The sequence below is a fragment of the Bacillus sp. ME78 genome (assembly GCF_903970865.1).
GTDB lineage: Bacteria > Bacillota > Bacilli > Bacillales > Bacillaceae_G > Bacillus_A > Bacillus_A cereus.
This window is the reverse complement of sequence record NZ_CAJCKK010000011.1, coordinates 1-115,343: the sequence shown is the minus strand read 5'-3', so window position 1 is coordinate 115,343 and position 115,343 is coordinate 1. Positions and strand designations below refer to the sequence as shown.

Sequence of the window (115,343 nt, the reverse complement as noted above, 5' to 3'; positions counted from 1 at the left end):
TCATAAGAAGTCGCAACAAATAAGATTGAGCAGTTTGTTTAAGTAAAAAGAAGAATAGAAATATAGCATACAAGGAGTAAGGAAATGTAGTACAGATCAGCATACAAACATTCTCTTTCTGTAACTATGTTTGTTTTTAATTATATAAAAAAAATATTAGATTATATATTTTGTCCTTGATATACTTAAAAGGTAATTTGGGGTATTAAGATGAGTTGATAGAGGTGTTTGTGTGGAATTATTTGAGTATTATAAAAAAAGGGGACGGTTTAAGTGTTTAATTGGGACAGGGATTTTTCTCTTTGGATTATATTGTCTGTATAATAGTTGGAGTGATGTTAATTGGGGAGAAATAATATTTATGGTTATAGCTTCGTTTGTTTTTGGGGGAATTGGATTTTGGCAATTAAGAAAAGGGAATTTATTAAAAGAGAATATAGCTAAAAATGATTTGAAGTTTTGGGATATTGATACTTATGTTTTACTAGAATTACCTCAAAATAATAAACATTACGGTTTATATACTCCCGATGGCGCCTATATAGTAGGAACAACTATGGTTCCAACTGATATAATTTCTTCAAAATTACCTTTTTTAAAAAACAAGCAAGTTGTTGGATTGGAAGCAAAGGATGGGGAAATTCTTGCATATTTTCATAGTGAAGTTGAAAACTATGATTGGGCTATTTATGACTCAAATTATAATTGTGTAGGGATGTTTAAAGAAAATATGATACAAGGATTTGGAATGGTACGTGGTTCTTTAATGAATGAAAAAGAGATGAAAATTTCTGAAGTAGAAGTTGAATTTAATTTTTTCGAAACTTCTTTTCGTACAATGGATAACCGGATATTAATAAATTGTAAAAGAGGATATATGCCTTTGGAATGGAGCGAAAGATTCGGATTAAATGTACCTATTATTAAATTAGGTAATAATATTTCTAATGCTGAAAAGATATTTGGTTTAGGGGTTCTTTTCTACATTTTAGAAACAATTAAAGTAAGAAAAAGTAGGGTTTTTAATGATTAGGGTTAAAAATTTGTGTGATGAAATTTTTTGAATGCGTTATTGGGATAGGGGGGATATCCATGGGGAATATACAAGTTAGACCGGAAGAATTGCAAAGAATTTTAAATATGCTAGTAATATAGAATCGAATCGTCATTCTAAAATTCAAGGGGAATTATTAAAGCTTCAAATGAGATGGGTTGGTGCTTCCAGTTTAAGTTTTTATAATGATCTACCTAGAATGAATAAAGCACATGAATCTTTTCTTAATATTATAAAGCAAATAGAAGATGAATTACTTCGTATATTCCCTCATGGTAATATTTCTTCAGAGTACAATATCTTCTTGAATCATGAAGATATTTCTAGTGTGTTACATCTTGGTTTTATTAATGAAACAGAATTAGAGTTTCAAAAATTATTTAAAAAAGAAATTGAAGAAAAGCAGTGATTCTTTTTAGGTGTTGGTGTTTTTGAAATAGTTAAAGAATGAATTTTAATTCTCATATACATAAAAAAAGGGGGATTTCTATGAAATCATTACGTTTATTTATGATTCTCACTCTTGTTGTATTGTTAAGTGCGTGCAATACAGCAACACAAGTTACAAAGGTTCAAAAAAATGGCGAAACGACTTTGAAAATTGGTTCTCTGCAAGGGTATTACGATGTACAAACGCTTAAAGCTGAAAAAGGAAATGTGGAAATCCCTTATGAAGCAGCTGTTGAAGAAGGTACAATTTTATTACAAGTTACAAAAGATGATAAGGTTATTTATGAAGAAGAAATCACTTCTCAAAAAGAAGGTTTGCTTTCTTTTGAAGCTCCAAAATCCGGATCATATGATTTAATTGTACGCGTCAAGGGTGAAAAAGAGAAAGCAAAAGAAATTCAAATACATACTAAGCTATGAAAAAAAGGCAAGTGGAGTGCACCCACTTGCCTTTTCCATTTTCAGTTGATTCTGTTAAAACAAATGAAGTTAAAATAAGAGATGAACACAAGAATATGTTACAACCTTGGCATGTTAGTAACGAAATTGATACCTCTCTTTTACATGATAAAAAGACTGGGTTTGATGCATTTTTATTCGAAAGAGATGTAGATGGTAAAAAGCAAGTAGTAGTATTTAGGGGGAGGGACATAAGGTGATGCTCTTTTTGGAGAAGGTGTCCCAGACTTTACTACAGATATTGATTATATATGGAGGGAAATAAGTTGAAAAGCATTGAAGTTCTAAATACATACATTGAAGGGATTTCTGTTGCAATCCCTACGTGGTTAAAACATCTAATTGAGGCAGAGGAGATACATCAAAACTATGAGAATGTACAAGCACTTGGTGCATTAAAAACAGATGCAGTGTTGTACTATGTACACCGTACGCTGCAAGTGCTAGATGGATTGCCTTTAGCTGAAGAAGCGTATCATATTATTGAAAAGGTACTAACGTATAGTGAACTTGCAAAGGTAGGATCTTTAAAACAGCGGGAGCAATGGAAGAAAAAAGGGATTAATCTATTGGTACATAATGAGGGTTCTGCTGATATCTTTAGTGACATTCAGTTTATTGAACGTGTAGAGACAAACTTAAACGCTATTGAATATTTGTTTATTCGAGATTTAATTAGAACACATGGATTAATCGGGCAGTATATCCGCGGAGAGGCTCGTTTGGACTCCCATATTGATTTAATTAACACATATAAAGAAGAATACGGAGACGTTAGGTTAAAGGAGATTCTATACTATCTTAACCAATGCATTATTGAGGGCGTATCAAAAGCTTTGTGGAGTGAAGTGAAGAACGATGTGAAGATTACAATTGATGGTTTGTTTGATGGTTATATGGAGCCATTTACTTCTCGCATACATAGACTCACGCCAAAACATAAGGAGTCAGCATTTGAAAAAGATATAATTATGGGGAGCGAGAAGAGTGACGTTCAAACATTTTTATTTGATAAGGATTTATGGTATGTAGAACCGTCTATGCATGCTCTTAGCTTTGAGGATATTTGGACAGTTTTTGTTATGTTAAAGAATGAGATAGGCACTAGAAAAGTTCAGCATATACATTTCGAGAAATTGATGCAACAGCTGCATTATGATTTCAAAGGCGAAAAAAAGGACAACGTGTATCGTAAGCGGGTTATTGAGAAGTATCTACGGGAGTACCGTGAGAACGAGAAACCGAATACAACGCATGTTTCTTTTAAGGTTAAAGTCGATGAAGATATGAAGACTGTGTATGTGTCGTTTCAGTTTTCTGCTGTAGGTGAGGCGTTAATTACCTTCTGTGTAGAGGCAGAAAAGATAGATATGATGCATGCTCGGGCAAATGTGCTGCTGTTTGATTTCTTCGGGTTACGAAAGGATGCATATGATAGATTCCATAACGAAGAAGTGTATTTGGAGCATATGAATAGCTCGGCTGATGATAAACGAATTATTCTTGATTATATAAAGGGAGATACGATTGTAGATGTCGGAGCTGGTGGTGGTGTCATGCTAGACATGATTGAAGAAGAGACCGAGAATAAACGAATCTACGGTATCGATATTTCTGAAAACGTGATTGATACGTTGAAAAAGAAGAAGCAGAACGAAGGGCGTTCTTGGGACGTCATTAAAGGAGATGCAATCAACTTAAGCAGCTCGTTTGAACAAGAATCGGTTGATACGATTGTATATTCTTCTATCCTTCATGAGCTGTTCTCTTATATCGAGTATGAAGGTAAGAAATTCAATCATGAAGTTATTAAAAAGGGGCTGCAGAGTGCCTATAAGGTGTTAAAGCGAGGAGGTCGTATTATCATTCGTGATGGCATCATGACCGAAGATAAAAAGTTAATGCGGTTGATTCGTTTTAAAGATGCAGATGGAATGAAGTTCTTAGAGCAGTATGCCCATGAATTTAAGGGGCGTACAATCCAGTATGAAGTAATTGCAGAAAATACAGTCAAAATGCCTGTTAACGATGCAATGGAGTTCTTATATACATATACTTGGGGCGAGGACTCCTTCGTTCATGAAGTGCAGGAGCAGTTTGGAATCTTTACGCCAAACGATTATAAGGATTTTGTAAAGAGTATCTTTGGAGATAAAGTAAACATCGTTCAAGCTATGAACTATTTGCAGGATGGATATACAAACCATCTTAGCGAGAAAATCGAGTTTACAGATGAGTCTGGGAATGCGGTTGCGCTACCAGATAGTACTTTCTTTATGGTTTTAGAAAAGAGGCAATGATGTTGAAAACCTTTAAAAATATAATTTTAAAAAACTTAATTTAATAATCTTCAGTTAAAGAGCGTGTTTTTAGAGTAATGAAAAATTCCTAATTTCTTAATTTTATACTGAGAAACATATCCAAATAAGGTATTGGTAATTAAAACCGGGAACATTAGAACAACATCGCTAGCTGAAATTTATCGAAACTCCCCTGTGTTTCAAAACCTTCGTAATCCAGATAAGGATAAGGGGAAGTGTGGTATTTTTGAGTTTTGGTATGTTTGTGGGGAATCTCGTTCTAGAGCATATGCGATGACGGGGGATTAAATGGAAAGTGAGCCTTTTGCGTACATATTCCAAAAGCATTGCGAAAACAGAAAAAGAACATAAAAAGGGGCATGAGTAAAAGTTTACTCATAGCCCTTTTTTAATGTTTTATAATGTATAGTACTTAGCATCCTTCATTAAAAATTCACTACCTATATCTATTGTACTAAAACAAGTTTTTTACACATGAATTCTATTAAACCGATTTTAATAAAGCGTAAAAATTCGTATCATATGGGATATCATCTTGATACATATAATTTTTTAGAACGCCTTCTTTTTCAAAGCCTAATTTTAATAGTACTTTATTGGAAGCTTCATTTTCAAGAAATACAATTGCTCCAATCCGCTTTAAATGAATCGTATGGAAACCGTATGATATAACCTCAGAAACAGCTTCAGTCGCATATCCTTTTCCCCAGTGTTCAGGCAAAAAGGCATAACTTATATTGGCTCGTTTATGCTCAGAAGACCAATCGTGAAAACCAATGGTACCGATGAGTTCTTTCTTGTCTTTTAATTCGATTCCCCATTTTATACCGCTTCTTGCATTGTAACTCAACTTAAAGTTATGAATGATTTGTTTCACTTGATCAACATCTTGTAACGGTTTTTGGCCATAATAGCGCAGTACATTAGTATTAGAAAAGCATTGTAGTATACGCGGTGCATCTTCTTCGGTAAGTTCTCTTAAAATAAGTCTTTCAGTTTTTAATAAAGGAAACATATTTTCGCTCCTTTTCACATGAAAATAGAATGTATTTGTTATTATATAATTTAATCTGAAAATAAAGATTATTCAAGGCGTAAGGGAATTATTGTCTGGAAATAGATTATATAATTTATATTAAAAAGAGTTTATAGGATTAATACAAATAATGAATTGAAAAAGGGTATTCCAAATAAAAATTGGAATACCCTTTTTTCATTACCCTACAAATGTTTGATACAGTAAGAAGATATTTAAAACGATAACGAGAGCAGCAATTATCCATGCGATAAATGTTGTTATGCGGTGGTTAACGAGTGCACCCATAATCTTTTTATTACTTGTAAACATAATAAGTGGCACTAATGCAAATGCAATACCGAATGATAAGACGACTTGGCTCATGACTAGAGCGTATGTTGGATTTACACCTAAAGCGATAATTACTAGTGGTGGAATCATTGTAATAAATCGGCGTAAATATAACGGAATATGCATGCGAATGAAACCTTGCATAATAATATCACCCGACATTGTACCGACAGAAGAGCTAGATAGTCCTGCTGATAAAAGTCCAATCCCAAATAATGCAGCCGATACAGGACCTACTAAATTGGTAAATTGAGTGTAAGCAACATCTAAATCTTCAACGTGCAAGCCATTTTTAAAAAATAGTGCAGCTGCTACAATTAACATACTTGCATTAATTGCTCCAGCAATAACCATTGCAATAATAATATCGATAAATTCGAAACGAAAAATCTTTTTCTTTTGTTCGTCAGTTGTTCCGACCACACGGCGTTGTGTTAATGCAGAATGCAAGTATATTGCATGCGGCATAACTGTCGCACCTAAAATCCCTGCTGCAAGTAATATACTGTCTACACCTTGGAATTTTGGAATAAATAGTCCTGAAAGAAGGGGACTTAATTCTGGTTTTGCATAAAAAACTTGAATCCCAAAAGCAATTACTACAATGAAAATCATTCCTGTAATAATAGCTTCTAGTGGACGAAATCCTCTACGTTGAAATTCAAGGATAATAAATGATCCGGCTGCTGTAATTAAAGCGGCAGGTAGCATGGGGATTCCAAATAGTAAGTAAAGCCCCAATGCAGCTCCAATAAATTCCGCTAAATCTGTAGCCATAATAACTAGTTCACCTTGTATCCATAAGCCGATAGACACAGGCTTTGGAAAGTTTTCACGAGCTATTTCGGGTAAATTGTTTCCTGTAGCAATTCCTAATTTAGCCGATAAAGTTTGGATTAATACAGCCATTAAGTTAGAAGCGAGTATAACCCATAATAGTAAATATCCATATTGTGAACCAGCTGCGATATTTGTAGCAAAGTTGCCAGGATCAATATAAGCAACGGACGCGATAAAAGCGGGTCCTAAAAATGGTAACAGTCTTTTCCAGCCTTTTGTTTCTCCACTTAAAGCTAAGTGAGCTGATTGTACAGTTGTACTTTCAGAAGGGAGATGTTTATCTTTTGTTATATCTTTATTCATAGTAGTTTTCCCCTTTAAAATGTTAACTTGATGAAATTATTGTATTTATTCTTACTCATTATTTCAATACATTTAAATATGTTATGTGATAATTTCATTTGAACACGAAAGTTTCCTTAATGCAAATTATATGCCTTTATGCAATGGATGGTGTGATAATGTAAAATGAATTGGGAGTTTATGGTGTGGTGACATGGGGAAACATAGTGAATTAAAGGGCTGTTTTTGAAATTTATGTGAACATAAAGCTGATAATACAGCATATTAATTGATGGAATTGCAATTGTATGATATATAATATATTGGGATTACAACATAACCATAGTGTTATGATGTGTAATCTTGTTTTTTATTTTTGTTAACTGATAGAAAATAGTATAAAGAAAAGAAAATGGGATTCATTTTCTTATTATATATGTTTTGATATGAACGTTAACTTATACATGATTTTAAAAATTAGATAGGTGGTAGAAATACATTGGCAACTACAAAACCATACAGAGTATTACTATATTACATGTACACAACAATTGAAAACCCAGAAGAATTTGCTGCAGAGCATTTAGAATTTTGTAATTCACTTGAATTAAAAGGAAGAATTCTTGTAGCAAAAGAAGGTATTAACGGAACTTGTTCTGGAACTGTAGAGCAAACAGAGAAATACATGGAAGCAATGAATAATGATCCACGTTTTGATGGTATCGTATTTAAAATAGATGAAGAAGAAGGGCATGCATTCAAGAAAATGCACGTACGTCCTCGTCCAGAATTAGTTACACTTCGTTTAGAAGATGACATTAACCCACACGAAATAACTGGGAAGTATTTAGAGCCAAAAGATTTTTATGAGGCAATGAAACAAGAAGATACAGTTATCATTGATGCACGAAATGATTATGAGTTTGATTTAGGACACTTCAAAGGTGCGATTAAACCTGATATCGAATCATTCCGTGAATTACCAGATTGGATTAGAGAAAACAAAGAAACACTTGAAGGTAAAAAGATTTTAACTTACTGTACAGGTGGAATTCGTTGTGAGAAATTCTCTGGTTGGTTAGTTCGTGAAGGTTTTGAAGATGTAAGTCAGCTTCACGGCGGAATTGTAACGTACGGAAAAGATCCAGAAGTACAAGGTGAGCTTTGGGATGGACAATGTTACGTGTTTGATGAGCGTATCGCTGTTCCAGTAAACCAAAAAGAACATGTTATCGTTGGTAAAGATCACTTTACAGGTGAACCATGTGAGCGCTATGTAAACTGTTCAAATCCAGAATGTAATAAGAAAATTTTATGTTCTGAAGAAAACGAAGCGAAATATTTACGTGCATGTTCTCATGAATGTCGTGTAAGTCCACGTAACCGCTACGTAATACAACATGAATTAACGGAAGAGCAAGTAGCTACTGCATTAGAGAAAATCGAAGCTGGGAAGTAAGCTGAATTCGTATAATAAAAAAGGGTATTCCAAGTTTTAATTTGGAGTACCCTTTTTTTATTATCCAGTCCTGTCATTCGTCGTTTTTTGTCGGTAAGTCGATATATTTAAAAATCGCTGATAAAAATTTCACTTACTGCAGCACACCAAGAATTTGAAAATAACCTTCTTTAGTTTTTATCCTCTTTCTCTTTAACGGCAGAAAGTACCGTTTGTTTTACCCAAGCTTTTCTTTGTTTATGCTGTAGACCCCATTGATATAAACTTTGGGCTCCTAAAATAAGTGAAATGACAATGCCGCTAATCGCAATTAATAGAGCGAAAAATTCAAGAGGGGACGATATTTTGTTTGAATCGGTGTTTCTTAAAAGGTCAATCATAGTAAACCCTAACATTTGGCCCACTACAGAGTAGAGCGTTAAAATTAATAATAAAAGGCTATCTTTTTTAGAGGCGACATTTTCTTGATATTTAAACAAACTATCAAGATTTTGTTTCGCGTTCGAGTATAGAACCTCAATATTAAAAAGTTTTCTTAAGCGGAAGAAAATATCTTCACTTTGTGATTGGGATACTAATTCTAAAGAAAAATAATTAGCAGTGAACGAATTGATCGAATAAATTAATTTCTCTATTTCATTAGTATCTTGTTCAATGTTTAGCTCAGCATAGGCGTTTGCCATTTTTAATAAAACAATTTTATGGAATAGGTTTAATAATAAAGCGTAATAAAATTCTCCGTACATTTGACTAGCAAGTTTAGAGATTTCGCGTTCGCCTTCATTTGTTACACATGTAAAAATATGTTCTTCCATAATGAAATAACGATTTGGAGCCCATCTCTGGTAAGCGTGTTTTTTTAAATAGTCATGAATGTAAGGAATGTTATTTGCACTTACATATGGTTTACCATCACTTGTTAATCCGGAAAGACTGGAAGTACGATAAACATCCACTTCATTAAGTTCCATACCTTCTTTTAGTGATAATAAAGTTTGAACGTACATTCTTTGGTCTTCAAAGAAAGGGAAGGTTTGAAAGTATGAACTTCTTAATCTCTTCTTTTCAAAGAAATCAGTTACGCCATGAAATAAATAACCAAAAATGAATTTTTCAACTTGGGAATACTTTTTTCCGCTACATTCAATACAAATAGACTCATTTGTATCAGTTTTAGTTTCAAGTACACGGAAGCGAGCAGCGAATTCGATTGCTTCAGATAAAGTCATGTTTGGAGCAGTGTTTACTTCTGTTCGAATTGTTAAGAAGCCAAGTTCATAAGGACAAAGTGTTACATCAATAGAGTGTATCTTGAATGGGATTGAAATAAGGTTTGTTGTTAAATGTCCAGTTAAGTTAAGGTCCTTTGAATAACGTTGCAAGCCCTTTTGATGCTCTGAGTGAGGAAAGAGAATTTTATTTGTAAATGAAAGATAGTATGCTTCCATATTTTGATGTGAAACTTTAAACTCCCCATAATATGTATTTTCATCATCGAGATGATCGAGCCGAAAAGGACGAAAATCGTTTTTTTGTAAGAAAGGGAACATATTTTGTTCATATCCAGCTTTAAACGAAAACGGGAATATAAATTGGAATATAGCTGTTGCTACACCTTTTTCCTCAATTGATTGTATTGCCTCCATCTACATTGTGTCCTTTCCATATATGCTATAGAAACAACATGCCCAAATTTATTTGAAAATAACCACTCTTTTATACGCAGTTGAGAGTGAAAATTCAGCTTATTTAGCAGGGAACATGTATAATGTTATGTATACTAAAAGTTATAAAATTGTATTTTGAAAAGGGGGATGCTGTATGCGGATTTTAGTATTAGGCGCTGGTGGAGTCGGAGGATTTTTTGGTGGCAGATTAGTCGAGAAGGGAGAAGATGTCACGTTTCTTGTTCGTAGTAAACGGAAAAAACAATTAGAGGAAAGAGGACTTGTAATCCGAAGTGTTAACGGGGATTTTTCCTTCCGACCGAAATTAATAACGAAAGAAGAGCGAACTTCTCCATTTGATGTCATTTTATTTTCAACAAAAGCGTATCACTTAAACGAGGCAATTCAAGATTTGAAGCCGTTTGTTGGCGAAAATACTGTAATCATTGCATTGTTAAATGGTATCGCTCATTTATCGCTATTACAAAAAGAATTCGGCGAAGAAAAAGTAATTGGCGGTTTATGCTTTATCGAGACGACGTTAAACGATCAAGGAGAAATTGTACAAACTAGCGCTGCCAACAGACTTGTGTTTGGAGAAATTAAGTCTCAAAATTCAGAGAGAGTAAAGCATATTTCTAAAGCATTTTCAGGTACGAAGTCTAGTTTTGTTTTAAGTGAAAATATTACGCAAGATATGTGGCATAAATATTTATTTATTACTGTAATGTCAGGTGTGACAACGTTAATGCGTGCACCAATTGGACCAATCCGTGAAAGTGAAGGCGGCCGTGATTTTATCCGTAATGTGTTTGAGGAATCTGTACAAATCATGAGAGTATTAGGAGCTCCAGTAATGGCTAATATTGCCCAGGAACATATGAAAACGATTGATAAAATTTCGTATGATATGAAGTCATCAATGCAACGTGATATGGAAAAGGGTTCGTTTATTGAAGGGAAGCACTTGCAAGGATATTTACTGGATGTAGCAGAGAAATTTTCTATAGCGGCACCATTATTAGAATCTATATATCAAAATTTAAAGGTGTATGAAGAGGTGACCTTTAACAAATCTGTAATAGAATTAGATGTATGAAAAAATAAAAAAGATAGCAATATATAAGTGTATTGCTATCTTTTTTATTTTTTTGTATGACAAATTATTTATTTCTTTTTGTTCTATCTGTCAAATTTATTTCCTGTTCACGTTTACCATATAACTGATTAATTTCATTTGCTACTGCATCTAAATATGAATCGGAAAAAATAGGCTTCTTTTCTTTAGACATATGGGTCTCCTTTGCGGATTTTTAATATTCATTATGTATATTTCTCAGCGGATTATGCGCAATCATTTTAATTTTTTTCTTATTAAAAATTTTTGTTTACTTTTTGAAAATAAAGGAGTATTATAATCCACAGTTTCAATTTTCTAAATCGCTGAAACCGCATGGTACGGGGGACCCGTTTTTACGGATTAGTACATAATCCGATGGGGTGAATCCTTGAAAAAGGTAGGGCTACTCATAGGCCCGAATCCGACAGCTAACCTCGTAAGCGTTATATTGAGAAGGAAGGTGGAGCTTGTGCGACAAAAAAAATAATGTCTACAAGTCTATTTCGCTATGGCTTGTAGACATTTTTTGTTTTCTGAAGAAATAGTTTACTGGCTGTAACAAGCAGAAAAGTTCGTACAAAATTATTGGAGAGTGGACAGCATTGGTTTCATCTATTAAAAGATTTTTAATTGGAAGACCGTTAAAATCAACAGAGCTTGGAGAACAAAAGCTTAATAAAACGAAAGCTTTAGCTATTTTATCTTCTGACGCATTGTCATCAGTTGCTTACGGTCCAGAACAAATTTTAATTGCTTTAGCAGGTGTGGGAGCGATCGCTTATTGGTATTCCATTCCGATCGCTGTTGGGGTATTAGTATTATTGACAGCCCTTATTTTATCTTATCGTCAAATTATTTTTGCTTATCCGCATGGCGGGGGAGCGTATGTTGTATCAAAAGAAAATTTAGGGATGAATCCAGGCTTAATTGCTGGAGGATCTTTATTAGTCGACTATATTTTAACTGTTGCGGTAAGTGTATCTGCAGGTACAGATGCGCTAACATCTGCTTTTCCTAGTTTACATGCACATAATGTAATCATTGCGATTATATTTGTTATATTTATTACGATCTTAAATTTAAGAGGAGTAACGGAATCAGCTTCTGTTTTAGCATATCCTGTTTATTTATTTGTTTTAGCCCTATTTATATTAATTGGTGTAGGCATATATAATATTTTGACTGGTCACGTTTCACCAACTTTACACACGCCGATCGGAACGCCGGTTGCGGGTATTAGTTTGTTTTTACTGTTAAGAGCATTTGCATCAGGTAGTTCTGCTTTAACAGGTGTTGAAGCAATTTCAAACGCAATTCCGAACTTTAAAGATCCTGCGCCAAACAATGCTGCAAAAACATTGCTTGCAATGGGTGCATTACTTGCTGTGTTATTTTCAGGAATTGTATTTTTAGCTTATTATTACGGAGTGACGCCGAGTAAAGAAGTAACAGTTGTTTCTCAAATTGCTGAACAAACATTTGGACGTAATTTCATGTACTATTTCATACAAGGTACAACAGCTTTAATATTAATTCTCGCAGCTAATACAGGCTATTCTGCATTTCCTTTATTAGCGGTTAACCTTGCAAAAGATAAATTCATACCGAGAATGTTTACGATTAGAGGAGACCGTCTAGGTTACTCAAACGGTATTATAATACTTGGAGTTGCTTCGATTATTTTAATTGTAGCTTTCCAAGGACAAACAGAACATTTAATTCCGTTATATGCAGTAGGTGTATTTATTCCATTTACACTTTCTCAAACAGGGATGGTATTAAAGTGGCTTCGTGAAAAACCTGAAGGATGGGCTTTAAAATTAACGGTTAATTTAATTGGTGCAGTTATTAGTTTTATCGTAATGAGCATGTTCTTTTTAACTAAATTTGCACAAGTTTGGTCGATTCTTATTTTCTTACCTGCTATTATCTTCTTGTTTCATCGAATTAAGAAGCATTATGATGCAGTGGGTGATCAATTAAGTTTAAAAACTTGTGAACCTCTTATTCCAATTGAGGGGAATGTAATTGTCGTTCCTGTAGCAGGTATGACGCATGTAGTAGAAAATTCATTGAACTATGCGAAATCTCTTTCGGCAGATCAAGTTATCGCTGTATATGTTGCTTTTGACAGAGAAGAGGAAAAGAAATTTGAAGAGAAATGGAAGGTGTGGCAACCTGAAGTAAGGCTTGTTACATTACATTCTCATTATAGAAGTATTATTCAGCCGCTAACGAAGTTCATTGATACAGTGCAATATAAGGCAAGTGAATCGAATTACCGCGTTACGGTCGTTATACCACAGTTCATTCCGAAAAAAGGTTGGCATAACATTCTTCATAATCAATCCAGTTTACTCATACGTGCGTATTTACTTTATAAAAGAAATGTTGTTATTACGACAGTTCCATATCATTTGAAAAAATAAGAAGATTTTTGAAGGATAGCTTCGTGAAAATGAAGCTATCCTTTTTGTGTATATGCTATGCATAATTGCATATGGATTTAAAAGTTATATTAATATAATTTTATCAGTTATTTGCAAGTATTGTTTTCTGTTGTGATATGTAGATATTTCAATCAATAAAGTGAATCGGATTATATTTTGAAATAAGGACATGAAAGCTTGAAAATAAAGGGAATGAAAATACTTCTTTACGTTATATAAACAGCTGTGTTTAAATGACCTTACAGTACAAAACATATATGAAAACAAAACGAAATTTCATATTTACGCATGTTGTATAGTTTAAAATGAATAATATTTTTAAGTAATATATTCACTATGTGAATGTGAGAATTTCGATGAAATAGAAAATTCATACAATATTATTCATACTAAACACATATGAAAAATAATAAAATGTTTTGTGACGATAAGTAAGTACTGTAGCAATACGAGAGAGGTGGTTCATACATGGATCACGGTGAGAACGTTCTCTATTTTAATCATCTCAAATTATGGGCAAGAAAATAGAATAATAAAATGCGATAGTAATAGTTGCTAATACATAGGAGGAGTTAAAGTGAAAAAGACTTTAATTACAGGGTTATTGGTTACAGCAGTATCTACGAGTTGCTTCATTCCTGTAAGCGCTTACGCTAAGGAGGGGCAAACAGAAGTGAAAACAGTATATGCGCAAAATGTAATTGCTCCAAATACATTATCCAATTCAATTAGAATGTTAGGATCACAATCACCGCTTATTCAAGCATATGGATTAGTTATTTTACAACAGCCAGACATTAAGGTAAATGCGATGAGTAGCTTAACGAATCATCAAAAGTTTGCAAAGGCAAATGTACGAGAGTGGATTGATGAATATAATCCGAAACTAATCGATTTAAATCAAGAGATGATGAGATACAGCACTAGATTTAATAGCTATTATAGTAAGCTCTATGAACTAGCAGGAAACGTAAATGAAGATCAGCAAGCAAAAACAGATTTTATGAGTGCATATGGAAAATTACAATTGCAAGTACAAAGCATCCAAGAGAGTATGGAACAGGATTTACTAGAGTTAAATCGATTTAAAACAGTTTTAGACAAAGATAGTAACAACTTATCAATTAAAGCTGATGAAGCAATAAAAACAATGCAAGGATCAAGTGGAGATATTGTGAAATTAAGAGAAGATATTAAAAGAATTCAAGGGGAAATTCAAGCTGAACTAACTACTATTTTGAATAGACCTCAAGAAATCATTAAAGGTTCTATTAATATCGGTAAACAAGTATTTACAATCACAAATCAAACTGCACAAACGAAAACGATCGATTTTGTTTCTATCGGTACTTTAAGTAATGAAATTGTAAATGCTGCAGATAGTCAAACGAGGGAAGCAGCTCTTCGCATTCAACAAAAGCAAAAAGAGTTATTGCCACTTATTCAAAAGTTATCACAAACTGAAGCAGAGGCGACTCAAATTACATTCGTTGAAGATCAAGTAAATAGCTTTACAGAATTAATTGATCGTCAAATTACAACTTTACAAACGTTATTAACGGATTGGAAAGTTTTAAATAATAATATGATTCAAATTCAAAAGAATGTTGAAGAAGGCACGTATACAGACAGTAGTTTACTTCAAAAACATTTCAATCAAATTAAAAAAGTAAGTGATGAAATGAATAAGCAAACAAATCAATTTGAAGATTACGTTACAAACGTTGAAGTACATTAAACAGAAAAATAATTAGCGATATAGGGAGAGAAGAAAAATGACAAAAAAACCTTATAAAGTAATGGCTCTATCAGCACTTATGGCAGTATTTGCAGCAGGAAATATTATGCCGGCTCATACGTATGCAGCTGAAAGTACAGTGAAACAAGCTCCAGTTCATGCGGTAGCAAAAGCTTATAATGACTATGAAGAATACTCATTAGGACCAGAAGGCTTGAAAGATGCAATGGAAAGAACAGGTTCAAATGCTTTAGTAATGGATCTGTACGCTTTAACAATTATTAAACAAGGTAATGTTAACTTTGGAAATGTATCGTCTGTTGATGCGGCTTTAAAAGGGAAAGTAATTCAGCACCAAGATACAGCTAGAGGAAATGCGAAGCAATGGTTAGATGTATTAAAACCACAGCTTATTTCAACGAATCAAAATATCATTAACTACAATACGAAATTCCAAAACTATTATGATACTTTAGTTGCTGCAGTTGATGCAAAGGATAAAGCAACTCTTACGAAAGGCTTAACTAGATTATCAAGTAGTATTAATGAAAATAAAGCGCAAGTGGATCAGTTAGTAGAAGACTTGAAGAAATTCCGAAATAAAATGACTTCGGATACGCAAAACTTCAAGGGTGATGCAAATCAAATTACATCTATATTAGCTAGTCAAGATGCAGGAATTCCGCTTCTGCAAAATCAAATTACAACGTACAATGAAGCAATTAGTAAATATAATGCAATTATTATCGGTTCATCTGTTGCGACAGCTCTAGGACCAATTGCAATTATCGGTGGTGCAGTAGTTATTGCTACGGGCGCAGGAACACCGCTAGGAGTAGCATTAATTGCAGGTGGCGCAGCAGCTGTAGGCGGTGGTACAGCTGGAATCGTATTAGCGAAGAAAGAGCTTGATAATGCACAAGCAGAAATTCAAAAGATAACAGGACAAGTTACAACTGCGCAATTAGAAGTAGCAGGATTAACGAATATTAAAACACAAACAGAGTATTTAACAAATACAATTGATACTGCAATTACAGCGTTACAAAATATTTCAAACCAATGGTACACAATGGGATCAAAATACAATTCTTTACTTCAAAATGTAGATTCTATTAGTCCAAACGACCTAGTTTTCATTAAAGAAGATTTAAACATTGCGAAAGATAGCTGGAAAAACATTAAAGACTATGCAGAAAAGATTTATGCTGAAGATATTAAAGTAGTAGATACGAAAAAAGCATAATTGAATACGAATCGTTAGAGCGTTAAGTGTTGATGAATGATTTGAAGCTCCTGTTCAGTTGTGAGCAGGAGCTTTTGATATCCTTATAAGGAGAATAGGTGGAAAATATGCAGAAAAGTTTTTATAAAAAATGTCTTTTAGCGGTAATGATTGCTGGGGTGGCAACAAGTAACGCATTTCCTTTACATCCTTTTGCAGCAGAACAAAATGTAAAGGTGCTACAAGAAAATGTGAAAAACTATTCTCTTGGACCAGCTGGATTCCAAGATGTAATGGCACAAACGACATCAAGTATATTTGCAATGGATTCATATGCAAAATTAATTCAAAATCAACAAGAGACGGATTTAAGTAAAATAAGTTCGATTAATAGTGAATTTAAAGGGAATATGATTCAGCATCAAAGAGATGCAAAAGTTAATGCAGCATATTGGTTAAATAATATGAAGCCTCAAATTATGAAAACGGATCAAAATATTATAAATTACAATAATACTTTTCAATCGTATTATAACGACATGTTAATAGCGATTGATCAAAAGGATAGCGGAAAATTAAAAGCGGATTTAGAAAAGTTGTATGCGGATATTGTAAAGAATCAAAATGAGGTAGATGGATTATTAGGGAATTTGAAAGCTTTTCGCGATAGAATGGCGAAAGATACAAATAGTTTCAAAGAGGATACAAATCAGTTAACAGCGATATTGGCAAGTACGAATGCTGGTATTCCAGCTCTAGAGCAACAAATAAATACATATAACGATTCGATTAAAAAGAGTAATGATATGGTCATTGCTGGTGGCGTACTTTGCGTAGCTCTAATAACATGTCTTGCTGGCGGGCCAATGATTGCGGTTGCGAAAAAAGATATCGCAAATGCAGAAAGAGAAATCGCCAATTTAAAAGATAGAATTTCAGGAGCACAAGCAGAAGTCTTAATTTTGACTGATGTAAAAAATAAAACAACAAACATGACAGAAACAATTGATGCAGCAATTACAGCACTACAAAACATATCAAATCAATGGTATACAGTAGGTGCAAAATATAATAATTTACTACAAAACGTAAAAGGAATTACTCCAGAAGAGTTTACGTTTATAAAAGAAGATTTACATACAGCGAAAGATAGCTGGAAAGATGTAAAGGATTATACAGAAAAATTACATGAAGGTGTGGCAAAGTAAACAGTGGACTAGTTCTGCTGTTTATTTTTTTATCCTGTTTTTTGTGAGAGTTGAACTTGCAATTATATATAAGTTTGTCATGAGTTTTATCCATGTGTGTATAAAAATCTTTTTGTTATCGCTCCCTTTGATAGAATCCATTTTCATATGGGTTTTTTACCGAATTTTTTAAAAATTAAATTTTATGGCTTGATAATTCGTTTGAAATGATTTAATCTTATGTCAAATGATATGTTTATCTATCAAAAATACTTTTGTAAAGATAAAGGAGTGATTGAGAATGTTAAACGCCCCATTGATGGTAAGCCTTTAGGTGCAGCAGCATTGAAAAGATTGGGAAGAACTGAGTGAGCTTTCGCAATAAAGAACTCTATAACTTTATGTAGTGTTTGATACCCTTCGATTAGATTTTTTGAAAAACAAATCAATATTAATTGAATCAAAGTTTAGAAATTAAATATATGAGTAGTAGAAAAAATCCATTAGTTGTTATCATGTCCTGATAAAAAAATGTGAAAAATAGAAAATGGAAATTCTGAGAAAACCTGTTCAGAAAGTATGGTATGAAAGTAAGTTAGTGAGGGGAATTCAAAACCAATTTAATAAAAGCGAGGTAAATAATATGACTTTTGAAGAAAAATTACAAGCATATGCAGAACTTACGGTGAAAATCGGTGTCAATATTCAACCAGGGCAATACTTATTAGTCAATACATCAGTGGATGCATTGGATTTCGCCCGTATAGTTGTGAAAGAGGCTTATAAGGCTGGGGCAGGGCGTGTTCATGTTAATTTTTCGGATGAAGAAATGGAACGTGCTTACTTTGATTATGCCTCAGATGAAGAATTTAATCGCTTCCCAGAGTGGATAGTCAAAATGAATGATGAGCTGATCGAACGTAAAGGAGCACTATTAATGATAGATGCTACAGATCCTGATAAATTTACAGGTATTTCATCTGATCGTCTAGCTACCTATCAAAAGGTAGCAGGAGCTGCTCTGAGAAACAATCGCAACACCGTAATGAAGGATTCAATAGCTTGGTCGATGGTAGCAGTTCCTTCACCAAAGTGGGCATCGAAGGTATTCCCAGGTTTAGCAACTGAGGATCAAGTACCAGCATTATGGGAGGCTATTTTTAAAGCTGTTCGTATTGGTGACGGCAGTGCTATTGAAAAATGGCGTGAACATGTAACAAATTTAGAATCTCGTGCGGTCCTACTGAACGATAAAAAATATATGAAGCTTCACTATACAGCGCCAGGTACTGATTTAACAATTGCATTAGCACCACAGCATAAATGGGTTACTGGAGGTGGTAAAACTCCTGATGATACTATCTTTATGGCTAATATGCCGACAGAAGAGGTTTATACGTTACCGATGAAACAAGGTGTAAATGGCTATGTAAGCAATACAAAACCATTAGTTTATCAAGGGAATATTATCGATGGCTTTAAACTGACATTTGAAGAAGGAAAAATTGTTAAAGCTGAAGCACAGGTAGGACATGATTTATTACAGGAGCTTATTAATGTGGATGAAGGCTCTTGCTATTTAGGTGAAGTAGCACTTGTACCACATGAATCACCAATTTCAGCATCGGGAATTTTATATTTTAATACATTGTTTGATGAAAATGCATCGAACCATTTAGCGATTGGTAAAGCTTATCCAACTTGCTTAGAGGATGGAAGAGATTTAGAAAACGATCAGCTTGAAACGTTAGGGGCAAATATTTCTGTAACACATGAGGACTTTATGATTGGCAGCAGTGAGATGGACATTGACGGTATTCTACCAGATGGAACTGTAGAACCAATTTTCCGTAAAGGTAGCTGGGCATTTTAAGTTTTTAATTTGAATAAAGGAGTAGAGTGGATGAAACGGTTACTAAGCATAATTAGTGCAACTATATAGGTGTTTCATCTGCTTTTGCTTAGGCTGAAAACTACCTCTTTAATTAGAAGTAAAATGCATGCAAAGGAGATAGGCCAATGAATTTCTGGGAAGTTGTTTTGATAGTAGTGAATTTTAGTCTATTGAGTTGGATACTGTTAATAGGCAGAGAAACGAAAAAGTGGTCTAAATTAGCTACTTTGATTGCTGTTGTAATGGTTACAGTTCAGTTATTGGCAGAAGGTTTTAGGTGGCAGATGATTCCGGCATATGTATCCCCAGTTATCTTAATTTTATGCTATTTATTAGCTGGGCGGAAAAAGGGCTTTAGAAGTTCGGGTATATTCATAGTTAAGACTTCGTTACTATGTATCTATTTGTCTGTAGCAGTTGCGCTACCCTTACTTATGCCAGTATTTTCATTTGAAGAACCAACTGGTCCACATAAGATCGGTACGAAGCTATATCATTGGGTTGATCATCAGAGAAATGAACCATATTCGAAAAATCCAAATGATCGGCGCGAACTGATGGTGCAAATTTGGTATCCTGCAGCTGAAAAAAGCAAGAGGGATCCAGAACCTTATATTCGTAACATAAATGAGCTCTCCAAGGGATTGGAAAAAACATTGTCTATTCCTGCATTTGCATTCAGCCACATGGAATTGGTAAAGTCTCATTCGTTTATGGATTTACAACTCTCAGACTCAGAGAATCACTATCCCATATTACTCTTCTCTCATGGTTTTAATGGTTTTCGTAATCAAAACACGTTTCAAGTTGAGGAGTTGGCTAGTCAAGGATATATTGTTCTAAGTATCGATCATACCTTTGATGCTGCAGCTACCGTCTTTCCAGGTGGTCGAACTGCTTACGTACAGCCCATCAATTTAACTGATGAAGGAGATAGCCACATAAAATTATGGGAGGAAGATGTCAGCTTTGTCCTTAATCAGATAGAGAAACTTAACGAAAACGATGAGACCGGTTTCTTTACAGGAAGACTGGATACCTCGCGAATTGGAATGTTTGGCCACTCTTACGGTGGAGCTACCGCAGCACAAATACTTGCAAAAGATTCTCGTGTCAAAGCAGCTATCAATATGGATGGTACATTGTATGGTGAAATCTTGCCTGAAAGTGGCATTGGAAAACCATTTCTGCTCATGAATGGAGAAGAGCCTGATGAAGCAGATCCCTTTGAAGTGAGGGAGCGATACGGACGCGGGTTAGCTGGCGGTGGTATGTCAATGGTCATTCCTCATACGGATCATACAAGCTTTACCGATTTACATTTGTTCTCACCTCTGTTGCAGAGCCCAGGTGAAAATCCAAAGGAAGTTCATCGTATTATTAACGAATTCAGCCTGGCATTTTTTGACCAGTATGTAAAACAGAAGGATGACGGCTCAGCCCTTAAAAGGCTGATAACCAAATACCCGGAAGTGAATTTTAAAATAAACCGATAACTTTATGCAGAAAGTAACTCGTACCATTTCCTTTGGCTCTTGTATTTATTACATTAAAGAATTTAATTTCTTCATCGTTATCTAAATAATGAAATGCTAAAAATGAAACATTCAAAGTACTATCAGTTTCAGGAATATAATTCTTTTTGAAAAGCTACATTCAGCAGCTGGACACTTTATTTGAGATTGTTTATTATAATATCAAATGATATATTTATCTATCAAAAATGACGACTTTATACAGAAAAAGGGAGAGATTGACGATGAAGAAAGACTTGTCAGCGTTGAAGGAAGCGAGATTTAATGCAATTCTTGATTCAGCTACTATATTGCTTGTTGAAAATCCTACTGCTTCGATGAATGAAATTGCGGAATATGCGGGAATTGGAATTGCTACACTCCATCGCTACGTCGAAAGCAGGGAGAAATTGATGCTGTTCTTGGGCCATCGGGCTATACAACTGGTAAGTGATACTGTAAACCAGATTCCACTGGATGAGGAAAGAAGTGAAAACTATATCCCGGAACTCATTGAAGCGTTAATCCCTTTAGGTGACAAAATCTATTTTCTAGGTCATGATGCATCTGTATTTAACAACAAAGAATTAGGTGAAGCAGAAGAGAAGCTGAGGGAACCCTTAAGACGCGTTATTGAATTGCTACAACAAAGAGGTTACTTTCAGCAAACAGTTAGCAGCGAATGGATTTTGAATACGCTTTATGCTCTGCTTTTCCATACCTGGGAACAGGTACATGAAGGAAATGTGGCTAAAAAATCTGCTGCAGAGCTTGTTTTAAATACATTTTATTATGGTTTCAAAGCTAAGGATGAATTGAGAGGGAAGTGAACTAAATTGATTCAAATCCATGATAATTAATATTAATAATATAGAAAGTGAAAAGGAGCAATAGGATAATGAATAAAATCTCTATTGTAAAGGCTGTTCATCAATCCATGGTCGGCGCCCAGCTAAATGTAATGGCATTGGAATACATGGCGTTTCCACTTGCAGGATCTGAGGAGAAGAACACAGTCGATTGGACATTTTGTAAGCTATGGTGGCAGGAGAACAACCGTTTTAGTCATCAATACGCCTATGAAGCTCAAATGGATGGGAAAACTTTAGGGATGATTACTTGCTATCCCATATCCGTTTTAAATCGTCTTGCCTGGCCGACTTTTAAACAGCTGCTTTCGTTCCGAAAGCTGGGTTTTGTTGTTTATAACATTCTGAATATCAAAATGCTTTATTCCATGTTTACCTTGAAGGAGGGAGAAGATGACGAGTTTCACATCGGAACAATTGCCTTACTGCCCGAGAGTCGAGGACTAGGGATAGGTACCAGATTAATTGAGTTTGCTGAGGAACAAGCTTCGCTGCAAGGCTTTGCCAAATGCTCTCTGACGGTAAAGAAAGAGAACCAACTTGCCATTAAATTGTATCAGAGGATAGGCTACCAGATTACAGGTGAAATCAATAAACCAAAGTTATCGTTGTACAGAATGGTCAAAAACGTAGAACTTTACAACCATTTATAAAAAATTTGTACAGTATTAGAGGGTACCAGCACATGCCCATAAGCTTAAGGATTCAAAATTACCCCAAAGTAAAAAATGTACATTTTGTACAAGTTAACACAAAATTTTAGCTTGATAGTGATGGGATGAGGCCTCTATATAAAAAAACACAGTTTACACTCAAACTGTGTTTTTTCGACGTATAATGCTTTATCAACATCTCTTTTTATTCTTTAAAATCTGCAACAGAACCAGGCCCCTCCTCAAAGTATAAATTCCAAGGGGGGAACCGTTTTTTAATTTACTTATATACGTACAGCTGTACCACTTACAGCAACCATTAACATTCCATCACGTACAACTTCGTAATCTACGTCAATACCAACGATAGCGTTCGCACCTTTTTGTTTTGCAAGTTCTTTCATTTCGTCCATCGCAATATCACGAGCGTCTTTTAGCTTACTTTCATAAGCACCAGCACGGCCACCGACAACATCACGAACTGAAGCGAATAAATCACGGACAATATTTGCACCCATAATAGCTTCACCATTTACAATATCGATATACTCAATAATTTCTTTACCTTGAATTCCAGAAGTTGTTGTTACAATCATGACTGACACTCTCCTAATAAGTTGTAGTTTTGATAAGATTTCTTATGCCTTAGAAAAAGTGGTTCTGGTGCCAAAAATACTTGATAGAAACATAGAGTATTTTTGCATCAAAACCTTCAATTACATATGTCTTGTTATGACATATGTAATTGAATAAAAGTAATAGAATTATTTAACATATGTATCGCCATAACATATGCAATGGATCTGTTAGAAATAAGATAAGCCACAGTAAGTATCACTGAGCCAGGTAAATAAATAGCAATATCCGAAAGCTGGTTCGTATGAAGAACTGTAAAAATTATAATCGAAATGATAGATGCAATAGCAGTACCAATATAATGTGAAAAACGATTTAATATTATATGACGAAACACAATTTCTTCAAGCAATGGCCCTAGAATACCAAATACTAGCAATGTAAAAATAAGAGGTATCCCCGTACCTGTTTCAAGGAGCTGTTCTTGGTTCTCTGGCTGATCAGTTGCTAGAAAATGCATAACAGACTGTTCCACAATTACCGTAAATAAAACCACCATAGGAATACTTACTATTTTCAAAATTGTTTTCTCTTTAAAATAAGTAAAACTTTCAATAATTTCTTTCCTAAAGAAAATTATTCCTACAATAGCAGGTACAGTCAAACCGATGGCACTAAGAGCAAATTCTGATTCAACTAGATTACTGTTAGTTAAAAGTGATAGGCCAAATAATATGAACAAGCCAATTTGGAGTAGTGCAAACATTGTATAAACTATTAGCATAATAATTTCTTTTTTATTGATTTTTATAAAGTTCACTTTATTGCCCCCGTAATTAAATTACCTATAATCTTTGATTTTTCTTTCTGCATAACGTTCTCCTTCTAAATATATTTATATTAAAAACCGGACGGTTCGGTCTGAATCGAAATCTAATGATACTACAAGTTTCTAGTTTTTTAAACCCTTTTAACGAAATCAAAATGGTAAAAAGCAAATATATTTATATCTCAGTTGCTTTGTTACAATTTAATTCCAATAATCATTAATGATTAATCTTTTGTAGAATGAAGTGAGAGTGGGGTGGTTCAAACACTTTAGCTAAACATATTAATAAAAATTATATATAATAATCATAGTCTATACGTTAAAATTAACTATATATTTTTACACCTTCTACGATTGTAGGTGAAATTAGTTGTATAACAGGACTGAATTAAATAATTGGACATGTTAATTTTGACAGAAAATTCATTTGAATGATATAGATAAAACAATTTGATTACCTCTTTTCAAACTGTATTGTTTGAGGTTCACATAATATATTTTTGTTCCAAACTTATTTATACTTACAAAAAAATTCAAGAAAATAGATGGTAAATATCACCTGGAATATTAAGCTCGTTTTTATTAGGAGGATTACAAAGTATGACTAAAGTTGATAAGATTAAAGAAAAAATTATTGAAACATCTTTATATTTATTTAATACTAATGGGATAACTCGCACATCCATACAGGATATAATGACAGCTACTGAACTACCTAAAGGATCTATTTATCGTAGATTCAAAAGTAAAGAAGAAATTGTCCTTGCTGCCTATGACAAAAGTGGTGAGATTATGTGGAGTCATTTTCATAAAGCAATGGAAAATAAAAAGACAGCAATCGATAAAATCCTTGCAATTTTCCTTGTATATCAAGATGCAGCTAATAATCCTCCTATTGCTGGAGGCTGTCCATTACTTAATAGCGCAATTGAAAGTACTGGAGTATTTCCAGAATTACAAAAAGCAGCAGCAAAAGGTTATGATGATACAGTAATGTTAATGGCTTCTCTCATAAAAGAAGGAATAGAGAAACAAGAACTTAAAGAAGATATAGATATTATATCGCTCGCTTCTTTTCTTGCATCTTCAATGGAGGGAGCTATTATGGCAAGTCGCGTATCTAACGATAATATACACCATCATTATTTTATTGAACAAATAAAACATCATCTTTTCTCTTATTCTAAATAAGTGAGAACTTGCAGTGTTTCCATCCGATTTTTATAAACTTAAATTGAATACATACCCCTTATGAACAGTATCTTTTGTTTATGAGGGGTATTTGAATAGCTTTTAGACGATGTTTCATGTTTCTTATTGAACGGCTTTGTTATCGTTACTACAGGAAAAGCAATAAAGAATGAATTACATATAAACTGATTTATATGTTGTAAGTGTTTCTATATTGAGTTTGTAAATCTACACAATAAGGTTTCATTATATATAATACGTAGAATAGAAGTTCAGTTAGATAAAATTCGGTAGTCGAATTTTTTTGCATAAAGCTGTATAATGCTTGTAACGAAAGGGAAATACAGGAAGGGATTTGTAATGAGTTACTATGGAAAAAGATAAACAACAATTAAGCGTTGAAGTTGCAAGATTATATTATCAATCAGATTATAGTCAGCAAGAAATTGCTAACAAATTAAATATTTCAAGACCGACGATTTCTAGATTGTTAAAGTACGCGAAAGAAAAAGGGTTTGTTCAAATTAGCATCGCCGATCCATTTGCGGATTTAGATAACGTTGGGAATTTACTGAAAGAAAAGTACAACTTGTTAGAGGCACATGTTGTATTTTCTCCAGTACCGGAATATGCAACGATTACAGAGTATATAAGTAAATATGCTGCTGAGTATATGGAAAAGACGGTTAAAAACGGTGATATTGTTGGTGTAAGTTGGGGAATGACGATGTATGAAATCGCTAGAAAAATCGTACCGCAACATGTAAAAGGGGTAGAGGTTGTCCAGTTAAAAGGCGGTATTAGTCATTCGAGTGTAAATACATATGCGAATGAGACGATAGCTTTATTTGCAGATGCTTTTCAAACGACGCCAAGAAATCTACCTCTTCCAGTTATATTTGATAATGCAGTGACAAAAGAATTAGTAGAGCAGGATCGACATATTCATCACATTATTGAAATGGGGAAACAAGCGAATATTGCAGTTTTCACTGTAGGAACAGTGCGAGACGAAGCGCTATTATTCCGATTAGGTTATTTCGATAAGGATGAAACAAGTTTACTCAAAAAACAATCGGTCGGTGACATTTGTTCACGTTTCTTTGATGGAGACGGAAATATTAGTAGCGAAGAGATTAATCAGCGTACAATTGGAATTGAGTTAGAGGAACTGAAATTAAAGAAACGCTCTATTTTAGTTGCAGGTGGTAATAGAAAAATAAAAGCAATTGATGGTGCGTTACGTGGCGGGTATGCAAATGTATTAATTATCGATCAGCATACAGCAAAAGAACTGTTACATTATCAAAAAGGTTAGAAATAAAAGGAGTTCTCAAAATGTTAATTTTGAGAACTCCTTTTATTTTGTTATGTATGAATGATAGGAGTCTTTTTTGAACACAAATTGCCTTTTTAAAAATAATTATGGATATGGAGATACATACTACCATTGTTAACATAGAAAATTTGATTATATAGGAAGTGTTCTTTGTTAGAATGCGCTTTATTTACTACAAGAAAATGCCTTTTAAAAAAGAATGAACAAAATTTCAAAAGTGTATTTACATTTGTTCAACTAAGAGTTAGAATGAAGTTGTTAAAAGATATGAGGAGTGAAGATAATGAACATTGCAAAGTTAATTGACCATACAATTTTAAAAGCTAATACTACTAAAGAAGATGTTATGAAAGTAATCGAAGAAGCAAAGGAATATAAATTCGCTTCTGTTTGTATTAACCCAACATGGGTAAAATTAGCGGCTGATGAACTAGCTGGACATGATGTAGACGTTTGTACTGTAATCGGTTTCCCATTAGGAGCAAGCACTACTGAAACAAAAGCATTTGAAACAAAAGATGCTATCGCAAAAGGTGCAACTGAAGTTGATATGGTAATCAACGTAGGCGCTTTAAAAGATGGCGACAACGAGTTCGTTGAAAAAGATATTTATGAAGTAGTACAAGCAGCAAAAGGAAAAGCGCTTGTAAAAGTAATCATTGAAACTTGCCTATTAACAGATGAAGAGAAAGTACGTGCTTGTGAATTATCAGTAAAAGCTGGTGCTGATTTCGTAAAAACTTCAACTGGATTCTCAACTGGCGGAGCAACTGCTGAAGATATCGCATTAATGCGTAAAACAGTAGGACCAAACGTTGGTGTAAAAGCATCTGGCGGTGTTCGTACACGTGAAGATGCAGACAAAATGGTAGCTGCTGGAGCTTCTCGCGTTGGAGCAAGTGCTAGTGTTGCAATCGTATTAAATGATGCAAAAGGTGCTACAGATAACTACTAATCGATAAAAGCTTAAAGCAATAGATATACGTTTAAAGTATATCTATTGCTTTAATAATTGAAAAAAATGTAAGCGGATACGAATGGGAGGAAACGGCTTATGAAATACTTAATCGGTGTTTTTGGCCTCGTATTGATTTTAGGTATCGCTTGGCTTGCTAGTAATGATAGAAAGAAAGTCAAATATCGTCCAATCATAACGATGGTTATATTACAATTCATTTTGGGGTTTCTATTATTAAATACAAGTGTAGGGAATATATTAATTAGCGGAATAGCAGATGGTTTTGGAGAGTTATTAAAATATGCCGCTGACGGTGTGAATTTCGTATTTGGTGGATTAGTAAATCAAAAAGAGTTTTCGTTCTTTTTAAGTGTATTAATGCCAATCGTATTTATATCAGCCTTAATAGGTATTTTGCAACATATTAAAGTATTACCTATTATTGTGAAATCTATCGGTCTAGCATTAAGTAAAGTAAATGGAATGGGGAAACTAGAATCATATAACGCTGTTGCATCTGCGATTTTAGGACAATCTGAAGTATTTATTTCAGTTAAGAAACAACTAGGGTTATTGCCAGAGAAAAGAATGTATACATTATGTGCATCAGCAATGTCTACAGTTTCTATGTCTATCGTTGGATCATATATGGTGTTATTAAAACCACAATATGTTGTAACCGCTTTAGTGCTTAACTTATTCGGTGGTTTCATCATTGCTTCTATCATTAACCCATATGAAGTTACTGAGGAAGAAGATATGTTAGAAGTACAAGAAGAAGAGAAGAAGACCTTCTTTGAAGTATTAGGGGAATACATTATTGATGGATTTAAAGTTGCGATTACAGTAGCAGCTATGTTAGTCGGTTTCGTTGCTCTTATCGCATTCATTAATGCAGTATTTAAAGGTGTAATCGGTATTTCATTCCAAGAAATTCTTGGTTATGCATTTGCACCATTTGCATTTATTATGGGTGTACCTTGGCATGAAGCAGTTAATGCCGGAAATATTATGGCAACAAAATTAGTATCAAATGAATTTGTCGCTATGACAGATTTAGCACAAGGAAACTTTAATTTCTCAGATAGAACGACAGCGATTATCTCTGTATTTTTAGTTTCATTTGCAAACTTCTCTTCAATTGGGATTATTGCAGGGGCAGTTAAGAGCTTAAATGAAAAGCAAGGGAATGTAGTCGCAAGATTTGGTTTGAAATTACTATTCGGTGCAACATTAGTAAGTTTCTTATCAGCAACGATCGTTGGCTTATTATTTTAATAGATTCATATCATATAAAAAGGAATGGTGATTGTAATGAGAATGGTAGATATTATTGCAAAAAAACGTGACGGCAAAGAATTAACGACTGAAGAAATCAAATTCTTTATTAATGGATATACAGACGGAAGTATTCCTGATTATCAAGTGAGTGCGCTTGCAATGGCAATCTTCTTTAAAGATATGACAGATCGCGAACGTGCAGATTTAACTATGGCGATGGTTGAGTCTGGAGAAACGATCGACTTATCAGCAATTGAAGGAATTAAAGTAGACAAACATTCAACTGGCGGTGTTGGTGATACAACAACATTAGTATTAGGACCATTAGTAGCTGCTTTAGATGTACCAGTAGCAAAAATGTCTGGTCGTGGTTTAGGACATACAGGCGGAACAATTGATAAATTAGAAGCGGTAGAAGGATTCCACGTTGAAATTACGAAAGAACAATTCATTGATATTGTAAACCGTGACAAAGTAGCTGTTATTGGACAAACAGGAAACTTAACACCTGCAGATAAAAAGATTTATGCATTACGCGACGTAACAGGAACTGTTAACTCAATTCCTTTAATCGCAAGTTCAATTATGAGTAAAAAAATTGCAGCTGGTGCTGACGCAATCGTACTTGATGTAAAAACAGGTGCTGGTGCATTTATGAAAACAGAAGAAGATGCAAAAGAATTAGCACATGCAATGGTACGTATCGGAAATAATGTAGGACGTCAAACAATGGCAGTTATTTCAGATATGTCACAACCTCTTGGATTTGCGATTGGCAATGCTCTAGAAGTGAAAGAAGCGATTGATACGTTAAAAGGTGAAGGTCCAGAAGATTTAACAGAATTAGTACTTGTATTAGGAAGTCAAATGGTCGTACTTGCGAAAAAAGCAAATACGTTAGAAGAAGCTCGTGAAATGCTAATTGAAGTGATGAAAAACGGAAAAGCAACTGCGAAATTTAAAGAGTTCTTAAGCAATCAAGGCGGAGATAGCTCAATTGTAGACAATCCAGAAAAAATGCCACAAGCGAAGTATGTAATTGATGTACCTGCAAAAACTTCAGGTGTTATTTCTAACATTGTTGCAGATGAGATTGGTATTGCAGCTATGTTACTTGGTGCAGGTCGTGCAACGAAGGAAGATGAAATCGATTTAGCAGTAGGGTTAATGTTACGTAAAAAAGTTGGCGATGCAGTAAAAGAAGGCGAGCCGTTCGTAACAATCTACGCAAATCGTGAAAATGTAGAAGATGTAAAAGCAAAAATTTATGAGAACATCTCTATCGCTGAAACAGCAGTGGCTCCTAAATTAGTTCATACAGTTATTACTGACTAATGATCATTTCATTTACTTTGAGGGGGAAATAATATGGATAAGAAAAAATATATTGAAGAAGCAAACAAGATGTTATTGAAAGCGTATATTCCGTATTCTAAATTTCCTGTTGGCGCAGCGTTAGTTACGAAAGAAGGGAAAATCTATACTGGTTGTAATATAGAAAATGCTTCTTATGGTTTATGTAACTGTGCAGAAAGAACAGCAATATTTAAAGCGGTATCAGAAGGGGAGCGCGATTTTAGTTACTTAGTTATTACAGGAGAAACTGATGGACCGATTTCACCATGTGGTGCGTGTAGACAAGTAATTGCTGAATTCTGTGATCCGAAAATGCCTGTATTACTAACGAATGTAAAAGGTGATGAAAAAGAAGTGACTGTTGAGCAATTACTTCCAGGTGCTTTCACAATTGACGATTTAAAATAAGTTAAAAAGCCATTTTGCAATTATTAATTGCAGAATGGCTTTTTTGTTCATATTCCGTTCATAAACTTTGCGTAAAATGATTGCAGCGAATATGGAAAGTTTACAGCAGGAGGAATATAATGAAGAAATTCTATAATGCGGCATGTAGTTACTTATTGGTTTATGATTTTGCTAAAAAAGTCATTTAAATAGATAGGAGTGGAAAGTATGATAGCACTTTTATCAAGTGTCATAGCGGTTTGTATGGCTGTTGGGGTAATGTTTCTACGTTTTAAAGCAGCGAAAAAGCCGGTAACGAAAAAGAAAATTATATTGCCGCCAATTTTTATGAGTACAGGCACGATGATGTACTTTTTACCAGATTTTCGATTAACATCGTTAGAAATAGTCGAGGCAATTAGTATAGGGATTATTTTCTCTATTTTTCTTATTAAAACAACTAAGTTCGAAATAAAAGGCGAACATATATTTATGAAACCGTCAAAAGCATTCATATTCATTTTAGTAGGCTTATTAGCTGTACGCGTGGCATTAAAGTCATATTTAAGCCAATCAATTGATTTGGCAGAGTTAAGCGGCATGTTTTTCTTACTTGCATTTGCGATGATTGTGTCGTGGAGAATTGCGATGTATCGCTCGTTTACTAAATTAGAAAAGACAATAAACAGAGCTGGAATTTCTATATAGGAAATCCAGCTCTGTTTATGTTTTATTAAAATTCTTTAGCGCGGAACTCATTTGCTTAATTTTAAACGTATTTGAGCATCTTGTAATGCGACTGGTGTAACGTTAAGACCATTTTGATCAACAATTTTTGTGTTTAATAAAATGGAATCTAGGCTTCCACGAAATGTTTCTGTATAGTTTTGACGTAACATTTGTTGTTCTTGTTTTTCATCAACTGTTAATCCAGATGTTCTTTCTTTTTTTGATAATTCATTAATACGGAATAAAATGTTTTGCATTTGTTTTCACCTCTAGTTAGAATTAATCACATTAGTTACTTACTAATGTATAGTTATTGTAACCTATCTTTCATTAAGTGTCAACGTCTATAAAAATTTCTTTTTTGTAAGGGTATGGAGTGAAAAAGGATGTGAATAACTTAATGATACTTGAAATAGAAAAGATGTTAATATACAATACCGTAGTAGGGTATGAAATTTGTTGTTTTACATTATGAAAGAAATGAGCACAAAGGAGTATGTAATAATGAATGCAGTAATTTCAAAGAAAGAAACAATCATCTCATATACAATTGCAATTTTATTTATTTTAGCCATGGTAACAGCGGGTGTGTTATTAAATGATCCGGAAGTTATTCTGCCGGAAATAGCAGCGATGGCAATTGCTTTATGGGCGTATCGTGAGCCAGGATGGTTAAGGCAACCAGAAAAAATCTTCATTGCACCTTCAATAACAGCTGTGATTGGTTTTATGGTGAATCAAATGGATATTGCTTATTTAGGGAAAGTAAGTTTAACGCTTGTATTCATGATGCTTTTTTTACGTGTAATTCAATCCAATTTAGCACCATCTATTGCGACAGGTTTATTACCATTAGTAACAAATGCGACGGAATGGTCATTTGTTATCGCGGTATTCGCTTTAACATTTATTTTAATGGTTGGTGTTCTTATATTTAAATTGAATAACGGTATTAAGCGAAAAGTGCAAATACAGTATAAATATATGACTGTATTTCTCATACTAAATTTCGTATGGATTAGTTTATGTTGGATAACTGGTTATGAACAATTAGCAGTTATTCCACCAATATTAGTTGTTGTATATGAATCACTTCAAAAGCCGATGTACAATGAAAAAATGGCTTTTAAACAAATAGTAGTATTAACTACATCTGCAACTGTTGGAACAATATTGTACTTTGCGATTGATTCATGGATTGTAGTCACTTTATTAAATATGATATTAATGCTTATTTTATTAAAAATTGTTGGTGTACGTATTCCAGCAGTGTATGCATTTCCATTATTGCCGCTCGTATTTCCAGATGGAATGATAAAGATGTTACCAGTAGCTTCATTTGTTGCGGGAGTATTTTTATTTGGTGCAGTACTACTGTATAAAAAGTGGGAGATGAAGCAAAAGGGCATGGCAATGTAGATAGAGTAAAGATAGCTTTTAATTAGTAAAATAAATAGACACCTGTGAGTGTCTATTTATTTTATGAAAAATTTAGTTTAATTCATTTAAGTAATGAACAAGTTCCGATGCTTTAGAGAAAAATGGAGAATGATCAGCTTCTAAAGTAATAATTTTCTTGCAAGGTGTTTCTGTATTCATTCGGCGCTGAAAATCAATTGGAATCGCTCTATCTAGAGTCGTTTCAATATAAATGCGATCTATGGCTCCAAAGTTTTCTTCAGATATTTTCAGCTCTTGTTGGAAGGGTCCTAGTGGTTGAGGACGCATTTGATTAAAAGATGCTTCTTTAATAGAACCGTCTTCTGTAGCATTTAAAAATGTTTGTTCAATTAGATTAGGTATAAGTTCAGCAGTCAAGTCATTTTCATTTATAGTGAATTGCGGGCCATCTTCTCCGTCTAATTTACTACCAAGACTTTCTCCATTTCGTGGTAAGAAAGCACAAAGATATACTAATTTATCGATTTTATTTGGTATAAGTTCAGCAGTTTGAGTGATAACGATTCCACCCATACTATGTCCAACAAGAATAACCTTTTCATTTTGTTGATTTATATTAGCTGTTACTGCATCAACATAGGAATCTAACGTTATATTTTGTGAAGGAGTTGTATCTTTCCCACTTCCAGGTAAGTCTAGTGTAATAACAGTGTGACCTAAAGCCTCTAGTTGAGGTTTTACTAATTCCCATGCCCATTCACCTTGCCATGCTCCATGTACTAAAATGTAAGTACTCATTTAATCAACACTCCTCTAGGGTATATAAGTTTCATCTATTTGTAATATTGATGATGTATACTCAGTGTAAATGAAGTGGTTTCATAAATATAATGAAGGTTATTTATAGATGATATAAATATATTTTATATAAGGAGAACAGAATGAATGTTTTTGATTTTAAAGTCTTTACATATGTGGCTCGTTTAAATAGTATTAGTCTGGCAGCAAAGGAATTACATATGACACAGCCAGCAATAACCCATATTATTAACAAATTAGAGAAACGATATGCTATAACGTTATTTGATCGCTCTAGACAAGGAACGATTCTAACTGAAAATGGCAAAGAATTTTTAGTTGGTGTGAATCGACTTCTAATGGAGTATGAAAAACTTGAGGAAACAGCTTTCCAGTTGAAGAATAAAAGCTTGTATAAAATTGTACTAGCTACGTATCCTTCCGTTACTGTATATTGTTTGGCGGAGTGTATTCAACTAGGGAATATTGATCATAGTCAATATGTACTTGCAGTTCGAGAAGGAAGCTATCAAGAAGTGTTAGATTGGCTATCATCAGGTAGTGCAGATTTTTCTATTTCTATAAAAGAAAATTTAATACAAGGATTTCATTATGATGTCATTGGTGAAGATCCGTATGTTATGGTTTCTTCAAAAAAAGTTCCGCCTAATCTTACTATTAATGATATAAAAAATTATCCTTTTATTATGCCACTTTCTGGTTGCAAAGAAGTGCTCGAACCGTATTTGATGAAAAATGAAATAACAGTTAATAAAGTGATGGAGTCAGAATCAATTAGTTCAGCATTAGCACTTACTATACAAGTTAATGGCATAACAATCGTTCCGTTATCAGGACTACATAAGCAAATTATTCATGACTTCATTGTACAGCCGATAGAAATTACAATTCCACGACAACTTATTATGCAATGGTCACCTAAAAAAGAGAATGACCCGCTGTTTCTCGCGTTTGTTAAGAATTTATTAGCTCAACTACAGCAAAAGAAAAAATGAATATAATATTACAAAAGATAAGCTCATTTCACTAGAGCTTATCTTTTGTATGTATTACCAATAAAGAGCAGTATCATAAAATCCGATTAAAATAAGGAGAAAACCAGCTATACGCTGAATGCTATTTCCTATTTTCCTGCTCTTCTTTAGTAATGCCCCGTTTAATCCCAGATAGGAGATGAAGGACATTAATACGACGATAGGAAGAGCAGTTCCTATCGAAAAGAACGTTGGAAACAAGTACCCGTAATTAAATGATAAAGATAAAGGGATTAACGTTCCAAAAAATAGAACGAACATAGTCGGACAAAAAGCTAAGGAAAAGAAGAATCCGAGTAAAAATGAACCAACTTCATTTTGATTTCGTATAAATTTAATCGAGAAGAAATATCTTCTTTTTATAATACCTGACAACAGTAGCCCCATTAAAATTAATAGGGGTCCCATCATTTTTCGTAACCATGGAAAATACAAAGTCAATATTTGCTGAATCTCATTTCCTAAAAACCATACTAATAGTCCAAGCGTCGTAAAAGCCATTATTTTTCCTAAAATGAATAAAAGTATATGTTTCCATACATGTCCCTTTTGTAAAGATTGGTTGCTATAAAGTGTAATAGCACTAATGTTTCCTGTTAATTGGCAAGGAGCAAGGGTACCTACTATGCCTAATAAAAACGAAAATAAAAGAGGTACAGATTTCGTAGCATTCGCGGCATCCATTAAAGGAGACATGAGTTGATAGCTCCATTCACTTATTGTTGAAAACACGTTATATTCACCCTTCTACTTAAATTGGAATGTTCCTTCATTAGCAATCTGCTTCCACGTATTACCCTCATCTGTAGAGAGGAATACATTTGATTTCATTGTAGCAAATACGATTTCGGCTGAATTTTGAGGGTTTTGTGAAATATACATAATTGCATCTTTAGAATCTAAAGGTGGAATTTGTATGTTTGTTTCTTCATTTGTAGCAATTGATTTCTTCGTTACGATTTGCTTATTAATAGGGGCGTAAATAACATCTTCATTACTTAATGTAATTGCGGTCGATTCAAGTAATTTAGCGAATAGTTCAAATGTATTTCCGTAATCTGTAGATAAGTAAACACCGTCTTTAGCACTTACCGCGACTACACTAGATTGATTCGGATGTACTGAAAAGGAATGAATCGTACTTGAAAGACCTTTTAACTTACTATTTTTCCATTCTTGTCCGTTGTTCGTACTGAAATAAAAACCTTGTTGTAATTCAGAATTAGGGCGTTCGTTGTATAAATAAATTGCTTCCGTATTATATCCGACAGCAAGGTTATGAAAATCGGATTCTCCATAAAACGCTAGCTTTTCAAGGGTATTACCGCCATCAGAACTTTTCAATAATCCTAAAGGATTTTTTAAATTTGCACCTGGTTCAGGATGACCGCTGGCAAAGAACCCGTTCTTCGTTGCCTGAAAGCCCATATAATCATGTAGTCCAGTTTTAGTTTCAAGCCATTTTCCATTTTGATAAACTTTTATCCCGCTATGAGTGGCGATAGAAACCCCAGACATATTTCCTGCATAGCCAATTCCGTGAATGTGCTCGATTTTTCCAGATGTAATTTCTTTATAGAAGTCTTGCGGACTCGTATTTGCTGTTTCTATATTTTTTGGCTGAGATTGCACCGTTTCTTTTTTCACTGGTGCTGTTTCGACGTTGCTAGAACATCCTGAAATTATTAATAAAGAAGTAATTGCTAACCCTGTTGCTACATAATGTTTCAAAGTTATGGCCCCTTTCCTATATATGAGATTTTAAGTATATGGAATAAATATCAAGAAATTGTGGAGTGGTATGCATAATTTAGCGTGGAAGGGGCCCGAGTAATGAAAATTCTCCTTTCGCTATGAGTATAATTAATTGACGAAAAATTATAACAATAATAGAATGAATTGTATTGATGATTAGTTTCACAAGCATACATAGAACACTAGGGGGATTATTATGAAATCAACATTTTTTGCTCAAAATAGAGAAAGACTAACGAAAACATTACCTGATGAATCCGTTACGATTTTATTTGCGGGACAAGCACCGCATATGTCAGCTGATGCACATTATAAATTTGTACCGAATCGTAATTTTTACTACTTAACGGGAATCGATGAACCAAATGTTATTTTTATGCTGAAAAAGTTTGGGAATAGTGTAGAAGAGACACTTTTCATTGAAAAATCAGATCCAGTAATGGAAAAATGGGTTGGGAAGACAGTTTCTAGCGAAGAAGCAGAGGGAATTTCAGGTATAAAGAAAGTTTTATATTTAGATAGCTTTGAAAAAGCAGTGTCAAATATACTCTTTACAGAAAATGCGAAGCATCTATATTTAGATATAGAACGTCGCGAGTGGAATGGTACGGAGACAAAAACATTAGCATTTGCTAAACATGTAAGAGAAAAATATCCACACGTAACAATTGGTAATGTATATCCGAACATTTGTGAATTACGAGTTTTTAAAACCGAGGAAGAAATTGAAATTATTAAAGAAGCGATTGCTATAACGAAAGACGGTATTTACAACGTACTTAAGCATGCAAAAGCAGGCATGATGGAGTATGAATTAGAAGCTCAATTTGATTTTACACTGAAATCATCTGGCATTAAGCACCATGCGTTCAATACAATTTTGGCGAGTGGGAAAAATGCTACAGTTCTTCATTATGAAGATAATGATGCGCAAATTCAAAATGGTGACTTAGTATTACTAGATTTAGGTGCTCAAAAAGACTACTATAACGCTGATATTAGTTATACATTCCCGGCAAATGGAACATTCTCTAGTCGTCAAAAACAAATTTATAATATTGTATTAAAAGCATTAAAAGAAACAACAGCGCTTATTAAGCCAGGATTAAAGTTCGCTGCATTAAATGAGCATACAAAAAAGGTACTGGCAGAAGAGTGTAAAGCAATTGGTTTAATTCAAGAAGATGAAGAGTTATCAAAATACTATTATCATGGTGTCAGCCATTTCCTTGGTTTAGATACACATGATGTAGGAACATATAAAGATAGAGTGTTAGAAGAAGGTATGGTTATAACAATTGAACCTGGTCTTTATATTGAAGGAGAATCAATTGGAATTCGTATTGAAGATGACATTCTTGTAACGAAAGACGGGTATGAAAACTTGTCAAAAGATATCATTAGAGAAGTTGAAGAAATTGAAGAATTTATGAGTGTAAATAATGAACATGTAAAAGGAAACCAAGCTGTAGTTAAATAATAAAAGAGTCATCAATAATTTATTTGAACTTTATCTCGAATCGTGGACAATTAAAAAATCCATGATTCGGGATAGGGTTCTTTTCTTCGAAATACTAATCTTTAATTATTAATCCTAATAAAGTAGCAAACTGAACAGCTTGATATGTTGATACTTTACATCCTCTTAAATCGTTCACTGAAACTGTAAGTGTATCAAAGGTAGAAGAACTAATATCTATCCCCTTCAGTGATGTCTGATCAAAATTAGCTTCATCAAGACTACATAATTGGAATTCAACTTTTTTAAGTTTACAGTCAAAAAAATCTGCATTATTTAATGAAGTTTCATTAAATATAATTTTTTCTAGTTTAGAATTTCCAAATGCCGCTAAATTCAAAATTGAATTCTCAAATTTAACATTTCCTAAGCTAGATTCTGCAAAATTAACCCCGATTAATTTACTGTTTTTAAATTCGACTCTATGAACAGAAGAATTGCTTAAATTAACATTTGATAAATCGCAGTTTTCAAAACAAACATCTGTAATATCAATATTGCTAAAGTCTGTATTAGTGAATTTACAATTCTTTATCACTGCATCATACAATCGCACTCTATCTACAGATTCATTTTCGAAAGTGGAGTCTATAATTTCACACACTTCTAATGTTGGATCTTCTTCATAAAAAATATCTTGAAAATTCTTTGAAGATAACTCTGGTGAAATTTTTGGTCTATCAATTTTCATCGTATATCAATCCTCTTCTATTTGATATATTTGTGTAATTTGAGTCCATTGTCTGTAAAGAACATTAGTTCTTATTATACAAAAATCTAAGTTCTTTTGTGAAGAGCATTTTAGCTACATTTTTCTTATTTAATAATAGCAGTGTTATTGTTTCTTAAGAAATAACGTCAAAACAAATACGAGAACGGCTAATATAGTCGCTACAAGGAAAGCATTTTGTATTTCTAAAATATTCGCCTCTTGTAATGTCTCCGCTTTTAGTAATCTTCCAATTAGCTTACGTAAGATCTAATTACATCTCCTTATTTTCTTGAAAATCAACTTCTATAATGATTTTGAAAAAGAAAAAGGGGGGATTTTCCATGAAGCGATTTGTATTAGCAGTCATTACAGTCTCTGTAATATTTTTAATTGCTGCCTGTTCTGTGACGACAAATACAACAAATGATCATAAAAATATGAATGATAAAAAAACACTACAGACTGAAACAGCTACAACACCATTGAAGGTTGAAAAAGGACCAGAAGTTACTTTAATAGCGAAAGAAGAAAAGCAAAAATTAAGTAACGGTGTTGTTGTTCCAGTCTGGACATTTAATGGCTCATCTCCTGGTCCAGAAATTCGGGTGAAAAAAGGTGAAAAGGTGAAAGTGACATTAAAAAATGAATTATCTGCACCAGTATCTATTCATTGGCATGGATATCCTGTCCCAAATAACATGGATGGAATTCCAGGTGTGACACAAGATGCAGTTGAACCAGGAAAAAGTTTCACTTACGAATTTGAAGCAAACGTACCAGGAACGTACTGGTATCACTCGCATCAAGATTCTGTAAATCAATTAGATAGAGGTTTGTATGGAGCGCTCATTGTAGAAGATAAAAAGGAAAAATATGATAAAGATTACACATTAATGTTGGATGAATGGGTTACAGATAAAGAAGAAATTAATAAGCAGTTAAAAGAAATGACAAAAGGGCAAATAGGTAATAAATCTAAAGGTAATGAAAATGGGGAAAAGAATGATGATAAGAACGGCATGGATCATTTTGATATGAACATGGGCAGTGATAAAAAAGACTCTAGTAATATGGAAGGAATGGACCATGGAAATATGAAGATGGAAGGTCATGATATGAGTATGTATGATTTATTCACAATCAATGGAAAAAGCGGTGATTTAGTAGTGCCATTGAAAGTGAATAAGAGAGATAAAGTTCGTCTTCGACTCGTTAATGCTGGTTATCTATCACATGATATACATGTTCACGGTCATGATATAAAAGTAATTGCGACAGATGGTCAACCAATAAACGATCCAAAAGTTATAAAGGATAAAGTAATTTCAATCGCACCGGGTGAACGTTATGATATTGAATTTACTGCTAATAATCCTGGGAAATGGTATGTTGAAGACCATTCAAAAAATAAAGGTGCAAAAGGAATGAAAGCTGTTATTGAGTATGATGGCAGCAAAGAGATGAAAGATAAAACTGACGAAAAAGAAAAATTACCGAAAGTAGATATAATGAAATATGGTACTAAAAAATTAGGTAATTTCACGTTAAATCAAGAGTATACTGCCACATATAATATGGACTTAAATACGCAAATGAATGGAAATGAAATGGTATATACAATTAACGGAAAGGTATTTCCGGATATTGACCCAATTCAAGTGAAAAAGGGTGATTTAGTAAAAGTGAGATTGGTAAATCGTTCTAAAATGGATGATCACCCAATGCATTTACACGGACACTTTTTCCAGGTGTTGAGTAAAGATGGAAAACCGATAGAAGGTTCTCCAATTGTAAAAGATACATTGAACTTAAAACCGGGTGAAGAATATGAAGTAGCCTTTGTAGCAGACAATCCGGGTAAGTGGATGTTCCATTGTCACGATTTACACCATGCTTCAGCAGGGATGGTAACGGAAGTGAACTATACAGATTATAAATCTGACTATGTTCCAAACCAAAACATTCCTAATAAGCCAGAATAATAGGAAGCAGTTATCCTATGGATAGCTGCTTATTCATTTTTGTTGCAAGTACTAATGTATATGTTGATCATGCCCGGATGAAGGTGAGGGAGTATGATCTGGGAATGTCGCGAATACGGCAACGATAATTACTACACTAATTGAAAGTAATAACAAAAAACGCTGTTGGATAAAAGTAGAAAAGTTCTCCGATAATAATTGAATCACACAGGACATAGTAATCGTTATAGTAAGTAAAAGGCTAATGAACAATATATTATGAGCTTGTTGAGCGTTTAACATTTCTGTAATCATTGCTCCCATCATACTTGCCATTAATCCAGAGAACATTCCTTCTAAAGCAGTATATAGGTGAAAACGTAGACCGATTAAGAAACCGATAAAACCACTAATTAAAATAGCAAGCAAAGTAGAATATAGTAATTCCCCCTTAAAGAGAATGCCTAAGTAAAAACCAATACTTAAACCGATACTCATACTAAAAGACATAATAAATACCATATACTCCATTAGGGTACCCTTACGTTTAGAAATATAGGATGTAATAAGAATCGAGGTACAGCAAAGTGTTAAGGTAGTTAACGTATAAGCAAACATTATGATACCTCCTTGTCCTATCGTTCATTTCATCATATGTTTATATGGAGGGTACTTATGCTTATTAATATCTGCATATTATCTGCACAATTTCATAGATGTAAGCAAAGGAACGCTTGATTTGTTAGGGCGTCTTTTTTAATTATAAGCATGTGAAAGAAATTGTTATATTATGAGTTTCTATTGTGAAGCCATAAAGAATAAGCGTATAATATTATAGGTCTCCCATTTGCGAGACAAACCGCGAATGATAAATAAGATTGTTGTTTTATCATCGCTTCTAAACATATAGACAATGAAAGTAACACTGGAATACAGATAGGGAGTTATAAAATGAAATTAATTATTGCCGAGAAACCAGATCAAGGGTTGGCTCTTGTTTCACAGTTTAAATATCGCCGGAAAGATGGATATTTAGAGGTAGAAGCGAATGAGTTATTTCCAAATGGAGCGTACTGTACATGGGCAATTGGTCATTTGACGCAGTTATGTAATCCAGAGCATTATCACGCAGAGTGGAAAAAATGGTCACTTAATACATTACCGATGATTCCAGAACGTTTTCAATTTGAAGTAACAAAGTCAAAGTATAAGCAATTTAACGTTGTGAAACAGCTGTTACATAATCCACAGGTAACAGAAATCATTCACGCAGGAGATGCTGGGCGTGAAGGGGAACTGATCGTACGAAATATTATTAATCTTTGTAACGTGCAAAAGCCGATGAAACGTCTATGGATTTCATCTTTAACGAAGCAAGCTATTTACCAAGGATTTAAAAATCTACTTGATGAATCAGATACAATTAATACGTATTACGAAGCATACACAAGATCTTGCGCTGACTGGGTTGTTGGTATGAATGCATCACGTGTCTTTAGTATTTTGTTAAAGAAAAAAGGAATGAATGATGTATTTTCTGCTGGTCGTGTCCAAACACCAACGTTAGCATTGATTGTAAAGCGAGAGAAAGAAATTGAAAACTTTAAGTCAGAGCCTTTCTGGGAAGTGTTTGCAACCTTTAATATAGAAGGAAAGAAATATGACGGAAAATGGGAAAAGGATAATGAATCCCGCTTAAAAGATCCTGATATGGCGAATAAAATTGCGGCATTTTGCCAAGGGAAACCGGCTGTTGTGAAGGAAATGAAAACGGAGCGTAAAGAGTTTCAGCCGCCGCTTTTATTTAACTTATCATCACTGCAAGCAACGGCAAATAAAGCCTTTAAGTTTTCACCGAAAAAGACGCTTGATATAACGCAAGCACTATATCAAAAAGGGATTGTTTCTTATCCACGTTCAGATTCTAACTATGTTACACAAGGAGAAGCAGCGACGTTCCCTGATATTTTACAGAAGTTGAGTCAGTTTGATGAATATAAAGGCTTATTACCGGCTCCGGTTGAATCCATTATGAATAACAAGCGTTATGTAAATGAAAAGAAAGTAACAGATCACTACGCAATTATTCCGACAGAGCAAGTTACAAACCCAAGCAGACTATCAGGTGATGAAAAGAAAATATACGATATGATCGTAAGAAGGCTGATTGCAGCTCATTATGAAGTTGCAATCTTTGACTATACAACGATTGTAACGCTTGTAGATGAACGTGCTGAATTCATTTCAAAAGGAAAACAGCAAATTCAAGAAGGTTGGCGTAAAGTTATTTTCCAAGACGATAAAGATGACGAAACCATTCTTCCAATTGTAGCTGAAGGCGAAGAAGGAAAAGTTGTAAAGGTGAAAGTGAAAGAAGGAAAAACACAGCCACCGAAGCGCTATACAGAAGGACAACTTATTACGTTAATGAAAACAGCTGGTAAGTATTTAGAGAATGAAGAGCTGGAGAAAGTATTAAAGAAAACAGAAGGTTTAGGTACGGAAGCGACTCGCGCAGGTATTATTACGATGCTGAAAGACCGTAAGTATATAGATGTAAAGAAAAACCAAGTGTATGCGACTGATAAAGGAAAAGTATTAATTACCGCAATTGGTGATAAAATACTAGCTTCACCGGAAATGACTGCGAAATGGGAACAACGTCTTGCGGAAATTGGTGAAGGTACAGCTTCACCAGCTACATTTATGGAACAGACGAAAAAGCTATCAGCTAAAATTATTGAAGACGCAGTGGAAATGTCTGAGAAGTGGGATTTCACGGGACTACATGTTGAATCGATTGAACGGAAAGGATCGAAATTTACAACGGGTAAAAAGGTTGGTAGCTGTAAAAAATGTGATGGTGATGTAATTGATAAGTCAACGTTTTACGGTTGTTCTAACTATAATACAACGCAATGTGATTTCACCATTTCAAAGAAGATATTAAGTAAAACAATTTCGCAAAAGAATATGACAAAGCTCTTAAAAGGTGAAAAGACTGATTTAATTAAAGGCTTTAAAAAGGGCGAGAAAACGTTTGATGCGAAATTAGAGTGGAAAGATAATAAGATTAATTTTGTATTTGAGAATTAATTTGTTAAAAGAGCATGACATAAAACTGTCATGCTCTTTTGTTTTTCTTTTATTTAAAATTTAACGATAAAAAAAATCCTTTAAATAATAATTTTTTATTGTAAAACGATAAATTTTGTATTAAAATCAAAATCATAATAAATGAGTGAGGTGCTTTTGTTAAAAGGTAACAACCTTATTTTTAAAATTAGAGGAGGTATAACTATGAACATTAACAATTTGATTGTTAAAAATATGGATAACCCCCATGAGTTGGAGAAGATGTATAGAAAAGATCCGAAAGCTTTTAAAAAAGCATTCTCACAAGCATGGGACCAAAACCCTGATTCTCAGGTTCTAGGTGCTTGGTATGAAAGGTTGCATTTCAAGGAGAAAGTAAATAAAGAAAAAACATCTTTGTTTCAAAAAGGTTTCTTATTCATGGGCCTTTTAGCTATTCTGGCCGGCATAAGCACCAGGGTCATTTTCCACTTTGTCGAACAGGAAGCAATTGCTCCAATTAACTTGGCTTTTGGTGTAATTCCCTTTATTGCTGCTTATTTTGTTTACAATAATACTCCCAAAAAAAGTATTATTTATTCCCTTGCAGCGTTGTTCCTAATTTCCGGGATGTATCTTAATACGTTGCCATTAAATTATAAAGACAGTACCATTCTTGCTTATTTACATCTTCCTATATTTTTATGGGTCTTAGTAGGGCTTGCGTTTATAGGAAATGAATATTCAAAAGGCAGTACAAGATTAGCCTATATAAAATTTAATTTAGAATATTGTCTTCTCTACGGGAGCATGGCAGTAAGCGGAATGATACTAGCGGTATTCACCATGCGTTTATTTAGCTTTGTTGACTTAGATATAGGAGAATTCTATTTTAGTAATGTTGTTTTATTTGGAGCGGCCGCTCTCGCTATTGTGACTGCATACTTAGTATCAATGAATCTTAAGCTTGCTAAAAATATTACACCATACATATCTAAAATTTTTAGTCCTCTCGTCCTGATCACCTTGCTTATCTATCTTATAACGGTAATTTGGGTCGGGAAAAATCCATTCTTGGATCGCAATTTCCTAATGGCCTTCAACGGAATACTGCTTGGCGTATTGGCTGTTACTATATTTTCTATCGTTGAGAGTGACTCGGACGAGAAAAAGAACATTTCAGATTATATAAATTTTTCCTTAATTGTTCTGGCACTTATTATTGACACTGTCGCATTGTCAGCCATAGTATTTAGACTTTCTTCTTACGGGATTACACCTAATAGACTTGCTGTTTTAGGAGTAAACATAGTGATTTGGGCAAATCTCATTTGGATTATGTTTGCCTATATGCGTTTCTTGCAAAATAAATCAGGACCAAAAGCTATCCAAGATGCCGTTACGAAGTATTTGCCAATATACGGACTTTGGGCAGCTTTCGTTATATTTACGTTTCCTATCATTTTTAATTAGAAAGGATCTGTTAATGTAACGAAAAGTTAATTCTCTATAACATATAAAATTTTTAGAGCCGATCATTTTATAATTGGTATTATTACGTTTGTAGTTTCGGTAATTTCATTTGTATTGATAAATAAGAAATAAGTGTTGTATGTAATCTTTCCATAATAAAAACCGTCCCAAAATGGGACGGTTTTTTATTATGCGTATTGCCGTTTTTTCTTAATAAGCAACAAAACTTGTGAAACACAAGCTAGTACCGGTAACTCAATCAACGGTCCAATAACGAGTGCAAGTGCGATAAGAGGCTCGTCTGGAAAAGCTGTTACAGCGATAGCGAGTGCAACAGGTGAGTTTCTTGCTAACGTTGTTAAGCTTAGACTTACTGTATCTTTGTAAGATAAATGCATGATGCGCCCGATAAATTGTCCTAGTAAAAAATTAATGATGAAGAACAATAGAACAGGAACGAGTAATAATAAAACGACATTCATATTTTGCAGTAAATATTTACCTTGTGATGCAAACATCGCTACTATTGCTAAACTTAAAAATACAATTTGAGCAGAGCTGAAAAACGGAATGAGTTTATTCTCGAGAGTTTCAGCTTTTTTCATTTTATTCATAATGAATTTTGTAGCGTGTGCAAGTATAAATGGTAAGACGATTACGATAATAATACTTTCTACTAAAACAGAAACCGCTACAGTTTTCATGACACCAGCAAATAAAAATAAATAAATTGGAAGGAGTAGTACTTGCAAAATTAAATTTACAGGTAAAATTGCAGTAGAAAGTGCTACATTTCCTTTCGCTATTTCAGTAAAGATTAAGTACCAATCTGTGCATGGAGTAACCATTAACATTATAAATCCAACCCAAAGTGCTGGATGATCTGAAAGAAATAGTGCTCCTAATCCCCAAGCGAGTAAAGGTGTCCATAAGAAGTTAATAGTAAGACTTGTTCCAGCAAATTTTAAATTACGAAATCCGTTTTTTATTTCTTTTAATGGGATGCTGAGGAATAATCCATATAGCATGAAAAATAAGAAGGGGACAATAAACTGGTCTGAATACGTATGTATCATATTAAATTGTCCGAGTACGATGCCGCATGTAACAGCAAAAAGAATAATAAAAGTTTGAATCTTTTCTATAGTGCTCATGAATAAATCCTTTCTATATATGAATTTTCCTCTCCAAGTTTATTATACAAGTAATAAAGATGTATTTGGTGTTCAATTGTATTTTAGTTAATATTTTTAAATTGAGATTTTATTTTTTATTAAAAGTTACTTGACTAAAGTAAGTGACTATATTACAATCACTTACATAAGGTAATTAAATAACAAAAAGTTTCGGCGGCTTAACTTAAGGTATCTATTGGAACTTTTTCTTAGAATAAGAATTTTTATGATGATGAATAATGAATATGAAAAGAAAGATTAGGTGAAGAAAATGGGACTATTTAGCTCATTATTTGGTAAAAAAGAAGAAAATACGAATGTAGAGGGGAATAAAAAAATGTCAAAAGTATTATTTGTAAAAGCAAACGATCGTCCAGCGGAGCAAGCAGTTAGTTCAAAAATGTATGAAACATTTGTAAGTACTTATAAAGAAGCAAATCCAAATACAGAAATTACGGAATTAGATTTATTTGCATTAGATCTTCCTTATTACGGAAATATCGCGATTTCAGGTGGATATAAACGTAGCCAAGGCATGGAGTTAACAGCTGAAGAAGAGAAGGCAGTTGCTACAGTAGATCAATATTTAAATCAGTTTTTAGAAGCTGATAAGGTTGTATTTGCATTCCCATTATGGAACTTTACAGTACCAGCACCATTAATCACATATATTTCATACTTATCTCAAGCTGGAAAAACGTTTAAATATACAGCAAATGGCCCAGAAGGTTTAGTTGGTGGTAAGAAAGTAGTTGTGTTAGGTGCTCGTGGTTCAGATTACTCTTCAGAGCAAATGGCTCCTATGGAAATGGCAGTTAATTACGTAACAACTGTACTTGGATTCTGGGGAATTACAAATCCAGAGACAGTTGTAATTGAAGGACACAATCAATATCCAGATCGTTCACAACAAATTGTTGAAGAAGGTCTAGAAAACGTTAAAAAAGTAGCAGCGAAATTTTAATTTATGATAGTAAATGGAAAAACCAACATGGATGACCGTGTTGGTTTTTTAGTCTATTTTTCATGTTAAAAAATGTATATTTATAAAATAAAAGAAAAGTTCGAAAATAGTATTGCAAAATATTATATAGCAAACTATAATGAGTTCAAGAATAGTTGATACTTAAATTAAATATTCAGAAAATTCAATTAGTTAAAATTGGAAAATGAGATAAGGAAATTTGAATGGGGGTTATATTATGGCGAATAAAGTACCGTTTTCGTTCATAGTAGTTATTGGATTAATGTTATTTGCACTATTTTTTGGAGCAGGAAATTTAATTTTCCCAGCGATGCTTGGTCAATCAGCAGGAGAGAATGTATGGATTGCTAACGCTGGATTTTTAGTAACTGGTGTTGGATTACCATTACTAGGTGTACTAGCATTTGGTTTTTCAGGTAAAGATGATTTACAGTCATTAGCAAGTCGTGCTCACCCAGTGTTCGGGATTGTATTTACAACAGTTTTATACTTAGCGATCGGTCCGTTATTTGCAATACCGAGAACGGGAAATGTATCTTATGAAATTGGTCTTAAGCCGTTTATGCCAGAGGGAGTAGGTTCTACACCTTTAATTCTTTTCACAATTATATTCTTTAGCATCACTTGTTTTTTTTCGCTAAATCCCGCGAAAATTGTCGATATTGTTGGAAAAATTTTAACGCCAATTAAGTTGACTTTCATCGGTATTTTAGTAATCGTTGCTTTTATACATCCGATTGGAGATATGCAAGCACCAGTGGAAGCTTATACATCACATGCATTCTTTAAAGGATTCCAAGAAGGATACTTAACGATGGATACGCTTGCATCATTCGTATTCGGGATTATCATCATCAATGCTATTAAAGAAAAAGGTGCGAAAACGAAAACACAAATTATGGTCGTTTGTGCAAAAGCGACAATAATTGCAGCATCTATTTTAGCAATTATCTATACAGCTCTTTCTTATATGGGTGCTTCAAGTGTTGCAAAGCTTGGACATTTAGAAAACGGCGGAGAAGTATTAGCGAAAGTTTCTAACTACTATTTCGGATCATATGGCGGAGTATTATTAGGATTAATGATTACAGTAGCTTGTTTAACAACTAGTGTGGGACTTGTATCAGCATGTTCTTCATTCTTCCATAAGTTATTCCCAAATGTTCCTTACAAAGCAATTGCAATCACGCTATGTGTATTTAGTGCAATTGTTGCAAACGTAGGATTAACACAGTTAATCGCAGTTTCTGTTCCAGTATTAACAGCAATTTATCCACTAGCAATCGTATTGATTTTCTTAACATTCTTCCATTCATTATTCAAAGGAAGAGCTGAAGTTTATCAAGTGAGCTTAATCGTAACATTTATCATCAGCTTATTCGATGGATTAAGTGCAGCTGGAGTTAACATTGAAGTAGTAAGCCAAGTGTTCACTAAATTCCTTCCGATGCAGGAAGTAGGATTAGGCTGGATCTTCCCAGCGATTATCGGTGGATTTATCGGATATGGCATTAGCGTTGTAAAAGCAAAAAATCAAGTTCAACCAGCTAGTGCGAATAAGAAAATAGGTTAAATAAAAAAGTTATAGAACTTGTTTCTATAACTTTTTTTGTTACTATTGATAAGGATAGAAAAAATAAAGTAGTAGGGGAAATAAAATGAAAAAAACAATTGATCATATCGGCATCGCAGTTCGAGATATAGATAGTACGATACGTTTTTATGAAAATGTGTTACTAGGAACTTTAATAGATCGTTACGTAAGTGAAGCTCCTGGTGTGGAAAGCGAAGTAGCCATTCTTGAAGTGGATGGAGATAGAATTGAATTACTTGCACCGACGAATAATACGACATCTCCAATTGCCCGTTTTATTAAACAAAAAGGTAAAGGTGTTCATCACGTTGCGTATCGTGTCGATGATTTAGATGTGGCTCTAGAAGAGTTAAAAGAACAAGGTATTCGGACATTAGAGCATACACTTCGGATTAATAAGCACGGTAGAAGGTTAATTTATCTTAACCCAGCGGATACTGAAGGAACGATTATCGAGTATTGTGATTATCCGGAAGAGAAATAGAAGAGGGATATTTTTTTAAAGGTGTTACGTAATAACGTAATACCTTTTTATTTATGTATTTCACATTTTCTTCACAAATGATTCACGACAACTTTTCTTCTTTGATAACTTACATAAATATATTTTATGATATAATAACAATCGACTTTAAAAATGTAAGTTGTATCTATCGTGATAGTTACTATCATATTAGAAGTTTAAAGGTGGAAGAGAAATAAAGAGTTATACTTTCTAGAAGTTTATATTTAATCAGGTTAATATTTCGCCGGAGAATCAAACTTCGGAAGTTAAAGTAATGAAAATAAAGCGATGAGGAAGAAAGAAGTGAAATGAGTGTGAAAGTAATGAGAAGATTAGGGATATGGCTATTACTTGCGTGTGTGCTTATCATATTGATACCGAAAAGTGCATCTGCTCATGCGTATGTTGTGAAATCAAACCCTACGGAAAATGAAACGTTGAAGAGAGCACCATCTGTTGTGAAAATTGAATTCGATGAGGACATACAAGTTTCACGTTTTAATACATTGTATGTGAGAGATACATCAGGTAAAAGAGTCGATTTAAAAGATGCTCATATTGATAAAAAAAATAAAAAACTATTAGAAGCCGGATTAAAAGAAAATCTCAAAAATGGTCTCTACTCTATTCAGTGGAAAGCTATTTCAGCTGATGGGCATCCAATTCAAGGGGTTATTCCATTCCGTATTGGATTAGCGGAAGCGGGAACAGACGATGTACAAGTGGAAGAGATGGGGTATGTCCCGCAAATCGATATGATTATGGAACGTGGGATTCTATATACGAGTTTCTCGCTATTTTTAGGAGTTCTCTTCTTTAATCTTATTATGTATAAAGGGAATGCAACCTCGGTTCGATTAAGGAGTAAGAACATAATATGGATCTCTTTATTTGGGATATTGATTAGCTTGTTATTCAATCTACCACTGCAAGCGAAAATAAATGCTGATGTTTCATGGCTAGAAGCATTCAACCCTTTACTATTAAAAGAAACATTACAGCTTTCTGTTTTTGGTTATGTATGGATTACTCAAATGGTTCTCATTAGTACGCTTATAATTGTTACGTATTTTGCGGTGAAGCATGAGAAGTTTTCGTCGTTTAAAGTATGGAGTATTCCAATACTATTGTTTATAGGGTTACTTGTTATGAAGGCCTTTAATAGTCACGCATACGGTTTAAAGTTTAAAGACATTGCTGTCGTTATGGATTTTCTACATTTATTCGCAGCTTCATTATGGGTGGGTGGTTTATCATCTATTATTCTTCTTTTACGTAATGAGGATAACAAGTGGCATATGTATTGGGATATGATTAAGCGTTTTTCACCGTGGGCAACAGGTGCTGTCATCGTGATTTTAATAACAGGCCTTTTTAACAGTACATTTTTTATTCCAACAATCCACTCGTTATTTGATACGAAGTATGGATTGGCTTTATTAACAAAGATACTTTTATTCATTTTCATGGGGATATTGGGAATTATTCATTATGTGAAAGGGAGAATGCGAGCGCAGCAAGGATTAGGAGCTACGGTGAAAGTAGAGTTTATCATTGGAATTATCATTTTCGTCATCGTAGCTTTTATGACAAACGTACAAACACCACCGATGCCTCCTACTGGACCTTTTACAGAGAGTAAGCAATTAGATAATGGATATGAACTTACGCTAAATGTAAGTCCGAATAAGGTAGGACAAAATAAATTCCATATTACACTAAAGGATGAAAAGGGACAGCCTATTACTGATATGGAACAAATGATATTGACGACTCAATCATTAGATATGAACATGGGAAAAGGTTCATTTAAAGTTTCAGTAGTTTCACCGGGAGAATATGAAGCAGAAGGTATGTATATTAACATGACAGGAAACTGGAATATACATGTTCATGGATTAACAAAATCTCTTGATAGTTTCGATACAGATTTTAAATTTATTGTCGGTGGCAGATAAAAAGAAGCTATGTATGAAAAGGAGCTAATAGAAAATGAAACGTATAAAAAAATTAGGAACAACAATGATCGCAACAATTATTGCAATGGGAATTTTTTCGTTACCTGTTAGTGCGCACGTCACTGTAAAACCAGCAACTTCTGATATTGGTTCTTGGGAGACTTATACGATAAAAGTACCAGTTGAAAAAAATGAAGCAACGACGAAAGTTACACTGAAAATACCGTCTGGAGTAGAGTTCCAACAGTATGAACCAGTCCCAGGATGGAAAGTTGAGGAGCAAAAAGATACAGCCGGAAAAGTTAAAACTGTAGTATGGGAAGCGACAGGAGAAGGGATTTTAACCGGCCAGTTCCAGCGATTTACTTTCGTCGCTAAAAATCCGGATAAAGAGCAAAAAATAGCTTGGGACGCATATCAACAATATAAAGACGGAGAAATTGTTGAATGGACAGGTGATGAAAAAGCTGAAAAACCGCATTCACTTACTACAATTGCAAAAGGTACGTCATTAACCGGAGAACATGGTGAAGTGTCTAGTATTGAAAAAAATGAGAGTACAAGTAATATGACAACGATAGCAATTGTCTTATCTATTTTAGCGATTGTATCGTCGGTAAGTGCGTGTGTTCTTGTAGTACGTCGTAAAAAGTAAGACGTAAGAAAGAGCCTACAAACAGTAGGCTCTTTCTTACGTTTATTTCATTTCAACTTGCTGCCTTACAGCAAGTGTTTTCGGTTTCATATTTACAAAACAAATACTCACAACAATAAATAATAGTCCGATGAATAAGCTAATGGTAATAGCCTCATGTAAGAAAATTGAACTTACAATAATAGCTATTAGTGGAATGAGGAAGGTATAAGCCCCAACTTTACTTGCTTCACCAGCTCCAACAAGTGTGAAGTATGCAAGCCACCCCATTGCAATAACAAAGAATGAAATAAAGAGAAGTACGCTAACAAATGGCATACTCCAAGCGATACTAGACCAGCTTTCAAACTCTGAACCAAATCCAATTAAGCAAAGGCCACCAATAATAAGCTGAAGTGTTACCATCCAAATGGCATTAACACGGTGACCAGTCTTCTTAATGAATACTGTGCCAAGTGCCCAGCCAATAGCGCATCCTAACGCGAGAAGGATTCCAATAACAGAAATATGTCCTGTTAAACTGCTTGAGCTAATAACGCCTACACCAATAAATCCGAGAACAAGCCCGAAAATTTTCAAGCCGTACATTGATTCTTCAAGCCATATCCACGAGAAAATACCGAGTAAAACTGGTTGTAGAAATACAATGGCGGAAAATAACCCAGCAGGCATATATTGAAGGCCGACAGTTTGTAATCCGTAAAATATAATGATGTTAAGTAAAGAAGAAATAACGTATAAATGCCACGTTTCTTTTAAATGTAACTCTTTGTATTTCGGTAATGCGAACAGGAGTAAAATAAATCCTCCAATTAAAGTTCGAACGCCTGCGAATAAAACAGGTGGTGTATAATGCAGGGCAAACTTTGATAAAGGCCAATTGATTCCCCACATGAAAACGAGAAAGGTAAGGATTATGGCCGTCTTAGTTCGAGAAAGCTGTGTCACTGAAAGACCTCCTTGTTGTTATTCATTTCACTATGATATGATATCGACTGTAATAAATAAAATGAATCTTTTTTATGAGGAGTATAAGTGATTAGTTATGACCATTACACAACTGCAAGTATTAATAAAAACTGTTGAGTTAGGTAGTTTTACGAAAGCTGCCAGGGTATTAAATATGACGCAGCCAGCTGTTAGTCATGCGATTTCAAGTATTGAGTCAGAGTTAGGAGTTACTATTCTTATACGTGATAAACGAAAAGGCCTCCTCGTTACGGATGTAGGAAACAGGATTCTTGTACATATTAGAGAGATTTTGAACGGTGTAGAGAAGATTGAACAAGAAGTTGCGATGGAGAAAGGACACGAAGTTGGGACGATTCGAATTGGTAGTTTTCCGAGTGCTTCTGCACATTTCTTACCCAAAATGATAAACCTTTTTAAGGAGAAGTATCCGAACTTAGAAGTAGTTCTTTGTGAAGGAACGATTAAAGAAGTTGAAGATTGGTTAGTATCGAGGGTTATTGATATAGGAATTGTTATTTTGCCTAATAAAGATATGGAGATTGTTCCATTAACGAAGGGGAAAATGGTTGCTATCTTAAGAGAGGATCATTCTCTCTGTAAGAAGGACTCTATTACAATTAGTGATTTAGAGAATGAACCAATCATATTATGTAAGGGCGGATACGAACCACCTATTATTGATATGTTTAAACAAGCAAATGTACCACTTCGGGCTGAGTATGTAATTTCGACAGTTACTACAGCTTTAAATATGATTCAAGAAGGATTAGGCATTGCAATATTAGCTGAATTATCTTTAACGAATTTACCAAAAAATGTGCAAACGAGAGAATTGGAACCACAAGTATGGAGAGAAATTGCTTTAGCTGTTCCTTCATTAAAGGATTCTTCAATCGCTGTGCAGCTATTTATTGAAGAATTTCAATCGCTATTTGCAGAATAAAAAGAGGTGTCTCATATGTCATAATGGGACACTTTTTAATTTACTTATAAAAAATCTATGAAAAGGATTGACTTATTTTTTAGTTGTAACTATAATGATTACATCGAGGTGGTGATTACGATGAAAATTAGTAGCCGCTTTTCCATAGCTGTTCATATTTTATCTATTTTGAAAAACAATCCATCTTCACTTTGTACTTCAGACTATATGGCTGAGAGTGTCAATACAAATCCAGTAGTCATTCGTAAAATCATGTCGTACTTGAAACAAGCTGGCTTTGTTTACGTAAATCGTGGACCGGGTGGCGCGGGATTACTAAAGGATTTACATCAAATCACATTGTTAGATGTGTATCATGCAGTGAACGTAGTCGAAGAAGACAAGCTATTTCATATTCACGAGCAACCGAATCCAGATTGTCCAATTGGGGCGAATATTCAAGCGGTGTTAGAAATTATTTTAATTCAAGCACAATCCGCGATGGAAGAAGTTTTGAGAAATATTACGATGGGGCAGTTGTTTGAAACTTTGCAAGAAAAAATGAATGCTTAAATAATATTTATATTTTTTTATCATTAATGTAACTAATTTGATTACAACGATAAGGTAAGGTGTAAAAGTTATGACTGTAAAAATGAAAGTATACTCAGATTTTATATGTCCGTTTTGTTTTTTAGCAAAAGGTCCATTAGATGAGGTAGCGAAAGAGAAAGATGTAGAGATTGAATGGATGCCATTTGAATTACGTCCAAGTCCATATTCAAAAATAGATCCATGGAATGAACCAGAAAAATTAGGTTCATGGGATGCTTTCATTCTTCCGACAGCGAAGAAGTTAGGAATTGATATGCGCTTGCCACGTGTTTCACCACATCCATATACACATTTAGCTTTCGAAGGATGTCAATTTGCGAAAGAACGTGGACTAGGTAATGAGTATCATCACCGCGTATTCACAGCATTTTTCCAAGAAGAGCAAAACATTGAAGATATTGATGTGTTAACAAAATTAGCGGTAGAAGTAGGACTTCCTGAGGCGGAATTTAAAGATGCTTTAGTAACTCGTAAATATAAAGAAAAGCATCAAGAAGCAATTCAACACGCATATGATGAAGCGAATATTATGGCTGTTCCAACTGTCATGATTGGAGATGAAGTCATTCAAGGGCTTGCTAGTAAAGAAACACTAGAAAGGGTCATTGATAAAGAAATTGAAAAGGATAAAACAAATTCATTTGAAGGTATGCAATGTAATACCGATGGATATTGCTAATTCGCTTGTTATGAAATAACAAAATAAATTATAAAACAAACATTTGGAGGAATTAAAATGTCAGCAACTACAACAAACTTAAAAGAAGCAATCGTGAACCGCCGTTCAATTCGTAAAGTAACAAAAAACGATGCAATTACGAAAGAAAGAATTGAAGAAGTGTTAAAAACAGCTTTACACGCACCAACATCTTTCAATATGCAAAGTGGTCGTATGGTTGTATTAATGGATGGAGAGCATGAAAAGTTTTGGGATATCGTTAAAGAAACACTAAGAGCCCGTGTACCAGCAGAAAACTTTGAAGCGACTGTAGAAAGACTAAAAGGTTTTCATGCAGGTGTAGGAACAGTTCTATTCTTTGAAGATCAAGCAACTGTAGAAAAAATGCAAGAAAATGCACCATTATATAAAGATCAGTTCCCATTCTGGTCTCATCAAGGAAATGCGATGTTACAACATACTGTGTGGATGCTATTATCTGCTGAAGGAATTGGGGCGTCATTACAACATTACAACCCAATCGTAGATGCTGAAGTGAAAGAAACTTGGAACATTCCGGCAGAGTGGAGCTTAGTAGGTCAAATGCCATTTGGTGAACCAAACGAACAACCAGCAGAAAGAACGTTCTTGCCTACTGAAGATGTAGTGAAATTTTATTAAGAAATACAATATGTAACGAGAAGGAAGCTGTGTTTAAAAACAGCTTCCTTTTTTGTAGTGGTGTTAATTTATGCGCATTTAGGGAAGAAATATAAGAAATAATACGGTGAGAAGGGAATTAGAAAAATGAATGATGAGAAAAAATATACAGTGGTAGGTACTGATGTTGAGGAAGTAAAGCGTTTAAATAAAAATTCAGGATTAACGTATAATCAAGTGAAAGAAATGTTAGCAAAGCAAATGCAAAAAAAGAAGTAATTAGATTGAAATCTTTCATTTTTTTATTTAGCATTTTGATTGGAGAGAGTTAAGTAAAAGGTAACTCTCTTTTTTGTATAGCTAAGCATCTTATAGAGTGGAGGAAGAAACATGAAGAAATGGGTAAAGGTAACGCTGTCTATCACTGGAGGCATTGTCTTATTAGCGTGTGCCGGCGGATATTACGTGTATAAAAATTATTTTCCAAAGGAACCTGAGCGTATTGTATATGATAAAGAAAGAGTGCTACAACCGATACATAATCAGCTTAAAGGAATCAATATAGAAAATGTAAAGATAAAAGAAAAAGAAGTCGTAAATGCGACTGTAGATGAGCTTCAAAAAATGATTGATGATGGAAAGTTGTCATATGAAGAATTAACGAGCATTTATCTCTTTAGAATACAAGAACATGATCAAAATGGAATAACATTAAATTCTATTACAGAGATAAATCCTAATGCGATGGAAGAAGCAAGAAAGTTAGATCAAGAGCGGGGTAGAAACAAAAATTCGAATTTATATGGTATTCCTGTCGTTGTAAAAGATAATGTACAGACGGAAAAAGTGATGCCGACTAGTGCAGGAACTTATGTATTAAAAGATTGGATTGCAGATCAAGACGCAACAATTGTGAAGCAGTTGAAAGAAGAAGGAGCATTTGTTTTAGGAAAAGCGAATATGTCTGAGTGGGCGAACTATTTATCTTTTACAATGCCAAGCGGGTATAGCGGGAAGAAAGGACAAAATTTAAACCCGTACGGTCCGATTACATTCGATACTTCAGGATCAAGTTCAGGATCTGCTACAGTAGTTGCGGCAGATTTTGCGCCGCTTGCAATTGGAACAGAAACGACGGGATCGATTGTTGCACCAGCGGCGCAGCAATCAGTAGTTGGGTTACGTCCATCTTTAGGTATGGTAAGTAGAACAGGAATTATTCCATTAGCTGAAACTCTTGATACAGCAGGACCTATGGCAAGAACAGTAAAAGATGCAGCAACGTTATTTAATGCAATGATAGGTTATGACGAAAAAGATGTTATGACAGAAAAAATGAAAGATAAAGAAAGAATTGATTATACAAAGGATTTATCAATAGATGGATTAAAAGGGAAAAAGATAGGGCTTCTTTTTTCTGTAGACCAACAAGATGAAAATAGAAAAACAGTAGCAGAAAAAATTAGAAAAGACCTTCAAGAGGCAGGTGCGATATTAGCTGATAATATCCAGTTAAGTGCTGAGGGTGTAGATAATTTGCAAACATTAGAATATGAGTTCAAGCATAATGTAAACGACTATTTTTCGCAGCAAAAAAATATACCGGTAAAATCGTTAGAAGAGATTATAGCGTTTAATAAAAAGGATAGTAAAAGACGAATAAAATACGGACAAACATTAATTGAGGGGTCTGAAAAATCTGCTATAACGAAAGAAGAGTTCGAAAACGTAGTACAAACGAGTCAAGCAAATGCAAAAAAAGAGCTAGATAGGTATTTAGTAGAAAAAGGTTTGGATGCTCTAGTTATGATTAATAACGATGAAGTTCTTCTATCAGCTGTAGCTGGTTATCCGGAATTAGCGGTTCCTGCTGGATATGATAAAAATGGAGAACCAATCGGTGTAGTGTTTGTAGGGAAACAGTTTGGTGAAAGAGAGCTTTTCAATATGGGATATGCGTATGAACAGCAGTCTAAAAATAGAAAATCACCTAGTATATAAAAAGATTATATGAAAAATAACTGGAGTCCACCGAAATATGTTGGTGGATTCCAGTTAAACGAATCTAACAATATGAAAAGAAAAAAAGGATTCTTCTCAATTAGTAAGAAAGATTGTCTATAGAAGTTCATAAAATGTAATATATTCAATTTCCATCCATTGAAGGGGGAGGTTAATTCTTAATGAATGAAGTAAAGAGTTTTTTTCGAAGTAGAGGGTTTCAACGGTTTCTCGTTTTAATAATAGTAGCGCTTGTATTATATGCATTAAAAAGTATGATCAATTTAATATTAATTACGTTTATACTGACGTTTTTAATGGATCGATTTCAACGTTTTATTTCAAGAAAATTGAAAGTAAACCGGAAAATTGTTATTGCATGTTTGTATATAATACTAGTTTCCTTTATAGGCACAACGTTATATAAATATTTACCTGTGCTGACGATACAAATTTCACAATTAATTTATCAATTTAAACTATTTTTTCAAAATCCACCTGATAATGAAATCGTTAAATATGTACTTTCGACAATTAATGGGATGGAAGTATCAAAATATATAGAACAAGGTGTAGATGTTATATATCAATCAATAGCAAATATAGGGAAGGTAAGTTTACAAATATTATTATCTCTAATTTTAAGCTTATTTTTCTTATTAGAAAAAGAGCGTATTATTACATTCACATCTAAGTTTAAAGATAGTAAGTTAAAAATCTTTTATGAGGAAATTGCATATTTTGGTGAAAGATTTGCAAGATCGTTCGGAAAAGTAATTGAAGCTCAGTTTTTAATTGCCGTTGTAAATTGTATTCTTACTGTCATTGCATTAATTGTTTTAGGATTTCCACAGCTACTTGTATTAGCTGTTATGGTTTTCTTACTAGGGTTGATTCCTGTTGCTGGTGTGATTATTTCTTTGTTTCCACTTTGTATCATTGCTTACAACGTAGGCGGAGTTATGTACGTAGTATACATACTCGTGTTCATAACAGTAATCCATGCTCTTGAAAGTTATTTTTTAAATCCGAAGTTTATGTCTGCAAAAACAAATTTACCAATCTTTTATACATTTATGATTCTCATCTTCTCAGAGCATTTCCTCGGAATATGGGGGCTTATTATCGGGATACCAATCTTTATCTTTTTATTAGATGTACTTGATATAAATAATGAGGATGCGACTAAAAAATAAGAAATGATAGAAAATCATTAAAAGGTCATAGGGGATAATTAAGATAAAAAAGCAATCCAAAATAAATTGGATTGCTTTTTATCTTAATTAAAGAACCGGAGCCATTGTTTCTTTTAATACTTGAACAGAGTGATCGAATTTTAATTCTTCTTCTTCACTTAATTCAACCTCTAAAATTTCACGAACACCGCCGCGATTTAAAACAGCAGGCACCCCGATATAAACATCTTTTTGACCATATTGACCTTCTAAGTAAGCTGATACAGTTAATACACTATTTTCGTCGTTTAAAATTGCTTTTGTAACACGTAGAAGTGACATACCGATACCATAATAAGTTGCGCCTTTACGCTCAATAATATGGTAAGCTGCATCACGGACGTTTATGAAAATTTTGTCTAAATCTTCTTGATTATACGTGTTGTCTTTTTCAAGCAGTGTTTGTAGTTTTTGGATACCAACGGAAACATGACTCCAAACAGGAAGTTCAGTATCGCCGTGTTCTCCGATAATATAAGCGTGAATGTTGTGTGGACCAATATCGAAGTACTCACCTAACATATAGCGGAAACGAGCAGAATCAAGCGTTGTACCAGAACCGATTACACGTTCTTTCGGTAAACCAGATTCTTTCCAAGTTACGTAAGTTAAAATATCTACAGGGTTTGTTGCGATTAAGAAGATGCCATCAAATCCGCTATCCATAATACTGCGAACGATTTGTTTAAAGATTTTAGCGTTTTTCTCAACTAAATCTAAACGTGTTTCGCCTGGCTTTTGTGGTAATCCAGCTGTAATAACTACAAGGTCAGCATCTTTACAATCTTCGTAGCTGCCTTTCCATACTCTAGTTGGAGCTGGTGCGAATGGAACAGCATGACTTAAATCCATTGCTTCCCCTTCAGCTTTTGCCTCATTTACATCGACTAAAACAAATTCTTCAGCTACGGCTTGGTTAATCATGCAGTAAGCATAACTACATCCAACTGCTCCTGTTCCTACTAATACAACACGGTTAATACCTTTTTTCATTTCAAAATTCCTCGCAATTTCATTGATTTTATTATGTAAGATAATACGTCTTACTTCTATAGAGTCATATCTAGTTTATTACATTTTATAAAAGATATTCAAGTATTTGAAAATGTATCCGTGCAAATCCGCGAACAAAACATAGGAATTCAGTGAACCGAATATAATTCAGTAAAATCCTTTGTAAAAGGGGAAATGGCATGGGGAACCCATTAGCAATGGAAGAAATGCTTCATATTATTCATGCAGGGCTTGTTAAAAAGAATAACCCAAAACGGATTACGATTGCAGGTGCAGGGATTTCTGGATTAGTTGCAGGTTCTTTATTAAAAGAGGCTGGGCACGAAGTAACGATTATAGAAGCAAATAACAGAATAGGTGGCAGGGTGTATACGATTCGGGAACCATTTAGTGTGGGTTTATATTTTAATGCGGGACCGATGAGAATCCCTGACACCCATAAGTTAACCTTAGCGTATATTCATAAATTTAAACTACCTTTAAACCTTTTTATAAATAAAACTTTTGCAGATATCATTTATACGAATAACATTCAAACGAGATTGAATGTGTTTGAAAATGATCCAAGTGTACTTGAATATCCGGTTTTGGATAAAGAAAGAGGAAAAACGGCAGAAGAGCTAATGATTGAGGTATTAGAACCAATACTAAATTATATTAAGAAGGATCCTGATAAAAACTGGCTTATTGTTGAAAAAAAGTATAAAACGTATTCGCTTGGTTCATTTTTAATGGAGTATTATTCAGATGGTGCAATAGATATGATTGGGGTACTTCTTGATATGGAAGCTTATATGGGAATGTCCTTAATTGAAGTATTACGTGAAATGATTTTCTTTACTTCAACAACGAAATATTATGAAGTAACTGGTGGAATGGATAAGTTATCGAATGCATTCTTACCACAATTAAGAGAACATATTTTAATGCCGTATAAGGTTGATAAAATCATACAAGAAGATAATAAAGTAATGTTACAAGGAAATCATGAACAAACGTTAGAGCAATTTACAATAACAAGTGATTTTGCTATTATTACAATTCCATTTTCAGCGTTAAGATTTGTAGAAGTTCAGCCATACTATTTATTCTCTTATTTTAAAAAAAGAGCAATTCGTGAATTAAATTATATTGCTGCAACTAAAATTGCAATAGAGTTTAAAAGTAGATTTTGGGAGAAAGCGGGACAGTGTGGCGGTAAATCTATTACTGATTTACCGATACGGTTTACATACTATCCGAGTTATGGCATTCATACTCCAGGACCAGCTATCGTAATAGCAAGTTATACGTGGGCAGATGAGGCGTTAACATGGGATAGTCTCCCGCAAAGAGATCGTATTCGTTACGCATTAAAAAATTTAGCGGAAATATACGGTGACATCGTCTATAGTGAGTTTGTCACTGGAACATCTTTTAGCTGGAGTAAAAATCCGTATTCTTGCGGTGCATTTACAGCTTTCGAACCAGGCCAAGAGCTCGAGTTATTTCCGTATATTACACCACCATCTGGAAAAGTACATTTTGCAGGAGAGCATACGACATTAACACATGGATGGATGCAAGGGGCAATTGAGTCTGGAGTAAGAGTTGCATATGAAGTAAATGAACAGTGAATCTCTTATATTTACAAATGGTCATTCTTTTAATAAAATGATAAATATAAATCGTAATTATTACGCTTTGAATACATTTGAAGTAAAGAAATGGATGGTCGGTTGAATGAATAAAGTGGAGATTCATATATTAGGTGGTTTTTTAGGTAGTGGAAAATCAACATTATTACAAAATTTATTGTTAGCAGAGAAAAAGAAGAATAGAAAAGTTGCAGTATTAATGAATGAAATTGGTGAATACTCGGTAGATACAGATATTATTGGAAAAGAGAATGTTTTAAGAGAACTTCTTAAAGGATGTATTTGTTGTACATTAAAAGAAGAGCTTGAAATACAATTACATTCGTTATACCAACAAGAAAGACCAGATGTAATTTATATAGAAACGACAGGTGTTGCGCATCCAATTGAAGTGTTAGACGCGTGTGTCTCGCCAATTTTAGCTCCTTTTCTGGAAGTAAAATCAATTGTAGTCGTTTTAGATGCAGTAAGGTGGTTAAACCGAAGTATATTAAGTGCAAATGTACAACAGCTATTGCATGAGCAACTGAAATTTGGTAGTCACATTCTTGTTAATAAAGCAGATTTACTAACAGATGAAGATAAGAACACAGTATTTGAAGAAGTAGAGGCAATAAATGATCATGCGAAAATGTATGAGACAAAGTATTGCAATATATCTTTAAAAGATATAGAGGAAGCAGAATTTCCAAATGATGAGGAACATGAGACACTACATGTCAAACAGCATTTACATATACAAACGATGACGTATCAATTTACGAAACCGATTGAACAAGACAAATTATATGAATGGCTTTCGAATTTACCAGATAGTATTTATCGAGTGAAAGGTTTTGTGAAATTCCATGGAGATAAATACCCTCACCTATTCCAATATTCGTTCGGAGTACCAACTTTATTAGAACAAGACTTCGGTTTCCCGACAAACTTAGTAGTAATAGGAGAAGGACTAGATAAGAAACAATTGGCTGAAGGGTTAGAGAAAGTAGAACTTAACTCTAATTAAGGGGAAAAGACTAACTTAAAAATAAGTTAGTCTTTTTGTATGGTCATTACTGAAATGAAACAGTATTTTCAATTGGATTGCAGAATATATATTGATTGTATGTCCGTTTCCATTACATAGGAAGGTGATTATATATTTGTGCCGAATGTAGAGGGTACTACAAGAGTTTTCCATTATCTATCGAATTAGTTAGTCATGATTACGGACAGGGGATTTTGGCGTGTTTGATTCTATCAGAAAGTAAAGTATGGGGAGGATCACAATGTCGATGAAAAAACGTAAGTGGCTAAAGACAATGTTTACTGGTTGTGTTTTAGGTTCGTTATTAATAACGGCAGCTTGTTCAGGAAAGAAAACAAGTACAGAGGATGAAAAAACGATTAAGGTAGGAGTCCTTGCTTCTTTAACAGGACCGCTAGAATCGTATGGAAAACAAACAGTGAACGGATTTGAATTAGGGTTAGATTATGCAACTGGTGGAACTGGGAAAGTAGATGGGAAAAAGATTAAGTTTGTTGTAGAAGATACAGAAACGAAAGCGGATGTAGCAGTTAAAAAAGCTACGAAGTTATTAGAAGAAGAGAAAGTTGATTTTTTAGTTGGATCGTCTAGTTCAAGTGATACGTTAGCGGTTTTACCACTGGCCGGGGAATATGAAAAGATTATGGTTGTAGAACCGGCAGTTGCGGATAGTATTACCGGAAAGAACTGGAATAAATATATTTTTAGAACTGGAAGAAGTTCCTCACAAGATGCGATTGCAGGAGCAGCAGCAATTGCGAAAAAAGATGTAAAGATTGCGACATTTGCCCCAGATAACGCTTTTGGTCGTGAAGGGATTGCTGCATTTAAAGCGGGTGCGAAAAAATTAGGTGCGAACATTGTGAATGAGCAATACGCGGATACAAATTCAACAGATTTTACAGCGAATATTCAAAATATCATTAGTTCAAAACCAGATTATTTATTTATCGTTTGGGCAGGGGCAAATTCACCTTGGAAACAGTTGAAAGATATGAATGTGGAAGCGCAAGGTATTAAAATTTCTACAGGTGCGCCAGATATACCAGCATTAAAAACAATGGATGCATTAGTAGGTATGCAAGGTTTTTCTGTATATTATCACACACTTCCAAAAAATAAAGTGAATGATTGGCTAGTTGAAGAGCATAAAAAACGTTTTAATGGTGCAGTGCCAGATTTGTTTACAGCGGGAGGAATGTCAGCAGCAATTTCTATTGTAGAAGCCTTAAAGAAAACAAAAGGTGATACAGATGTAGATACCTTGATTAAGAAAATGGAAGGAATGGAATTTGATACACCGAAAGGAAAGATGAAGTTTAGAGAGAAGGACCACCAAGCGATGCAGACACTGTATTCTATCACATTGAAAAAGCAAGACGGTGTTGATTATCCGGTGCCAGTGTTAGAGCGAGAATTAACGATGAAAGAAACAGAACCACCAGTTCAAAATAAATAGACTGAATTTTCTGTTGTTTTTGTATAAAGAGGGGGACCCTCTTTATACATATTTCTTTCATACTCACGGCTTTAAAGGGAGGGATTTCGTGACACATTTGCTAGAGACGAAAAATCTTAGCGTATCTTTTGGTGAACATCATGTTATTAAAGATGTAAATTTAACTGTCCAAAAAGGAAAGCTCATTTCTATTATCGGGCCAAATGGTGCGGGGAAGACAACATTATTTAATTTACTAAGTGGACAGATTTCACCCACAACAGGTGAAGTGTATTTTAAAGGGCAAGATATTACAAAACTATCGATTTCAGATCGAACACGCTTAGGAATCGGTCGCTCTTTTCAGCTTACAAACATATTCCCAGAATTAACGGTACTTGAAAATGTCCGTTTAAGTGTTCAATCATTCGTACAAGATTACTATAGTTTTTTCCCGAGTTCAGCAAAATTAAAGCAACAAGTTGGAGAGGCGAGACGTTTCTTAAAAACAGTATTACTTCACGAGAAAGAGAATGTATTAGCGAAAGATTTGGCACATGGAGAGAAAAGAAAGCTAGAACTTGCGATGTTATTAGCTTTAAAAACGGATGTGTTATTACTTGATGAGCCGACGGCAGGTATTTCGGTTGAAGAGGTCCCTGCTATATTACAAGTGATTGAAAATATTAAGAAACATCCAGAGAGCACAATTGTACTTATCGAACACAAAATGGATATGATACTAGGTTTGTCAGATCATCTTATCGTTTTATTTCATGGAGAGTTATTGGCTGAAGGATTGCCAGAAGAAATTATGAAAGATGAGCGTGTACAAAGTGCTTATTTAGGGGGATTATATAGTGGCACTATTACAAGTGAATAATATAGAAACGTATTTAGATCAGTTTCATATTTTGCAAGGAGTATCTCTTGCTGTTGAGAAAGGGACGATTACTGTACTGTTTGGTAGAAATGGGGCAGGGAAAACAACGACATTACGTTCAGTGATGGGGTTTCACCGCATTGCAGATGGTGAAATTTATTATGATAGTGCAAAAGTAAGTGGATTACCTACACATTTAATTTCAAGGAAAGGAATAGGGTATGTACCAGAAAATCAAGGTATTTTTCATGATTTGACAGTAGAAGAAACATTCGCTCTTGCTAGGGGAAAAGGTGAGGAAGTAGAAGGGAAAATAGAGTGGATGCTGGAACTATTTCCGGATTTAAAGCAGTTTTGGAATAAGAAAAGTGGGCTCTTGAGCGGAGGGCAAAAGCAAATGTTGGCTATTTCAAGAGCGTTTATTAATAGTGATGGTTTATTACTTATTGATGAACCGAGCAAAGGGCTATCCCCGATAATGGTGGAGAAATTAATGGTAGCTATTTTGAAGATGAAAGAGAAAACAACAGTTTTACTTGTTGAGCAAAATTTTATGATGGCTAGTCAAATTGGCGATTATTTTTACATTATGGATAACGGACGAATTGTTCATAACGGTTTTATGAATGAATTAAAAAAGGATAAGGAAATGTGTCATAAATATTTAGGAATCTCTTAACATGAATCCGAGGTGAAAAGGATGGATGTGTTAATCAATTTATTTGTAAATGGGATTTCAACAGGGATGCTCATTTTTTTGTTAGCATCAGGTCTTTCACTTATTTTCGGTCTAATGAGCGTTTTAAACTTTGCACACGGTGGTTTATTTGCATGGGGAGCATTTACAGGTGTTTGGTTATTTAATATGACAGGAAGTTATATATTAGCTTTAGTTGGAGCAGTATCCATGGGAATGTTCCTAGGATTTATTTTAGAAAGGTTTCTTATTAGACCGGTATATGGAAATCATGTTCGACAGCTGCTCGTTACGCTTGGAGGAATGCTCGTTCTTAGTGAGTGTATTAAAATATTTTGGGGGCCAAACCCTATTAGTGCAAAATTACCGTTATGGTTACAAGGAAGTTTTACATTCGGAGGTATTATATTAATTAAATATCGTCTATTTGTTATTTTGATTGGGATAATTATTTACATTGCACTACTACTATTACTCAAAAAGACGAAGATAGGTCTTATGATCCGTGCAGGTGTAATGGATAAAGAAATGGTTCAAGCGCTTGGTATTAATGTAAAAGCGATATTTTCTTTCGTCTTTTTATTAGGAGCAGGGATGGCAGCTTTGGGAGGATTCTTATTAGCACCGTATTCGGGCGTTATTTTCGCCGAGATGGGCATGCAGTATGCAATTTTAGCTTTTATAGTAGTAATTATCGGTGGATTAGGAAGCGTACAAGGTTCAGCTATTGCTTCTTTAATTGTTGGATTAGCTGGTGCTTTTACAGCGTATTTTATACCAGATTTATCACTTGCAATTAATATGTTAATGTTACTATTTTTCTTAATAGTGAAGCCAACTGGACTTGTTGGTGAAAAGGGGTGAAATGGTGAACAACACATCGGACCGAATTAAAGTATACTTCGGAGTATGTATGCTCATTTGTTTAAGTGTATTTCCGTTCGTAAATGATTCACGGAGCCTGTTAATTTTGTTCACTCAAATCTTCATCTTTGCTATTTTTGCAATGAGTTTTGATGTATTGCTTGGGTATACAGGAATTGTATCGTTCGGTCATTGTATGTTCTTTGGGATAGGAGCATATGGGGTAGCGCTTTTATTTGATCGACAAGGCGTATCAATAACGAACTTTTTAATTGGAATAGTAGCTGCAATTATCATTTCAGCAATCGTTAGTTATATAATTGGTTTACTTTCTTTACGGCTGAAAAGTCATTTTTATGCGATGTTAACACTTGCTATTTCACAGTTGTTTTTCGTCCTTGCTGAAAAATGGCGTGGGCTCACTCACGGAGGAGATGGTTTTACATTTGGTGTACCAGACGTATTCCGTGATCGTTTTACGTTTTATTATGTAACACTTATATGTTTACTTATCATTTTTGTTCTCTTACGTCTTTTCACCAAATCTTCTATTGGAAAAGTATTAAAAGCAATTTCACAAAATGAGCAACGTGTTGAAGCACTAGGATATAAAGTGCTTCATTATAAAATTATTGCTAGCATTGTTGCAGGAGTAGTAGCTGCGATTAGCGGTGGTTTATTTGTTATTACATTACGCTTTGTCAATACGACTGTATTTTCAATTGAAATGACACTAAATGCACTCTTAATGACAATGATTGGAGGAGTCGGAACATTAATTGGAGCTATTGCTGGGTCTGGGATTATTGAATCACTAAAATATTATTTATCAGAACTAGCGACGGAATATCCGATTTTTGAAAGATGGACGATTATTCTAGGTTTATTGTATATTATCGTGCTACTCGTTTTTCCGAAAGGATTGGTTGGGACGGTTAAGAAATTGAAGAGTTTTAAAAGGAATAAGAAGGAGAAAAGTACAGAAGTGGAGCAAAACGTGTGAAAAATCAATTGTATACAAAATAAAAATCCCTCTTTTATATTCGTTAAAGAGGGATTTTTATTTTGAAAAAAGTATGTAATCAAAGTCATTTTATTAACCAAATAGTTCATCAGGGATTTGTTTAAAAGAGTTTTGATTTGTAAAAAAATGAACAGCTAATTTCTCAATTGGAACATCTTCAATTGGTACCAATTTATCATTTTTAATCGGTAAAAAAGCTATTCCTTTTCCATCATCAATAAACGCTTCCATAAGCGAATAAGAATCCAACTGTTGAAGTTGTTGCTGAGATAGATTATTTTCTTTTAGAAATTGTATTGTCTTATTCCTAAAAGGGCACTTTTTGTCATTGCTAACGAAGAAAATTTCTTTTGAATAATCAATGGTACATTTTTCTTTCGCTTTTAATAAGCCTACAGAAATTGAGGTTGTGAACACTTTTTTAAACGATGCGTCAGGATAATCCTCATAAGTTATGACCATATCAACTTTTTGTTGCTGCAGTAATTTTTGCAAATGACTACTACTTTCTACATATATTTGATAATTTCTGAAATTTACTTTAATACGCTTACTTAAATAATTTGTCAAAATAGATTGTGACGTCGCTATTATATAAGAAGAACCACTCGTTTTAATTTCATCTTTTACTTCTTCTAATAGAGTTAATATTTTATTCGTGTAATCTAATAAAATGTCACCAGCAGGTAACAAGGAAACACCTTTGTTATCTCTATGTAGTAAAGGTGTTTCTAACTCTTGTTCTAATTTTTTAATTCGCTCAGTTACGTTCGGTTGAACATATCCTAACTCTTTAGCAGCTTTACTAATAGAACCCTCACTGGCTACAGTTTTGAATATAATAAGATCATTTATTTCCAAGTATCTCAGCCCCTTATGCACTATCATTATAAATGATACCAAACATAATTTATACCTATTTTACGTTAGCCACTTATCGATTTATCATAATGTATATAAGATTGAAAGTGAGTGATAAACATGATTGGAATGCAATATAAGGTCATTCTTCCAAAGGATTATGACATGGAGATTATTAAGAAAAGGGTAAAGGATAATGGCTATAAAACTGATGGTTTCCAAGAACTAAATTTTAAAGCTTATTTAATTACGGAAACGGAGAAAAACGGGAATTTTTATAACTGCTATGCACCTTTATATATTTGGAATGGTCATGAAGGGATGAATAAATTTATCTTTGAAGGGTATTACGATAACATTTTACAATCTTTTGGATGGCAACAAATACATATAGGTGTTCCATTAGTGGTTAATCTAAGTGATGGATTTAAGAAAAGTAGATATGTTGTTGAATATGCAGGAAGTATTTCTCAAAGTAAAACGTTGATTGGGACTCAATTAAACATGATGAATGAAGATGTACAAAACAACGAAAAGTGTTTAGGGAATGTAATCGTTTATAATCCGGATAAATGGGGATATAGTAGGTTTGAGTTTTATGAAGAGAAGCCTGATATTGTAGTAAATAAGGGTGTTACAGTATATGAGATTTTACACATTTCACGATGAAATTTTGTTGTATATTAAAAATAAGAAAAGGAATGAAAGTCTATGCCTTTTGTGAAGATTTATTATTCTGAAAACACATTAAATGAAGAAGAGTTGGAAAAAATGGGTGAATGTATCCATCTTTCATTAATTGAACATTTTAACATCCCTGAAAATGATTATTTTCAAATGTTCTTACCTTACCAACAAAACAAATTTTTATATAATCCATATTATTTGTTGGAAAGAGGAGAAAAGAGAACAGAGAATATGATTTATGTTTCTATTACATGTGGACCGGGAAGAACGGTGCAACAGAAAAAAGATTTGTATCAATCGGTATCCTTAAAAATAACGGAATATTCCGACGTTAAAACTTCGGATATTTTTATTACACTAAATGAGACAGCTGCTGAAAACTGGTCATTTGGTCAAGGGATAGCACAAATGGTGAAAATAAAGGGAGAAAAAAATGAAAAATGAACTTATTGAAGTACATATTAAAAAGAAAATGAGAGAAATGTCACCTGCATTTGCTCATTATAGTGAAAAGATATTATTTGAGGAAGTGTGGCGGGATGCCACTTTAACATTAAGAGAAAGAAGTTTGTGTACTGTGTCAGCACTAATCAGTCTCGGTAATACAGAACAATTACAATTTCATCTGAAGCTAGCTAAACAAAATGGGGTTATGGAGAATGAATTGGTTGCATTAATAACACATATGGCTTTTTACGTTGGTTGGCCAAAAGCTATGGCAGCTTTAAATATAGTAATGAATGAAATGAAAAGTTAAGAATAATGATAAGTAAGAATTCATGTTTATATGAATTCTTACTTATCATTATTTATGCAATACTCTATCGCTATATTTATTACATTTTATCTTGCTTTTTTATCACTTGCGTAGTAAAGTGATAGTAAGATGAACGCTAGGAAGTGATGAAACATGCGTGATAATACGATAGGATCATTAATATGGTTACGTTTAATACGATTTACGAACCAAAGTAATCAAATGTCAAATGAGTTTTTAAAACGTTTTGATTTAACGACAGCTCAATTTGATGTGCTTTTGCAAATACGTACGTATCAACCACTCACACAAATGGAGTTAGCTGAAAAGGTAACTGTTACACAAGGTGGCATTTCTCGAATGTTAACTCGTCTTGAAAAAGAAGGATATATTGTACGAAAACAAGATTGGAAAACGAAAACAATTAGTCTTACAGAGCAAGGAGAAGCTGCTTTAGAGAGAGCATTGCCAGAGCAACTTGCATTTCAATCTTCGTTTTTTGATGATGTATTAAATGAAGAAGAGCAGAAAATATTATACGAGCTGATGACGAAAGTTCATAAGCATAGCGAAAAAAAAGAATTACCGCAAGAGTAATTTTTTTTACCTCATCAATTGACTAATCAAGTGATGAGGTAGGTAATACGGAGATATACTTGACTTACCAACGTTTTTAGAAGAAAAACTAATACTACATTATTAAAGGGGAGAGTAACTATGGAAAAATACCGTATAGATATAAGAAAAGGAATTGAGTTTGGGTTATATTCAATTGGCGATCATGTTTTAAATCCACATAATGGGGAGAAAATTACGCCAGAAAAAAGAATTCACGAACTAATTGAAACAGCTAAGTTAGCAGATGAGGCAGGGCTTGATGTGTTTGCTGTAGGCGAAAGTCATCAAACGCATTTTACAACGCAAGCTCATACAGTTATTTTAGGTGCGGTCGCGCAAGCTACGAAAAATATAAAAATTGCAAGTTCCGCAACGATATTAAGTACATCTGACCCAGTTCGAGTATATGAGGATTTCGCTACCATTGACTTGATTTCTAATGGTCGTGCTGAAATCGTAGCTGGTCGTGGATCTCGTATTGGAGGATATAGTTTACTTGGTTATGATGTGAATGATTATGAAGAGTTATTTGAAGAGAAGATGGATCTTTTATTAAAAATTAATAAAGAGGAACATGTAACATGGAATGGGCAGTTCAGAGCACCACTTGAGCATGCTTCAGTTATCCCTAGAGCTAAAAATAATAACCTGCCAATTTGGCGTGCGGTTGGTGGACCGCCAGCTAGTGCAATTAAAGCAGGACGTGCAGGTGTGCCAATGATGATAACAACACTTGGTGGTCCAGCAATTAACTTTAAAGTGTCAGTAGATGCTTACCGCGAGGCTGCTCAGCAAAGTGGATTTGATCCAGCTAGTTTACCAGTTGCGACAACGAGTTTATTTTATACGGCAAAAAATTCACAAGATGCACTTAGTGAATATTACCCTCACATTAATGCTGGTATGCTTACACTGCGCGGTGGTGGGTATCCGAAACAGCAATTTACAAATGCAATAGATTACCGCGATGCTTTAATGATTGGTAGCCCACAACAAATCATTGAGAAAATGCTTTACCAATATGAATTGTTTGGCCAACAACGCTTTATGGCACAAATTGATTTTGGCGGTGTACCATTTGATAAAATTGAGAAAAATATTGAATTAATTGCTACTGAAATATTACCAGCCGTTAGAAAACATACAGCAAAATAAATAAAAAAACTGGGAGTCTAATTGACTCTCAGTTTTTTTATTTGTTATGGAAAAATGACAAAAAAATGAACTTTTAGTCGAGGGAGAGGGAAGTTATTTTCTATTTTTGAATAACATTATTTCGAGTTTGAATTTTGAAAATACATTTTTCTCTTGACAAAAAATAAGCATTTATCGAGGGTAGTTTCGAGGACATTTTTTCGGTTGAAAGTCAAGTGTATGAAGAAAAAACGATTGTTTTATAGATATAAAAGTAAGCCGTATATTGAAAAAACACATTTTGCTAATGAAAAAAATCTGATTCAAAAAAATGACAAAAGACATATTTCAGACAAAATGATGTCAATAATACGTCAAAAATAACCTGAATTTACTATGCAGGTATATTATACAATTCGATTAACGAATAAAACACTACAGAAATAGTGAAAAGGTAAAAAATAGCATTACAATAGTTTGAAAAACTGAAACTTCATATTTTTCGACAATACATACAAAATGTTTTTGTCTTTTCGTATTTCTTAATAATTGAGTTTGATAAGATTGCTCAATTAACTTTTATTATAAAAACTATGAAGGAAGTGATTTTAGTATGGAAACGCTCGAATTGGCACGAATACAGTTCGCATCAACAACGATTTTCCATTACTTTTTTGTTCCGCTGTCAATTGGTTTAGCTTTTATTATTGCGATCATGCAAACGTTGTATGTGGTAAAAGGGCAAGAAGTATATAAGAAGATGGCAAAGTTTTGGACGCAATTATTCCTTATTAACTTTGCAGTAGGTGTAGTAACAGGTATTTTACAAGAATTTCAGTTTGGTATGAACTGGTCAACATATTCACGTTTTGTAGGTGATGTATTTGGTCCCTCGCTTGCAATTGAAGGATTACTGGCATTTTTCATTGAGTCTACATTCCTAGGTTTATGGGTATTCGGTGAGGATAAATTACCGAAGCGAATTCACTTAATGTGTATTTGGCTCCTTTCAATTGGAACGATGTTATCAGCATTCTGGATTTTAACTGCAAGTGCATTTATGCAGTCACCTGTCGGGTATGAAATGGCAGCTGATGGTCGTGCACAAATGAATGATTTCTTAGCCATTATTCAAAACCCACAACTATGGGTACAATTCCCGCATACAATTACAGCAGCAATTGCAACAGGTGCATTCTTTATTGCGGGTGTAAGTGCATGGAAAATTACAAAAGGACAAGAAACTGTAGTATTTAAAAAATCTTTCCGCATTTCTATCATTGTTGGAACAATTACAACGGCGCTTGTATTATTCTTCGGTCATGCACAAGCGCAACAATTAATTAAGACACATCCAATGAAGATGGCGGCAGCTGAAGCGCTATGGAATACAAGTGAGGATCCAGCGCCATTTACAGTATTTTCGAAAATTGATACAGAGAAGAAAGAAAATTCGTTTGAAATTCAAATCCCTTATATGCTAAGTCTATTATCGTATGATAAGTTTAGCGGTCAAGTTGAAGGGATGAATCAAATTCAAAAACAATATGAAGAAAAATATGGACCTGGAGATTATATTCCTCCAGTGCATACAATGTTTTGGAGTTTTAGAGCGATGGTAATGAGTGGAACATTCATGCTTCTTCTAGGAGCTTACGGATGGTTCTTATCAAGAAAAGATCGTTTAGCTGAAAAAACGTGGTATTTAAAATTAATGGTGTATGCAATTTCTCTTCCATTCATCGGTAATACAGTAGGGTGGATTATGACTGAAATGGGTCGTCAACCTTGGGTTGTATTTGGTGTAATGAAAACAGAAGATGCTGTATCACCAAATGTAACATTCGGTGAAGTATTATTCTCACTTATTTCATTCACATCAATGTATTTAATTATGGGTGGAATTTGTGTGTACTTATTTGTTCGTACCATTAAGGGCCACAAGAATAAGAAAACGAAAAAGGATTATCAAAGCCATGATCCATTTGATAAGGAGGAAGAGTATGTTATCTCTTAATGAGTTATGGTTTTTAGTTATTGCAATCTTATTTGTTGGATTCTTCGTACTGGAAGGTTTCGACTTTGGGGTAGGAATGGTTTCGAGGTTTTTAGGAAAGAATGATTTTGAAAAACGAGTTTACTTAAATACAATAGGACCGTTCTGGCACGCGAATGAAGTATGGCTTGTTTGTGCTGGTGGAGCCATGTTTGCGGCATTTCCGCACTGGTATGCAACTTTATTTAGTGGTTTTTATATTCCGTTTGTATTTATGCTTCTTGCTTTAATTTTAAGAGGTGTTTCCTTTAAATTTCGTGCGAAAATAGATAATCATAAATGGAAGAGTGCGTGGGATTGGGGGATGTTTATTGGAAGTATGTTACCTCCTATCCTTTGGGGAGTTGCGATTGCAAACTTTATGGTAGGTGTACCTATTGATGAGAGTAAAAATGTTGTAGGTGGATTCCTGCAATTACTTCATCCATTTGCGTTACTTGGGGGAGTAATGTTTCTCCTACTATGTATTGTTCACGGATTACAATTTCTTACGATACGTACAACTGGTAAATTGAGAGAACGTGCACGAAATGCTGCAATAAAAATTGCACCATTTTCATTAATTACACTTCTTGTTTTTGCTGGTGTGGGGTTATGGAAAACCGACATTTTCACTGCTCATGGAACAGAATGGATTATGGTACCAATCGGAGCTTTTGTAGCACTATTAGTGTCCACGTTATTAAATAAAAGAAGAAGAGATGGTTGGGCTTTCTTTATGACGAGTTTAACAATCATTTTACTAAGTGCGAGTGTATTTATCGGTATGTTCCCACGTGTTATGATTAGCTCTTTAGGAGCAATGAATGATTTGACAATTTACAACGCAGCATCAGGAGCTTATGCATTAAAACTTATGACTTACTTTGCGATTGCTATTTTGCCTTTCGTTATCGGAAGTCAAATATGGAGTTATTATGTATTTAGACAACCTGTTAAGTCAGACAACGATTTGGAGTACTAATGAAAAGAAAAAGAGGACTTCCGTCTTATCCCGGTAGCCGTATTTTATATGTAGCGTTAACGATTATTAGTATTTTAGAAGCTTTTAGCATTATTGCGCAAACAATCTTTTTAGCACGAGCTATTACGTTTTTATTTCATGGAGAGACAGTACAAACAATATTAAGTGAAATTGTTTATTTTGGTATCGCGTTTGCAGCGCGTAACATAGTAGTTCGAACATCACAAATATTAGTGGAACGTTTTGCCGAAAAAACAGGGTCGTTACTAAGAAAACAATTGATAGAGGCATATTTCACATTAGGTCCAAGGTATGTTCAAACTGTTGGAACGGGTCATCTGGTTACCTTATCAATTGAGGGGATTGAGAAATTTAAAACATATATTGAATTAACGATTCCTAAAATGATTAGAAGTAGTATCGTTCCAGGTCTAATTGTACTATATGTTTTTACGCTAGATATTGAGTCTGGAATCATTTTAGTTGTAACGATTCCTATCGTGATTATATTTATGATTCTTCTCGGATTAGCAGCGCAAAAAATGGCAGATAGTCAGTATGAGATATATCGTGTACTTTCGAACCATTTTGTAGATACGTTAAAAGGTTTAGAAACATTAAAGTATTTAGGGAAAAGTGAACAGCACGAAGGAAAGATTGAAAAAGTAAGTAAAAGATATAGAAAAGCAACGATGCGTACTTTGCGAGTTGCTTTTCTTTCTTCTTTTGCATTAGATTTCTTTACGAGTTTATCAATCGCGTTTGTGGCAGTTGGATTAGGGATACGTTTAATAGATGAAACGATTATACTATTACCAGCCCTTACAATTTTGATTTTAGCTCCGGAATATTTTCTGCCGATTAAACAAGTGGGAGCAAATTATCATGCGACATTAGATGGACAAATTGCGATGGAGCAAATAGAAGAGATTTTGCAACAACAAAAAGGAATACAAAAGAAAGATTTAAATGAAGATATAGTATGGAATGCCTCTAGTAGCTTGAAATTACAAGATATCAAAGTTAATAATGCTGAATCTGAAAAGGCTATATTAGAAGGGATTAATTTTACTTGGGAAGGTAACGGTGCTATTGGTGTTATTGGTGAAAGTGGTGCAGGGAAATCGACGTTAATCGACGTATTAGCAGGTTTTTTATCTCCTTCGAGTGGAAAGATGTTAGTAAATGGTGTAGAAGTTGATGGATCTACTCGTGAAGATTGGCAAAAAAATATTGCTTATATTCCGCAGCAACCCTATATATTTCCGCTTTCATTAAAGGATAATATTCGTTTTTATGAAACAAATGCAACAGATGAAGAAGTTGAAAGAGTTATTAATGAAGTCGGCCTTCGTTCACTCGTTACATCACTTCCAAATGGGATGCACGAAAGAATTGGAGAAGGTGGACGTATGCTAAGTGGCGGACAAGAACAGCGTGTTGCTATGGCGCGTGCGCTTTTAAGTAAAAAACCAATCATTTTATTAGATGAGCCTACGGCACATCTTGATATTGAAACCGAATTTGAAATAAAGCAAGCGATGTTACGTCTATTTAATGGAAAGTTAGTATTTTTAGCAACTCACCGTCTACATTGGATGAAACAAATGGACCATATCCTTATTTTAAATAAAGGGGAAATGAAAGAAAGTGGGACGTATGAAGAACTTTTAGAGAATGAGACATTACATTTTCATAGGGAAGAGAGGGGAGAGAAATGAGTAACTGGGTTAAACCTTATATAAAACAAAATAAAGGTAGAATGACTTTAACTATTTTCCTTGGTCTTCTTGGAGTTAGTTCAGGAGCGATGTTACTTTTTATTTCAGGTTATTTAATCTCAAAATCTGCCCTTAGACCAGAAAATGTAATGGCTGTATATGTTCCTATTGTTGCAACAAGAGCGTTTAGTATAGGGCAAGCTGTGTTTCATTATATAGAGCGCTTAGTCGGACATGATGTCGTACTACGTATATTAGAAAAAATGAGAACGAAGCTATATAGAATAGTAGAACCACAGGCGTTATTTTTCCGTTCTCGATTTCAAACGGGTGATATGTTAGGAGTGTTATCCGAAGATATAGAGCATTTGCAAAACCTATATTTACGTACAATATTTCCTAGTATATTAGCGCTAGTTGTTTATAGTATCTTCGTACTTGTTATCGGTGCATTTGACCTTGTGTTTGCACTTATTGTAGGTTGTATGTTAGCTATTATCGTGTTTCTTCTTCCATTTGTATCATTACTTTTGATGAAGAAACACCATGTTACTTTAAAGCAAGGCAGAAGCCGTTTGTATCAACAACTGACAGATGCTGTTTTTGGATTATCTGATTGGCAAGCAAGTGGTCGTAAAGATGAATTTATTAATGAGTATGTAAAACAAAATGATCAGTTGTTAAAAATCGAAAAGAGAGTGAAACGCTGGTATCATATTCGGGACAGTATCATTCAATTAGTAGTAGGTATTGTAGTTATTTCGATGATCATATGGACTGGGAATGGAGCGGCAAGTGAACAAATTGCTCCTACAGTTATCGCAGCTTTCGTATTAATGACTTTATCTGTAACGAACGCGCTTATTCCTATTGCAGATGCCATCGATCGAATACCGTCGTACGTAGAATCTACCCATCGTCTTAATGGCGTAGAAAGTGATAGTGTTTTACATGATGAAACGGATTTGCATGGAGAGAAAGATTATATTGAACCAAAACATGTAGATATTGAACTGAATCACGTATCGTATAGTTATCCAGATAGTAATGAGATTGTATTAAAAGATGTATCATTACAAATAAAAGCAGGGAAGAAAATTGCTATTTTAGGGAGAAGTGGGACAGGGAAATCTACTTTACTAAAATTGTTAACAGGGGCGTTAAGCCCAGTAAATGGCCAAGTTGTATTGAATGGTGAACGAGCTCATACGAATCTTTTATCTAAATATATTTCTGTATTAAATCAAAAGCCGCATTTGTTTGATACGACAATTGGAAATAATGTACGAATTGGCAAACCAGAGGCGACGGATGAAGAGATATGGAAAGCTTTAGAGAAAGCACAACTAGCTTCACATGTTACTTCTCTTCCAGACGGATTACAAACAAAAATGCATGAAATGGGAAAGCGGTTTTCTGGTGGGGAAAGACAAAGAGTTGCTTTTGCTAGAACTCTTATGCAAGAAACACCAATTATTGTACTTGATGAACCGACTATCGGTTTAGATCCAAAAACAGAATTGTCTTTAATTGAAACTATGTTTTCTGCAACGGAAGAAAAGACGGTTATTTGGATTACGCACCATCTTGTAGGAATAGAACATGTAGACGAAGTTATATTCCTTGATCGTGGCCAAATTGTCATGCAAGGTAGTCATAAACAACTTCTGAAAGAAAATGAAAAGTATCGTAAACTTTATGAGTTAGATAAAGGAATATAATTTGAATAAGCAATAATTGTAAAAATAGCTACGCCTAATGGTGAAGCTATTTTTTTGTTAGATTGCAGGTGTATATGATTGTTACGAATTAAAAATGAATTTCATATTATACATATAATGGAGGGATGTGCATGAAGGAGCAATATAAAATCATTGTTTTAAGTGATGAATTATCAGGGGATAGGATTCGAAATACATTAGACAAAAATAAATGTAAAACAATAGTTCATGTTATAGACGTTTCAGATGTTGTTCGAATAGAAAATTCTTTTCAATATATAGTCATTTGGAGAGTGGACGCAGAAAAACTTACAAATGACTTGATAAATAGGGGCGTGCAAAGTTCAAAAATTATTAATTTAACAAAATACATGTATGAATGGAAGGATAAATTAATTTCTATCTATCAAATAAATCCGGATCTTATGTCTTTATACATTTCTATAAAAAAAGCAAAGAGTGATCCGACGTATGAATTGTTTGCTACCGGTTTGTCTTATCCACATTGTGGCATAAGTACGGAGCTCCTCTCAAAAAAGTCAATAAAATTAACACTTCCATCTCAAGATCTATACTATGATTATTTAATAGCGTCACAAATTCTATCAAACACTCATTCATTTCAATATTGTTTAATAGGAATAGCCTATTTCTCGTTTTACTTTGACATGTCGTTATCCTCTGAAGCATATAGAATTCACAAAGTATATTATCCATTGTTTCAAGATGGTCATCATACTGTAGTTCATTCTCCTCTACCCACTGATGGATTCTTACATCTAAATACTCCGAAACCACTTCTTTCTATTTTTAATTTGCATTTTGAATATATTTTATTAGACGAACTAAAAGATGAATCATTGATACTGCCTTGGATAAACGCTGAATGGAATATCATTCCACTTCACATTCCTTTTGAAGAACACGGGAAAATAAGAGCAGCTTCACATGCTAAATTGGTGTATCCTCATACTTTAGTTGAAAATAAAATGATTTTTAAGAAATATTTAGAATTACTGTTGAAAAACGATATAAAGCCATTAATTGTTGTGTTCCCCGTTACTTCACATTATTTCAATTGTAGTAGTAAGAAATTAAAAGAAGATTTTTATAAAGTTATAAATGAGTTTCAAACTCAATATTCTTTTCAAATCATAGATCTATTTGATTCGCCATTATTTTGTGAGGATGATTTTTATGATAGTGATCATATGAATAAAAAAGGTGCAAATAAAATGTCCGCGTTATTAAATATGTTTATTCAGGAACGAAAAGTATGATATTTTGTTTCGTGTTTGCATAAAAGTATATAGGCTCCATACAGTTAAAGTAATGTGATTTTTGTGTCGCGTATATAAATAGTATGCGAAGAGGTGAGAGAGTTAAAATGAGAACTCGTATTGAAAGAACTGAAGAGGTGGTAGAGCAACTTCCATTGGTAAGTGTATTAATTCCTACGTATAATCGTCCTCACTACTTTGAAAAGGCTTTATGTAGTGTGTTAGAACAAACGTACCCTAATATAGAAATTATAGTTGGAGATGACAGCACGAATGACGAAACAGAAAAGATGTTACAAAAATATTTATGTAATCATTCAAATATTATTTATATAAAAAACAGATTAACTCTCGGACAGTTTGAAAATGCGTTAATGTTATTTCATGAAGCGAATGGTGAGTATATAAATTTTTTAATGGATGATGATATATTTCATGTGAATAAAATTGAAAAGATGATGAAGTACTTTTTCAATGATCTAGATAATGAAATTAAGCTAGTAACATCTCATCGTCAAGTAATTGATGATAAAGGGAAAGAACTACGCCATATTTATTCAACTGTCCGTTTATTTGAAGAGGATACGATTATAGAGGGGACAGAATTAGGAAATAAGGTAATTGTGGATCAAAAAAATTATATTGGAGAACCGACAACAGTTTTATTTCGTAAAAATGATTTGCAAGAACCGTATGGGATTTTTGATAAGAGGCGGTATTTATGTAACGTAGATATAGCTTCATGGTTATCTTTATTAAGTAAAGGAAAAGCAGTATATATAGCAGAGACACTTAGTTACTTTCGATTACATCCAGATCAACAGTTAAATGAATCTAATAAAATGATGGATGGGTTAGAAGATTTTTCACACAGTATTATAGCAGGAGAACAATATGGTTTCTTATCCACCGAAAAAGAGTTAGACAAAGCGGTAACTAATTTTCTAGATTATGCAAGAAGGATAGTTCCATCATCCATATTATATACATTAGACTATTACCAAAAAATTAGAGAGAAGAAAATAAACATAGAAAAGAAAAAACAACATATAAATAATAATTCTTCTTTACCGAAAGTAAGTATACTTATTCCTGCGTACAATAGACCTTATTACTTGGAATTAGCACTCAACAGTGCTCTGAATCAAACATATGAAAATATAGAAATTATTATTTCTGACGACAGTACAAATAATGAAGTCAATGCTATGATTCAACCGTACTTACGTGAATATGAGTGTATTACATATGTTAAAAATGAAACGCCGTTAGTTGCCGAAAACTTTAATAAGTGTGTAGAACTTGCGGATGGGGACTATATAAACTTTTTATTAGATGATGATTTATTTCATCATGAAAAGATCGAGAGAATGATGCAATACTTTTTGACGTTAGAAAATATTTCATTTGTGACGTCATATCGTGAACTGATTGATGAGAATGGAGAGATATTACCACCTTCAACATTGAATATGAAAATCGCGAAAGAAACTACACTTTTTGAAGGAAAAGAATTAGGGAATTATATGTTAAAAAACTTAAAAAATGTAGTTGGTGAGCCGACAACTGTTTTATTTAATCGTGATTTGTTTGACGGGAAGTTTGGGTATTTTAAAGGAAAGGCTTATTCTGCTATTAATGACATTGCAACTTGGCTAGATATGATGAGGAAAGGAAAAGTAGTTTATATACAAGAACCTCTTAGTTATTTTAGACAACATAGTGGCCAAAATCAAAAACAAATGCATTTTATTTTAATGACAATTGAAGAGTGGATTGAATTAATTATAGATGCATATAATAGTGGATTTTTAAGCTCCGAAAGTGAGTATAAAGAGAGTTTATCTTATTGTTTAGAAAATGCGGGATTTATAGTTAAGGATGCAGTAAGAAATGGCGAACTAGATCAAATTTATAATGAAAAGATAAAAAAAGGGTTAAACAAGTTAGTTGCTCATATGTTCGAGAAAGAATCTTGTTATTGTCAATATTGCAATAAACAATTTGAAAAATTTTCACCTTGGCCAGCACATTATGATTTTCCGAAATATAAATTTGAGATGTGGAATAAAGATACAGGGATATGTCCAGTTTGTAATTCGATGGATCGTGAAAGATTGTATCGTGCGTACATTGAAACGGAAACGGACTTGTTAAATAGAAACTATACAATGCTTCATATTGCACCTGAAGCGAAGTTAAGAGATTGGTTTAACGAGTATAAAAATATTACGTATGTATGTGGTGACTTAGAACCAAAGGATCCATTAATGAAGGAAATTGATGTTACAAGGATTACATATGATAGTAATACTTTTGATGTAATATTATGTAGTCATGTGTTAGAACACGTTCCTGATGATGACAAAGCAATGCGAGAGTTATATAGAGTGTTAAAGCCAAATGGATGGGGAATTATTCAAGTACCAATCGTAATGAATGTAGATTTTATTGTAGAGAATGAATTAATTGTAACACCACAATTGAGGAAACTAGCTTTTGGTCAAGAAGATCATGTGAGAATTTATAATCAATCGGGATTTATTCAACGATTAATGAATGCAGGATTTAAGGTAGAATTATATAACATAGCAGAAAAACAAGGAATGAAAAGTGCTAGGAAATTTGGATTATCTGAAACAGATATGCTCTATATTGTCCGAAAATGATAGGAAGGAATAGATAGATATGGAGAATATTCCTTTTTTACGTGCTTCAACTGTACCTGTAAGTGAGTATTTGGACGAATTGAAGGAAATTGATACATCTCACATATATACGAATTATGGACCTATAAATCAACGTTTTGAGGAAACAATTATGTCGTCATTTTTTCAAAACAGGGGAGCTGTTACAACAGTAGCAAACGCAACGTTAGGGTTAATGGCGGCTATTCAACTAAAGAAAAGAAGAAAGGGAAAGTATGCTCTCATGCCTAGCTTTACATTCCCTGCGACTGCTTTAGCCGCTATTTGGTGTGGATTGGAACCTTACTTTATTGATATTTCAATAGATGATTGGTATATGGATAAAACGGTACTTTTGGATAAGATAGAAGAATTAAAAGAAGAGGTTGCGATTGTTGTCCCGTACGCCACCTTTGGATCATGGATGAACTTAGAAGAATATGAAGAATTAGAGAAGAAGGGGATTCCGGTTGTCGTAGATGCGGCGCCGGGATTTGGATTAATGAATGGAGGGATGCATTACGGTCAAGATTTTAGTGGAATGATCGTATATAGCTTTCATGCAACAAAGCCGTTCGGAATTGGTGAAGGAGGGCTCATATATAGTAAAAACGAAGAAGATATACAACGTATTAAAAGAATGGGGAATTTCGGATTTGATAAAAATCGTGAATGCACGATGATGGGGTTTAATTGTAAAATGTCTGAATACGCAGCAGCTATTGGGATTGCGACTATAAAAAAGTGGGATCAAAAATTAAAAGAACGCACCCGTATTTCTGAATGGTATAAACAGTTGTTACAAAATACTGGGTTAATGAAAAAAGGGTGGAATGTCCAAAAGACAGAAGCAGTTATTCACCAATTTATGCCTATCATTTGTCCAGAAGAAGTTCGCAACATACAAGTAATAGAAGAACTGAAAAAACAGAAAATAGAAGCTAGATTATACTTTTCACCATCTTGCCACCAACAAGTTCTTTTTAAAAACTATAAGTCTACAGATTTAACAAAAACGAATAAAATAGCAAAACGAATCGTAAGTTTACCTTTATGGGAAGGAATGACGAAAGAACTAGTAGAGCAAATTGTAATCTGTTTAGAGCAGAAGGTGGTGTCGGTAGATGAATAGTTTTTATAGTCAAGAAGAACTAAAGAAAATTGGATTTTTATCTGTTGGGAAAAATGTATTGGTTAGTAAAAAAGCAAGTATATATAATCCGAGTGCTATATCAGTTGGCAATCATGTAAGAATTGATGATTTTTGCATTTTAAGTGGTAAAATCACAATTGGAAGTTATTCGCACATCTCGGCGTATACAGCGTTATATGGAGGGGAAATTGGGATTGAAATGCATGACTTTGCAAACATTTCAGCTAAAACAATCGTATATGCAGTACTTGATGATTTCAGTGGAAATACATTAATGGGGCCAACCGTCCCGAATCAATATAGGAATGTGAAAGTAGGAAAAGTTATTTTTAAAAAACATGTGATTATTGGTGCTAATTCTATTATTTTTCCAAATGTAACTGTAGGAGAAGGTACGGCAGTCGGCGCGATGAGTATGGTAAAAGAGAGTTTAGATGATTGGTATATTTACGCTGGAGTTCCCGTAAGGAAAGTAAAACCTCGTCAAAAAAAGATGCTAGAGTTGGAAATTGATTTTTTAAAAAGCATTCATTCTTAATAAAAAAGAATGAATGCTTTTTATTTTTATCTCGCTATTTGCCGGGCAGTAAGACTTCACCTCAAAATTCAGCGAAAGCAAAGAAATTAGGTGGGAGCTGATTAAAGTTTCACTTTATGATAGAGCAGAGTGTATCTTAACTTATTATGTTTTAAATTTTGCTGACCAAGGCAATACTGAGCCATAGTGAATGTAAAGTTGGAGGGCGAGCGTATATGTTTGATGAGGATGGGATTGTTTTAATTATGGAACCAGCTGATGAAAGAAACTTGAGGAGATTTATTTTTTCAGTGCCACAGTCAGTGTATGAAAAGAAGGGGATTACATTACACTATGGAGCAGCTATAGGACAAGGATATATGGATATAATTGAAGATATTATAAGCGTACATATAGAAATAGATGTTGTAACAATAATAGGGCATGTAAGAGTATAAATAGCTATTTGAAAAAAGGTTGTAAGCAATTTAGCTAGAAGTTATGATAGAGAAAATTATAGACAATTATAAAGACGAAGGGAGTCTGAAATGAAAATAAAATCAATTTTATTAGTATTTATAGTTTCAATTGGTTTAATGGGATGTTCAATAGTGGAGGAAGGAAAGAACTCCATAGATTATGCTCAAAAGGCGACAGACTATGTAAATGAAATAAGCGCATTTGCAAATGAAGCACCGGCATTAGCAGAGAAAGCTATTAACGATGGGACAGCTCGAAAAGAATTAGAAACGAAGCTGAATGAAATTAAACAAGATATACCAGCTTTCAATGAATTAACGCCACCAGATGTAGCGAAGGATCTTCATCAACAAATCGTTGGATATAATGAAAAGCTAAATTCGTTAATTGATACGTCTATGAAAAAGATAGAGGAAGGAAAAATGGACGTAGAGCAATTTAAAAACTCAGAGCTCATGCAGACGATAGATCAAGTTCGTGATTTGAAAGATAAGGTGCAAAATTTAGGTCAATAACAAAAAGCTCCGTTTGTAACAAACGGAGCTTTTTGTTATTGGATACAATAAACGATTACACCAACGATAATAATCATGTTGCCGATGAGTTTACGTTTCGTTATTTTTTCCCCTAGGAAATACCAACCGAAAATTAATATGATGATATAACTTAAGGATTCTAATGCTGATGCTTGTTTTAATTCCATGCCCTTCATGGCGATTACATTTAATCCAGCATTAAGTACAAATAAAGAGTAACCGATAATAACATAAGGATTCACATATTCTTTTATTCTAGAATCGTATTGTTGTAAAGTAGCTTTTTTTAATAATATTTGTGAGTAATTTGCTAAAATTATCCCGAAAATAAACAATAGCATATAACTATTCATCTTTTGTCACCACCACAATTCCGACGATAATAATAGCTGCACCAAGTAAATGATTCCACTGAATTGTATCTCCAAATAGAAATACTGACCAAAGCATTGACCATAGTATAATAATCCCTCGATGTGAATATGCTTTTGAAATTTCGAAATGTTTAATTACTTGTTGCCATAAAATTGCATATCCGAATAAAAGTATAACTAGTCCGAAATAAGCAACAAAAAATGAGATTGAAGCAATTGGAAATTGAGCTGCCCATTTCATGTAAACCATAATGATAGAATATATCAAAAAAGCTACATGTAAAAATACATAATTTTTAATAGTTGGTTTCATTTATTCACTCTCTTTTACATATAAATATCTATTTATATCTGTTTTTTTAATGATAGATATAGAAATATATTTTGTTTAATCTTTCACATTCCAAATTATATAGTATCATGGCTTTTATTGTAAAACAATAGAAGCCATGCATTCATTTTTTCCAAGATTCTACAATATGTATCGTTTTATTTGTTGCATCCAACTCTACTTGAACACCGAAAGGTATAGTAATCATTGGATGTGTATGACAACAATCGAAGTCAGCTAGAAAAGGAATTTTTTGATTTTGAAGTACTTCCAACAGTATTTCAAAAGGTTTTCGATTTGTACCACAATCATCAAATTGCTCATGTTTTCCAAGAATGATACCTGAAATTTTATCAAATACACCGTTAATTTTAAGGAATGAAAAGCTTCTTTCGATAGTAGCTGCATCTTTTGAACTGTCCTCAATAAAGAGAATATCGCCTTCTTGAATATGTGGCATATAGGGGCTAGCCCAAATTCCTTGTATCGTGTTTAAATTCCCGCCAATAATACGCCCAGTAGCTTTTCCTTCAATTACTGAAATCCAATTGTTTGGTCGAAGTTCTTTCTCCTTCGTCTTTTCTTCCCAATTAATAAATTCATCTGACCAAAATAATGGTTGTTTTATATGATAAGGAAGAGATTGATCATGTAGTAAAGTTTCTGCAAAATATTTGTATGTGCAGTTAACAAAAGGTTCAAATTCGCCAAAGGAAGGGACGAGAGCGGGCCCATAAAATGTAGGGATTCCTGTTTTAGCATAAATTCCTAGTAATAAAGCAGTTGCATCTGAATATCCAATCATTATTTTAGGGTTATTTAGAAAAGCGTCATAATCAATATAAGGTAATATTGAATTTGAATTCATCCCACCAATTGTTGACATAATACAAGAAATATTAGGGTTTCTTATCAAGGCATTTAGTTCATCAGCACGCTCTTGTATACTACCAGAACGATAAAAATCATATCGACCTGTTAATGAACCTTCTAATATATGAAACCCTTTCTGTTGTAAGTAAGATTTTGCTCGTCCAAATCTATTTGGGGAAGTGTAGGTTACTGGTGAAGAAGGAGAGTAGATCCCAATTGTGTCTCCATATTTTAATGATTTTGGAAGTAGCATTTGTATGAATCCCTTCTATTAAATAGTTTATTTACAAGATTTTATTGTTGAATATTCTTATATTTCAGTATTATTAGTGTAACATAAACAAATTAAAATAATAATTACTGTATATGAATAAATATACTTTTTACCTTGACTGTATAAAGGAATTGTTGTTAAGGTTAAATGTGAGTGTATAAAAGGTTTGCTAAAGGAGTTTTGAAATGAATCGGTTAAAATGGGGAAGGATGACAGTCCTATTAGTCATTATTTTAGGGATATGTTGGTTCTTATTCCAAGGAAATCAAAAGAGCGTAGCGAATGTAGAAGGACAACCTTTGCAAGTGGCAGAACTACCTAAAGCAGGATTTACTGAAAAAGTAGTCCCGCCAAAGTACATCCCACCAGAAATTAACGCAAAAGCGGCTATGATTATCGATGCGAGTGATGGAGATATTATTTATCAATATAATGAAAATGAAGCTTTTGCACCGGCTAGTATGTCTAAGATGATGACAGCGTATCTCCTACTAGAGAGTATACATAACGGGAAAGTTCGCTGGGAAGATCCAGTTAAAATGAGTGCGAAGGCGGCACAAACAGAGGGAGCGAGAATCCCAGTACAAGTTAATGACACATTAACTGTTAAAGATTTATATCATGCATTAATGATTGAGTCAGCTAATAATTCAGCTGTGGCTTTAGCAGAACATATGGCAAAATCGGAGAAAGATTTCGTTCAGCTTATGGATGCAAAAGCGAAACAGTTAAAAATGTCAGAACATGCTAAATTTGCAAATGCTTCTGGATTACAAGAGCCAGATGGAAGTGAAACAAAAATGACGGCTGGTGATGTAGCACAATTGGCGTATCATCTTATAAAAGATTATCCGGAAATATTAGAAGTGACTCACTTACGTCAAAGTCAGCTAGCATTTAATAATATTAATGTTATAAGCACAAACGACATGTTAAATAAAAATAATAAAAGTTTATATATAGAAGGAATGGACGGACTAAAGACTGGATTTACAGATAGCGCAGGATACTGTTTTACGGGGACTGCAAAGCAAGGTGATAATCGAATTATTACAGTGGTCATGGGGACATCAAGTAAAACAAAACGTTTTACAGAGACAAATAAGTTAATGTCGTATGCATTTGGATTAGTTAATTAAGTAAGTAAAATACGAATCTAGATCGCTACATAAGTAAGACTGTTTGTTGTTACTAATTTTAGATAACAACAAACGGTCTTTTTATTTTAACTTTAAAAAGGAAAAAGATTCTAAATACAAGTGTTATCATTTGAGTTTATTTGTTGCTGTGATATTATAAAGTTATAAGCTTATTAATAATAAGTTTGAGGGGCGTAATATGATGTATACATATGAAATAGCCTCAATTGAAAATTGGAGGGAATTATGATGGCAAAAGATTTTTACTCAGCAATTGAAGACAGAAGATCTATTTATGCAATTAGTAAAGAGCAAGTAGTTTCTGATGAGAAAATTCAAGAAGTGATTTATCATGCTGTAAAACATACACCTTCAGCTTTTAATTCTCAAAGTGCTCGTGTTGTTGTTTTATTAGGAGAACAACATGATAAATTATGGGATATTACGAAAGAAACGTTAAGAAAAATTGTACCTGAAAATAACTTTGCACCTACTGAAGAAAAAATGAATGCATTTAAAAGTGGTTATGGAACGGTTTTATATTTTGAAGACAGTGAAGTTGTGGAAGGCCTTCAAGCAAACTTTGCATTATATAAAGATAATTTCCCAACTTGGTCTCAGCAATCATCAGGAATGTTACAATTTGCAATTTGGACAGCTTTAGAAATTGAAGGGTTTGGTGCTACGTTGCAGCATTACAATCCGCTAATTGATGAAGAAGTGAGAAAAGAGTGGGATGTTCCAGCAAATTGGAAGCTCACTGCGCAAATGCCATTTGGTAAACCGGTAGTACATGCTGGTGAAAAAGAATTCCAACCGTTAGAAAACCGTGTGAAAATTTATAAATAAAATAATTTGATAAAAGGTGAACAGGAATATAACCTGTTCACCTTTTTTATACGTAATAAGGGTTTTTTTGTCCAGCATTTTTCATCTGATTTTTTAATTCATTTTTACGTATTTCAATAGCTGATACTTTTTGTAATGTTATCATTGAAACGAATTGAATAAAAGCATAGTATGGCTCTATATTTTTTTGTATTGGATCATCTATTATATTTTTCACAAATATGCCTCCTCTTTTTATTCCAATAAAATTCCGCATTAATGGGCAGCCCGAGTAGTGAGGGTTAATAATTAGCGGGGGGATAAAACCTTTACTAATTAAAGTTTTATTATGATATATTATGCTATGATTATCCTATAAATTCCATTATCGGAAAAGAAAACAGTTGGTATAGTGTGTGTTTTCTTTAAAGGAGAAATGGTTTTTGTGAAATAAATCTTACAATTCGTCAAATTATTTCAAAATTGTAGATAGTATAGAAATTTAGTTTTCTAAAAATATTATACTATTGATAAATAGAGTGATTTTTGTCATGATGAAAGTATACTTCATGTAAGGAGCTTTATAAGGAAATACATAATGTGGTTTGTATTAGGTTAATAGAATTTTTTATAGAAGATAGAAAAGGGATGTTTTATATTGAGATATTAAATGAAATGTCGAATTTTCATGCGATATATAAGAAATTTGAAAAAATCATTGCAAAAACACTATAATTAATGATAAAGTTCACATGAAGTTCACACGGATTTCACTTTGTTCATTTAAAATGAACTCTGTGTGAAAAATAAAACTCTTGCTAAAAAATGGAACTGGATGAATATTTTACTTTGATAATATTGTAAAGTATTAAAGTTTTAAGTTTTTTTTAAGAGGATAGTAGGGAAAGGAAGTAAAGACAACTTATGAAAAAAGTAATTGCAGGTTTAGCAGCAGCTTCTGTAGCTGGCGTTGCAGTTCCAGGAATGGATTCTGCTCATGCACAAGTTTCAAATGAAGCGCTAAAAGAAATTAATGGACAAACTCAAACTCAAACGACTGTAACTGAAACAAAAACTGTAGAAACAACTTCTGAATTAAAATACACAGTAACTGCTGATGTATTAAATGTTCGTTCAGGTGCTGGTACAGGACATAACGTTATTTCTAAAGTGAAATCAGGTCAAGTGCTACAAGTAGTTGGACAAGAAAACGGTTGGTTCAAAGTAAACGTAAATGGTCAAACAGGTTATGTAAGTGGTGACTTCGTAACGACTGGTGGCAAAACAGGAACGACTGTTCAACAAGGAACAGGTACTTACACAGTAAACGTTTCTTCACTTAACGTACGTACAGGCCCAAGTACATCTCATACAGTATTAGGTTCTGTAAACAAAGGTAAAACAGTACAAGTTGTAGGTGAAGTACAAGATTGGTTTAAAATCAACTTCAATGGTGGAACTGGATACGTAAGCAAAGACTTCGTAACAAAAGGTGGTTCTGCTGTATCTAACGAAACACAACAACCAACTACAAACAACAATACTACAACAGTTCAAACTGGTGGTTCTTATGTTGTTAACACTGGTGCTTTAAAAGTACGTACAGGCCCAGCTACATACAACGCTGTAATCGGTGGAGTAACAAATGGTAAAGTACTAAACGTTACTGGCGCTGAAAATGGCTGGTACAAAATTAACCATAACGGCCGCACGGGTTACGTAAGTGCAGACTTCGTTAAGTTTGTAAAAGGCGGAGTAAACAACGTTACAAATAACAATAACAATAACAATAACAATAACAATAACGTTACAAATAACGTTCAACAACCAGGTAAAGACGTACAAAAACCAACAACAGGTGGAGATACATCTTCAATCGCTGGATTCGCTAGATCTTTAAATGGTTCACCATACAGAACTGCTGGTACAACACCTGCTGGTTTTGACTGCAGTGGATTCATTCACTACGTATTAAATCAAACTGGTCATAAAGGCGCTCGTCAAACAGTTGCTGGATACTGGAGCTCTAAAACAAAAACTAGCAATCCACAACCAGGTGATTTAGTATACTTCCAAAATACTTATAAATCAGGTCCTTCTCACATGGGTGTTTACTTAGGAAACGGTCAGTTCATTAGTGCAGAAACAGATGCAACTGGTGTACGTATTAGTTCTGTAAGTAACTCTTACTGGAGCAAGCACCTATTAGGTTACACAAAAGCATACTAAGAAAAAGTAGTTTTATATACTTTTCGTATAGAGAAAAGGCTTTCCAAGGAAACTTGGGAAGCCTTTTTATAGTTGTATAAATTGGAAGTTTAATAGTTTTTATTTTAAATTTCCATTTAAAAATCGATCATATAAGTCATGGAAATAGTTAGGACGAAATAAGTTTGCTGCATGTCCTGCTAAAGGTATTTCCTTATATAGAACGTTAGGTAAAATAGATTTCAAATCAAATAGACAAGATTTATAGAGATGATCATGCTCTCCCATTACCCATAGTATAGGGTGAGGAAGTGATTTTAATTTAGACTTTAAATCGAATTCTAACCGATGTCGTAATGACTGGGCAATAATGGATGAATGTAATTGTAATCCGAAACGGTAGTAAATATTTCTTGAAATGACTGCAAACGGATTTGCTTTTAGTATACCACTTGGAAAAATAGTATTTGCGTATTGAGAGAGCCATTTAGAGTATTCATCCCCTCGCTTCTCCCAAAAATTTTGGAATACGCTATATAAGCGAGAAGGGTTATTGTAATGTCCTCCAATATGACAAATACTTAATACTTTTTCTGGATGCATTTGTGCAAAAATTGTAGAGATGTAACAGCCGTAACTTAGCGCACAAATATGAGCTTTTTTAATACCTTCTTGTTCATATAAGTTTAATAATTGATTTACGAGACGCTGTAATGAAAAGTCGATTGCTTCTCCTTTATCATCACCGTGACCTAATAAGTCATAAGTTATAATGTTGTAAGAGGCAGAAAATCGTTTTTGCTCCTTTTTGAAGGCGCGACGATTGCCAACTAATCCATGAATAAAAATAATTGTTTCCTTTTCAGAATGTATATTTGTTTGCAAAAAGGATACTCCTTTCACTAACTGGAGATTTATATCGTGTTTTAAATTATTTATCTATAATTTACATAGAATAATATTAAGTACCAGGTAATAATATCAGATGTTTATATCTGTTGTAAAGATGAGTTTTTATGTATATTTTGTAAAAATAGAAAAAGTGTGTTTACATTCAGTTTACATTTGTATCGTATTCTAATTTTAGAAAGAATAGTTTGGTTTAACATGAGGAGATGAACAGGAATGGAAGTTAGAAATGAAATGAAGAAAAAAGGGAGCTGGAGGCAGTTTTTACGCCTTATTCAAGATACAAATCCTCCGAAAGGAATTTTAATTTTTGCGTTATTAATGAGTTTGCTTTCTACGGGAGCGAGTTTATTTATTCCTATGCTAACAAAAGGATTAGTAGATAATTTTTCGCTTTCTTCAATTAGTGCAGGACAAATTGTTGGGTTAGTTGCTTTCTTTGTAATGCAAACTATTGCGGCAGGGTTGTCTATATATTTACTAAATTATATTGGGCAGAAGATTGTAGCGGGACTAAGAGAACGTTTGTGGAAAAAGGTACTTATCTTGCCGGTATCTTATTACGATCAAAATAGAACAGGTGATACCATTAGCCGTATGACGAATGATACAGGTGTTGTGAAAACGTTAATTTCTGAGCATTTGTCAAACTTATTAACAGGTGGTATTTCAATTGTTGGATCGTTAATTGTATTATTTGTGTTAGATTGGAAAATGACTGCGTTACTTTTAACGGTTATTCCGTTGTCTGTATTAATTTTAGTTCCACTTGGACGAAAAATGTATAAGATTTCAAAAGCGCTTCAAGATGAAACGGCATCTTTTACAAGTGTGTTAACGCAAGTGTTATCAGAAATTCGTTTAGTGAAATCTTCAAATACAGAAAAAAGAGAATATGAAACGGGTAATACAGGTATACAAAAGTTATTACAATTTGGTTTGAAAGAAGGAAAAGTGCAAGCGTTAATTTCGCCAGTTATGTCGTTTGTTTTAATGGCACTACTTGTTATTATCGTAGGATATGGCGGGATGAGAGTTTCTAGCGGTGCATTAACAACTGGTGAACTTGTAGCGTTTATTTTGTATTTAGTTCAAATTGTAATGCCGATGAGTCAATTATCTATGTTCTTTACACAATTCCAAAAGGCAATTGGTGCAACGGAAAGAATTAGTACGATTTTAGAATATAAAGTAGAAGATCATGAAACTGGTGTGAAAGTGACAAATGCTAAGCAACCGATCGTTCTTGAAAATGTACATTTTGAGTATAACGAAGAAGAGCAAGTTTTGAAAAATATTGATTTCACAATTGAATCTGGAAAAGTGACAGCGATTGTAGGACCAAGTGGTAGTGGGAAAACAACGTTATTCTCATTACTGGAACGTTTTTATGAGCCAACTAGTGGTGCCATTAAATTAGGAAAAGAATCAATTACGAGTTATTCATTACAGTCATGGCGACGTCAAATCGGTTACGTATCACAAGATAGTCCGTTAATCGATGGAACGATTCGTGATAATATTTGTTACGGCGTTGAAGGTGAAGTAACGGATGAAGAAATTGAAAAAGTAGCAGCAATGGCATATGTTGATGCATTTATTCATGACTTACCAAACGGTTATGCAACAGAAGTTGGAGAACGCGGTGTGAAGCTTTCTGGTGGACAAAGACAGCGAATTGCCATTGCCCGAGCGTTACTTCGAAATCCGCAAATTCTTATGCTCGATGAGGCAACTTCAAGCTTAGATAGTAAATCTGAGTCTGTCGTTCAAAAAGCGTTAAATAACTTAATGAAAGGCAGAACAACGTTAGTGATTGCGCATAGACTTTCTACTGTTGTAGATGCAGATAAAATTATCTTTATTGAAAAAGGGAATCTTACAGGTAGTGGTACGCATGATGAATTATTACAGACGCATGATATGTATCGTGAGTTTGCAACGCAACAATTGAAAATTAAAGAGGGTGCATTTTAAAAAAATATATTAGATGCTAAGTAGAAAGGAAATGGTTCCTTTGATACCTAAAATTTTAATAGTAGACGACGATCCACACATTAGGGAACTCGTTTCTGTATTTTTAGAACGAGAAGGTTTTCAAACATATGAGGCAATTGATGGAGTAGATGCACTTCGGAAAATGGATGACGTAAAAGTCGATATGGTTATTCTTGATATCATGATGCCAAATATGGATGGATTTGATGTATGTTTTGAATTAAGAAAATACTATGATATCCCGGTTCTGATGCTAACTGCCAAAGGGGAAACATCACAAAAAGTAAAAGGATTTCACCTTGGGACAGATGATTATCTTGTAAAGCCATTTGACCCTATAGAACTAGTAGTGAGAGTAAAGGCATTATTGAAACGTTACCAAATTACAGTTTCACAATCGATTCAAGTTGGAAATGTATTATTAAATCGTAAAACATTCGAAGTTACATCTGGAGAACAAACGGTTATGTTACCGTTAAAAGAATTTGAGCTGCTCTTTACTTTAGGGTCTAAATCGGGAAGAACTTGTTCGAGAGAGCAATTAATTGAAGAAATATGGGGATATGATTTTGAAGGGAATGAACGTACACTAGACGTTCATATTAATCGGTTACGTGAGAAGTTTCAAGAAGAGCAGTCGAAATTTAGTATTAAAACAATAAGAGGATTAGGGTATCGCTTAGAGGTAAGTAAATGAGAAAAAGAAAACGAATGAGTAAGTTGAAGATGCTGAAAGTATTTGGAGCGGTATTAGCGCTCTTTTCTTTTCTTACTATCATTTGGTCTATCGCATTTTATGTAGCAACTAGTATATTGAATGCTTTTGACGTAAACGTATCGCCATTTGTTGCCTTTCTAATTAGTGATATGGTCGGTTTTGTATTTATTATTCTTATTTGGACATTAATTGGAATATTAATGAGGCCAAAACGAGAGGCAATGATTTGGACTATTATTGAACCGATACAAAAAATTGCAAAAGGAGACTTCTCCGTAAAAATACGAAATGAAGAAAAGTATGATGGAGAAATTGGTGTGCTCGTAAAAAGTATAAATGATATGACAGATGAACTGAATACGATGGAGAAAATGAGACAAGAATTTGTATCGAATGTTTCTCATGAAATACAGTCACCATTAACTTCTATAAAAGGATTTGCTAGAGCACTACAAGACGATAATCTTTCTGAGGAAAAAAGAAAACATTATCTTACCATTATTGAAACTGAAACAACGAGATTATCTAAACTAAGTCAAAACTTATTGAAGCTAACTCTTTTAGAATCAGAAGAGTATATACCAGAAAGAGTGAGTTATCGATTAGATCAGCAGTTAAAGCAAATTGTGTTAAATAGTGAACCACTCTGGGCTGAAAAAGAAATCGAGTTAGAACTAGATTTAGAAAAAGTACATGTTATTGCTGACCAAGAAAGTATGAGTCAAGTGTGGATTAATTTAATTCATAATAGTATTAAATTTACTCCAAGCGGTGGTACGATTACTATTCAGTTAAAGGAACATGAGACAGTAGTGGAAGTGCGTATCCGTGATTCAGGAATTGGTATATCAGAAGAACAGAAACAACATATTTTTGAGCGTTTTTATAAAGCGGATTCTTCACGAAATCGTGCCTATGGAGGAAGTGGCTTAGGTTTAGCTATTGTAAAGAAAGTACTCGACCTTCATCAAGGAGAGATAAAAGTGGAGAGTGAGGAAGGAAAAGGTACTGAATTTATTGTGCGTATGCCGAATCATGAAGAGAAATAGTGTTAGAAGGAGAACCTTCTAACACTATTTCTCTTTAAAAATGCATTTACCGTTACTGCAATTATATTGAAAAGCTTTTCCTTCGCTTTTCATACTCATACACTCCCCTATGCTGGATTTGTTTTTATTTTACATGAATAATGGTAAAAAAATGAAACTTATAAATAAAAACTTTCTATAGTTACCTACAAGTAACCTACGCACATGAAAGTGCATCATTGCCTTTTTACATAAACATAGATACAATTTTAATATAATACATAACTGAGATGATTAAGGAGTGTTATACTTGGCAGAATTATTACAAGGCAAAAATGCTTTAATTACAGGAGCAGGTAGAGGGATTGGTCGCGCTGTCGCAATCGCATTAGCGAAAGAAGGCGTAAATGTAGGACTATTAGCTCGTTCAGAAGAAAACTTAAAAGCTGTAGCGAAAGAAGTAGAAGCAGAAGGTGTAAAAGCTGTTATTGCAACTGCTGATGTTTCTTCATACGAAGAAGTGACTACTGCGATTGAAACGTTAAAAAATGGTTTAGGATCTATCGATATTTTAATTAATAACGCTGGTATTTCTAAGTTCGGTAAGTTTTTAGAATTAGATGTTGCTGATTGGGAAAAAATCATTCAAGTAAACTTAATGGGTGTATATTATGCAACTCGTGCTGCTTTACCGAGCATGATTGAACAACAATCTGGTGATATCATTAACATTTCATCTACAGCAGGACAAAAAGGTGCACCTGTAACAAGTGCATATAGTGCTTCTAAATTTGGTGTCCTTGGCCTAACAGAATCGTTAGCGATGGAAGTTCGCAAACATAACATTCGTGTAACAGCTTTAACTCCAAGTACAGTAGCGACTGATATGGCTGTAGATTTAGGATTAACTGATGGAAACCCTGATAAAGTAATGCAAGCAGAAGATATTGCAGAATTTATCGTAGCGCAGCTGAAATTAAATAAACGTACATTTATTAAATCTGCTGGGCTTTGGTCTACTAATCCATAGGAAGTAAATTTAACTTTAAAAGAAGGGATATCTATTCTGTAAGGGGTAGATGTACCTTCTTTATTTTTTGTATTGGAGACAGAATTTTCGGTATAATTAAAAGTAAATGGTAGAAAGCATTGGGAAATTGAAAGGGATGGTATTTACATGAGTACAATTGAGAAATGGACGGCTGTTGATCAATATATGAGTGATGTATTAATACCGAAAGATTCTACATTAGAAGGGGTTCTTCAAACTAATGTTGCAGCTAATTTGCCAGCACATGATGTATCACCAATGCAAGGGAAGTTTTTACAACTATTAGTACAAATTCAAGGGGCTCGTAATGTTTTAGAAATTGGCACGCTAGGCGGGTATAGCACGATATGGCTTGCTAGAGCATTGCCATCTGGAGGCCGAGTTGTTACATTGGAAGCAAGTGAAAAACATGCTGAAATTGCACGTAGCAATATTGAGCGTGCTAATTTGACTGATAAAATTGAAATACGAACAGGATTAGCGTTAGATTCTTTACAACAAATAGAAAACGAGAAGTATGAACCGTTTGATTTTATTTTTATAGATGCTGATAAACAAAATAACCCTGCTTATTTTGAATGGGCACTAAAACTATCACGACCAGGTACTGTAATTATTGGGGATAACGTAGTACGTGAAGGAGAAGTTATTGACAATACTAGTACCGATCCTCGTGTACAAGGGATACGTCGTTTCTATGAATTAATAGCTGCTGAGCCACGTGTTAGTGCTACAGCGCTTCAAACTGTCGGAAGTAAGGGATACGATGGATTTGTAATGGCAATCGTAAAAGAATGAGGTAAGGAGATAGATAGAATGAAAAAGATGTTTGAAAAATTATAACATGTATCTTTGTATAACGAGATTAGCTTGTGGGCCTCCGACATACATAACGCTATATTATATATCAAAAAATTGGAGGCTATAAGTAGATGAGAACTGAAAAAGAAATGCTAGACTTAATTATTAATACAGCAAAAGAGGATGGAAGAATTCGAGCAGTTATCATGAATGGATCGCGTGTAAATCCAAATGTGAAAAGAGATTGTTTTCAAGACTATGATATTATGTATGTTGTAAATGATATACAATCTTTTACGTCTAATCATAATTGGGTTCATAGATTTGGAGAAATAATGATAGTACAAATGCCAGAAGAAATGTCGTTAGTTCAACCAGATGAAGATGGGAAGTTTCCGTATTTAATGCAGTTCATGGATGGGAATCGGATTGATTTAACGCTAGTTCCAGTTGAGTTAATAAAAAAGTTCGTTGGACAAGATAGTTTAAGTAAATTACTTCTCGATAAAGATAATTGTATGGAAGGATTCCCGCCAGCAAGCGATAAAGATTACTTAATAAAAAAGCCTACAGAAAAAGAGTTTTTGGATTGTTGTAATGAATTTTGGTGGTGTAGTACGAATGTGGCAAAAGGGCTATGGAGAGAAGAGCTTTCTTATGCAAAAGGAATGCTTGAGGGACCAGTGCGAGATATGTTCATCGTAATGCTAGAATGGTATATTGGTATGAAAACAGATTTTACAGTTAATGCAGGGAAGTTTGGAAAGCATTTCGAGCAATATATTGAAAAAGATATGTGGGTGCAATTTAAAAGAACATTTTCTAATGCAGAATATGAAAACATATGGGAGTCATTCTTTGTCATGGGTGATTTATTTAGGGAAGTGGCGAACGAAATCGCTAACAAATATGAATATCAATATCCGCAAGATGATGATGATAAAGTGACGAACTATTTAAAACATGTGAAAGCTTTGCCAAAAGATAGTACATCGATTTATTAATAATAGTAAGCAGTAAGACTGTCCTAATTAAGGACAGTCTTATTTTTGTTTATGAATAACAATTTCTCTAACAAAGTGCAGATGAATCACATATGAAAATTTAGGGAGGTTTTTTATCATGTATTATTTTTATTCGCCAGAAATGTTTGCTCCATATCAATGGGGACTAGAACGAGATGTTTCGTATGCTTATATGCCATATAACTCATTTTATTATGGAGACTATATAAGCGCATTGCCATACGCATATATCCCTCAAAGCTATGAAGTACAAATGAAAGCAGATGATCGTGGATCGTGGACACCATTTACATGGGTTGAAAAATATGCGTACGCATTTTCAGGACCGTATAATAAAGCGGAAGTAGCTCTTACATTTGATGATGGACCAGATTCAGAATTCACGCCAAAAATATTAGATAAGTTAAAACAACATAATGTAAAAGCTACTTTTTTCTTACTTGGTGAAAACGCAGAAAAATTTCCGAATGTAGTAAAGCGTATTGCAAATGAAGGGCATGTAATTGGTAATCATACGTACAGTCATCCGAATTTAGCGAAAGTAAATGACGCTGAGTACCGTAATCAAATTATAAAAACGGAAGAAATATTAAAACGTTTAGCCGGCTATGCTCCTAAATTTATACGTCCACCGTATGGTGAAATACTTGAAAATCAATTGAATTGGGCAACTGAGCAAAATTTTATGATTGTACAGTGGAGTGTTGATACAGTTGATTGGAAAGGTGTAAGTGCCGATACGATTACAAATAATGTGTTAGGGAATTCATTTCCAGGTAGTGTCATACTGCAGCATTCTACTCCAGGTGGGCATTTACAAGGATCTGTTGATGCACTAGACAAAATCATTCCGCAGTTAAAAACGAAAGGGGCACGTTTTGTAACACTTCCAAGTATGTTCCAGACATCGAAAGAAAGAAAGTGAATGTGTTATAAATTGGAAAAATAAGGGTTGTGTCGTATAATGAAAGTGTAAGTTAGGGGGGGGGATATAATTGATTGATGCACTAGTAAACATAGGAATAAGCATATTGATTGGTATTATTTTTATACTTGCGGCAATTATTCTTCAAAAAAATCCACCGACCGATATTAATGCGGCATATGGTTATCGTACGAAACGATCTATGAAAAATAAGGAATTATGGGATGCGGGTAACAGGTATAGTGCAGAAGTGATGAAGCAAAACGGATTTATCATGCTGTTAATTGGAAGTGTTATTAGTATACTGTTTAGATATCCACATACAATAATAGCGATTATAGTGGTTATGCTGTTATTAATCATTCGTTTATTTATACAAGTAGAGAGTAGATTAAAAATACTTGAACAATAATAAAAAAATAGGACTCTACGCAATATTTTGCTAGGAGTCCTATTTTATTTATTAACTATTATTTTTTAATAATTCTTTTCCTTGCTCTATAACAAATTCATAGTATGCAAGATCATACGGATAAATATCTTCAAATGTTATCGTAATCGGTGTATTGTTTAAGACTGAAATAGTCGTTAAAGATGAAATCTCTCCTTTTAATAGTTGTAGAAAAGAAGTTGCATGTACTTTCATCACATCGTCTACTTCTTCACCTGGTGCGAATGGAAGTGGATTGATGACGTTGTGAAAATACATATGACAAAACTCGCGATCAGTAAGATTTGAAATTTCATAATCTATTTTAAAGATTCCCTTGTATGTTAAATCATTAGTTTGAAAGGAAAGCCCTAATTCTTCCTCAATTTCACGAAGACCACCAATTTGTACATCTTCATCATGCATAATATGTCCAGCTGAAGTAATATCCCATATACATGGAGCTTCTTTTTTATTTTTAGAGCGTAATTGGAAATATAAAAACATATCTTCATTATCTTTTTCTACAAACCAGCAATGAAATGTTTCGTGCCAATCGCCGTCACGATGCACTTCATCACGTAATTTCTTCCCAAGTGTATTTCTTTCAGGATCAAATATTGTTAACCACTCTGTTATTTTAATTCCCCTTTCCTCAAATTTTATTATACAATATTTGTATTGAATTTTGGGAAAATAAAGAAAAAGGAGTGGTTATAAGTGGGGATAGAGCGTACGGAAATAAAATCGATTATTTCAACAGAGGAAGAGTTACGGAAAATATTGGGGCAACCAAGTGAGCGAGCATTGAAAAAAGTTATTTCATCATTAGACCACCATTGTGTAGATTTCCTTTCTAAATCTCCTTTTCTAGTATTATCTACTGCAAATAAGTTAGGGGAGTGTGACGCCTCGCCGCGAGGAGACGCACCTGGATTTGTATACGTACTCAATAATAATAAAATTATCATTCCAGAAAGACCAGGAAATCGTCGTATAGACTCCATTTTGAATATTATTTCAAATCCACGTGTAGGACTAATCTTTTTTATTCCAGGTCTTGGGGAGACACTCAGAATAAATGGCCGAGCGTATATTATAAACGACGAAGAAATTTTGAAAGAAATGCAGGCGAATGGACGCAATCCGTTGCTTGGAATTGTTGTTGAAATAGAAGAGTGTTATATTCATTGTGCAAAAGCTTTTATTCGTTCTAAGATGTGGGATCCAGAATCTTGGTTAAATAAAAAAGAGTTACCTTCAGCAGCAAAAATGTTGCTGGAGCATGCGAAAGTGAATACTTCAGAAGAAGATGTTGCACGTTCTTTAGAAGAAAGTTATACAAAAAGATTGTATTAGAAATTTTATTAATATAGTTTTGTAGAGCGGATATGTACGGGTTTTAGAATGGGGAATTTATATATGAACCGTTGATTTATAAAATGGAGAAATAACAAAATAGGTAAATTGAGTGGCGGTTGCATAATGCTATTGTAAAATATTATAAAAAAATTCTTGAAAATAGTTAGTAAAAATAGGCTTGCTTTTTAAAAAGTTGATAACTATAATAAGTTAACAAATAGACATGAACGAAAAAGTAACGATAAGGACAAGAAATCATTTTTACGGTTTACAGAGAGGGAAGTCTAGGGTGTGAGCTTCCTAACACGAGAAATGGTTTTACCACCTTTGAACTTCAATAGTGAACGAGTAATCTAGTAATTATTGACGGTATCAGCCGTTATCTGAACTTGAGCAATCTAGGAAGAAATACGTCTAGGTTGGAACAAGGGTGGAACCACGAAAACACATTCGTCCCTTTCCTAGGGATGAGTGTGTTTTTTTACGGTTTTAGAGATTGAAAATTTAAAATAATTAAAAAATAGTGTTGATTTTGTTTTTTATGCGAGTATAATGAGTTAACAAATAAACATGAACGAAAAAGTAACGATAAGGACAAGAAATCATTTTTACGGTTTACAGAGAGGGAAGCCAAGGGTGTGAGCTTCCTAACACGAGAAATGATTTTACCACCTTTGAACTTCAATAGTGAACGAGTAATCTAGTAATTATTGACGGTATCAGCCGTTATCTGAACTTGAGCAATCTAGGGAGAAATACGTCTAGATTGGAACAAGGGTGGAACCACGAAAACACATTCGTCCCTTTCCTAGGGATGGGTGTGTTTTTTTATTACTTTGAAGGGAGGTGCGGTAACATGAAACTATTTATAAGTACGGAAATAACCACCACCTGCATGACAAAAAAGCAGAGTAAGGTGATTTATAGGTGTAACAATTAAACTTTTAGGAGGAGATTAGAAGATGAATAACGTTATAAATGTTGGGGTATTAGGTTTAGGCACGGTCGGAAGTGGTGTTGTTCATATTTTGAAAGAACATTATAAAAAAATCGCTCTTGATACAGGATACGAAGTGAAAGTGAAAACAGTCGTTGTACGTGATTTGGAAAAAGAACGCGATGTTTGTATTGACGGAATTGCAGTCACAAGTCATGCAGATGAAGTTCTAAATGATTCAAATATTGATATTGTAGTAGAGGTAATGGGCGGAATTGAAGAAGCAAAACAGCATATTGTTAAGGCTTTAGAAAATAAAAAACATGTCGTAACAGCAAATAAAGATTTAATGGCTGTATATGGTGCAGAGCTTCTTCAACTGGCAAACGATAATGATTGTGATTTATGTTATGAAGCGAGCGTAGCAGGCGGTATTCCAGTGTTAAGAGGACTAACTGACGGGCTAGCATCAGATCAAATTGAAAAAATAATGGGAATTGTAAATGGTACAACAAATTATATGTTAACAAAAATGAGTCAAAATGGGTGGTCTTATGAAGAGGCTTTACAGGAAGCACAAAAATTAGGTTTTGCAGAATCGGATCCGACAGCAGATGTAGATGGACTAGATGCGGCGCGAAAGGTAGCAATTCTTGCAAACTTAGGTTTTTCGATGAATGTTTCATTAGATGATGTGCAAGTAAGAGGGATTCGAAAGGTTGAAAAAGAAGATTTACAAATGGCTGAAAAGTTAGGATTTACTATGAAGTTAATTGGGAAAGCAGAAAAACAAGGATCAGCCATTCATTTAAGTGTAGAACCGACACTTTTACCAAGTCGTCATCCATTATCGAATGTAAATAATGAATTTAATGCAGTATATGTTCACGGTCAAGCGGTAGGAGAAGTAATGTTTTACGGACCTGGAGCTGGAAAGTTGCCAACTGGTTCTGCTGTAGTAAGTGATATTATTTCCATCGTTAAAAATATGAATCAAGTGCCGAAAAATAAAAGTGCGTTAAAAGAACCAGTTCCTTATGAATTACAAGGTGATGAAGAAGTAGTTTCGAAATATTTCTTGCGTATTTCATTACGAGATGAGCCTGGGATGTTACAAAAAATAACAGAATGTTTCGTTAATTACTCTGTAAGTTTAAAAGAAGTTATTCAATTACCTTTAAACCGTGAACTGGCAGAAGTTGTTGTTGTGACACATCGAACTTCCAAGTATCAATTCGAACGAGTTTTAGGAGCGATAGAAGCTGTCGCAAGTGAAATAAACAGTTACTACATTATTGAGGAGGAAAAACAATATGTATAAAGGACTATTAAAACAATATGCTTCTTATTTACCGGTGAATGAAAACACACCTGATGTCAGTTTAATGGAAGGAAACACACCTCTTATTCCGTTATTAAATATATCAAAGCAATTAGGGATTCAGCTATATGGTAAGTACGAAGGAGCGAATCCGACAGGTTCTTTTAAAGATCGTGGTATGGTGATGGCAGTTGCTAAGGCGAAAGAAGAAGGTTCAGAAGCAATCATTTGTGCATCAACAGGTAATACATCAGCATCAGCTGCAGCATATGCGGCACGTCTTGGGATGAAATGTATAATCGTAATCCCTGAAGGAAAGATTGCGCATGGAAAATTAGCGCAAGCGGTCGCTTATGGAGCTGAAATTATTTCAATAGAAGGGAATTTCGATGATGCACTTAAGGCTGTAAGAAATATTGCTGCAGAAGAGCCGATTACATTAGTAAATTCAGTGAATCCTTATCGAATTGAAGGACAAAAAACAGCAGCATTTGAAATTTGTGACCAATTGCAAAATGCACCAGATGTTCTAGCTATCCCTGTTGGGAACGCAGGGAATATTACAGCATATTGGAAAGGCTTCTGTGAATATGAGAAAGAAAAAGGTTATAAGAAGCCAAGAATTCATGGCTTTGAAGCAGAAGGAGCAGCGGCAATTGTAAAAGGGCATGTAATTGAAGAGCCTGAAACAATTGCAACAGCAATTCGCATTGGTAACCCAGCAAGTTGGTCGTATGCAGTAGAGGCTGCCGAGCAGTCTTGTGGTGAAATAGATATGGTATCAGATGAAGAAATTTTACATGCGTATAGGTTATTGGCAAAAACTGAAGGAGTTTTCGCTGAACCGGGATCAAATGCTTCATTAGCTGGCGTAATTAAACATGTTAAATCTGGAAAAATCAAAAAGGGAGAAACAGTTGTTGCAGTATTAACTGGAAATGGTTTGAAGGATCCTGATATCGCTATTTCTTCAAATCAACTAGACATCGCAAGTTTGTCAAATGATATAGAACAGATTAAAGATCATATTAAAGGGGTGATTATGTCGTGATACCATTAAGTGTTCGTGTCCCTGCTAGTACGGCAAATGTTGGTCCTGGATTTGATTCAGTTGGAATAGCTTTGTCATTGTATTTAGATGTGGTGGTTAAAGAAAAAGCTGATAAATGGCAAGTAATCCATTCCTTTGAAGAATCAATTCCGACAGACGATAAAAATTTAATCGTTAGCACGGCATGTAAAGTCTGTCCTTCTATATTACCCCATATAATAGAAGTTACTAGTAATATCCCATTAACAAGAGGGCTAGGAAGTAGTGCATCAGCGATTGTAGCTGGGATAGAACTTGCGAATCAACTAGGCAATTTGAACTTAACTGCTGATCAAAAAGTTCAAATTGCTACAAATTTTGAAGGACATCCTGATAATGTTGCTGCTTCTATATTAGGTGGAACTGTAATCGGAGCACTTGATGGAAAGGATATTTCCGTCGTAAGAATTGAGAGCAAGGAGTTAGGGGTAATTTCTCTTATTCCGAATGAAGAATTAAATACAGATGAAAGTCGATCTGTATTACCAAAGATGTTTCCGTTTCATGAGGCAGTTAAAGCTAGTGCGATAAGTAACGTATTAGTAGCTGCATTATGTCAAAAGCGGTGGGAAGTTGTAGGTGAAATGATGGAGAGAGACCATTTTCACGAGCCATATCGTTTAGAACTCGTACCGTTATTACCATCTATTCGTAAATGCGCAAAAGAATTTGGTGCGTACGGTACAGCACTTAGCGGTGCGGGACCATCTATTTTTATATTAACGCCATATGAGAAACGTCAAGAAATCGCTGAGCAATTAGCGAGAGTATTTACAGATATGAAAGTATGTGAGCTTGAAATCGACCATAAAGGTATTATTGTAAATAAGGAAGAGCATATTGGATCGTAAAGAAAGCTGGCATGGCTAGCTTTCTTTACGTTGCAAACCTATTTTAAATTAGGTTTTTTCGGAAAAAAATATAAAACAAATGTTGATTTTGAATAATGTAAGTAAAGAGTGCATTCATTTTGGAGGTGATTAAATGAATAAAGAGTCACCAGAAGAAAAAAGAGAGCGTATGAGACAAAGTGAATTAAAAAGTAATCCTAAGGGTTCTTTACATGACGGACTCAATAGAGCGGAAACAGGTAGTCCAGTTGATATAGCAGGCGGTATGAATTGGAAAGGTACAGGGATAATCATTTTAGTACTACTTTTAGGATACATTGTATACACTTATTTTTTCAGTTAAAGAATGCTTGTTAAAATTTTGATTTGTTTAGTTTCATAATTGTTGAGAAAAAATGCAGTTACTGTATTACATATCTTCTAAGCGAATTATAGTTGTTCATATCAACTTTTAATACTCCAAATAGAGCTAGCAAAATGCTAGCTCTATTATTTTTTGCCACATTCCTGTAACAAACCACCTGTATATTCATTGGTGGAGGTGCAGAGGATGAAAAAAATGATAGCGATATGTCTTCTAACAACTATGCCATTTTCGACTTTAGTCGGTTGTGACGTAAAAGGTAGTAATGCTGTACAAGAGTCTAAAATAAAGAAATCGACGTATAAAGATTTTACTTATGATGTAAATCCAGAAACATTCACATTAACTGTAGAACATGAGGGGGTAAAGGAACAGGCATCACAACCCCTACCGAAAATGAAGGTATCGAATGTAAAAAAAGAAAAGGATCGTACATCGTGGGAATATCCAGATCAAAAAGTAAAAATAAAATTAGAAAAGAAAAAAGACCACTTAAACATTGAAGTGGAATCGACTGGTGCAGAAAGCTTTACATGGCCGAAAGTAGAAGCTGAAAATTATACACTTCCGTTATGGGAGGGTAAGCAAATTCCGAGCAATGATGAGAATTGGAAGAAGTTTTTAAAGGATGATGCATATTCATTTGCTGAATCATTTTCTATGAAGTTTTTCGCTTTAAATGGTTCGAAATATTCAATTGTATATATTGCAAACAATATGTTTAATAATGAATTGAAATTTCATTCGGATCCGAAAATAGGATTTGATTTTACACATGAATTTCCGAGCATAAATAAAAATAAAACATATGGATTTCAATTATATGTGACAAATAATGATGCGGTAAGCATTGCTAAACTGTATAAGGATGATATTGTTCGAAAAGGTGAATTTAAAACATTACAAGAAAAGGCTAGAAAAAATAAAGAAATCGAAAAGTTATATGGAGCGGCGCATTTTTATTTTTGGAATCAAAATGGTTTATCAGAAAATAATATAAATTGGCCAAAACTAAGGGAGCAAATAAATAGCCCGCTGTTTAGTCATATAAAAGAACTTATTCAAAAGAATAGTTCAGAGCCTGGGGAACTGAATGTATTAGATCAAGTAAGTAAACAAGATTTCATTGATAAGTATCAAAAAAATGTTATTTTACGTTATATAAACGAAGTATTATCCATGAAGGAATTTTATAAAGAGGATATTTTTCAAAACGTTGATCAGGAAGCTAGTGTGCTATTAAAGAAAGGTGTAGGTCACTTAACGAACACAGAATTGTATAGCTTAAATAAGCATTTATTAAAGTCGCTACTTGGTGATGCGGTTGAAGAGGTAAGTAAATGGGGTAATGCAGATGGAACGGACATACTAAAGGAAATGAAAGAGGTAGGAATAGAAAAAGCGTGGATTGGTCTGCCGAACTGGGAACAAGGATTTATGCAACCTAATTTCGTGACAAAAGCGAAGGAAATGGGGTATTTAGTTGGTCCGTATGATTCATATCATTCCATTCACGAAAAAAGTGATAAAAATTGGAACACAGCATCCTTTAATGACCCATCATTATATGAAGAGGCTACTGTAACGAAGAAAAACGGAGAAAAGGTGCAAGGCTTTTTAGGCAGAGGTCGCAAGTTAAACCCGACTTTATCGCTGCCTAGTGTAAAGGAACGCATGAATGATATATTACAAAATGGTCCTAAATATAATTCATGGTTTATTGATTGTGATGCGACAGGTGAAATTTACGATGACTATTCAGCGAAACATATAACGACACAAGAGCAAGATTTAAAAGCACGTTTAAAACGAATGGACTACATTGCGCAAGAAAAGGGTATGGTCGTTGGTTCTGAAGGTGGAAATGATTTTGCTAGTAGTACGATTGCATTTGCACACGGAATTGAAACACCTGTTATTAAATGGGACGATGAAGATATGCGGAAAAATAAAACAAGTCCGTATTATGTCGGTGGATATTGGTCACCAAATCAAAATGTTCCCGAAAAATATGCAAAACAAGTACCATTGAAAGAAGAATATAAACAAGTGTATTTAAACCCAGTATATTCGGTACCATTATATAAATTAGTATACAATGATTCCGTTATTACAACGCACCATTGGGAATGGGGAAGTTTAAAGGTAAAAGATGAAGTTGGAAATCGAATGCTGTCTGAATTATTGTATAATGTTCCTCCGTTGTACCATTTAGATGAAGTAGAGTGGAATAAACATAAAAAAGAAATTACAGAGCATCTAAAAGTTTGGAATGAAGTTCATGAAAAAGCAGTAAAAGAAGAGATGACGAATTTTGCGTATTTGTCAGAAGATAAGCTAGTACAATCTGTTTCTTATGGAAAAAATATTAAAATCATTGTGAACTTCTCAAATGAAGACATGGAAGTAGAGAAAACGAAAATAAAAGCAAAGTCGGCTTTTATTGATAATCAGGGGAAGAAAAGCATGTATACGCCGTTTGAGAAATAATAACGTGAAATATACTGTATTCATAGAGGTTTTATCATTAGCTGGACTCTTTATTCATATCGTTTATCTGGAAAAAGATATCCTAATTTAAAATGAAAGAGTTAATGAATTTATAAATTTGTATGTTGCGAAGTGCTAAATTTTTGAAATTGGTAAATAGTGACTTGCCAAAAATAAGTACGAGAGTATAATGTGAAATGGAATACATATTGGGTTTTAGTAGTAACCTTACAAAATTGTAAGGTTAATGAAAGGAAATTCAATATGAAGATAAATAGACTTACATTATACTTGGTAAAGAGAAAGAGAGGCGAATGGGTATGAGCTCTGAATTAGAACAAAATACGAGAAGTAATAAAAAGCGTTCTAAAAGAAAGTCAATAAAATGGTTCATATTAATTCCATTTTTCCTACTTATTTTTGGAGGAGTAGGATATGGTTCGTTTATATATAATAAAGCAAAAGCTGTTGTAAATGATGCGTATGCCAAAATTGAAAAGTCATCAAAGCGTGATAAAGAAGTTGAACCTTTAAAGGATAATATTTCAATATTAATCATGGGTGTAGATGGAAGTGAAATGAGAAAAAGCCAATATGGCGAAGCAGTTCGAACAGATGCACTTTTATTAGCAACAATTAATAAAGATGATAAGTCTGTTAAGCTAGTAAGTATTCCACGTGATTCACGTGTTTATATTCCAACTAGAAAAAAATTAGATAAAATTACTCATGCTCACGTATTTGGTGGCGTAGAAAGCACACGCGATACGGTGGAAAGATTTTTAAATGTACCTGTTGATTATTATGTGAAGTTTAACTTTGAATCATTCGTACAAATTGTCGATTCAATTGGTGGTATTGATATTGATGTACCAGTTACTTTCACTGAACAAGATAGTAAAGACCAAGCTGGTATGATCCATTTAGAAAAAGGTTACCAACATTTAAATGGAGAACAAGCACTTGCACTTGCAAGAACGCGTAAAATTGATAGTGACGCAATGCGTGGACAGAGACAGCAACTTGTAATAGAAGCAATTGCTAAAAAAGCGATGTCTGTTCAATCAATTAGCAAAATGGGCTCTTTACTAGATGCGGTTGATAAAAATATGAAAACGAACTTAACATTTGACGATATGCTTGCCATTACAAAAAATATGGCAGGATCTAATTTGGAAATGGAAAAATTGCAAATAGAAGGTACAGATAAACGTATCGGTGGTATTTATTATTACATTCCAAATGAAAAAAATGTAAAAGATATTTCAAAAAAATTAAATGATCATTTAGGTGTAACGCCAAAATCAGTCCGAAACGAATAATAAAAAAAGATTGGCTTTTGCCAATCTTTTTTTTTGGAATGTATTTGTAACTTTTCTGTAACGATTTTTTAGTTTAGAAAAATTATACTCATATGTATGAGTATAATGGATAGGTAAAAAAGTAAAAGGACATATTCAAAATTTGTGGTAAGGAAAGATATCATATGCAGAAATGGTTAAGCATGATGGGAATTATCTTTATATTGACTGGATGTAAAATGTCTGAAGCTCCAACAAGTCTAATGGAAGCTCCTACAAATGAAAAATGGATTAATGAATTAAAGGAACAAATTGATAAAGATTTACCTGTTAATTATCGCTTACTTACTCCAATGTCTAACAAAGATAAACAGATGATTTGGTCAATGAATTTTAAACAAGATAATAAGAAAGAAGCCATCTTATTTTATAAATTGCCGAATGAAGATCATAGCGTATATTTAGCCGTATATGAAGAAATCGGAAATGGCTGGAGAATAAAGTCCACACATAAATTTGATGGTGGAGATGTAGATATCGTTGAAGTCGGTGATTTTACAGGGAACGGGAAGAGAGAGTTGTTAATCGGAATCTCTGTAAATCGTGAATCGTTAGAACATGTTATGTATGTTTTTTCGGAAGAAAATGAAGAGATGAAGGAAATATATAATCGAAGTTATACGAAGTTATTCATAGAGGATCTAAATGAAAATGGACTGAAAGATATAAGCCTTGTTACATTTGAAAAAGATGAGAAGCTGACAGTTGAGTTCATGGAACAATTTAAGACTTTATCTGAAGTGTCATACGATCCATTTATAAATAGTATTCAAAGAATACAAATGGGCCGTATTTCTAAATCATTAAAGGCAGTTGTAATCGATGCGGGAACAGGGGCTCATTCAGGTATAACTTATGTAGCAAAATTTGATCAGGATCATTATGAAGTATTACCTATAGATGGGAAAGAAGATTTATTTAATGAATATGTTGTAGAAAGTAAAGATGTTAATGAAGACGGCATTATTGAATTTGTTCGTACTGTACGCCCAAAAGGTTGGGAAGATAAATCACATGGTGATAGTCCGCTTTTCGAACGTTACATACAGTGGAGTGAATCTGGAATTAAACCAATTGAAGAACGATATATAGATATAGAAAAAGGGTATTATGTGAAAATCCCTAAAGAGTTAATAGGGAAAATTACAATACCAGATCAGCAAAAAGAATCAAATTCTCAAAAGTTTTTGGATACAAGAACAAATGAAATATGGCTTGAAGTTCATATTTTTAAGCGGAAAGAATGGTTCAATATAAAAGGCTACAGCGCAGCAATTAAAACGGCTTCTCACGTATATGCAGTACCGAAGCAATCAAAATTTGAAAAAGTGAAAGCATATATAAAACCGCTAGCGGATTATCAACAAGAGTAGGAGGTGAGAATTATGTCAAAAATTTTAGTTTTAGAAGATGAATTAACAATCCGTAGCTTTATTGTTTTAAATTTAAAACGTGCTGGATTTTATGTAATAGAAGCTACTACTGGAGAAGAAGCGTTACAAATTTTGAGTGAACAAACTGTTGATATAGCACTGCTGGATGTAATGTTACCGGGGATTAATGGTTTAGAAGTTTGTAAGGCTATCAGGAAAGAAAATAAAAAAATGGGTATTATTATGTTAACCGCACGTGTACAAGATGAAGATAAGGTGCAAGGACTAGGGATAGGTGCAGATGATTATATTGCAAAACCGTTTAGTCCAGTAGTATTAACTGCACGTATACAGTCTTTATTAAGAAGAATAGAAGTACATGAAGAAAAAACGAATATTGTTACGTCAGGTCCATTTTCGTTAAATATTATAGAAGAAAGATTGTATAAAGATGGACAATTAGTCGATTTAACACCTACAGAGTATATGATATTACAGTATTTAATGAATCAGGCTTCAAAGCCAGTTTCGCGTGATGAAATTTTAAATATGATTTGGGGAACCAATTACGTAGGTGAGACGAAAGTGGTAGATGTAAATATGAGACGGTTACGTCAAAAGATAGAATGTAATCCATCAGAACCTGAATTTATTCTTACGGTGTGGGGAAAAGGATATGTGTGGAAGGAAAGTATAAGATGAAACGGAAAGTGACTTTATATTTTATGACGGTCATTACACTTATGCTTGTATTATTTGAAGTTGTATTTTCAGTCTCAATTTATCGATACTATTATAATGGTATTGTGCAATATATAGAGTCTCATGCGAAAACGAGTACACGTTTTTTTTCAGAATACAATTCACTATACTTTATTCGATTACAAGAATATAGTGGTGACATAATTAGTAGCTTTCAATTAGAAGGAACAGAATTACAGTTAATTGATCGTCACGGCTCGGTTATACAATCTTCAAGTGGTGAAAAGATAGAAGGTAAAGTCAATATTCCACAATCATTATTAGAAGGTGAAATGTATAATCAAGTTACTAAGAAAGGTAATAAAAAACAACTAGAGGTGCTAAGCCCACTTATACATCAAGGACAAACTATTGGTGTTTTAAAATATACGACTGTTTTAACAAATGTAAATAAAAAGATTATTGAAATTATTACGTTTACTATTTCTGTAGGTATTGTTATTTCGGGAGTCGTCTTCTTAATTAGTAGACGTTTGGCAAATTCATTTGTTGAGCCAATTGAATCCATTATTCAAGCCTCTTCACAAATTGCAGAAGGCACATTAAAGCAAAAAATTAAAGAAGATTATCCTGGAGAATTAGGTGACTTGGCACATAGTTTAAATTATATGGCCTATAAAATAGATAAGGCTGAGCAGATGAAAAATGAATTCATTGCCTCTATTTCGCACGAAATACGAACGCCTTTAACAGGAATTAAAGGTTGGAGTGAGACGTTAAAAACAGTAGATCATTTAACAGAAGAAGAAATAAAGCAAGGTATGGGCATTATTTCAGGTGAGACAGATAGGTTGATTCATTTAGTAGAAGAATTGTTAGATTTTTCAAGATTACAATCAAATCATTTTAATTTATATAAACAAAAGGTGCAATTGTACGATATACTAGAGGAGACGATTTGGCAATTAACTCCTAAATCGGAAGAGAAGGAAATTCAATTTATTACTACTATAGACCGAATTGAATTGATGGGAGATCGAAATAGGCTAAAGCAAGTTTTCTTGAATATTGTTCAAAATGCAATTAAGTATTCACATAAAAAAAGCACAATACACATTGAAGCGACTAAAATAGAAGGACAAGCAGTGATTAAGGTAAGAGACGAAGGGATTGGAATTGCTAAAGAACATTTACCATATATTGAGCAATCATTTTACCAAATTAATAATCATGCTGCAGGTGCAGGTATTGGTTTAGCTATCGTTAAAAAAATGGTAGAGCTTCATGGCGGTGTGCTTAGTGTTACAAGCAAAGAAGGAATAGGAACAACAATTTTGATAAAACTCCCATTATAATACAAATAAAATCTATTTATATGGTGAAATAAAAATAAATAGATGTATAATTATATTGGGCGATTTATATATAAGATTAATAGGGAGAGGAATTCGATAGAATGGAAAAAGCTTTAAAAATTAAACAAATAGTAGTCGTTTTAATAGCGATTGCCGCAGTAGCTATTGGGTATTACATGTTTCAATCAATTACTTCACCAGCAAAAGCTGTTGCGAAACAAGAAAATGTAGTGCAGCTTGCAAGTGAACAGCCGAAAGTTGAAATGAATAAAACGGCACCAAGTCGTTTTAATGGAAAAGAAAGAAAAGTTGCTTATCTTACATTTGACGATGGGCCAGGGAAATATACGGCTGAATTATTAAATACGCTAAAACAACATGATGCGAAGGCGACGTTCTTTTTAATTGGAGCGAATGTAAAAGAATTTCCTGATTTAGTGAAACGTGAAAATGCTGAGGGTCATTATGTAGGCATGCATAGTATGACACATAATTTCGCAAAGTTATATAAAAATGGCGAGTATGTAAATGAGATGAAAGAAGATCAAGGTTTAATCGCTAATATTATTGGGAAATCACCTAAATTAACACGTCCTCCATATGGTTCGATGCCTGGATTGAATGAAGGTCTTCGAAATAAAGTGGTAGAAGGCGGATTTAAAGTATGGGATTGGACAATTGATTCATTAGATTGGAGATACAATAAAATGCCAGTTGATGCAGCTGCAGCACAAATTGCTCAAAACGTATTAACAAACGCAACAAAACCACAAGAAGTAATTTTAATGCATGATATTCACCCGCAATCAGTTGCTGCTGTGCCAGCAATTTTAAAGGGGCTAAAAGAAAAAGGTTATGAGTTTGAAGCTTATCATGAAGAGAGTCACTTCCCAGTGAACTTCTGGCATGATAACCGTATGTAATGGAGGAATGAACGTTGAAGTATGGAAAAGTAGCAGTAGTTGGAGCATTATCAGTAGGACTTTTAACAGGTTGTTTCGGTGAAAAGCCAGAAGAAAATCTATATACAGCTTTTGAAACAGCAGCAACACAAGAAAAATCTTTAATGGATGAAGCAAAAAAATTAGAGCAGTTAGAGAAACAAGGGCAAGAATTATATGCTCAAATTTTGCAAGAAGGTAAAGATCATAATGAAGCAGTTGTGAAGAAAATAGAGCAAGCTACTGCAAATGTAGATGATCGTGAAAAAGTATTGAAAAGTGAGAAAGAAATGCTAGAAAAAGCACAGAAGGAAACGAAATCTGTTCAAAGTAATATAGAGAAGATTGAAGATAAGAAGTTACAAAAACAAGCAAAAGCAGTAGAAGAGTCGTATAAGAATCGTTATGATGCATTCCAAAAGATGAATGAAAATTACACGAAAGTGTTAGCGACTGAAAAAGAACTGTATGAAAAATTAAAAGTAAAAGAAACGAAATTAAAAGAAATCGGTGAAAAAGTTAAAACTGTTAATGAATTAAATGTGGAAGCACAAAAGTCGAAAGAGCAGTTTAACAAATTTACAAAAGAGTATAATGACAGTAAATTAGCATTCTACAAAGGTGCAGAAATTAAGATTAAAGATCAGAAATAAAGAAGAATCTAAAGTGTAATAAAAAGCCGGAGAAACATAGTTATAAATGTTTTTTCGGTTTTTTACGTTAAATGAATAGAAAAGACTGGAATTGATATCATAAAAGAGTTATAGTGAGTTATTCTAAGGGAAACATTGTAAAGTAAGGAGAATGGGAATATGTCATATGAATTTTTACTCAAATTAGGTTTAGCACTCTTTTTAGGATTATTCATCGGGATAGATAGGCAGCTAAAGAATAAACCACTTGGTGTGAAAACAAGTATGGTTATTTCTGTAGCAAGTTGTTTAATTACGATGGTTTCAATTGAATCTGTGCATGTATATTCTGTTCCAGGACATACAAATATGGATCCGATGCGACTGGCCGCTCAAATTGTTAGTGGAATTGGTTTTCTTGGCGCAGGTGTCATTTTACGAAGAAGTAATGACGTTATTTCTGGATTAACAACAGCTTCTATGGTGTGGGCTGCTTCAGCTTTAGGAATCGCAATTGGTGCGGGATTTTATTTACAAGCGACAGTTGCTATGGTTTTAATTATTTTAGCGATTAATGTACTTCCGCAACTTGTGAAAATTGCAGGACCGTATTCATTAAGACAAAAGGATTTATCTATAAAAATTACTGTTAAAGAGCATCATGAGTTAGATGGTATATTTAAGCAAATTAAAAATTTAGGCATGCATGTGAAACGCGTGAAAATTAAAGATATAGATAGTGGAGCATTTCAGCAACTAGAGATGGTTATTTTAGCTCCAGAAGATTTATATACAACAGAGTTATATAGTTCCCTGAAAGAGATTGATCGAGTAGTTTCAGTTGAAGTGGAAAGTAGATAATTGTGATAAAAAAGAGTGAAGTGAATTGAACTGCACCCCAATTGTTAGACACAGTCTAACAATTGGAGGTGCAGTTTTTCTATGGCTAAATTTACAGCTGATGAAAAAATACAAATCGTTCTACGTTATTTGAACGGAAATGAAAGTTATC

The 115,343-nt window shown here is 33.9% G+C and carries 107 protein-coding genes, 2 pseudogenes, 1 riboswitch and 2 other annotated features; of the genes and pseudogenes, 87 read left to right on the top strand and 22 right to left on the bottom strand.

Annotation, left to right across the window (positions count from 1 at the left end; genetic code table 11):
- Positions 1-232: 232 nt before the first annotated feature.
- The 6 genes and pseudogenes from H6481_RS14675 to H6481_RS14645 form a co-directional block, all read left to right on the top strand.
- Positions 233-1,033 (top strand): ABC transporter ATP-binding protein, encoded by an 801-nt coding sequence (locus H6481_RS14675; protein WP_120460871.1) that lies wholly within the window; start codon positions 233-235, stop codon positions 1,031-1,033.
- 286 nt (positions 1,034-1,319) lie between these two features.
- Positions 1,320-1,463, top strand: a pseudogene (locus H6481_RS14665) (DUF4176 domain-containing protein); the annotation flags it as partial.
- Between the two features lie 80 nt (positions 1,464-1,543).
- Positions 1,544-1,924: a hypothetical protein gene (locus H6481_RS14660; RefSeq protein WP_000838921.1), complete on the top strand. Its 381-nt coding sequence runs from the start codon at positions 1,544-1,546 to the stop codon at positions 1,922-1,924.
- Positions 1,925-1,950: 26 nt separating this feature from the next.
- Positions 1,951-2,163 carry a hypothetical protein gene (locus H6481_RS14655; RefSeq protein ID WP_140158797.1) on the top strand — a complete coding sequence of 71 codons (213 nt, stop codon included), beginning with the start codon at positions 1,951-1,953 and terminating at the stop codon, positions 2,161-2,163.
- 51 nt (positions 2,164-2,214) lie between these two features.
- Positions 2,215-4,263: a class I SAM-dependent methyltransferase gene (locus H6481_RS14650; protein WP_109737392.1), complete on the top strand. Its 2,049-nt coding sequence runs from the start codon at positions 2,215-2,217 to the stop codon at positions 4,261-4,263.
- A gap of 111 nt (positions 4,264-4,374) precedes the next feature.
- A pseudogene (locus H6481_RS14645) lies at positions 4,375-4,676 on the top strand (radical SAM/SPASM domain-containing protein); the annotation flags it as partial.
- 92 nt (positions 4,677-4,768) lie between these two features.
- On the opposite strand, the gene H6481_RS14640 reads toward H6481_RS14645, so the two are convergent.
- Both H6481_RS14640 and H6481_RS14635 read right to left on the bottom strand, forming a co-directional pair.
- Positions 4,769-5,299: a GNAT family N-acetyltransferase gene (locus H6481_RS14640; RefSeq protein WP_000484225.1), complete on the bottom strand. Its 531-nt coding sequence runs from the start codon at positions 5,297-5,299 to the stop codon at positions 4,769-4,771.
- 201 nt (positions 5,300-5,500) lie between these two features.
- Complete coding sequence (locus tag H6481_RS14635; RefSeq protein WP_023521681.1) at positions 5,501-6,796, bottom strand: Nramp family divalent metal transporter; 1,296 nt, start codon at positions 6,794-6,796, stop codon at positions 5,501-5,503.
- Positions 6,797-7,274: 478 nt separating this feature from the next.
- Here H6481_RS14635 and H6481_RS14630 point away from each other — a divergent pair, with 478 nt between their 5' ends.
- Entirely contained in the window at positions 7,275-8,234 is a 960-nt protein-coding gene (locus tag H6481_RS14630) for a rhodanese-related sulfurtransferase (protein ID WP_000246233.1), read from the top strand.
- Positions 8,235-8,404: 170 nt separating this feature from the next.
- Here H6481_RS14630 and H6481_RS14625 read toward each other — a convergent pair whose 3' ends face one another.
- Positions 8,405-9,880 carry a hypothetical protein gene (locus tag H6481_RS14625; protein WP_182812130.1) on the bottom strand — a complete coding sequence of 492 codons (1,476 nt, stop codon included), beginning with the start codon at positions 9,878-9,880 and terminating at the stop codon, positions 8,405-8,407.
- Positions 9,881-10,055: 175 nt separating this feature from the next.
- Between H6481_RS14625 and panE the strand changes: the two genes are divergently transcribed.
- On the top strand, positions 10,056-11,000 hold the full coding sequence (gene panE / locus H6481_RS14620) for a 2-dehydropantoate 2-reductase (RefSeq protein WP_182812127.1): 945 nt from the start codon (positions 10,056-10,058) through the stop codon (positions 10,998-11,000).
- A 64-nt stretch (positions 11,001-11,064) separates the two neighbouring features.
- Here the strand turns inward: panE and H6481_RS28830 are convergent, their stop codons facing one another.
- Complete coding sequence (locus H6481_RS28830; protein WP_000031873.1) at positions 11,065-11,193, bottom strand: hypothetical protein; 129 nt, start codon at positions 11,191-11,193, stop codon at positions 11,065-11,067.
- A gap of 139 nt (positions 11,194-11,332) precedes the next feature.
- Positions 11,333-11,479, top strand: a riboswitch (cyclic di-AMP (ydaO/yuaA leader).
- Between the two features lie 144 nt (positions 11,480-11,623).
- Between H6481_RS28830 and H6481_RS14615 the strand changes: the two genes are divergently transcribed.
- The 8 genes from H6481_RS14615 (at position 11,624) to H6481_RS14580 (ending at position 22,551) form a co-directional block, all read left to right on the top strand.
- Positions 11,624-13,450, top strand: a complete 1,827-nt coding sequence (locus H6481_RS14615; RefSeq protein ID WP_000254899.1) for an APC family permease — start codon at positions 11,624-11,626, stop codon at positions 13,448-13,450.
- Between the two features lie 598 nt (positions 13,451-14,048).
- A complete protein-coding gene (gene nheA / locus H6481_RS14610; RefSeq protein WP_182812124.1) occupies positions 14,049-15,209 on the top strand; it encodes a non-hemolytic enterotoxin NHE subunit A in 1,161 nt (386 codons plus the stop codon).
- A gap of 37 nt (positions 15,210-15,246) precedes the next feature.
- A complete protein-coding gene (gene nheB, locus H6481_RS14605; RefSeq protein ID WP_000162968.1) occupies positions 15,247-16,455 on the top strand; it encodes a non-hemolytic enterotoxin NHE subunit B in 1,209 nt (402 codons plus the stop codon).
- Between the two features lie 107 nt (positions 16,456-16,562).
- Positions 16,563-17,642, top strand: coding sequence for an HBL/NHE enterotoxin family protein (locus H6481_RS14600; RefSeq protein ID WP_089170802.1), 1,080 nt, complete (start codon positions 16,563-16,565; stop codon positions 17,640-17,642).
- Between the two features lie 622 nt (positions 17,643-18,264).
- Positions 18,265-19,494 (top strand): aminopeptidase, encoded by a 1,230-nt coding sequence (locus H6481_RS14595; RefSeq protein ID WP_182812119.1) that lies wholly within the window; start codon positions 18,265-18,267, stop codon positions 19,492-19,494.
- Positions 19,495-19,640: 146 nt separating this feature from the next.
- On the top strand, positions 19,641-21,011 hold the full coding sequence (locus H6481_RS14590) for a carboxylic ester hydrolase (RefSeq protein WP_182812116.1): 1,371 nt from the start codon (positions 19,641-19,643) through the stop codon (positions 21,009-21,011).
- A 263-nt stretch (positions 21,012-21,274) separates the two neighbouring features.
- Complete coding sequence (locus H6481_RS14585; RefSeq protein WP_000710981.1) at positions 21,275-21,859, top strand: TetR/AcrR family transcriptional regulator; 585 nt, start codon at positions 21,275-21,277, stop codon at positions 21,857-21,859.
- 68 nt (positions 21,860-21,927) lie between these two features.
- On the top strand, positions 21,928-22,551 hold the full coding sequence (locus tag H6481_RS14580) for an N-acetyltransferase (protein WP_182812113.1): 624 nt from the start codon (positions 21,928-21,930) through the stop codon (positions 22,549-22,551).
- A 284-nt stretch (positions 22,552-22,835) separates the two neighbouring features.
- Here the strand turns inward: H6481_RS14580 and H6481_RS14575 are convergent, their stop codons facing one another.
- The gene (locus H6481_RS14575; RefSeq protein ID WP_000637505.1) at positions 22,836-23,147 is read right to left on the bottom strand and encodes a heavy metal-binding domain-containing protein; all 312 of its coding nucleotides are present in this window, start codon (positions 23,145-23,147) and stop codon (positions 22,836-22,838) included.
- 134 nt (positions 23,148-23,281) lie between these two features.
- Positions 23,282-23,947 carry a type II CAAX endopeptidase family protein gene (locus H6481_RS14570; RefSeq protein WP_182812110.1) on the bottom strand — a complete coding sequence of 222 codons (666 nt, stop codon included), beginning with the start codon at positions 23,945-23,947 and terminating at the stop codon, positions 23,282-23,284.
- A gap of 609 nt (positions 23,948-24,556) precedes the next feature.
- Here H6481_RS14570 and H6481_RS14565 point away from each other — a divergent pair.
- From H6481_RS14565 to H6481_RS14535, 7 genes are all read left to right on the top strand, one after another.
- Positions 24,557-25,147, top strand: a complete 591-nt coding sequence (locus tag H6481_RS14565; protein ID WP_000169640.1) for a TetR/AcrR family transcriptional regulator — start codon at positions 24,557-24,559, stop codon at positions 25,145-25,147.
- A gap of 370 nt (positions 25,148-25,517) precedes the next feature.
- Entirely contained in the window at positions 25,518-26,465 is a 948-nt protein-coding gene (locus H6481_RS14560; RefSeq protein WP_000409787.1) for a sugar-binding transcriptional regulator, read from the top strand.
- Positions 26,466-26,769: 304 nt separating this feature from the next.
- On the top strand, positions 26,770-27,441 hold the full coding sequence (deoC, locus tag H6481_RS14555) for a deoxyribose-phosphate aldolase (RefSeq protein ID WP_001017440.1): 672 nt from the start codon (positions 26,770-26,772) through the stop codon (positions 27,439-27,441).
- Between the two features lie 99 nt (positions 27,442-27,540).
- On the top strand, positions 27,541-28,722 hold the full coding sequence (locus H6481_RS14550; RefSeq protein WP_000876188.1) for a NupC/NupG family nucleoside CNT transporter: 1,182 nt from the start codon (positions 27,541-27,543) through the stop codon (positions 28,720-28,722).
- Positions 28,723-28,758: 36 nt separating this feature from the next.
- Positions 28,759-30,060, top strand: coding sequence for a pyrimidine-nucleoside phosphorylase (locus tag H6481_RS14545; protein WP_002093946.1), 1,302 nt, complete (start codon positions 28,759-28,761; stop codon positions 30,058-30,060).
- Between the two features lie 33 nt (positions 30,061-30,093).
- Complete coding sequence (locus H6481_RS14540; RefSeq protein ID WP_182812107.1) at positions 30,094-30,489, top strand: cytidine deaminase; 396 nt, start codon at positions 30,094-30,096, stop codon at positions 30,487-30,489.
- Positions 30,490-30,696: 207 nt separating this feature from the next.
- Positions 30,697-31,176 (top strand): cytochrome c biogenesis protein CcdC, encoded by a 480-nt coding sequence (locus tag H6481_RS14535; protein ID WP_000561070.1) that lies wholly within the window; start codon positions 30,697-30,699, stop codon positions 31,174-31,176.
- Positions 31,177-31,223: 47 nt separating this feature from the next.
- Here the strand turns inward: H6481_RS14535 and H6481_RS14530 are convergent, their stop codons facing one another.
- Positions 31,224-31,454 (bottom strand): DUF896 domain-containing protein, encoded by a 231-nt coding sequence (locus tag H6481_RS14530; protein WP_071730965.1) that lies wholly within the window; start codon positions 31,452-31,454, stop codon positions 31,224-31,226.
- A 247-nt stretch (positions 31,455-31,701) separates the two neighbouring features.
- On the opposite strand from H6481_RS14530, the gene H6481_RS14525 reads away from it, so the two are divergent.
- Positions 31,702-32,616 (top strand): membrane protein, encoded by a 915-nt coding sequence (locus H6481_RS14525; RefSeq protein ID WP_000994724.1) that lies wholly within the window; start codon positions 31,702-31,704, stop codon positions 32,614-32,616.
- A gap of 72 nt (positions 32,617-32,688) precedes the next feature.
- Here the strand turns inward: H6481_RS14525 and H6481_RS14520 are convergent, their stop codons facing one another.
- A complete protein-coding gene (locus H6481_RS14520; protein WP_000109165.1) occupies positions 32,689-33,396 on the bottom strand; it encodes an alpha/beta fold hydrolase in 708 nt (235 codons plus the stop codon).
- A 143-nt stretch (positions 33,397-33,539) separates the two neighbouring features.
- Here H6481_RS14520 and H6481_RS14515 point away from each other — a divergent pair, with 143 nt between their 5' ends.
- A complete protein-coding gene (locus H6481_RS14515) occupies positions 33,540-34,412 on the top strand; it encodes a LysR family transcriptional regulator (RefSeq protein WP_001100328.1) in 873 nt (290 codons plus the stop codon).
- Positions 34,413-34,466: 54 nt separating this feature from the next.
- On the opposite strand, the gene H6481_RS14510 is transcribed toward H6481_RS14515, so the two are convergent.
- Together H6481_RS14510 and H6481_RS14505 are read right to left on the bottom strand one after the other, a co-directional pair.
- Positions 34,467-35,183: a sulfite exporter TauE/SafE family protein gene (locus tag H6481_RS14510; protein ID WP_220464102.1), complete on the bottom strand. Its 717-nt coding sequence runs from the start codon at positions 35,181-35,183 to the stop codon at positions 34,467-34,469.
- 15 nt (positions 35,184-35,198) lie between these two features.
- Positions 35,199-36,182 carry a F510_1955 family glycosylhydrolase gene (locus tag H6481_RS14505; protein ID WP_053564753.1) on the bottom strand — a complete coding sequence of 328 codons (984 nt, stop codon included), beginning with the start codon at positions 36,180-36,182 and terminating at the stop codon, positions 35,199-35,201.
- A 220-nt stretch (positions 36,183-36,402) separates the two neighbouring features.
- On the opposite strand from H6481_RS14505, the gene H6481_RS14500 reads away from it, so the two are divergent.
- Positions 36,403-37,686: an aminopeptidase P family protein gene (locus H6481_RS14500; protein WP_053564752.1), complete on the top strand. Its 1,284-nt coding sequence runs from the start codon at positions 36,403-36,405 to the stop codon at positions 37,684-37,686.
- A 94-nt stretch (positions 37,687-37,780) separates the two neighbouring features.
- Here H6481_RS14500 and H6481_RS14495 read toward each other — a convergent pair whose 3' ends face one another.
- Complete coding sequence (locus tag H6481_RS14495; RefSeq protein ID WP_000687268.1) at positions 37,781-38,416, bottom strand: pentapeptide repeat-containing protein; 636 nt, start codon at positions 38,414-38,416, stop codon at positions 37,781-37,783.
- A 362-nt stretch (positions 38,417-38,778) separates the two neighbouring features.
- Here H6481_RS14495 and H6481_RS14490 point away from each other — a divergent pair, with 362 nt between their 5' ends.
- Positions 38,779-40,419, top strand: a complete 1,641-nt coding sequence (locus H6481_RS14490; RefSeq protein WP_182812104.1) for a multicopper oxidase family protein — start codon at positions 38,779-38,781, stop codon at positions 40,417-40,419.
- Between the two features lie 51 nt (positions 40,420-40,470).
- Here H6481_RS14490 and H6481_RS14485 read toward each other — a convergent pair whose 3' ends face one another.
- On the bottom strand, positions 40,471-41,016 hold the full coding sequence (locus tag H6481_RS14485) for a hypothetical protein (protein ID WP_000458538.1): 546 nt from the start codon (positions 41,014-41,016) through the stop codon (positions 40,471-40,473).
- Between the two features lie 333 nt (positions 41,017-41,349).
- Here H6481_RS14485 and topB point away from each other — a divergent pair, with 333 nt between their 5' ends.
- Positions 41,350-43,494: a DNA topoisomerase III gene (gene topB / locus H6481_RS14480; RefSeq protein WP_000766771.1), complete on the top strand. Its 2,145-nt coding sequence runs from the start codon at positions 41,350-41,352 to the stop codon at positions 43,492-43,494.
- Positions 43,495-43,698: 204 nt separating this feature from the next.
- A complete protein-coding gene (locus H6481_RS14475; protein ID WP_182812102.1) occupies positions 43,699-44,946 on the top strand; it encodes a DUF4153 domain-containing protein in 1,248 nt (415 codons plus the stop codon).
- A gap of 188 nt (positions 44,947-45,134) precedes the next feature.
- On the opposite strand, the gene H6481_RS14470 is transcribed toward H6481_RS14475, so the two are convergent.
- A complete protein-coding gene (locus H6481_RS14470) occupies positions 45,135-46,100 on the bottom strand; it encodes a bile acid:sodium symporter (RefSeq protein WP_182812099.1) in 966 nt (321 codons plus the stop codon).
- A 292-nt stretch (positions 46,101-46,392) separates the two neighbouring features.
- Between H6481_RS14470 and H6481_RS14465 the strand changes: the two genes are divergently transcribed.
- The 5 genes from H6481_RS14465 to H6481_RS14445 all read left to right on the top strand — a co-directional run bounded on the left by H6481_RS14465 (position 46,393) and on the right by H6481_RS14445 (position 51,818).
- Positions 46,393-47,085, top strand: a complete 693-nt coding sequence (locus tag H6481_RS14465) for an FMN-dependent NADH-azoreductase (RefSeq protein ID WP_000522528.1) — start codon at positions 46,393-46,395, stop codon at positions 47,083-47,085.
- Positions 47,086-47,323: 238 nt separating this feature from the next.
- On the top strand, positions 47,324-48,679 hold the full coding sequence (gene brnQ, locus H6481_RS14460) for a branched-chain amino acid transport system II carrier protein (protein WP_001284784.1): 1,356 nt from the start codon (positions 47,324-47,326) through the stop codon (positions 48,677-48,679).
- Between the two features lie 85 nt (positions 48,680-48,764).
- Complete coding sequence (locus tag H6481_RS14455; RefSeq protein ID WP_000750850.1) at positions 48,765-49,184, top strand: VOC family protein; 420 nt, start codon at positions 48,765-48,767, stop codon at positions 49,182-49,184.
- A 329-nt stretch (positions 49,185-49,513) separates the two neighbouring features.
- Positions 49,514-51,163, top strand: a complete 1,650-nt coding sequence (locus tag H6481_RS14450; RefSeq protein ID WP_053564747.1) for a copper resistance CopC/CopD family protein — start codon at positions 49,514-49,516, stop codon at positions 51,161-51,163.
- Between the two features lie 34 nt (positions 51,164-51,197).
- Positions 51,198-51,818, top strand: a complete 621-nt coding sequence (locus tag H6481_RS14445) for a DUF1775 domain-containing protein (RefSeq protein ID WP_000821382.1) — start codon at positions 51,198-51,200, stop codon at positions 51,816-51,818.
- A gap of 42 nt (positions 51,819-51,860) precedes the next feature.
- Here the strand turns inward: H6481_RS14445 and H6481_RS14440 are convergent, their stop codons facing one another.
- Positions 51,861-52,766 (bottom strand): DMT family transporter, encoded by a 906-nt coding sequence (locus H6481_RS14440; protein ID WP_023521703.1) that lies wholly within the window; start codon positions 52,764-52,766, stop codon positions 51,861-51,863.
- A gap of 97 nt (positions 52,767-52,863) precedes the next feature.
- On the opposite strand from H6481_RS14440, the gene H6481_RS14435 reads away from it, so the two are divergent.
- The 7 genes from H6481_RS14435 to H6481_RS14410 all read left to right on the top strand — a co-directional run bounded on the left by H6481_RS14435 (position 52,864) and on the right by H6481_RS14410 (position 58,842).
- Complete coding sequence (locus H6481_RS14435; protein WP_000156774.1) at positions 52,864-53,733, top strand: LysR family transcriptional regulator; 870 nt, start codon at positions 52,864-52,866, stop codon at positions 53,731-53,733.
- A gap of 120 nt (positions 53,734-53,853) precedes the next feature.
- Positions 53,854-54,285: an Rrf2 family transcriptional regulator gene (locus tag H6481_RS14430; protein ID WP_065483208.1), complete on the top strand. Its 432-nt coding sequence runs from the start codon at positions 53,854-53,856 to the stop codon at positions 54,283-54,285.
- Positions 54,286-54,355: 70 nt separating this feature from the next.
- Entirely contained in the window at positions 54,356-55,006 is a 651-nt protein-coding gene (locus H6481_RS14425; RefSeq protein WP_000216673.1) for a DsbA family oxidoreductase, read from the top strand.
- A gap of 57 nt (positions 55,007-55,063) precedes the next feature.
- Positions 55,064-55,666 (top strand): nitroreductase family protein, encoded by a 603-nt coding sequence (locus H6481_RS14420; RefSeq protein WP_001277021.1) that lies wholly within the window; start codon positions 55,064-55,066, stop codon positions 55,664-55,666.
- A gap of 126 nt (positions 55,667-55,792) precedes the next feature.
- A complete protein-coding gene (locus H6481_RS28825; protein WP_000997344.1) occupies positions 55,793-55,924 on the top strand; it encodes a hypothetical protein in 132 nt (43 codons plus the stop codon).
- A 111-nt stretch (positions 55,925-56,035) separates the two neighbouring features.
- Complete coding sequence (locus tag H6481_RS14415) at positions 56,036-57,646, top strand: amidase family protein (protein ID WP_088020854.1); 1,611 nt, start codon at positions 56,036-56,038, stop codon at positions 57,644-57,646.
- Positions 57,647-57,828: 182 nt separating this feature from the next.
- Positions 57,829-58,842 (top strand): AI-2E family transporter, encoded by a 1,014-nt coding sequence (locus H6481_RS14410; RefSeq protein ID WP_001006602.1) that lies wholly within the window; start codon positions 57,829-57,831, stop codon positions 58,840-58,842.
- An 87-nt stretch (positions 58,843-58,929) separates the two neighbouring features.
- Here the strand turns inward: H6481_RS14410 and H6481_RS14405 are convergent, their stop codons facing one another.
- On the bottom strand, positions 58,930-59,874 hold the full coding sequence (locus H6481_RS14405; protein WP_000715322.1) for an L-lactate dehydrogenase: 945 nt from the start codon (positions 59,872-59,874) through the stop codon (positions 58,930-58,932).
- Positions 59,875-60,074: 200 nt separating this feature from the next.
- Here H6481_RS14405 and H6481_RS14400 point away from each other — a divergent pair, with 200 nt between their 5' ends.
- The 7 genes from H6481_RS14400 to H6481_RS14370 all read left to right on the top strand — a co-directional run bounded on the left by H6481_RS14400 (position 60,075) and on the right by H6481_RS14370 (position 67,447).
- On the top strand, positions 60,075-61,511 hold the full coding sequence (locus tag H6481_RS14400; protein WP_000528004.1) for a flavin monoamine oxidase family protein: 1,437 nt from the start codon (positions 60,075-60,077) through the stop codon (positions 61,509-61,511).
- 106 nt (positions 61,512-61,617) lie between these two features.
- Positions 61,618-62,541, top strand: a complete 924-nt coding sequence (locus tag H6481_RS14395; RefSeq protein WP_001044937.1) for a GTP-binding protein — start codon at positions 61,618-61,620, stop codon at positions 62,539-62,541.
- Positions 62,542-62,803: 262 nt separating this feature from the next.
- Positions 62,804-64,021 carry a substrate-binding domain-containing protein gene (locus tag H6481_RS14390; RefSeq protein ID WP_000062000.1) on the top strand — a complete coding sequence of 406 codons (1,218 nt, stop codon included), beginning with the start codon at positions 62,804-62,806 and terminating at the stop codon, positions 64,019-64,021.
- Between the two features lie 88 nt (positions 64,022-64,109).
- Positions 64,110-64,883, top strand: coding sequence for an ABC transporter ATP-binding protein (locus H6481_RS14385; RefSeq protein WP_000149328.1), 774 nt, complete (start codon positions 64,110-64,112; stop codon positions 64,881-64,883).
- Positions 64,861-65,562, top strand: coding sequence for an ABC transporter ATP-binding protein (locus H6481_RS14380; protein ID WP_001196696.1), 702 nt, complete (start codon positions 64,861-64,863; stop codon positions 65,560-65,562). The genes H6481_RS14385 and H6481_RS14380 overlap by 23 nt, the downstream gene beginning before the upstream one ends.
- A gap of 21 nt (positions 65,563-65,583) precedes the next feature.
- Complete coding sequence (locus H6481_RS14375) at positions 65,584-66,444, top strand: branched-chain amino acid ABC transporter permease (RefSeq protein WP_182812096.1); 861 nt, start codon at positions 65,584-65,586, stop codon at positions 66,442-66,444.
- A gap of 49 nt (positions 66,445-66,493) precedes the next feature.
- Positions 66,494-67,447 (top strand): branched-chain amino acid ABC transporter permease, encoded by a 954-nt coding sequence (locus tag H6481_RS14370; protein WP_003274156.1) that lies wholly within the window; start codon positions 66,494-66,496, stop codon positions 67,445-67,447.
- 93 nt (positions 67,448-67,540) lie between these two features.
- Here the strand turns inward: H6481_RS14370 and H6481_RS14365 are convergent, their stop codons facing one another.
- Positions 67,541-68,329, bottom strand: coding sequence for a LysR family transcriptional regulator (locus tag H6481_RS14365; protein ID WP_063547076.1), 789 nt, complete (start codon positions 68,327-68,329; stop codon positions 67,541-67,543).
- Positions 68,330-68,449: 120 nt separating this feature from the next.
- Between H6481_RS14365 and H6481_RS14360 the strand changes: the two genes are divergently transcribed.
- The 15 genes from H6481_RS14360 to H6481_RS14290 all read left to right on the top strand — a co-directional run bounded on the left by H6481_RS14360 (position 68,450) and on the right by H6481_RS14290 (position 84,619).
- On the top strand, positions 68,450-68,998 hold the full coding sequence (locus H6481_RS14360; protein WP_063547077.1) for a DUF4865 family protein: 549 nt from the start codon (positions 68,450-68,452) through the stop codon (positions 68,996-68,998).
- 42 nt (positions 68,999-69,040) lie between these two features.
- A complete protein-coding gene (locus tag H6481_RS14355; RefSeq protein WP_001117237.1) occupies positions 69,041-69,460 on the top strand; it encodes a tautomerase family protein in 420 nt (139 codons plus the stop codon).
- Complete coding sequence (locus H6481_RS14350; protein WP_000787201.1) at positions 69,450-69,773, top strand: carboxymuconolactone decarboxylase family protein; 324 nt, start codon at positions 69,450-69,452, stop codon at positions 69,771-69,773. Before H6481_RS14355 ends, H6481_RS14350 begins: the two co-directional genes overlap by 11 nt.
- Positions 69,774-69,926: 153 nt before the next feature.
- Positions 69,927-70,370 carry a MarR family transcriptional regulator gene (locus H6481_RS14345; RefSeq protein WP_001205523.1) on the top strand — a complete coding sequence of 148 codons (444 nt, stop codon included), beginning with the start codon at positions 69,927-69,929 and terminating at the stop codon, positions 70,368-70,370.
- 120 nt (positions 70,371-70,490) lie between these two features.
- Positions 70,491-71,546, top strand: a complete 1,056-nt coding sequence (locus H6481_RS14340) for an LLM class flavin-dependent oxidoreductase (RefSeq protein WP_182812093.1) — start codon at positions 70,491-70,493, stop codon at positions 71,544-71,546.
- Positions 71,547-72,138: 592 nt separating this feature from the next.
- Positions 72,139-73,542: a cytochrome ubiquinol oxidase subunit I gene (cydA, locus tag H6481_RS14335; protein WP_000448869.1), complete on the top strand. Its 1,404-nt coding sequence runs from the start codon at positions 72,139-72,141 to the stop codon at positions 73,540-73,542.
- Positions 73,529-74,545 (top strand): cytochrome d ubiquinol oxidase subunit II, encoded by a 1,017-nt coding sequence (cydB, locus tag H6481_RS14330; RefSeq protein WP_063547078.1) that lies wholly within the window; start codon positions 73,529-73,531, stop codon positions 74,543-74,545. The genes cydA and cydB overlap by 14 nt, the downstream gene beginning before the upstream one ends.
- The gene (gene cydD / locus H6481_RS14325) at positions 74,545-76,266 is read left to right on the top strand and encodes a thiol reductant ABC exporter subunit CydD (protein WP_063547079.1); all 1,722 of its coding nucleotides are present in this window, start codon (positions 74,545-74,547) and stop codon (positions 76,264-76,266) included. The genes cydB and cydD overlap by 1 nt, the downstream gene beginning before the upstream one ends.
- Positions 76,263-77,987: a thiol reductant ABC exporter subunit CydC gene (gene cydC / locus H6481_RS14320; protein ID WP_000073638.1), complete on the top strand. Its 1,725-nt coding sequence runs from the start codon at positions 76,263-76,265 to the stop codon at positions 77,985-77,987. The genes cydD and cydC overlap by 4 nt, the downstream gene beginning before the upstream one ends.
- A 131-nt stretch (positions 77,988-78,118) precedes the next feature.
- Positions 78,119-79,267 (top strand): hypothetical protein, encoded by a 1,149-nt coding sequence (locus H6481_RS14315; protein ID WP_063547080.1) that lies wholly within the window; start codon positions 78,119-78,121, stop codon positions 79,265-79,267.
- A gap of 107 nt (positions 79,268-79,374) precedes the next feature.
- Positions 79,375-81,936 carry a glycosyltransferase gene (locus H6481_RS14310; protein ID WP_182812091.1) on the top strand — a complete coding sequence of 854 codons (2,562 nt, stop codon included), beginning with the start codon at positions 79,375-79,377 and terminating at the stop codon, positions 81,934-81,936.
- 19 nt (positions 81,937-81,955) lie between these two features.
- Entirely contained in the window at positions 81,956-83,086 is a 1,131-nt protein-coding gene (locus H6481_RS14305) for a DegT/DnrJ/EryC1/StrS family aminotransferase (protein ID WP_078993415.1), read from the top strand.
- Positions 83,079-83,645, top strand: a complete 567-nt coding sequence (locus tag H6481_RS14300) for an acyltransferase (protein WP_001084183.1) — start codon at positions 83,079-83,081, stop codon at positions 83,643-83,645. Before H6481_RS14305 ends, H6481_RS14300 begins: the two co-directional genes overlap by 8 nt.
- A gap of 215 nt (positions 83,646-83,860) precedes the next feature.
- Positions 83,861-84,082: a hypothetical protein gene (locus H6481_RS14295; RefSeq protein WP_000459105.1), complete on the top strand. Its 222-nt coding sequence runs from the start codon at positions 83,861-83,863 to the stop codon at positions 84,080-84,082.
- A gap of 90 nt (positions 84,083-84,172) precedes the next feature.
- Positions 84,173-84,619 carry a DUF6376 family protein gene (locus H6481_RS14290; protein WP_000695205.1) on the top strand — a complete coding sequence of 149 codons (447 nt, stop codon included), beginning with the start codon at positions 84,173-84,175 and terminating at the stop codon, positions 84,617-84,619.
- 35 nt (positions 84,620-84,654) lie between these two features.
- Here H6481_RS14290 and H6481_RS14285 read toward each other — a convergent pair whose 3' ends face one another.
- The 3 genes from H6481_RS14285 to H6481_RS14275 form a co-directional block, all read right to left on the bottom strand.
- Positions 84,655-84,993: an EamA family transporter gene (locus H6481_RS14285; protein WP_001089874.1), complete on the bottom strand. Its 339-nt coding sequence runs from the start codon at positions 84,991-84,993 to the stop codon at positions 84,655-84,657.
- Positions 84,986-85,327 carry an EamA family transporter gene (locus H6481_RS14280; protein WP_000805130.1) on the bottom strand — a complete coding sequence of 114 codons (342 nt, stop codon included), beginning with the start codon at positions 85,325-85,327 and terminating at the stop codon, positions 84,986-84,988. The genes H6481_RS14285 and H6481_RS14280 overlap by 8 nt, the downstream gene beginning before the upstream one ends.
- Positions 85,328-85,469: 142 nt before the next feature.
- Complete coding sequence (locus H6481_RS14275; protein ID WP_182812088.1) at positions 85,470-86,471, bottom strand: S66 peptidase family protein; 1,002 nt, start codon at positions 86,469-86,471, stop codon at positions 85,470-85,472.
- Between the two features lie 206 nt (positions 86,472-86,677).
- On the opposite strand from H6481_RS14275, the gene H6481_RS14270 reads away from it, so the two are divergent.
- Both H6481_RS14270 and H6481_RS14265 read left to right on the top strand, forming a co-directional pair.
- On the top strand, positions 86,678-87,631 hold the full coding sequence (locus H6481_RS14270; RefSeq protein ID WP_001080881.1) for a D-alanyl-D-alanine carboxypeptidase family protein: 954 nt from the start codon (positions 86,678-86,680) through the stop codon (positions 87,629-87,631).
- A 246-nt stretch (positions 87,632-87,877) separates the two neighbouring features.
- Positions 87,878-88,480 (top strand): nitroreductase family protein, encoded by a 603-nt coding sequence (locus H6481_RS14265; protein ID WP_002093949.1) that lies wholly within the window; start codon positions 87,878-87,880, stop codon positions 88,478-88,480.
- A gap of 46 nt (positions 88,481-88,526) precedes the next feature.
- Here H6481_RS14265 and H6481_RS14260 read toward each other — a convergent pair whose 3' ends face one another.
- Positions 88,527-88,697 (bottom strand): DNA mismatch repair protein MutT, encoded by a 171-nt coding sequence (locus H6481_RS14260; protein WP_182812085.1) that lies wholly within the window; start codon positions 88,695-88,697, stop codon positions 88,527-88,529.
- Between the two features lie 686 nt (positions 88,698-89,383).
- On the opposite strand from H6481_RS14260, the gene entFM reads away from it, so the two are divergent.
- Positions 89,384-90,688 carry an enterotoxin EntFM gene (gene entFM, locus H6481_RS14255; RefSeq protein WP_098863208.1) on the top strand — a complete coding sequence of 435 codons (1,305 nt, stop codon included), beginning with the start codon at positions 89,384-89,386 and terminating at the stop codon, positions 90,686-90,688.
- A 99-nt stretch (positions 90,689-90,787) separates the two neighbouring features.
- Here entFM and H6481_RS14250 read toward each other — a convergent pair whose 3' ends face one another.
- Entirely contained in the window at positions 90,788-91,552 is a 765-nt protein-coding gene (locus tag H6481_RS14250) for an alpha/beta hydrolase (protein ID WP_182812082.1), read from the bottom strand.
- 240 nt (positions 91,553-91,792) lie between these two features.
- Between H6481_RS14250 and H6481_RS14245 the strand changes: the two genes are divergently transcribed.
- From H6481_RS14245 to H6481_RS14210, 8 genes are all read left to right on the top strand, one after another.
- Positions 91,793-93,553, top strand: coding sequence for an ABC transporter ATP-binding protein (locus tag H6481_RS14245; RefSeq protein ID WP_053564725.1), 1,761 nt, complete (start codon positions 91,793-91,795; stop codon positions 93,551-93,553).
- A gap of 40 nt (positions 93,554-93,593) precedes the next feature.
- Entirely contained in the window at positions 93,594-94,271 is a 678-nt protein-coding gene (gene hitR / locus H6481_RS14240) for an envelope stress response regulator transcription factor HitR (protein WP_015055113.1), read from the top strand.
- Positions 94,268-95,341 (top strand): envelope stress sensor histidine kinase HitS, encoded by a 1,074-nt coding sequence (gene hitS / locus H6481_RS14235; RefSeq protein WP_144608272.1) that lies wholly within the window; start codon positions 94,268-94,270, stop codon positions 95,339-95,341. The genes hitR and hitS overlap by 4 nt, the downstream gene beginning before the upstream one ends.
- Positions 95,342-95,630: 289 nt before the next feature.
- Positions 95,631-96,350: a 3-ketoacyl-ACP reductase gene (locus H6481_RS14230; RefSeq protein ID WP_000818985.1), complete on the top strand. Its 720-nt coding sequence runs from the start codon at positions 95,631-95,633 to the stop codon at positions 96,348-96,350.
- Positions 96,351-96,497: 147 nt separating this feature from the next.
- Entirely contained in the window at positions 96,498-97,169 is a 672-nt protein-coding gene (locus H6481_RS14225) for an O-methyltransferase (RefSeq protein ID WP_053565514.1), read from the top strand.
- 134 nt (positions 97,170-97,303) lie between these two features.
- Positions 97,304-98,176, top strand: coding sequence for an aminoglycoside 6-adenylyltransferase (locus H6481_RS14220; protein ID WP_001258527.1), 873 nt, complete (start codon positions 97,304-97,306; stop codon positions 98,174-98,176).
- A gap of 118 nt (positions 98,177-98,294) precedes the next feature.
- Positions 98,295-99,122 carry a peptidoglycan-N-acetylglucosamine deacetylase gene (locus tag H6481_RS14215; protein ID WP_000291203.1) on the top strand — a complete coding sequence of 276 codons (828 nt, stop codon included), beginning with the start codon at positions 98,295-98,297 and terminating at the stop codon, positions 99,120-99,122.
- 73 nt (positions 99,123-99,195) lie between these two features.
- Complete coding sequence (locus H6481_RS14210; protein ID WP_140155565.1) at positions 99,196-99,534, top strand: SdpI family protein; 339 nt, start codon at positions 99,196-99,198, stop codon at positions 99,532-99,534.
- Between the two features lie 51 nt (positions 99,535-99,585).
- Here the strand turns inward: H6481_RS14210 and H6481_RS14205 are convergent, their stop codons facing one another.
- Complete coding sequence (locus H6481_RS14205) at positions 99,586-100,191, bottom strand: NUDIX domain-containing protein (RefSeq protein WP_053564720.1); 606 nt, start codon at positions 100,189-100,191, stop codon at positions 99,586-99,588.
- 81 nt (positions 100,192-100,272) lie between these two features.
- Here H6481_RS14205 and H6481_RS14200 point away from each other — a divergent pair, with 81 nt between their 5' ends.
- The 13 genes from H6481_RS14200 (at position 100,273) to H6481_RS14140 (ending at position 115,192) form a co-directional block, all read left to right on the top strand.
- Positions 100,273-100,911 (top strand): pyridoxamine 5'-phosphate oxidase family protein, encoded by a 639-nt coding sequence (locus H6481_RS14200; protein WP_053564719.1) that lies wholly within the window; start codon positions 100,273-100,275, stop codon positions 100,909-100,911.
- A 232-nt stretch (positions 100,912-101,143) separates the two neighbouring features.
- Positions 101,144-101,375 (top strand) — a binding site (T-box leader).
- Positions 101,376-101,490: 115 nt separating this feature from the next.
- Positions 101,491-101,722, top strand: a binding site (T-box leader).
- Between the two features lie 154 nt (positions 101,723-101,876).
- On the top strand, positions 101,877-103,172 hold the full coding sequence (locus tag H6481_RS14195; RefSeq protein ID WP_001066894.1) for a homoserine dehydrogenase: 1,296 nt from the start codon (positions 101,877-101,879) through the stop codon (positions 103,170-103,172).
- The gene (gene thrC / locus H6481_RS14190; protein ID WP_000276434.1) at positions 103,165-104,223 is read left to right on the top strand and encodes a threonine synthase; all 1,059 of its coding nucleotides are present in this window, start codon (positions 103,165-103,167) and stop codon (positions 104,221-104,223) included. Before H6481_RS14195 ends, thrC begins: the two co-directional genes overlap by 8 nt.
- Complete coding sequence (thrB, locus tag H6481_RS14185; protein ID WP_053564717.1) at positions 104,220-105,113, top strand: homoserine kinase; 894 nt, start codon at positions 104,220-104,222, stop codon at positions 105,111-105,113. Before thrC ends, thrB begins: the two co-directional genes overlap by 4 nt.
- 133 nt (positions 105,114-105,246) lie before the next feature.
- Positions 105,247-105,456, top strand: coding sequence for a DUF6366 family protein (locus H6481_RS14180; protein ID WP_182812079.1), 210 nt, complete (start codon positions 105,247-105,249; stop codon positions 105,454-105,456).
- 207 nt (positions 105,457-105,663) lie between these two features.
- Entirely contained in the window at positions 105,664-107,967 is a 2,304-nt protein-coding gene (locus H6481_RS14175) for a glycoside hydrolase (RefSeq protein ID WP_053564716.1), read from the top strand.
- 320 nt (positions 107,968-108,287) lie between these two features.
- A complete protein-coding gene (locus tag H6481_RS14170; protein ID WP_002182662.1) occupies positions 108,288-109,289 on the top strand; it encodes an LCP family protein in 1,002 nt (333 codons plus the stop codon).
- Positions 109,290-109,453: 164 nt separating this feature from the next.
- Complete coding sequence (locus tag H6481_RS14165) at positions 109,454-110,701, top strand: hypothetical protein (RefSeq protein WP_182812076.1); 1,248 nt, start codon at positions 109,454-109,456, stop codon at positions 110,699-110,701.
- A 12-nt stretch (positions 110,702-110,713) separates the two neighbouring features.
- Entirely contained in the window at positions 110,714-111,403 is a 690-nt protein-coding gene (locus H6481_RS14160) for a response regulator transcription factor (protein WP_000036074.1), read from the top strand.
- Positions 111,400-112,758 (top strand): HAMP domain-containing sensor histidine kinase, encoded by a 1,359-nt coding sequence (locus H6481_RS14155; protein ID WP_182812073.1) that lies wholly within the window; start codon positions 111,400-111,402, stop codon positions 112,756-112,758. Before H6481_RS14160 ends, H6481_RS14155 begins: the two co-directional genes overlap by 4 nt.
- Before the next feature lie 101 nt (positions 112,759-112,859).
- A complete protein-coding gene (locus tag H6481_RS14150; protein WP_000409484.1) occupies positions 112,860-113,681 on the top strand; it encodes a peptidoglycan-N-acetylglucosamine deacetylase in 822 nt (273 codons plus the stop codon).
- 14 nt (positions 113,682-113,695) lie between these two features.
- Positions 113,696-114,352, top strand: a complete 657-nt coding sequence (locus tag H6481_RS14145) for a YkyA family protein (RefSeq protein ID WP_023521729.1) — start codon at positions 113,696-113,698, stop codon at positions 114,350-114,352.
- Between the two features lie 159 nt (positions 114,353-114,511).
- Positions 114,512-115,192 carry an MgtC/SapB family protein gene (locus H6481_RS14140; RefSeq protein WP_000119510.1) on the top strand — a complete coding sequence of 227 codons (681 nt, stop codon included), beginning with the start codon at positions 114,512-114,514 and terminating at the stop codon, positions 115,190-115,192.
- Positions 115,193-115,343 lie beyond the last annotated feature (151 nt).

Bases quoted from the DNA above. Each gene is read 5' to 3' on its own strand.
- H6481_RS14660 (WP_000838921.1), top strand. From the start codon at position 1,544: ATGAAATCATTACGTTTATTTATGATTCTCACTCTTGTTGTATTGTTA.
- H6481_RS14650 (WP_109737392.1), top strand. From the start codon at position 2,215: ATGGAGGGAAATAAGTTGAAAAGCATTGAAGTTCTAAATACATACATT.
- H6481_RS14640 (WP_000484225.1), bottom strand. From the start codon at position 5,299: ATGTTTCCTTTATTAAAAACTGAAAGACTTATTTTAAGAGAACTTACC.
- H6481_RS14635 (WP_023521681.1), bottom strand. From the start codon at position 6,796: ATGAATAAAGATATAACAAAAGATAAACATCTCCCTTCTGAAAGTACA.
- H6481_RS14625 (WP_182812130.1), bottom strand. From the start codon at position 9,880: ATGGAGGCAATACAATCAATTGAGGAAAAAGGTGTAGCAACAGCTATA.
- panE (WP_182812127.1), top strand. From the start codon at position 10,056: ATGCGGATTTTAGTATTAGGCGCTGGTGGAGTCGGAGGATTTTTTGGT.
- H6481_RS28830 (WP_000031873.1), bottom strand. From the start codon at position 11,193: ATGTCTAAAGAAAAGAAGCCTATTTTTTCCGATTCATATTTAGATGCA.
- nheB (WP_000162968.1), top strand. From the start codon at position 15,247: ATGACAAAAAAACCTTATAAAGTAATGGCTCTATCAGCACTTATGGCA.
- H6481_RS14600 (WP_089170802.1), top strand. From the start codon at position 16,563: ATGCAGAAAAGTTTTTATAAAAAATGTCTTTTAGCGGTAATGATTGCT.
- H6481_RS14595 (WP_182812119.1), top strand. From the start codon at position 18,265: ATGACTTTTGAAGAAAAATTACAAGCATATGCAGAACTTACGGTGAAA.
- H6481_RS14590 (WP_182812116.1), top strand. From the start codon at position 19,641: ATGAATTTCTGGGAAGTTGTTTTGATAGTAGTGAATTTTAGTCTATTG.
- H6481_RS14585 (WP_000710981.1), top strand. From the start codon at position 21,275: ATGAAGAAAGACTTGTCAGCGTTGAAGGAAGCGAGATTTAATGCAATT.
- H6481_RS14580 (WP_182812113.1), top strand. From the start codon at position 21,928: ATGAATAAAATCTCTATTGTAAAGGCTGTTCATCAATCCATGGTCGGC.
- H6481_RS14575 (WP_000637505.1), bottom strand. From the start codon at position 23,147: ATGATTGTAACAACAACTTCTGGAATTCAAGGTAAAGAAATTATTGAG.
- H6481_RS14565 (WP_000169640.1), top strand. From the start codon at position 24,557: ATGACTAAAGTTGATAAGATTAAAGAAAAAATTATTGAAACATCTTTA.
- H6481_RS14560 (WP_000409787.1), top strand. From the start codon at position 25,518: ATGGAAAAAGATAAACAACAATTAAGCGTTGAAGTTGCAAGATTATAT.
- deoC (WP_001017440.1), top strand. From the start codon at position 26,770: ATGAACATTGCAAAGTTAATTGACCATACAATTTTAAAAGCTAATACT.
- H6481_RS14550 (WP_000876188.1), top strand. From the start codon at position 27,541: ATGAAATACTTAATCGGTGTTTTTGGCCTCGTATTGATTTTAGGTATC.
- H6481_RS14545 (WP_002093946.1), top strand. From the start codon at position 28,759: ATGAGAATGGTAGATATTATTGCAAAAAAACGTGACGGCAAAGAATTA.
- H6481_RS14540 (WP_182812107.1), top strand. From the start codon at position 30,094: ATGGATAAGAAAAAATATATTGAAGAAGCAAACAAGATGTTATTGAAA.
- H6481_RS14535 (WP_000561070.1), top strand. From the start codon at position 30,697: ATGATAGCACTTTTATCAAGTGTCATAGCGGTTTGTATGGCTGTTGGG.
- H6481_RS14530 (WP_071730965.1), bottom strand. From the start codon at position 31,454: ATGCAAAACATTTTATTCCGTATTAATGAATTATCAAAAAAAGAAAGA.
- H6481_RS14525 (WP_000994724.1), top strand. From the start codon at position 31,702: ATGAATGCAGTAATTTCAAAGAAAGAAACAATCATCTCATATACAATT.
- H6481_RS14520 (WP_000109165.1), bottom strand. From the start codon at position 33,396: ATGAGTACTTACATTTTAGTACATGGAGCATGGCAAGGTGAATGGGCA.
- H6481_RS14515 (WP_001100328.1), top strand. From the start codon at position 33,540: ATGAATGTTTTTGATTTTAAAGTCTTTACATATGTGGCTCGTTTAAAT.
- H6481_RS14500 (WP_053564752.1), top strand. From the start codon at position 36,403: ATGAAATCAACATTTTTTGCTCAAAATAGAGAAAGACTAACGAAAACA.
- H6481_RS14495 (WP_000687268.1), bottom strand. From the start codon at position 38,416: ATGAAAATTGATAGACCAAAAATTTCACCAGAGTTATCTTCAAAGAAT.
- H6481_RS14490 (WP_182812104.1), top strand. From the start codon at position 38,779: ATGAAGCGATTTGTATTAGCAGTCATTACAGTCTCTGTAATATTTTTA.
- H6481_RS14485 (WP_000458538.1), bottom strand. From the start codon at position 41,016: ATGTTTGCTTATACGTTAACTACCTTAACACTTTGCTGTACCTCGATT.
- topB (WP_000766771.1), top strand. From the start codon at position 41,350: ATGAAATTAATTATTGCCGAGAAACCAGATCAAGGGTTGGCTCTTGTT.
- H6481_RS14475 (WP_182812102.1), top strand. From the start codon at position 43,699: ATGAACATTAACAATTTGATTGTTAAAAATATGGATAACCCCCATGAG.
- H6481_RS14470 (WP_182812099.1), bottom strand. From the start codon at position 46,100: ATGAGCACTATAGAAAAGATTCAAACTTTTATTATTCTTTTTGCTGTT.
- H6481_RS14465 (WP_000522528.1), top strand. From the start codon at position 46,393: ATGGGACTATTTAGCTCATTATTTGGTAAAAAAGAAGAAAATACGAAT.
- brnQ (WP_001284784.1), top strand. From the start codon at position 47,324: ATGGCGAATAAAGTACCGTTTTCGTTCATAGTAGTTATTGGATTAATG.
- H6481_RS14455 (WP_000750850.1), top strand. From the start codon at position 48,765: ATGAAAAAAACAATTGATCATATCGGCATCGCAGTTCGAGATATAGAT.
- H6481_RS14450 (WP_053564747.1), top strand. From the start codon at position 49,514: ATGAGTGTGAAAGTAATGAGAAGATTAGGGATATGGCTATTACTTGCG.
- H6481_RS14445 (WP_000821382.1), top strand. From the start codon at position 51,198: ATGAAACGTATAAAAAAATTAGGAACAACAATGATCGCAACAATTATT.
- H6481_RS14435 (WP_000156774.1), top strand. From the start codon at position 52,864: ATGACCATTACACAACTGCAAGTATTAATAAAAACTGTTGAGTTAGGT.
- H6481_RS14430 (WP_065483208.1), top strand. From the start codon at position 53,854: ATGAAAATTAGTAGCCGCTTTTCCATAGCTGTTCATATTTTATCTATT.
- H6481_RS14425 (WP_000216673.1), top strand. From the start codon at position 54,356: ATGACTGTAAAAATGAAAGTATACTCAGATTTTATATGTCCGTTTTGT.
- H6481_RS14420 (WP_001277021.1), top strand. From the start codon at position 55,064: ATGTCAGCAACTACAACAAACTTAAAAGAAGCAATCGTGAACCGCCGT.
- H6481_RS28825 (WP_000997344.1), top strand. From the start codon at position 55,793: ATGAATGATGAGAAAAAATATACAGTGGTAGGTACTGATGTTGAGGAA.
- H6481_RS14415 (WP_088020854.1), top strand. From the start codon at position 56,036: ATGAAGAAATGGGTAAAGGTAACGCTGTCTATCACTGGAGGCATTGTC.
- H6481_RS14410 (WP_001006602.1), top strand. From the start codon at position 57,829: ATGAATGAAGTAAAGAGTTTTTTTCGAAGTAGAGGGTTTCAACGGTTT.
- H6481_RS14405 (WP_000715322.1), bottom strand. From the start codon at position 59,874: ATGAAAAAAGGTATTAACCGTGTTGTATTAGTAGGAACAGGAGCAGTT.
- H6481_RS14400 (WP_000528004.1), top strand. From the start codon at position 60,075: ATGGGGAACCCATTAGCAATGGAAGAAATGCTTCATATTATTCATGCA.
- H6481_RS14395 (WP_001044937.1), top strand. From the start codon at position 61,618: ATGAATAAAGTGGAGATTCATATATTAGGTGGTTTTTTAGGTAGTGGA.
- H6481_RS14390 (WP_000062000.1), top strand. From the start codon at position 62,804: ATGTCGATGAAAAAACGTAAGTGGCTAAAGACAATGTTTACTGGTTGT.
- H6481_RS14375 (WP_182812096.1), top strand. From the start codon at position 65,584: ATGGATGTGTTAATCAATTTATTTGTAAATGGGATTTCAACAGGGATG.
- H6481_RS14370 (WP_003274156.1), top strand. From the start codon at position 66,494: ATGCTCATTTGTTTAAGTGTATTTCCGTTCGTAAATGATTCACGGAGC.
- H6481_RS14360 (WP_063547077.1), top strand. From the start codon at position 68,450: ATGATTGGAATGCAATATAAGGTCATTCTTCCAAAGGATTATGACATG.
- H6481_RS14355 (WP_001117237.1), top strand. From the start codon at position 69,041: ATGCCTTTTGTGAAGATTTATTATTCTGAAAACACATTAAATGAAGAA.
- H6481_RS14350 (WP_000787201.1), top strand. From the start codon at position 69,450: ATGAAAAATGAACTTATTGAAGTACATATTAAAAAGAAAATGAGAGAA.
- H6481_RS14345 (WP_001205523.1), top strand. From the start codon at position 69,927: ATGCGTGATAATACGATAGGATCATTAATATGGTTACGTTTAATACGA.
- H6481_RS14340 (WP_182812093.1), top strand. From the start codon at position 70,491: ATGGAAAAATACCGTATAGATATAAGAAAAGGAATTGAGTTTGGGTTA.
- cydA (WP_000448869.1), top strand. From the start codon at position 72,139: ATGGAAACGCTCGAATTGGCACGAATACAGTTCGCATCAACAACGATT.
- cydB (WP_063547078.1), top strand. From the start codon at position 73,529: ATGTTATCTCTTAATGAGTTATGGTTTTTAGTTATTGCAATCTTATTT.
- cydD (WP_063547079.1), top strand. From the start codon at position 74,545: ATGAAAAGAAAAAGAGGACTTCCGTCTTATCCCGGTAGCCGTATTTTA.
- cydC (WP_000073638.1), top strand. From the start codon at position 76,263: ATGAGTAACTGGGTTAAACCTTATATAAAACAAAATAAAGGTAGAATG.
- H6481_RS14315 (WP_063547080.1), top strand. From the start codon at position 78,119: ATGAAGGAGCAATATAAAATCATTGTTTTAAGTGATGAATTATCAGGG.
- H6481_RS14310 (WP_182812091.1), top strand. From the start codon at position 79,375: ATGAGAACTCGTATTGAAAGAACTGAAGAGGTGGTAGAGCAACTTCCA.
- H6481_RS14305 (WP_078993415.1), top strand. From the start codon at position 81,956: ATGGAGAATATTCCTTTTTTACGTGCTTCAACTGTACCTGTAAGTGAG.
- H6481_RS14300 (WP_001084183.1), top strand. From the start codon at position 83,079: ATGAATAGTTTTTATAGTCAAGAAGAACTAAAGAAAATTGGATTTTTA.
- H6481_RS14295 (WP_000459105.1), top strand. From the start codon at position 83,861: ATGTTTGATGAGGATGGGATTGTTTTAATTATGGAACCAGCTGATGAA.
- H6481_RS14290 (WP_000695205.1), top strand. From the start codon at position 84,173: ATGAAAATAAAATCAATTTTATTAGTATTTATAGTTTCAATTGGTTTA.
- H6481_RS14285 (WP_001089874.1), bottom strand. From the start codon at position 84,993: ATGAATAGTTATATGCTATTGTTTATTTTCGGGATAATTTTAGCAAAT.
- H6481_RS14280 (WP_000805130.1), bottom strand. From the start codon at position 85,327: ATGAAACCAACTATTAAAAATTATGTATTTTTACATGTAGCTTTTTTG.
- H6481_RS14275 (WP_182812088.1), bottom strand. From the start codon at position 86,471: ATGCTACTTCCAAAATCATTAAAATATGGAGACACAATTGGGATCTAC.
- H6481_RS14270 (WP_001080881.1), top strand. From the start codon at position 86,678: ATGAATCGGTTAAAATGGGGAAGGATGACAGTCCTATTAGTCATTATT.
- H6481_RS14265 (WP_002093949.1), top strand. From the start codon at position 87,878: ATGATGGCAAAAGATTTTTACTCAGCAATTGAAGACAGAAGATCTATT.
- entFM (WP_098863208.1), top strand. From the start codon at position 89,384: ATGAAAAAAGTAATTGCAGGTTTAGCAGCAGCTTCTGTAGCTGGCGTT.
- H6481_RS14245 (WP_053564725.1), top strand. From the start codon at position 91,793: ATGGAAGTTAGAAATGAAATGAAGAAAAAAGGGAGCTGGAGGCAGTTT.
- hitS (WP_144608272.1), top strand. From the start codon at position 94,268: ATGAGAAAAAGAAAACGAATGAGTAAGTTGAAGATGCTGAAAGTATTT.
- H6481_RS14225 (WP_053565514.1), top strand. From the start codon at position 96,498: ATGAGTACAATTGAGAAATGGACGGCTGTTGATCAATATATGAGTGAT.
- H6481_RS14220 (WP_001258527.1), top strand. From the start codon at position 97,304: ATGAGAACTGAAAAAGAAATGCTAGACTTAATTATTAATACAGCAAAA.
- H6481_RS14215 (WP_000291203.1), top strand. From the start codon at position 98,295: ATGTATTATTTTTATTCGCCAGAAATGTTTGCTCCATATCAATGGGGA.
- H6481_RS14195 (WP_001066894.1), top strand. From the start codon at position 101,877: ATGAATAACGTTATAAATGTTGGGGTATTAGGTTTAGGCACGGTCGGA.
- thrC (WP_000276434.1), top strand. From the start codon at position 103,165: ATGTATAAAGGACTATTAAAACAATATGCTTCTTATTTACCGGTGAAT.
- H6481_RS14180 (WP_182812079.1), top strand. From the start codon at position 105,247: ATGAATAAAGAGTCACCAGAAGAAAAAAGAGAGCGTATGAGACAAAGT.
- H6481_RS14175 (WP_053564716.1), top strand. From the start codon at position 105,664: ATGAAAAAAATGATAGCGATATGTCTTCTAACAACTATGCCATTTTCG.
- H6481_RS14170 (WP_002182662.1), top strand. From the start codon at position 108,288: ATGAGCTCTGAATTAGAACAAAATACGAGAAGTAATAAAAAGCGTTCT.
- H6481_RS14165 (WP_182812076.1), top strand. From the start codon at position 109,454: ATGCAGAAATGGTTAAGCATGATGGGAATTATCTTTATATTGACTGGA.
- H6481_RS14160 (WP_000036074.1), top strand. From the start codon at position 110,714: ATGTCAAAAATTTTAGTTTTAGAAGATGAATTAACAATCCGTAGCTTT.
- H6481_RS14155 (WP_182812073.1), top strand. From the start codon at position 111,400: ATGAAACGGAAAGTGACTTTATATTTTATGACGGTCATTACACTTATG.
- H6481_RS14150 (WP_000409484.1), top strand. From the start codon at position 112,860: ATGGAAAAAGCTTTAAAAATTAAACAAATAGTAGTCGTTTTAATAGCG.
- H6481_RS14140 (WP_000119510.1), top strand. From the start codon at position 114,512: ATGTCATATGAATTTTTACTCAAATTAGGTTTAGCACTCTTTTTAGGA.